Below are 93,924 nucleotides of genomic sequence, written 5' to 3' on the forward strand. Positions count from 1 at the left end.
GGGCCCACGGCTCCACCGCACGACAGGAACCGTGAGCACGACGACCTGAACTGCGCACCCCTCTGCTCGTGCGGCGGAGGGGTGGGTCCTCGGGACAAGCCCGAGGATGACGACCATAAAAAAACTTCAGGGACGAAACCGATGAACGTGCTGGGCAGCCCCGACCCCGATTTCATGCGCGAAGAAGAGATCACCCTCTTTTCCGACAGCGTCGGCAAATGGATCGACGAGCACGCGCCGCCGGAGAAGATCCAGTCCTGGATCGCCAACTCCAGCGTGCCGCGCGACCTGTGGACCCAGGCCGGGACAGACGGCCTGCTGGGCCTGTCCATGCCCGAGGAAGATGGCGGCATGGGCGGCGATTACCGGCACGAGGTCGTGCTGATGCGTCAGCTGGGCTGGAAGGGCGCGGACCATTTCGGCATCTCCCTGCACAATGCCATCGTCGCCCCCTACATCTGGCACTATGGCACCGAGGAGCAGAAGGCGCGCTGGCTGCCGCGGCTCCAGTCCGGCGAACTGGTCGGCGCCATCGCCATGACCGAACCGGGCGCGGGCTCGGACCTGCAAGGCGTCAAGACCACGGCGGTCAAGAGCGGCAACGGCTATGTCGTCAACGGCTCCAAGACCTTCATCACCAATGGCCAACTGGCGAACTTCATCATCGTGGTCGCCAAGACCGACCCCGCCGAGGGCGCCAAGGGCACGTCCCTGATCGTGGTCGAAACGGACGGCGCGGAAGGCTTCGAACGCGGCCGGAACCTGCACAAGATCGGCATGGAGGGGAACGACACCTCCGAACTGTTCTTCAATGAGGTGAAGGTTCCGGGCGAGAACATCATCGGCGGCGGCGAGGGCCAGGGCTTCGTCCAGCTGATGCAGCAACTGCCCCAGGAACGGCTGAACATCGCCGTCCAGGGCGTCGCCGCCGCCGAGCGCGGGCTGGAGGCGACGCTCGCCTACGTCAAGGAACGCAAGGCCTTCGGCAAACGGGTGATCGACTTCCAGAACACCCAGTTCAAACTGGCCGAGGTGAAGACCAAACTGACCGTCGCCAAGGTCTTCGTCGACCACTGCATCGGCCTGCACCTGAAAGGCCAGCTCGACGCCGCCACGGCCTCGATGGCCAAATACTGGGTCACCGACATCCAGGGCGAGACCATCGACGAGATGCTGCAACTGCATGGCGGCTATGGCTATATGAACGAATACGCCATCGCCCAGCTGTACAAGGACGCGCGGGTGCAACGGATCTACGGCGGCACCAACGAGATCATGAAGCTGCTGATCGCGCGGACGCTCTAGCCGGGCGTTTCCCGCGTCAGCAGGAAGAAGAACGGCCGGGGCGTGCGGCGAAAGTCCATCAGGCCCAGCACCTGCGTCGCATCGACCTGGCGGAAACAGTCGATGATCGGCAAGTCGTCATAGACCATGGCCGCCGAGATCAGGCCGCGATGCGACAGGGTGCGCAGCCGCGCCTTCGGCTTGCGCGTGCGCAACAACGGCAGCCCGGCCTTGAACGCCTCCACCGCCTTGTCGGTCCGCGCCAGGTGCGGCAGCGTCAAGGCGACGCCCAGCGGCAGCCGCGCCGGATCGACCGCGATCACCTTGCCGCGGTGATCGAACAGCAGCGGATCGACGTGCTCCGCGCTTTCAAACCGCTTGCCCCGCCATCCGTAGCGCGCGAGCAGCCCGTCCAGGGGATGGCCGGTCGGCAGTTCCGACCCGCGCCAGACGCCGATCATCGCGTCCGCCGTCACGCTGGGCAAACCGTCGAACGCCTCAAGGGCCGCATCCGCGCTCAGGCCGTTGGCGGCCCAGGTGGAAAGCCAGGTCATGGGGTTCATCTCCTCGACTGTGCGATTTGAGAGAGGGAACGCATTCAACGCCAAACGCGGCTCAAAAAACCGGCTTCACTGGGTCAAGACATCTTGTCTTGCCTCACACATGATGAAGCCGCCGCAACGGAACCCTCTACACCGGCTCGACCGAGGACATCATCCTGCGCACCGCCCAGCATCGGGACAAACTGTTCAAAGGCTTTTCCGCCAAGTATGGCTGCGCCAATCTGGTCTGGTTCGAAGCGCATCCGACACGCCACGCGGCGTTCGTGCGCGAGCGCCGGATCAAGAAATGGAACCGCGTCTGGAAACTGGAGCTGATCGAGCGGTCGAACCCAGGCTGGCGCGATCTGTTCGATGACCTGTTCTGAGGCTCTCACTGGGTCCCCGCTTTCGCGGGGATGAGCGGATTTGAGATGATACGATTATATGTGAAGGCCGTGTTGGCTGCGGGAACCCCCGTCGCCCCCACCCTCGACCAATCCCGCTATCTGACCCAGGTCATGCGGTTGAAAGTCGGCGACGACCTGCTGGTGTTCAACGGGCGCGACGGCGAATGGCGCTGCACCATCGCCGAAGTCCTTAAGAAAGGCGTCATCCTGCGCGCCGAGGAACAGGCAAGGCCCCAGGTTCACGGCCCCGACCTGGAGCTGATCGTCGCTGTGGTGAAGAAGGCGCGGGTCGAGACCATCGTGGAGAAGGCCGCCGAACTGGGCGTGCGGCGCGTGCGACTGGTCCTGACCCATCGCACCAACGCCGACCGCATCCGCCTGGACCGTCTGGACGCCATCGCCGAGGAGGCCGCCGAGCAGACCGGCCGCATGGATGTCCCCGCCGTCGACGATCCGGTGAAGCTCGACGCGCTGCTGGACGGCTGGGAAGCCGGCCGGCGCCTGATGTTCTGCGACGAGACCGGGGGCGCGCCGGCGATGCGGGCGCTCGCCCCCTATTCTCCCTCCCCCCTCGGGGGAGGGGCGTTGGCGCGCAGCGACGACGGGGTGGGGCGGGCCGAGCAACCGGACGCCCTGCCTGGCCCCGCCCACCCGGCTTCGGCTGCGCCTTCGCCCCCTTCCCCGAACGGGGAGGGAGAAGGTCAACCGAAATGGTCCATCCTGATCGGGCCGGAGGGCGGTTTCTCGCCTGAAGAAGGCGAGCGGCTGCGGTCCCTGCCCTTCACCACTGCGGTGTCTCTGGGACCGCGCATCCTGCGCGCCGACACCGCCGCCATCGCCGCCATGACCCTGTGGCAGGCGGCGGCGGGGGATTGGGAACGATAAGTGGTGCCAATGCTCTTGAGCCTTGCCGCAATCTTGCCCATCTAGCCGCGACACACGGTCGCTTACGATGCGCCCGAAGGGACTGACGCATGACCGACAACGCGCCGCTGACCCGGACCGCCCTCATCGAGGCCATGTCCAAGGGAGCCAAGCCCAAGGACCAGTGGCGGATCGGCGCCGAGCACGAGAAATTCGGCTTCGACAAGACCACACTGGCGCGCCCCGGCTACGAAGGCCCGAACGGCATCAAGGCCATGCTGGAGGGTTTGCAACGCTTCGGCTGGTCGCCGGTCGAGGAGAACGGCTTCCTGATCGGGCTTGAGCGTCGCAACGCCGAGGGCTTCATCGCCTCGGTCAGCCTGGAGCCCGGCGGCCAGTTCGAACTGTCGGGCGCCCCGCTCCTGACCATCCATGACATCTGCAACGAGACCGGCCAGCATCTGATGGAGGTCAAACAGGTGGCCGACCAGCTCGGCGTCGGCTTCCTGGGCGCCGGCTTCGACCCGCTGTGGACGCGCGAGCAGGTCCCGGTCATGCCCAAGGGCCGCTACGGCATCATGCGCGCCTACATGCCCAAGGTCGGGACCCTGGGCCTGGACATGATGCTGCGCACCTGCACCATCCAAGCGAACCTCGACTTCGACAGCGAAGCCGACATGGTGGCCAAGTTCCGCACCTCGCTGGCGTTGCAACCCATCGCCACCGCCCTGTTCGCCTGTTCGCCCTTCACCGAGGGCCGCCCCAACGGTTTCCTGTCGGCCCGCGCCAATGTCTGGACCGACACCGACGCCGACCGCACCGGCATGCTGGGCTTTGTGTTCGAGGACGGTTTCGGCTTCGAGCGCTACGCCGACTATGCGCTGGACACCCCGATGTATTTCGCCAAGCGCGACGGCAAATACGTCGACGCCTCGGGCCAGTCGTTCCGCGACTTCCAGGCCGGAAAACTGCCCGCCCTGCCCGGTCAGTTCCCCACGATCAAGGACTGGAACGACCACCTGACCACCCTCTTCCCCGAGGTACGGCTGAAGGCCTATCTGGAGATGCGCGGCGCCGATGGCGGCCCGTGGAGCCGGATCTGCGCCCTGCCCGCCCTGTGGGCCGGCATCCTTTACGACGCCCCGTCCCTGGCCGCCGCCTGGGACCTGGTCAAGGACTGGGACATCGCCGACCACGAACGCCTGCGCCGCGACGTGACCCGGCTGGGCCTCAAGGCGGAGGTCGCGGGCCGCAGCGTGCGCGACATCGCCGTGGACCTGGTCAACATCGCCAAACAGGGGCTGAAGAACCGCGCCAAATTCTCGGGCGGCATGGTGGACGAGCGCGGTTATCTGTCGGAACTGGAAGACATCGCCGACAGCGGCGTCACCCCCGCCGAACGCCTGTTGGACCTGTATCACGGCGCTTGGCAGGGCGACGTGAAGCGCATCTACGCCGACTTCGCCTATTAGGGCACGGTATAGTCGGAGCAATCCGGCAGCGCGCTGTCCGGGCGGTATTCGCCTGCCACTGCGTCGAAGGTGAAGCGGCGGCTGAAGCTGCATTTCGGATCGCGCACCGTGACCAGGTCGGCGGGCTTCAGCGGCGGCTTCTCCAGCGAGTCCTCGGACCGCGACGCGCCGCGCGGATAGGCGGTCGCCGTGGTGACATAGTCGAACACAGGCATGTCGCCGGCCTCGCCCGCAGCCGTCAGCACGGCGTCGAAACCGTATTCGTCATGACAGGCGCCGGCCCGCTGTTTCATGTCCTCCTCGCTGAAACAGGCGCGGATCGACAGCGAGCTGCGGATCCGCACGACCAGGACAGGCGACTCGCCAGCATCGCCGTTCGCGTCCAGCCGATAAAGACGTAGCTCCGTCGCCTGGCCCCCGCCGCCGGAATACATGCTGCTGAGCCCCACCTCGACCCCGGCCAGGAAACCACCGTCGGTCAGGCGCGCCAGATGGGTCCACGGCTGGAAGGTCTCGACGGCGTCGTCCGAGGCCTCAAGCCCCAGCGGCAAGGCGCCGGCGGCCCGCACGATGGGCCGAACGACCGGCTCCTCGTCCTGCACCAACCCCACGCACCACGCCCCCTCGGCGGTGCAGGCCCGGTCGTCGGCGAGGGTCAGCGGCTGCAGCCGGTCGGACGGGGCGGCCTGGACGGCGGCGATCAGGAGAAGGGCTGAGATCATCGCCCCATCCTAGCCGACATCGGTCCATGCGCCAGCGCAGACCGGCGTTCTCTGCAAAGGTGAGGTTAACCGATAGACCCTAGGGTGATCTCCAGTTCGAGAGAGTGCGCCATGACTTGTCTGTCTGTTACGGCCCTGGCCTTCCCCGCCGCCGATGTGGATCTGGACACCTTCTTCGACGTGTCCCTGGATCTGCTGGTGGTGCGCGAGCTGGATGGGAGGGTCGTCAAGGCCAGCGCCTCGTGGTTCACCACGCTCGGCTATCAGCCGGAAGAGATCGAGGGCAAGGACCTGCCGCGCCTCATCCACCCCGAAGACATGCCCGCCACGCGCCTGAGCATCGCCGAAGTAGAGAAGCGTCGCCCAGGCGATCCCGTCCTGGGCCAGATCAACCGCTATCGTCACAAGGCCGGCCACTATGTCTCGCTGGAATGGCGCGCGCACAGGCTGGGCAATCGCGTCTACGGCATCGCCCGCGACGTGACGGAAAAGGTCGCCGCCGAGCAGGCCCTGCGGGAGGCGACCGCCGCCGCCGAAGCCGCAAACGCCGCCAAGTCCGACTTCCTGGCCAATATGAGCCATGAGATCCGCACGCCCCTGAACGGCGTCATCGGCATCGTCGACGCCCTGTCACGCACCGACCTGACGCCCGAACAGGCCGAGATGGTCTCGCTGATCGCCAGTTCGGGCGTGACGCTCGAACGGCTGGTGTCCGACATTCTGGACGTGTCCAAGATCGAGGCCGGCCATCTGGGTCTGGAAAGCCGCCCCTTCGATCTGGACGAGGCCCTGGCCGCGCCGCTGGACGTCATGCGCCTGCGGGCAGAGGCCAAGGGCCTGAGCTTCGACATCCGCCGCGACGCCGATGCGCGCGGCCTGTTCGTCGGCGACAGCACCCGCATTCGCCAGGTGCTGGAAAACCTGTTGTCCAATGCGATCAAGTTCACGCATCAGGGCTCGGTCGCCGTCGCCATCGCCATGGACGAGGATTCCGACGGCCTGACCCAGCTGACGCTGCGAGTCGAGGATACCGGCGTCGGCTTCTCGGCCGATCATGCCGCCCGCCTGTTCGACCGCTTCAGCCAGGCGGATGCGACCATCACCCGCCGGTTTGGCGGCACGGGCCTGGGCTTGTCGATCTGCCGGTCTCTGGTCGAGCTGATGGGCGGGCGGATTTCCGCCGCCTCGACGCCGGGCGTCGGCAGCCGCTTCACCGTCGAGATCCCGCTGGTGCGCGCCGCCTCCCTGACCGACCACGATGCACGACAGCGCGCCCGCGCGACCGAAGCCGAACGGCCCATCGCCGCCCTGCGCGTGCTGCTGGCCGAGGATCACCCCGTCAATCAGCGCGTGGTCCAGCTGATCCTGGCGGCCCACGCCATGACGGTCGTCACCGTCGCCGACGGCGAACAGGCCCTGGCCGCCTTCCAGGCCGAGACCTTCGACTTGGTGCTGATGGACATGCAGATGCCGGGCATGGACGGCCTGACCGCCACCCGCGCCATCCGCCGGCTAGAGGCCGAACGCGCCGCCCAGGCCCGCACCCCCATCGTCATGCTCAGCGCCAACGCCATGGCCGAACACCGCGACCAGGCCCAGGCCGCCGGCGCCGACCTCCACGTCCCCAAACCCATCACCGCCGCCAGCCTGCTGGCCGGGATCCAGGCGGCGATGGCGGGGTAGGCCCGTCTTCTAAGCCACCGAGAAGGTGGGCGCAGGCAGGCTCAGCCGCGTGTCGCTGACGGCCTCTTCCCCGAAGAAGCGGACGAGCAGGGTCTGCACCTGCGGATGGGCCTCGAAGACATTGTGGCCGGCGTTCTCGACCAGCACCTGTGTCTTGTTCTGGAACTGGGCGATGACCTCGGCCTGCTCCTCCAGAGGCGTACGGCCATCCAGGGAACCCGCGACCAGCAGGGCCGGGGTCTCGATGCGGATCGGCTGACGGAACGCCTCGCCCAGATCGACGCCGGGGATCGAACCCAGCAGATGCGGCATGGGGAAGTTGAAGACGTCGCCCAGCACCGCCGTCTTCGCCTCCTGCGCGATGATCGCCAGTTTCCCCGGCGAGACGCCGGAGGCTAGGTCCATCGCCTCCGGCATGCCGGTGATCCCGAAATAGCGATGCGGCGGCGGGAACAGCGGCGCCAGCACATCGGTCTTGCCCGCATCCAGCGCCAGATAGATGCCCGGCAGCATCGACAGGGTGGGCGGATTGGCGACCATGCCGGACGCCATCAACTGCACCCCAAACCCGCCGATGCTCAGATCGACGGGCCCGGCCTCTCCGGCCATGGCCACCGTCGCCGGCTGGGCTTCCAGCCGGTCGTGAACGCGCCGCATCAGCGCCGGAAGGTTGGGAACGGCCGCGCGCAGAGCCGGATCCTGGCCCATCAAACCATCGACGCGGTCCAGATAGGCGTCGATCCTGGCGGGCCGCTTGATCGTCTGACCCTGACCTTCCAGGCTGGCCAGGGCGACGCGGCCGATGCGTTCGGGATGTCGCTTCAGCACTGACAGCGCCAGGTGGGTGCCGTAGCTGATGCCCCACAGATTGATGGTCTCGGCGCCCAGATGACGGCGCAGGTCGTCGATGTCGTCGGCGCTCTGTTCGGTATTGTATCCCGTCATGGCCACGCCGGCGCGGGTCCAGTCCACCCAGACCTTTTGCATCTCGTCGCGATACCAGGCGGTCATGCCCTCATGGGTCATGACGGGCCAGGTCTTGGGCGCGGGCCGATCCGGGATGTGGGCCGACAGGCCGGTCCCGCGCTGGTCGAAGGCGATGACGTCGGCGACTTCGCGCAAGGCCATGAAGATCGGGAACCGGCGCCCCATCGCGGTGCGCACGCCGGACCCGCCCGGTCCGCCGGCCAGATAGACGATGGGCGGCCCCGGATTGGGCGAGGTCGAGGCGAACCGCACATAGCCGAGGCGGATGCGGCGCGAGCCGAGGATGCGTCGATCCTCCGGGACTTCGAAGAAGCCGCGCTCGGCGTCCGTCTCCTGCCCGTCCCCGGCGGTGAAGCGGAAGGGACCGGCGGCCTCCTGCGCACGGGCGGCGTCAGCGAGCGCCAGACCCGGCAGGGCGAGCCCGGCGGCGGCGAGGCCCGCGGTGGTAAGCATGGAGCGGCGGTTCAATGAGATATGGGTCATGGCCAGTGCTGAAGCAGGCCCGGCCGCCGCACGAAACGCCGCCTCGGTGAACGGCGTGTCGGCGTCGGTGAACGGCGGCGCTTTCCGGCGAACGACACGCTAAGGGTCTTTTTCATGTGGCGCATTCTTCTCCTTGCGATTCTCCTGTCCGCGTTTCCGGCGACGCTTAGCGCGCAGGTTCAGGCGCCGGACTGGCAGGCGTGTCGCCATGTTCCCAGCGCCGTGGGGCCAGCCCTCACGGACTGCCGTCCGGTCGAGGGCGTCATCGACCCTCAAGGACGCGACCTCTGGCTACGCGCTGTCGTCAGCCGCCCGTCCGGCGACGATCCCGTCGCTCTGTATGTCGTGGGCGCGGCGTCGTCGGAGGTCTGGCTCAACGACCGATTGCTGGGCGCCAACGGACGCCCCGGCGCGGCGGCGTCGACGGAAACGCCCGGTCTTTATGAGGCGGCCTTCCCGATCTCCGACCGTCTGTGGCGCCCGGCCGACAATGTCGTCGTGATCCACATGTCGTCGTTCCACGGCCTGGTGCGGCTGGACAGCCCCATCGCGGGGATCGTCGTCGCCCCCTACCCCTGGCCGTCGCGCACCGCGCTTGTGGCCATCGCCTTCGTCGCAGCCGGCGCCCTGTTCGCCGCCGCCTTCGGCTTTGCGGTGATCCATGGCCTGCGCCGCACGGGCTCCAGCCTGACGCTGGCGGCGCTCGCGGGCGTGTCCGGGCTTCAGGCGATACTGGAAAGCCTGCGCGCGCTCATGCCCTACGCCTATCCGGTCCACGGCCTGCGGCTGGTGGGCGTCTGGGCGCTGACGGCGGCGTTCGCCGTGCTGCTGGTCTCCTATGTCGTGTCGCGGTTCTGGCCTGGGGCGCGTCGGTCGCTGATGGCTGCGACCGTCGTCGCCGTGATGGCCACCTGTCTTGCGCCGGGCTTCGACATGAAGACCGTACTGGCGCTGATGGTCGGTCTGGGCGTGTCGGTCGCCGTCGCCGCCGTCGCCGTCTGGCGCCGTCAGGAAGGCGCGCGCGCCACCCTGGCCTATCTCGCCGTCTTCATGGCCGTCGGCATGGCCTTCCCGACCTGGCTGGTCGATCTGTCCTACTTCCTGTTCGCCGCCGGCCTGCTGCTGCCCCTGCTGATGGTCGAGGTCGTGCGGCTCGGCCGTGACGATAAGAAGCGCGAGGGCGCCCTGGCCCGCGCCGTCGCCCGCCCCCACTGCCTGACGGTCGCCTCCGCGCGCGGGGTCCAGCTGGCGCAGCTTTCAGACATCGTCGCCATCGTCGGGGCCGACGACTATGTCGAGTTGCGGATGAGCGACGGCCGCCGTCTGCTGCACGCGGCGCGTCTCGACCGGCTTGAAGACGACCTGCCGCCGACCTTCCTGCGCATCCACCGTTCCGCCATCGCCAACCTGTCCCACGTCAGCGGCCTGGAGCGTGACGGCGGCCGAAGCCGTCTTCTGATGCGCGACGCCCCACCGTTACCGATCAGCCGAAACCGCCTCCCCGCCGTCCGCAAAGCCCTCGATGCGGCGGCCCTAGTCTAGCGACAGTGGCGGCGGCCCCGAAATCCTGCGATCAAGAGCCAGGCAGGAGGATCGAAATGGCCAATGCAATCAAGGTCGGCGTCGGCGGCTGGACGTTCGAGCCGTGGCGGGGTGTCTTCTATCCGGAGGGCCTGGTTCAGAAGCGCGAGCTGGAATATGCGGCGTCGAAACTGACCTCGATCGAGATCAACGGCACCTATTATTCGACCTTCAAGCCCGACAGCTGGCGCAAATGGCGCGACGAGACGCCGGCGGATTTCGTCTTTTCGGTCAAGGCCAGCCGCTACTGCACCAATCGTAAGATCCTGTCCGAAGGCGGCGAAAGCTTCGACAAATTCCTATCGCAGGGCCTGACCGAGCTGGGCGACAAGCTGGGTCCGATCAACTGGCAGTTCATGGGCACGAAGAAATTCGACGCCGAGGACTTCGAAGGCTTCCTGAAGCTGTTGCGTATTGAGATGGATGGGACACGACTCCGACACGCCGTCGAGGTCCGTCATCCGTCCTTCGATTGCGACCAGTTTCGGGACCTCGTGGCCAAGTATAACGTGGCCATTGTCTATGCTGAGGATGACGAAGAACCGACCTGGCCCCGCATCGATGCTCCGACAGCGGACTTCACGTATGCCCGGCTAATGTCGAGCCGAGCAGATGAGCCCACGGGTATGACCTCATCGGAGCTCGACACGGTTGCTGACCGTTGCCGGACGTGGGCCAAGCATGGGGATGTCTTCGCCTATTTCATAGCAGGCGCTAAAGTGAAAAATCCGGCGGCAGCGCAGGGGTTGATCAGAAAGCTAGGTTGATCACGATGTCCGTATTCCGGATCGGCAATGAGGTGGTGGACTATGAGATTCACCTTCTGGAGCGCCACCTTCGCCTTCTCGACACAGAGTTGGCCGCGATCCACACAGCCATTGCTCTGTCGGCCGATCCTGACACGGACGGGCTTTTCGACGCTGGCGAGTACTTCATCGGCAGCGGCTTTGTGGCGATCCAAAGATACATAACGTCAGTCCGATGCTCAGAAAAAGTCGCACAGGACGTCGCTCTGAAAATCCCGCCCGTACTGTCCAATGGCATGCCATTCGCCCAGGCGCTCCACGTAGGAGCAAACTACTGGAAGCACGTAGAAGAGTGGTTTGAACCTGCATTCAAAGGTAGCGCCCTTAATGGCCTTGCGGCCAAGACACTTGACACGCTGGAGAAATCCACCCCCTGGGCCGAATATACTTGTTCTAATCTGCTCGCGCAGTTTGGGGATTCAAACCAACTCTTGCTAACCCCGCTCATCCCGAAAATCATGCACTGGCGAAACGCTATGATGAAGCTAAGCCCTTGATTTAGCGATAGTCTATTTCTGCTGCTGAAATAACAACTTGGTTGCCCAAGGAAAAGGAAGGGGTGCGGCTGCGCCACGCGCTGGAGGTTCGCAACCCGACCTTCGCGACCGAACAGTTCTATGACCTGGCCCAAAATACGGCGCGGCCATTGTCTATGCCGTTGACGACGAGGAGCCGACCTGGCCCCAGATCGACGAGACGACCGCCGACTTTACCTACGCCCGGCTGATGTCCAGCCGCGAGGACGAGCCGACCGGCATGACGGCGGCCGAGCTGGACGCAGTGGCGGATCAGGCCAGGGGCTGGGCGAAACGGGGCGAGGTGTTCGCCTATTTCATCTCGGGCGCGAAGGTGCGGAACCCGGCGGCGGCTCAGGCGCTGATCGGCAAGCTATAACCGTCGCCGGGAATGCAAATCAGGGGAAGGGACCGCCGCCGCACTGGCTGTCGATGCAAGACCAAGTGCAGCGCTGCTGCATGCCTGGGTTGTTAGGATAAAGCTGGTGGCAGCGTATTTGACACTTTTCGTGACAGGTCAGGTCGTCACGAGCACAAGCGACGCCAGCGGGTGCAGCCGCGCCTAGGGTCAGAAGAAGGGCGGCGGACAGGAGAGCGGCAACTTTCATTTCAGCCTCACATGGTCAAACGATTTCAACCTGAAAAGACTGCTCCGACAACTTAAGAGAGTCAATTCCCACATCTTCGCTAGAATTCTCCAGAATTCGATTTAAGGACTTCCCCTATGCCGATCGCCACACGCGCCTTCGCTGCGACCGCCGCCGACAAGCCGCTGACGCCCTACAGCTTCGACCGCCGCGATCCGGGCCCGGACGACGTGCTGATTGACGTCAAATACTGCGGCGTCTGCCACTCGGACCTGCATGCCGCGCGCAGCGAGAGCGGCCGTTCGACTTATCCCCTGGTGCCGGGTCACGAGATCGCCGGACTGGTCAAGGCGGTGGGCGCCAACGTCACCCGCTTCAAGGAAGGCGACCGCGTCGGCGTCGGCTGCATGGTCGATAGCTGTCGCGAATGCGCCTCGTGCCAGGAGGGGGTCGAACAGTACTGCGTCCCCGGCTTCACCGGCACCTATGGCGGCCAGGACAAGAAGGGCGGGACCAGCGAAACCATCACCCAGGGCGGCTATTCCGACCACATCACGGTCGATCAGCATTTCGTCCTGTCCATCCCCGACAGCCTGGCGCTGGACGTCGCGGCGCCCCTGCTGTGCGCCGGCATCACCACCTATTCGCCGCTGAAGGAATGGGGCGTCGGACCGGGCTCGAAGGTGGCGGTGATCGGCCTGGGCGGCCTGGGTCACATGGCGGTCAAACTGGCGGCGGCCATGGGGGCGGAGGTCACCGTCCTGTCCACCTCGGATCGCAAGAAGGCGGACGCCGAGCGAATGGGCGCCAAACATTTCCTGATCAACTCCGACAAGGACGCGATGAAGGCGGCGGCCGAGAAGTTTGACCTGATCATCAACACCGTTTCGGCCACGCACGAGATCGCCAGCCACGTCCAGCTTCTGGCGCGTGACGGCACCATGATCATGCTGGGTCTGACGACCGAGGGCCTGCCGGTCTTCGCCCTGCCGCTGCTGTGGCGTCGTCGCCGCATCGCCGGCTCGCTGATCGGCGGCATCAAGGAGACGCAGGAAATGCTCGACTTCTGCGCCGAGCACGGCATCGCCTGCGACATCGAGACCATCGCCCCGGACCAGATCAACGACGCCTACGAACGGATGCTGAAGTCCGACGTGCGCTATCGCTTCGTCATCGACATGGAAAAGCTGGCCGCCTGATCGCGTTCTGCGCGACGGAAGCATGAAACTTCCGTCGCGTCAGATTCACGCCTTGCGCATGCCGCTTCCGACGTTAATCCTGAGACCCGACAAGGCCTTCCAAGGGCCGGCATAGGGACAGGAGACGATATGACGCGCGTAGCTTTCGTGACGGGCGGGACCCGCGGCATCGGCAAGGCCATCGTTCAACGCCTCTCGGAAGACGGCTTCAAGGTCGCCGCCGGCTATTCCGGCAATGACGAGGCGGCCCAGGCCACGGCCAAGGCGCTGGGCGTCATGGTGGTGAAGGGCAACGTCGGCAGCTTCGACGACTGCGCCCGCGCGGTGAAGGATGTCGAGACCGAGCTGGGTCCGATCGACATCCTGGTCAACAACGCCGGCATCACCCGCGACGGCTTCTTCCACAAGATGAGCCACGACCAATGGTCCGACGTGATCCGCGTCAACATGGACAGCGTGTTCAACATGACGCGCCAGGTCATCAACGGCATGCGCGAACGAGGCCACGGCCGCATCGTCAACATCTCCTCGATCAACGGCCAGAAGGGCCAGATCGGCCAGACCAACTATTCCGCCGCCAAGGCCGGGATGATCGGCTTCACCAAGGCGCTGGCGCTGGAAAATGCGCGCAAAGGCGTGACCGTGAACTGTATCGCGCCCGGCTATATCGACACCGAAATGGTCGGCGCCATGGACCCCAAGGTGCTGGAAGGCATCATCAGCCACATCCCCGTCGGCCGCCTGGGCAAGGGCGAGGAGATCGCCGACATGGTGTCCTGGCTGGTGGGCGAGCGTGCCGGATATGTCACAGGATGCACACTCTCGTTGAACGGCGGTCAATACCTGGTCGGTTGAGCCGGTCTTCGCCCAAAATCCGCCGCGCGCGGGTTTCATCAAAACAGTCATGAACTTGTTGGGATCGGTCACGGCGAAAAAATCGCCACGCGTGACTGTGATGGCCGTCGCCGCCATCGCAGTCATCGGCGTGAGCGTCGTCGCGCCTGTGGTCATCCCGTCCGAAAGCCACGCCCAGTCGCGCCGCACGGTCCCGCCGACCGCCCGTTACGTCAGCAGCAACGGCCAGGGCTTCATCCTGGACACCTCGGGGTCGCGGCCGCTGATGCGGCTGGAGCGGTCGACCGAGGTCTGGGTGCTGCGCCCCACGCCTGCGCCGCGCGGCGACATCATCTATCGCAACGACAACGGCGATCAGGTGCTGCGCGTCACGCCCGACGGCGGCGTCACCCTGTATACGACCACCGCGCCGCAGGGCTCGCCCGCCTCGCGCGTCGGCGACGCCCAGGGCCTGGCCAGCGCGGCCATGACCGGCGCCCAGTTGGTCGATTATTTCATGCGCCAGAGCTATCGCGCCAGCCAGGCCATGGGACGGCTGATCGTCATCGACGTGGACATCCAGCCCGGCTCCGAACAGGTCGCCGCCGACGCCGTTTCGGCCGCCAGCGACGCCATCGTCCGCATGGCCCGCTCGTCCAACCTGCGCGCCCAGGTCGAGCGGGTTCGCCGCGTCGTGGTCTCTGATCAGGGGCGTCCGTCGGTCACCCTGGTCCAGGGCACGCTGCGGATCGTCATCGACGCCGACGCCGGCATCGCCGGTCGCCCGTCCTCCGCCCGGATCGTGCGGGTCGTGGGCGGCGAGGCCCTGAACCGCTAAGACCTAGAAGGCGTCCTTGGCCGCCCGACGCGCGGCGAACTGATCCGCATCCGTCGCGGTCAGGAAGGGATTGAACCGCTTTTCCACGCCCAGCGTCGTCGGCACGGTCGGTTCGCCCCGATCCCGCGCGGCGAATGTCGCCTCGGCATGGGCGGCGGTCTCGGGCCGGTCGTCCAGGCTCAGGGTGAAGCGGGCGTTCGACGCCGTATATTCATGCGCGCACCAGATCACCGTCTGATCGGGCCAGGCCTTCAGGATTTGCAGGCTGGCGAACATCTGTTCGGGCGTGCCTTCGAACAACCGGCCGCAGCCCAGGGCGAACAGGGTGTCGCCGGTGAAGGCCAGCGCATCCGCCGGCGCATGAAACACCACATGGCCCAGGGTGTGGCCCGGCGTCGCGGTGACCTCGAACCGCGTCTCACCCACCATCACCACGTCGCCGTCAACGACCACGCGGTCCAGCGGCGCGACCTTGCGCACCTCCTCCGGCCCCACGATCTCGCAAGCCCACTCGGCCTTCAGCCGTTCGTTGCCCTCGGTGTGATCCGGGTGCCAGTGGGTGTTCAGGATCAGGTCCAGCCGGCCCCAGCCCAACCCCTCCAGCTCTTCCAGAATCCGCGCTGCATCCGGCGTATCGACCGCAGCGACCACGCCCGTCGCCGCGTCGCGGATCAGGAAGCCGTAGTTGTCGCTGCGGCAGGGGAACAGATGAACGTCCAGGGTCATGCGCCCATCCTAGCAGCAGGGCCGCCGACAGGCCTATAGTGCGCCCATGCGGCGCAGCATCGACGAGCTTCGAACCTTCTACGGCGAGCCGACCGGGGCGCTTGCGCGACGGCTGGTGGCGCGACGGCTGGACGACGCCTGGGGCGAGGCGGCCGATTGCGACGTTCTGGGCATCGGCTATGCGACGCCGTGGCTGGACGCCTTCGTCGGCGCACGGCGCGTAGTCGCGGCCATGCCGGGCGGACAAGGGGTCGAACACTGGCCGACCGTCGGGCGCAACCGCACCCTGCTGGTGGACGATCGCCGCCTGCCCTTCCCCGCCGGATCGTTCGACCGCATCCTGCTGGTCCATGCGTTGGAGGAGGCGGACGATCCCGCCGCCCTGCTGCTGGAGGCCGTGCGGGCGCTGTCGCCGACGGGGCGGATCATCCTGGCGGCGGCGGCGCGCGGCGGCCTGTGGGCGCGGGCCGACAACACCCCCTTCGGTCATGGCCGTCCCTTCACCCGGCGTCAGCTGGAACGGCTGGTGCGCGACGTGGGGCTGGAGCCGATGGCCTGGTCCCAGACCCTGTATGCGCCGCCCTGGGCGCCGATGCTGAGGCTGGCCGACGGGTTCGAACAGGTGGGCCGCCACGTCTTTCCCGGAACCGCCGGCCTGATCCTGCTGGAGGCCTCGCGCCAGAACTATGCCCGCATCCGGCCCAGCGGCCATGCCCAGCGTGTCGCCGCTCCGGTCCTGACGCCCCAGCCAGCCGCCTCCGTGTCGTCGCGCCGAAAGCCGCACAGCTGACGCGGAGTTGACCCCCGCGCCATCTGGTCGGCGAGGCGAAACCGCCTTATGGCGAACATCATGCACCGACTGATCCTGATGCGGCACGCCCAGGCCGAAACCTCCGCCCCGTCCGGCGGCGGCGACGAGGCCCGCCCCCTGTCCGCCGCCGGCCGCGCCGAGGCCGTGCTGATGGGCCGTGCGCTGGCCGAGCGGGGGCTGAAGCCGGACCTGGCCCTGGTCTCCGGCGCCGTTCGCACCCGCCAGACCTGGGAGCAGATGCATGACGCCTTCGGCGATGTCGAAGTGCGCGACGAGGCCGCCCTGTACAACGCCCCCTCCGACATGATCCGCCGCTTCGTCGAAAACAGCGAGGACGAGGCCGGCTGCCTGCTGATCCTGGCCCACAATCCGGGCGTCCATGTGCTGGCCGCCGAATATCTGATCGAGAGCGCCGCTTCCCCGGCCGTGGTGGACAAGCTGTCGGGCGGTTTCCCGACCGGGGCCGCCGCCCTGTTCACCGTCGATGTCGCGGGCCGTTGCACCTACGAAGGCTTCCTGACGCCACGCGCGCTCGGCGCGGCGTCCGCATGACGGACATCGCCTACAAGATCGTCGACGCCGCCGAATGGCGCGCCGCCGTCGCCGAGGGCCGCTATGACGGCGCGGCGGTCGATCTCGCCGACGGCTACATCCACATGTCGACCGAGGCGCAGTTGGCCGAGACCGCGCGCCGCCACTTCTCCGGTCGCACCAACCTGCTGCTGCTGAACGTCGATCTGAGCCGGTTCGGCGACGACCTGGTGTGGGAGCCGTCGCGCGGCGGCGACCTGTTCCCCCACCTTTATGCCCCCCTGCCCGTCGCCACCGTCACGGCGTCGCGCGCCTTCTCGGTCACAGCCGACGGCGAGATGACGTTCGAGGACGACCAATGAGCCTGACCGATCTGGGCGCCGCCCTGCTGCGACGGCTCGACCCGGAGCAGGCGCATCAGTTGGCGATCAAGGGGCTGGCGCTCGCCCCCCTGCCGTCGCCGCCCGCCGACGATCCGATCCTGCACACGCACCTGGCGGGTCTGGACCTGCCCAATCCGGTCGGTCTGGCGGCGGGTCTGGACAAGAACGGCGAGGCCCTGCGCGGCCTGTCGCGTCTCGGCTTCGGTTTCGTCGAATGCGGCTCGGTCACCCCGCGCGCCCAGGCCGGAAACCCCAAGCCCCGCCTGTTCCGCCTGACCGAAGATCGGGCCATCATCAACCGGATGGGCTTCAACAACGCCGGACTGGACGCCTTCGCCGACCGGCTGGACCGCCGTCCCTCGGGCGTGATCGTCGGCGCCAATCTGGGGGCCAACAAGGATACCGAGGACAAGGCGGCGGACTATGTTGCGGGCCTGGAGCGGCTGGCGGGTCGCGCCTCCTATTTCACCGTCAACATCTCCTCGCCCAATACGCCGGGCCTGCGCGCGCTCCAGGGCCGCGAGCAGCTGGACGACCTGCTGGGCCGCATCGACGCCGCCCGACCCGGCGCAGGCCCTGACCGCGTTCCGGTCTTCCTGAAGATCGCGCCCGACCTGATCGCCGACGAGATCGGCATGATCGTCGAGGCCTCGCTGGCCCACCGGATCGACGGGCTGATCGTGTCCAATACCACGCTGGAACGGCCCGAGACCCTACGCTCGCCCGACGCGCACGAGACGGGCGGCCTGTCCGGCGCGCCCATCCGTCCGTTCGCGGAAAAGGCCCTGATCGCGGCGGCCGAGGCGGCGGCCGGCCGCCTGCCCCTGGTCGCGGTGGGCGGCATCGACAGCGGGGCCGAGGCCTATGCCCGCATCCAGCTGGGCGCCACGGCGGTCCAGATCTATTCCGCCCTGATCTACGAGGGGCCGGGCCTTGTCGCTCGCATCAAGCGCGACCTGGCCGCCCGGCTGCGCGCCGACGGCTTTTCCACAGCGGCGGAGGCCGTCGGCGCGGCCCGTTGACAGAGCGTTAGGCTCGATCGGCGTAATCTCGTCGATGCGAGCGACCGGCGTTCGTCATTCGAGGGCCTGCATGCAATCGACCGTTGTCGATACGGGTGAAAACGGCTGGACGGTCGCCGTGCGCCAACGCCGTGGTGCGCTGCTGCAACGTATCGCCCTGGGCTGCGCCGTCGCATTGGTCGTCACGCCGATGGTCGGCGTCTGGTTCAGCCTGAGCTGGGTCGTGCTCTATATGGCCTGCCAGGGCATCGAACTGGTGGTCTTCGGTCCGGTCGCACGCGGCGACAAGGGCGAGATGTCCTTTGCGCGCAAGATCATCGGCTGCATCGCCCTGGCCATCAGCGCCGCAGTGTTCGGCGGTCTCTCTCTTGTCATGTGGCGCATCGGCGGACCTTTGGGCGGGGTCTGCGCGGCCTTGATGCTGCCGGCGATCATGCTGTCGTCCATGACCACGGCCACGCGCTGCCAGCCGATGATGATCGCCAGTCTGTCGCCGCAGATGATCTATCTGCTGGCCACCCCCTACTTCGCCTATTCCTTCGGCGCGCCGGCGCACCTGGTGATGACGGCCGCAGCGACCGTGGTCCTGTACGTCTTCTACATCGTCATGACCTGGCAGCGGATCAGCGACACGACCACCAACCTGAGCCGCGCCCATGCCGAGGCCGAGGATCTGCGCCTCACGGCCGAACGCAGCCTGGCCGATCACACCGCTTTCCTGGCCGCCGTGGGCCACGATCTGCGCACGCCCATCGGCGCCATCCTGGCCGGCGCCGCCGAACTGAAGGCGCCCGATCCGCAGTCCCGGACCAGCGCCAACCTGATCACCGACGCCGGCCTGATGATGAAGGCGCTGCTGGACGACCTGCTGGACCACAGCCGCATCGGCGCGGGCCGGATGACGGTCGAGGTCAGCGACTTCGACCTGCGCCAGATGCTGGCCCAGACGCTTCAGCTGTGGCGCGGCCTGGCCGACGCCAAGGGCCTGAAACTGCGCGTCGAGGGCGCAGCTGGCGTTCCGCGCCACGTCAAGGGCGACGTGATGCGCATCCGTCAGGTGCTGAACAACCTGATGTCCAACGCGATGAAGTTCACCGAGGAAGGCCAGATCACCCTGCGGGTCCAGGCCTGGCCGGAAGAGCCGTCGGGTTACGCCCTGCTGTTCGAGATCGCCGACACCGGCCCCGGCATGACGAGCGACCAGCTGGCGCGCCTGTTCACCCCCTTCGACCAGACGGCCGACGGCGTCACCGCCCGTTATGGCGGTTCGGGCCTGGGCCTGGCGATCAGCCGCAACCTGGTCGATCTGATGGGTGGTCGCCTGACGGTGCGCAGCGCGCCGGGCCAGGGGTCGCGCTTCACCGTCTCCTTGGTCCTGCCCAAGGGCGAGAATGTCGAGCCGATCGTTGAGATTGTCGACGAGAGCCGCCTGGACATCGCCCGGTCGCTGGCGTCCTTCACGCCCACAGTCCATGCCGTCGCCGCGCCCGAGCCCCAGCCGACGCCCGAGCCTGTGGCGGCCGAAGCCGAGGCTGAACCCGCCGACGCCGACGATCAACCCCTGCGTCTGCTGGTCGTGGACGACCACGACATCAATCGCCGCGCCGTGCAGTTGATCCTTCAGCCGCTGGGCTGCGAGATCACCACCGCCGCCGACGGCCTGATCGCGCTGGAACGCTGCGACGAGGCGGTGTTCGACGTCATCTTCATGGATGTTCGGATGCCCGAGCTGGACGGGCGCGAAACCACGCGCCGCCTGCGTGCGGGCGGCGGACCCAACGCCCTGACGCCCGTTGTCGCCGTCACCGCCGACACCGCACCCGAGGATGTCGCGGCGTGTCAGGCGGCCGGCATGGCCTATTTCGTCTCCAAGCCCCTGACGCCCACGGCCCTGATCGGCGCCCTGCAGCACGTCCTGAACGACACCGCCGCTCAGGCCCGGACCGAGGCCGCCTGACCTTTCACGGCGGCGACCAGGGTCGTCGCAAAGTCGGTTCGCCGCATCTCGCACTCCCACACCGTCACCACCCGCCAGTGCGAGGCTTCCAGCGCCTGAACGCTTGCGGCGTCGCGCACGCGATTGCGGGCGATCTTGGCGATCCAGTATTCGGCGTTGGTCTTGGGCTGGCGCGCGCCGCGCGCGCAGTCATGGCTGTGCCAGAAACAGCCGTGGACGAACAGGGCGACGCGGCGGCCCTTCATCACGACATCCGGGCGACCGGGCAGACCCGCCCCGCCCAGCCGATAACCGATCCCGGCCGCACGCAGGATCCTGCGCACGGCCAGTTCCGGCGACGTATCCTTGCCCTTCACGCGACGCATCACGGCGCTGCGCTTCTCGGGGCTGAACACATCGGTCATTGCTAGCGTCGATCCAGGCTCAAGTAGCGAAGCGATAGCCTGGATCGACCACCATCAAAGCTGCGCGAGCAGATGCTCGGCCGAGGACACCTTGAACTCGCCGCCCTGTTCGATGTTCAGCTGGGTCACCGTGCCGTCCTTGACCAGCATCGAATAGCGCTGCGAACGCTCGCCCAGGCCAAAGCCCGAACCGTCCAGCACCAGGCCCAGGGCCTTGGTCAGTTCGCCGTTGCCGTCGGCCAGCATGACGATGCTGTCGTCGGTGATGTCCTGGCTGTCGGCCCAGGCCTTCATGACGAAGGCGTCGTTGACCGAGATGCAGGCGACCGTATCGACGCCCTTGCCCTGGATGTCGGCCAGATGATCCTTGAAGCCCGGCAGATGGCGCGCCGAGCAGGTCGGGGTGAAGGCGCCGGGCACGGCGAACAGGGCCACGGTCTTGCCGCCGAAGATGTCGGCGGTGCTGACGGGCTTGGGCCCTTCGGCGGTCGCCTGGGCGAGGGTCGCGTTCGGGATGCGATCGCCGATCTGGATGGTCATGATTGTCTCGCTGAGGTTGGGGCTGACGGGGTAGGAAACACCGCCTGCGACACATAGAGAGCGCCGCCGGGACCGCAAGCTTCCGCTCGACTTGCAAGCGCCGCTTTCGCGACCGATGATCGGATCATGAGCCAAGCCTCCACCCTGACCGGCCGCCTGCTGGTCGCCATGCCCGGCATCGACGACCCCCGGTTCGAACACGCCGTCATCCTGATCTGCGCCCACGGCCCCGACCATGCCATGGGGCTGCGGCTGGACCGCCCGGCGCCGGGCGTGGATCTGAAGACGGTGCTGGACAAGCTGGAGGCGCCAGCGCCGGACCAGTCGATCGGCCGCGCGGTCCTGATGGGCGGGCCGGTCGAGCGCGAGCGCGGCTTCGTGCTGCATACCGACGACTGGATGATCGGGGACGACAGCCTGCCGTTCGGCGACGGCCTGGCCATGACCGGCACGCGCGAGGCGCTAGCCGCCATGACCGATGCGGTCTCGGGCCCGAGCCGTTCGGCCCTGCTGCTGGGCTATGCCGGCTGGGGCGAGGGGCAGTTGGAGGAGGAGTTGGCCGAGAACGTCTGGCTGACCGCCGACGCCGATCTCGATCTGATCTTCGACGGCGAACACACGTCGAAATGGACGCGCGCCCTGGCCCAGATGGGCGTGGACGCGGCCATGCTGTCCAGCCAGGGCGGCCGGGCTTGAGCCCAGCCGCCCGCTTTGAGGCTTAGAAGCGGTAGTTCATGCCGATGCGGAACATGTGGGTTCCGAACTTGCCGTTGCCGCGCACCATGTCGGTGCCCGTGGTGTTCGGGGCCAGGATGAACGGGTTGGCGGCGGGCGTCGTGCCGGTGTTGCCGACGCGGATCACCGGGCTGTCCACGTCCAGCGAGGTGTAGAGGTATTCGCCGTTGACCGTCAGGCCGCGACCCAGGGCGTATTCCACGCCGCCGCCGGCCTGCCAGCCGTCGCCGTCGTCGCCTTCGCTGGTTTCGGTGAAGCTGTTGGCCTGGTTCGAGGTGCGGAACTTGTTCTCGAACTTGCCATAGGCGTAGCCGCCGGTGCCGTAGATCAGGGCCGGGCCATAGGCGTAGCCCAGCTTCAGACGGGCGGCCGCCGTGCTCTCCAGCTCGCGCGTGAAGGTGTAGAAGGCCGGGGTGGTCGAGAAGCCCGTCACCGAGTCCTGGACGTTGTTGACGCTGTATTCCGCCAGGGCGCCGACGACGAAGTTGCCGAACTGCATGTCGTAACCGGCGCGCACGCCCGCCTCGACGCCGTCGTTGTCGTCACGGCAGCCGGTGCCCGGCGCGGTGCTGGTCGACATGCCGCCGCAGAAGCCGGGGCTGAAGGCGTTGGCGCCCACCGTGGCGCCGGCGGCCGGGGCGGTCGTGACCTGGTCGCCGTAGTTGCCGTCCAGATTGCGGTCGAAGCGTAGTATCTCGTCGCCGTCGTCGTTCGACTGGTTGTAGCCGCCGAAGATGCCGATGTAGGGGCCGGACCAGTCGGGGGCCACGGACTGGGCCAGGGCCGGGGTGGAGACCATGGCGAGTGCCAGGGCGCTGGAAGCGAGAGTCTTGATCATGGGGAGGCTTTCGTGCCGAAGTGCGGGCGCGACGTCCCCGCTCGCCGTCACAAAAGCCGAATGCGGCCACAGGTTCCCGCCGTTCGCGCCGCTAAATGCCGCACATCCAAAGGCTTAATCTGGACGTATGGGGGCCTAACGCGTCGTCATGGATACAAGCAGCGCCAGCAACAGCAGCAGGCTGACCCCCTGCCAGAATCGCACCGGATCGCGTTCGATCAACGACAGCTGACGCGGCGGCGGGGCGGCGACGGCGCTGCCGGTTTCCAGCACATGGATCAGCTCCTCCACGTCCTCGAACCGCTCGTTCGGATCGACGGCGACGGCGCGCATGATGGCCGCCTCCAGCCAGGCAGGCATGTCCGGGCGGCGCCGCGTCGGCGGCACGGGCGCCCGGTCGAAGCGTGGCGCATCGGCCGGATCGACCTCGCCCCACGGATAGGCGCCAGTGAACAGGCGATAAAGGGTCACCCCCACGGCGAACTGGTCGGTGGCGGCGTTCCCGCTCTCGCCCGCATACATCTCGGGCGCCTTGTAGCCGGCGGTGCCGGGCGCCTCGGCCTCGGCGAACTCCTCGGCCTGCCGCAGACGCGCCACGCCCAGATCGACGAGCTTCAGCCCGCCGGTCGTCTCCAGGATCACATTGTCCGGCTTGATGTCGCGGTGGGTCACCCCCGCCCGGTGCAGGGCAGACACCGCGCGCGACAGGCGCAAGGCCACGCCGATGCCCTCGGCGATCTCGAACGGCCCCTCCTCCGCCAGTCGTGCATGCAGGGTCTGGCCGGCATGGAAGGGCTGGGCGATATACAGACGGCTCTGGCGGCCCGCATCCAGGCTCAGCACCTTGCCAACGAACGGACTGTCGATACGCCGCCCGATGAAGGCCTCGCGCAGGAAGGCGGTGCGCGCGCCGCGTTCCGACACCACGGCGGGCTTGGGGAACTTCAGCACCACCGCGCCTGCGTCGCCCAGCGTGTCCTTCGCCAGGAACAACCGCGTATAGCGCCCGTCCGCGACCAGCCGCTGCAGGGCGAAGCCGTCGATATTGTCGCCCAGGGCGGGCGGCGGCAGGATCGCCAGCCCTTCCGCTTCGGCCGTGATCGCCTCCCAGTCGGGCGCGCCGGTGCGGACCACGTCGATGACGATGGCGGTGGCGTTGTCACGCGCCCCCGCCGCCTCGACCTCGGCCAGGATCGCCTTTGCGTCCGCGTCGGGCGAGCTGCGCCGCCCCAGCAAGCCCGCGATCACTGCATCGGTCAGCACCCCATGCACCCCGTCGGTGGTCAACAGCAGCCGGTCGTGCGGTTCCAGCCGCACCTGACGCACGTCCAGCTTCACGTCCGCCTCGATCCCCACCGCGCGGTACAGCACATGGCTGAGCCCCTGCTGGGCGCGCGTATGATCCTCGGTCAGCCGCGTCAGCACCCCGTCGCGGAAATGCCAGGCGCGGCTGTCGCCGACATGCAGGGCCGTCGCTTCGCGCCCGCGCAGGATCACCGCCGTGAAGGTGGTCGCCGCCCCCTCCATCGCCGGATCGATCTTGCCGCGCGAATGGAGCCAGCGGTTGAAGCCCCGCAGCGCCTTGATCCCGTTGGCGGCGATGCCGTTCAGCGGATTCTGATCCAGATAGCCGTCGATGAAGCTGCGCGTCGTCAGCTCCGCCGCCATCCGCCCGGCCTTTGACCCCGACACCCCGTCGGCGATCACCGCCACCACCCCATGCTCGCGCTGCTCGGCCGCCGTGCCGATATGGACGCCGCCGAAATCCTGATTGTCCGCCTTGGGCCCCTGCAAGGTCGCAAAGCCGGCGGCGATCTCCAGTCTGGCGTCGGTCATGGCAGGGAGTGTCCGGGATTTATGGCCCTATGGCTAGACGCCTCACGGACGATGCCTCGGCCTCAAAGCGCCAGGATCGCCCGCACCGCGACATAGACGGCGACCACCAGGATAAGCCCGGCGAACAGGGCGCGGCCCAGCGCCACATTGGCGCCCAGTCGGCGCGCCAGCGGCAGGCCGGCCGCCGTGCCCGCCACCCCGCCCACGGTCATGGCCGCGACCAGACCGGGGTCGATCCAACCGGACAGGGCGTAGTTGCCGGCCGTCGTGGCCCCAAAGGCCGCGACGCTGAGCAGGGACGTCGCCTGGGCGGTCGCCAGGCTCATGCCCGTGGACGCCATCAAGCCGGGCACGATCAGGAACCCGCCGCCGATGCCGAAGAAGCCCGCCGCTGACCCGACCCCCGCCCCGGCCAGGCCGATCCTGGGCGACATGGCCCAGTTGAGCCGGGGCTCGGCGCGAACAACGACGGGCTTGGGGCGGAGCATCGACAGGCCGACCGCCGCCATGGCCACCGCGAAGATCAGCAGCAACTGATGGCCGTCGATCATCTTGGCCAGGGATGAGCCGACCCAGGCGCCGGCCGCGCCGGTGACGGCGAACAGGATGGCGCAGGGCCAGCGCACCCGCCCGGCCTTCGCTTGGCCGGCCAGGGCCGTCAGGGCGTTCAGCGCCACCCCCGCCGCCGAGACGCCGATGGCGACATGCGGGTCTTTGACGCCGACGAGATAGAGCAGCAACGGCACCGCCAGCACCGACCCGCCGCCGCCGAACAGCGTCAGCAGCAGGGCGACGACGCCGCCGCTGAAGGCGGCCAGGCTCAGGGCCAGCAGATCGGTCGTCATGGCGTCAGGCGACCCCAGCCGCGCTTCGGTTCCAGGGCATGACGGCGAGCAGGCGCGCCATGCCGCAGAAGCCGGTGGCCCCCGCGACGAACAGGCCCGCGCCGACGAAGGCGGACAGGCCCCAGAAGGCGGGATGCACCAACAGGCCGAGCGCCGCCCCGGTCAGGATCAGCCCCCCCGCCGCCATCTGGACCTGCCGCATCAGCTCGATGGGCTTGGACCGGTCGGTGCGGGTCGCCAGGCCTTGCCTCTTCCAGGCGTCCAGCCCGCCGTCCAGGACGAAGGCCTGACCCGGAACCTGGGCCGCCAGGCGGTCGCAGTTGACGCCCGTCCGGTTTCCGGTCCGGCAGGTGAAGATCACGTCGCGCCCGTCCGCAAGAGTGCGCGCGGACTCATCGAAACTGGACAGCGGCGCATGGACCGCCCCCGCGACATGTTCGCGTACGAACTCGTCCTGTTCGCGAATGTCGATCAGGACGGCGCTGTTTTCCATCAGGCGGCGCGAGACCTCGGCGGGGGACAAGGGGGTCAGGACGGTCATCGGGATCATTCCTTTTCGGGAGCAAGAGGGGGACAGTAGATTTCAGCCAGGACGGCGATCACCTTCAGCACGGCCGGGTCGGCGATGCGGTAGAACACCGCCGTGCCGTCGCGCCGCGTGGCGACCAGGGCCTCGTCCCGCAGCTTGGCCAGATGCTGGGACAGGGCCGACTGCGACAGGCCGACCAGCGGCAGAAGCTGGCCGACCGACATCTCGCCCTCGCCCAGTTGGCACAGGATCATCAGCCGTTTCTCGTTGGACAGGGCGCGCAGCAGGGCCGACGCCTCGCCCGCGCTGGCCTGGAAACGCTCAAGTCCGATGGTTTGAAGGTCGATCATGAGCCGCAATATATTCGCACTTGCTAAATTAGCAATACCTAATATGTTGAAACGCGAAAGGAGCCTTCTCCATGGCCCACATCCCCGACGTTCGCGGCTTCTTCGACCCCGCGACCCATACTGTGACCTATCTGGTCAGCGACCCGGCCACCGGCATGGCCGCCATCATCGACCCGGTGCTGGATTTCGACGCCGCGTCCGCCCGCACTTCCACCCGATCGATCGACGCGGTGATGGCGGCGCTGGAAACGGCGGGTCTGACCTTGGCGATGGTGCTGGAAACCCACGCCCATGCCGATCACCTGACGGCCGCCGCCCATCTTCGACGCGCGACGGGCGTCTCCATCGGGATCGGCGCCCATATCACCGAGGTGCAATCGACCTTCGCCCCTCTGTTCGGCGCGGACGACGTGCGCAGCGACGGTCGGGTGTTCGATCATCTCTATGGCGACGGTGATTTATTCGCTCTGGGCGACCTGTCGGTCCAGGTGATCCACACGCCGGGCCATACCCCCGCCTGCGTCAGCTACAGGATCGGCGATGCGGTCTTCACCGGCGACACCCTGTTCATGCCGGACTACGGCACGGCCCGCACGGACTTCCCCGGCGGCGACGCCCGAACCCTCTATCGGTCGATCGAGCGCCTGCTGTCCCTGCCCGACGACACCCGCGTCTTCGTCGGCCACGACTATCTGCCGCAGGGCCGCACCGACTACCGGTTCGAGACGACCGTCGCCGATCAGCGCGCCCATAACATCCACGTCGGCGGCGGGGTCTCGGAAGAGGATTTCGTGGCCATGCGCGAAACCCGCGACGCCACCCTGGGCGCGCCCCAGCTGATCCTGCCCTCGCTCCAGGTCAACATCCGCGCCGGCGACCTTCCGCCGCCCGACGCCGGCGGACAGCGCTATCTGCGCCTGCCGCTAAACGCGATCTGACGGCTTACGCCGACCGCTGCTTCAGCGGGGCGGTGCCGTCGGCCAGGCTTTCGGCCAGATAAACCTCCGCCTCCTGGGCCGGGAGCGCGGGGGCGTAGCCGAAGCCCTGGCCGTAGTGGCATTGGGCTTCCAGCAGCAGGGCGGCCAGTTCGGCGTTCTCGACCCCTTCGGCGACGACTTCCAATTCCAGATCGCGGCCCAGGTTGACCACCGACTTGACGATCTTGGCCGAGCCCTCGTCCTTGTTCATCGTCAGGACGAAATAGCGGTCGATCTTCAGCGTATCGAACGGCAGGCGCGCCAGATAGGACAGGGACGAGAAGCCGGTGCCGAAATCGTCCAGCGCCAGCGACGCCCCGACGTCCTTCAGCGATTGCAGCACCTCGGCGGCGCGCGCGGTGTCGCGCATGATGTCGCCCTCGGTGACTTCCAGCTTCAGCGCGCCCCGTGGCAGGCCGCTTTCCTTGATGATGCGCGCCACGTCCTCGCACAGGTGCGGGCGTTCGATCTCGCCGACCGACAGGTTGACGCTGCAGAACATCTTGCCCGCCAGCGGATGGCGTTCGATCCATTCCGCCAGTTGACGCGCCGACTGGGTCATCATCAGCAGGCCCAGGTCGTTCATCATGCCCAGGTCGGCGGTCAGGCCCAGGAACTCGTCCGGCGGCACCAGGCCGCGGCGCGGGTGACGCCAGCGCGCCAGGGCCTCGAAGCCCGCCACCGCCCCGGTGTTCAGGTTCACGATGGGCTGGAAGAAGGGCACGATCTCGCCGCGCACGAAGGCGTTCCTCAGATCCGCCTCCAGCGCCAGGCGGCTCAAGGAATCGCTCTCCAGCGCCCGGCCATAGGCGGCCGATCCGCCGCGCCCGGCGCCCTTGGCAGATTCCACCGCCAGCTCGACCCGGCGCAACAGTTCGGCGGCGTCGGGCGCATCCGGCCCGCCCTCCACCATCACCGCCCCGATGGAGACGGTCGGATAGATGTCGAAGCCCGCGACCCGCAGCGGCTGCTCCAGCGCATCGCGGACGCGGTAGCTGGTGTGAGAGGCGGTCCTGGGCACGATGATGGCGAACTCGTCCTCGCCGATTCGCGCCGCCGAGGCGTCCTTGTTGAAGGCGGCGGCCAGACGCGAGCCCAAGGCCGACAGCACCAGGTCGGTGCGCTCATGCCCCAGCGCCTCGTTCAGGCGCCGCAGACGATCCACGTCGCCGACCACAATCTCGTATTCGCCGGGCTGGGTCAGGACCTCGCCCACGCGCGCGATGAAGGCGCGACGGTCCAGCAGGCCCGTCAGCGTATCCCGATCCGATCCGGCGAACTTGGTCTCCAGCGCCACGACCCCGGCGGCGCGCAGTCCGTCCTCCAGCCAGACGCCGCGCCACAGGCAGGTCTCGGACCCACGCATCCGCAGGCGCACGGCGACCTCGGCCCCCTCGTCCTGCGGTTTCAGCATGCGTTCGGCCAGGCTGCGATCCTGGGGCATGGCCAGGGCGACGAAGCCGGCGGCGGTGCATTCCGGGGCCAGCGGCCCCAGGCCCAGCGACCGCGTCGCGCCGGTGAAACGCAGTTCGTCCGTCGCCGGCGTCCAGACCCACAGGGCCGTGTCGGCGGCCGCCAACGCCTCGATGGCGGTCGTGGCGTCCCAGGCCAGCGATCGGGATCGTGGTGTCACGCGTCTCGCCCTTCCAGACGGCCCCCGGCCGTCAACGCTCGTCCTCGACCAGGCCGAACAGCAGATGATCTGCCCACTCGCCGTTAATTTTCAAATAAGCCCTAGCCCGACCTTCGTTGCGAAAGCCCGATTTCTCCAGAACACGACGCGAACCGTGGTTGGTGGGCAGGCAGGCCGCCTCCAGCCGGTGCAGCTTCAGCTTGTCGAAGGCGTATCCGACCACGGCCTGCACCGCCGCCGTCGCCACACCCTGGCCGGAATGGGGCTGGCCGATCCAGTAGCCCAGCGTCCCGGTCTCGGCGACGCCGCGCCGCACGTTCGACAGGGTCACCGCCCCCGCCAGGGTCTTGCCGCCGTCAACCAGCACGAAAAAGGGCCAGGCGTGGCCCAGCTCCATCTCACGCGCATAGATGGACAGCCGACGCCGGAACGCCGCCTTGGTCAGGTCGTCCTCGGGCCAGGCCGGCTCCCACGGTTGCAGATAGTCGCGCGACCCGTCGCGCAGCGTGGACCAGGCGGCATAGTCGCCGGCGCGCGGCGGCCGCAGCAGCACGCCGTCCCCCCGGACCACCGGCCCGGCCACATCGCTCATCCAGTCCAGCAGGGCCATGACGCCTCATACAACAGGACGACTGTGGCCTGAACTCACGGTTCCGCCAAGACGGTCGCCGTCAACTTCAACGCCAGCTCACGACCCAGGCCCTCGGGCGCGCCCAGCATCGGCGTCAGGATGTCGCCGATCAGCCCCTCGGCGAAGGCCATATAGGCCGCCGTCATGACCAGCGACCGCGCCCGTTCGGCCGCCCTGGGATCGTCGGGCGCCATGGCCGCCAGCCGGTCGGCCAGGTCCCGCACCACCCCGCCGAAGCTTTCCGCCCGCCCCTGCTCGCGCGCCAGGGCCAGCCAGGCCGCCATCTGCGACGCCCCGCCCTTGCCGAAGGCGTCGAAGACGACGGTCATCAACCGATCCGGCTCCACCCCCTCGCGCCCTTCGCCCGATCCTTCGTTCAGGCCCGCCTCGATCCGTTCGGCCAGATCGCGCACCATCGCGTCCATCAGCGCGCCCTGAAGCCCGGCCGCCGAGCCGAAATGGTGGATCAGATTGGCGTGGCCCACGCCCATCCGCTCGCCCACCGCCTTCAGCGTCACCGCCGCCGGGCCGCCGGACAGCAGCAGGTCGCGCGCCGCCTCCAGCGCCTCTTCGCGCGCCACCGCCCCGCGCCGCCGCTTCACCGGACCATTAGTTGACATTGATGTCAGTTAACTCCATATTCCTCTCGAAATCGAGGAGCAGAAACATGGCGAAATCCGCCACCCCCGCCGATCTCCAGATCAGGCCGCGCGACCTGCATATCGACCGCGAGGCCCCGACGCCACGCTGGTGGCTGAACGGCGACCCGTTCGGCACGGCCGTGATGAACGCCCTCAGCCTGACCTTTCCCGACGGCGAGCGGTTCTTCATCCAGTCGGTCAAGCGGTTCGCCAAGGATACGCCCGCAAACCTGGCCGCCGACATCCGCGCCTTCACCGTCCAGGAAGGCGCCCATACGCGCGAACACATGGCCTTCAACGCCATCACCGCCCGCGCCGGCTACGAGACCGCCGAGATCGAGGCCTATGTCACGGCCCGCCTGGATATCGCCCGCGCCCGCCCGGCCATCGCCCAACTGGCGGCCACCATGGCGCTGGAGCATTTCACCGCCGCCTTCGCCCATCGGCTGCTGGCCGACCCCGACCTGCTGAAGGGCTCGCCCACCGACCTGGCCCGCCTGTGGCGCTGGCACTCCATCGAGGAGATCGAGCACAAGGGCGTGGCCTATGACGTCTTCCTGCACGCCACCCGCGAGATGTCGCCGCTGAACCGCTGGCGGCTGCGGCGCTGGGCCATGCTCCTGACGACCCTGCTGTTCACCAAAACGGTGCGCGAGACGACCCTGATGCTGTTGAAGCAGGACGGCATCGTCGGCTGGAAGGCGCGCCTGGGCCTGTTCCGCTGGCTGTGGCTGAAGCCGGGTCTCTATCGCCGCATGATCGGGGACTATGTCGCCTTCTACAAACCCGACTTCCACCCGTGGCAGGTGGACGACCGCGACCTGATCGCCGACGCCGAGGCGGGCCTGGCACAACCCGCCTGATACGGGCCGCCTGATACGGGCCGCCTGACCCTTCGATCCGATCTCGCGACGGAGTTTTCGCACCGGCTGCGTTACACTCTGCGGGGACGGACGAGGAGAAGGCCATGGCTTCATCACCGACCGACGCCGCCATCGCCCTGACCCGCCTGGGTCTCGGCGCCAGGCCCGGCGAGATCGAACGCGTCGCCGCCGATCCACGCGGCTGGGCCACGGCCCAGATCCGGCCCCAGGGCGCGCCTCAGCCGTCGGGCCAGTTCGCCGACACCGCCCAGCGCGTCGCCCAGTATGTCGACTATCAAAGCGACGCCGGTCAGGTCCGCCGCGATCGACGCTCTGCGCCACAGGTCGGCGCCACGTCCACGTCAATGGCGCAGACCGCGCCCGCCCCCGATACCGATCCAGACGCCGTCGCCCGGCGCGAGGCCCGCCAGGCCGCGCGTCGAGAGATCACCCAGGATACGGCGCAGGAGTTCCTGGCCCGCGCGCAGCTGGGCGCGACCACAGACGACGGTTTCGCCGAGCGGTGGACGCTGTTCTGGGCCAACGCCGTCACCGTCTCGGCCGTCAAATTCGCCAGCGGCGCCTTCGTCGGCCAGTACGAGCGCGAGGCCATCCGCCCGCACGTCTTCGGCCGGTTCGAGGATCTGGTCCTGGCCGCCGAACAGCATCCCGCCATGCTTCTGTATCTGGATCAGGCCCGCTCGGTCGGTCCCGACAGCGTGGCCGGCGCCCGCCGCAACGCCGGGCTGAACGAGAACCTGGCCCGCGAGATGATGGAGCTGCACACCGTCGGCGCCGACGCAGGCTACACCCAGGCCGACGTGACCGAACTGGCCCGCGCCCTGACCGGCTGGTCGATTCCCACAGCGCGCGATCAACGTCAGCCCGCCCGCCCACGAAGGGCGCGCATGGCGGCCGCACAGGCCCAGCCTGCGGCGAACGGATTCGTCTTCCGCCCCAATGTCCACGAACCGGGCGACCGCACGGTGATGGGCAAGACCTATCCGGCCGCAGGCCTGGCCCAGGGTCAGGACATCCTGCGCGACTTGGCCCGACATCCGGCAACCGCCAAACGCCTGTCGCGCCGCCTCGCCGCCCATTTCGTCGCCGACGACCCGCCACCGGCCCTGGTCGCCCGGCTGGAAGACGCCTGGACCCGTTCGGGCGGCGACCTGGCCCAGGTCGCCCGCGCCCTGGTCGAGGCGCCCGAGACCTGGACGCCCCAGCCCGCCAAGATCAAGACGCCCTACGACTTCGTCGTCTCCACCCACCGCGCCCTGGGAACCCGGCCCCAGCGAATCCAGCCCCTGCGCCAGGCCCTGCTGGACATGGGCCAGCCGCCGTTCGCCGCCCCCTCGCCCGAGGGGTGGCCCGACGCGGCCGCCGACTGGGCCGGTCCCGACGCCCTGGTCAAACGGCTGAACTGGTCGCGCACCGCCGCCGACGCGGCCCAGGCGGCCGACCCGAACGCCGTCGCCGCCGCCGCCCTCAGTGCGCGCCTCGGCGAACGCACGCGCCTCGCCGTCGCCCGCGCCGAAAGCCGGCCCGAGGCCCTCACCCTTCTCTTCATGTCGCCGGAGTTCCAACGCCGATGACCGCCCTCAACATGAACCGCCGCCACCTGCTGGCCGCCGCCTCGGCCGGGGTCGGCCTGGCCTTCGCCGGACGGGTCGCCGCCCAGACCAACGGACCGGCCAACAAGCTGGTCGTCGTCATCGCGCGCGGCGCCATGGACGGCCTGTCCGTCACCGTCCCCTATGGCGACCCAAACTACGTTCCGCTGCGTGGCGGCCTGGCCATCCCCGCCCCCGGCGAGGCGAACGGCGCCCTGGCGCTGGGCGAGGGCTTCGGCCTGCACCCCGCGCTGGCCGGCCTGCACGACCTGTATGGCGCCGGCCAGATGCGGTTCGCCCCGGCCGTGGCCCTGCCCGTCCGCATCCGCTCGCATTTCGACGCCCAGGACGTGCTGGAGAACGGCGGCGAGGGTCTGCGTCAACAGACCGACGGCTGGCTGAATCGCGCCATCACAGCGGCGGGCGGCGCGTCGCTGAAGGGCCTGTCGATCGGCGCCCAGACGCCGCTGATCCTGCGCGGCGACGCCCCCGTCTCCAGCTGGGCGCCGGGCGGCCAGGTGCGCGGCGGCGACCGCATCGCCTCCCTGCTTCAGGACCTCTATGTCGAGGATCCGATGCTGGGTCAGAACCTGGCGCGGGGCCTGGCGACCGAGGAGCTGGTCGGCCAGGGGCAGAACATGGACGGCGACGCGGCGCGCGTGCGCCGAAACGACGTCCTTGGCCTGGGCCGCGCCGTCGCCCGACTGATGTCCGGCGCCGAGGGGGCCGACATCGTCGCCGTCTCGCTGGACGGGTGGGACACCCATGCGGGCCAGCGCGCGCAGCTTCAGACGCGGCTGACCGGCCTGGATCAACTGGTCACGGGTCTGAAGGACGGGCTGGGCGAAACATGGTCGCGCACGGTGGTCGTCGTCGCCACCGAGTTCGGCCGCACCGCCCGCGCCAACGGCACGCAAGGCACCGACCACGGCACCGGCTCCTCGCTGTTGCTCGCGGGCGGGGCGATCAAGCGCGGCGGCCCCATCGGCGACTGGCCGACCCTGGCCGACAACCGTCTGTTCGAGAACCGCGACCTGGCGCCGACGATGGATATCCGGTCCGTGTTCAAAGGCGTGCTGCGCGATCATATGGGCGTCGATCGCGCCGCCTTGGACACCCGCGTCTTCCCCGGCAGCGCCGCAGAGGCGCACGCGATGGACGGTCTGGTCTAGCCCAAACCCCGCCGCGACACTTGCTTTTTGCGGCGCAACATCGCATCAGGACGCCATCACCTTGGACCCGGCCCTGTTCGCAGGCGACGGGTGGCTATCCCCGCCGCCGATCCGCTGGGAAACCGAGCCCCAAAACCGAAGCATCGGTACGGCTCATCCAGATGAAATCCTGAAATGTCCATCATCGCCTCTGCGCGCCAGCAATGGCTCGCCAATCCTCGCCGCGACCTGCTGGCGGGGACCGTCGTGGCCCTGGCCCTGATCCCCGAGGCCATCGCCTTTTCCATCATCGCCGGGGTCGATCCGGCCGTCGGCCTCTACGCCAGCGTCGTCATCGCCGTAACCATCGCCTTCGTCGGCGGTCGCCCGGCCATGATCTCGGCCGCCACCGGGGCCATGGCCCTGCTGATGGTCACGCTGGTGCGCGACCACGGGCTGGAATATCTGTTCGCCGCCTCCATCCTGTGCGGCGTATTCCAGATCGTCATCGGCCTGCTGAAACTGGGCCGCTACATCAAGTTCGTCAGCCGCAGCGTCATGACCGGCTTCGTCAACTCCCTGGCGATCCTGATCTTCCTGGCCCAGATGCCCGAACTGATCGGCAGGGGCTGGATCACCTACGCCTTGGTCGCGGCGGCCCTTGTCGTCATCTACGGCTTTCCCCGCATCACCAAGGCCGTGCCCTCGCCCCTGGTCGCCATCGTCGCCATCAGCGCGGTGGTGATCGTGATGAAGCTGGACGTGCGCACCGTCGGCGACATGGGCCAGATGCCCACGACCCTGCCGATGTTCCACCTGCCCGCCGTGCCCCTGACGTGGGAGACCTTCGTCATCATCGCCCCGATCTCGGCGACCCTGGCCTTCGTGGGTTTGCTGGAAAGCCTGCTGACCGCCAATCTGATCGACGACATCACCGACACCCCGTCCGACAAGGACCGCGAGACGCGCGGCCAGGGCATCGCCAACATCCTGTCGCCCCTGTTCGGCGGCATGGCCGGCTGCGCCATGATCGGCCAGTCGATGATCAACGTCGGGTCCGGCGCGCGCGGGCGGCTGTCCACCCTGTGGGCCGGCCTGTTCCTGCTGTTCCTGATGCTGGTGCTTCAGGACTGGGTCGCGCAGATCCCGATGGCGGCCCTGGTCGCGGTCATGATCATGGTCTCGGTGGGGACGTTCGACTGGAGTTCGTTGCGGAACCTGCGCAGCCTGCCCTTCCAGTCGTCCCTGGTGATGATCGCCACCACCGTCACCGTCGTCCTCACCCATGACCTGTCCAAGGGGGTGATCCTGGGCGTGCTGCTGTCGGCGGTCTTCTTCATGCGCAAGGTCGGCAAGACCATCACGGTCACCGAGATCGAGACGCCGGAGGACGGCGTGCTGCGCTACCGGGTCTCAGGCCAGCTGTTCTTCGCCTCGGCCGACCTGTTCGCCGCCAGCTTCGAGCATCACGGCCATCCCACACGCGTCGAGATCGACCTCAGCGACGCCCATCTGTGGGATCTGACCGGCGTCGCCGCCGTGGACAAGGTCGTCTTCCGCTATCGCCGCCAGGGCGCCCAGGTCGAGGTGGTGGGCATGAACGACGCCGCCCGCACCCTGGTCACGCGGGTGGGGCGGTTCGAGAAAATGCATCTGCCGGACGGGACCGGCGCGCACTGAGGAGGCGTCAGGCGGCGTCTGAAGCCTGTTCCGCGTCGGCGTTGGCGACCACGTCCGGCTTGGGCATCTTGCAGATGCGGTTCAGGTCGGCGCGGATCGAACTGCCCTGGAAATGCGAAATCTCGGCGCCGGAATAACCCTCGCCTGACAAGGCCTTGACGACGTCGCCGGTGTTCAGACAATCGGGCGAACGGGCGAGCTGGTAGGCGCGCTCCACGACGTGGGTGCGGTTCATGATGGGAGCCTTTCGTGATCCTTAACAACGCCCGCCAAGCTAAACCGTTCCGACCGTTGAATTTCCTTCACATGAGTCACTCTTGCATCCACCGCGAATATCTGCGCACATATCGCTCGTCGATCTCTCTGCGTAACGCCCACTCTCTCTGCGAACGCACGAGTCAAGGCCGCTCCCATTCAGACCCGACAGGCCGAACGGACGTTCCCTCGGTCAATTTCTAACGGAGGTCTCAAAATGGCTACCGGCACTGTTAAATGGTTCAACCCCACCAAGGGTTATGGCTTCATCCAACCCGACGACGGCGGCAAGGACGTTTTCGTCCACATCTCGGCCGTTGAAGGCGCTGGCCTGCGCGGCCTGGATGAAAACCAAAAGGTTTCCTACGAGCTGGAACGCGACAAGCGTTCGGGCAAGGAATCCGCTGGCCAGCTGCAAACCATCGGCTGATTTCAGCTTCACAGCTGATATGGCGACGGCGGCTCCTCACGGAGCCGCCGTTTTCAATTCTAGGTCAGAACGCCAGCGGCGGCCTCAGCCAGCCTTATCTTGGGGCTCAAGACTGCAATCTTCGGCCCAAACCTCTTGCTGATCCACGTTGAGATCGGTCGTGACCCGATCGCCACGCCTCAAGCCCATACCCAGGCTGTCGAGCAGCGGTACGAACAGGTCGCGGAAATCTAGAACCTGATGGTCGAATTGATCTTCATCGTAATAGCTAGGCACATGGGTTCGCGTCCAATAACGCTGTTCCCCATATCAGCGCTCCGGAAAGCATTTCGTTCCATTTTACTTGGATATTGGGAAATAAAAATCCCAATATCGCCTGTCGTTGCGCGCTATGTCCTTGATATCGACGACGCAATATTTTCGACCGGAAAATAAGTCGGCGAACGATTTGACAATTCTTCCCGATAAATACTGAACCAGTATCAGGCGCTGGACAGGTCCGACCACAAGAATATTCTGCCTGACCAGGCGGAATATCGGCTGATGCTTAATTGACGACGACGGCTCCTTACGAAGCCGCCGCCTTGATTTCCGGTTCTGATCCGAAGGACCGTCTGCCGCCCGCTATCGCCCGAAACAGGTCCGTTCGATGAAGCTCTGCGCAGCAGCCGAGGCCTCGGACGGATTGTGACCGCCGTCGAACTCCAGCGCAGCGAACAGCGCCTTGGCGACGCGCAGCGCCTCGTCTTTCAGTCCGCGCGATAGTCCGCGTCCGTTCCCCAACGCGCGCCAATTACGCCCCTGTCGGCGGGAAGCAGCGCCACGGCGCAACAGAGGCGATCAGCCCTTCGTCATGTCGATCCACTTGGCGAACGCATCGGTGAAGCTCTTCAGGAACGCCCTCGTATCGTCCTTCTTCAGCTTGCCGTCGTCATCCAGCAGGTCGGCGACATTGCCGATATAGGCTTCGGGCTGCTGCATCGTGGGCATGTTCAGGAAGACCAGGGGCTGGCGCAGGTGGTGGTTAGCGCCGAAAGCGGCCAGGGCGCCGGGCGAGACGCTGACGATAGCGGCGGGCTTGCCCTGCCAGATACTGTGGCCATAAGGGCGCGAGCCGACGTCCAGAGCGTTCTTCAGCGCGCCGGGGATGGAGCGGTTGTATTCCGGTGTCACGAAAACCACGGCCTCGGTCGTCTCGACCTCCTCGCGGAACCGTTCCCAGACTGGCGGCGGGTTGTCCGTCTCCAGATCGGGATTGTAGAGCGGCAGGTCGCCAATCTCGATCAGTTCCAGTTCAAGCCCCGGCGCGGCGAGCGCCTTAATTTCCAGGCCGATGGCGCGGGAATAGGATCCCTCACGTAGGCTGCCGACGATCAGGGCGACGCGGACGGGCATGGGAAGTCTCCGGGCTGGACGGGTTCAAGCGCCAGCTTAACCGATCCGGTGGTCGGATGTTCCGTTCAACCCACCCCCCGTCACCCTCGGGCTCGTCCCGAGGGCCCACGGCGGGGCCGGTCGCTGATCTCGATCCTGTCGCTGCAACGGCGGGCCGCGTGTGATAAAAAGTAGGCCTTCGGGACAAGCCCTCCAATGAGGGGGATACACCGACACTGGCAAACCCGGTCGACAGCACAGAAGCGGACATTGCGACGGGCTGTTCGGGGTGGAACGCGGACCTATTGTCTGCCTGGCGCTCGCGCAGAAAGGTTTTCGAAAAAACTCATCCGTTCTATGAGCTGAGCATCCCCTGATTTCAAATCTTCGGATGTAAGCACCTCAGGCGCTTCCCGCGCCAGTTGACTACAGAGAAGTGGATAGGCCTTCTTTGCATCCCGAAAACTTTGCTCGAACTGTGAAGGAGATGCGTCTTCAGGAAGGTTACGAGGCGGTAAGTCGGTCTCGTGTCGCACTATGCTTTCGTTTATGAGCCGGCTGATTTCAGTCTCAGGCATACCGGCTTCTGACGCTCGGCTTTCGACCCGCCCCTGCATGTCGTGCAATGGGTCGAAGTTAACTTCATATCCCATACGCGCGCATCCGCTGGACACTATGAAAAGTCGACCGAAACGATCGATGTCCGATAAAAGCGCACCCTGTTCACCGAGCTGCATCGCCGCAATCGTCACCAAAACTGCTAGCATTTTTCTGCTCCATGAGCGCGGGCTCGCAGCAATGGCCGAAAACCATCTAAGAGGCGATGAACGACTACAATGGGTCGATTTCGGTCTTAGGCTTCAGAGCCGAAAGCGGACGCAACTTCCAGGTCGAAAAATCGCCAGGGTCATGATCATCTCGGGTAGATGGCAAAAGCGGGATAGGACATCCTTCCATCATGCTCAGCTCAAGTCTCATTCGTTGGTCGGTTATTCTATCCGCCACAGCTTGGCTGGCGAGTTGTGAACGAAGGCCCACGCTTTTCAGCGACCAAGTAGTTTGGATTGAGCGAGCGACCACGGAGGGGCTCATCTGGATGACGCCCGGCATAGATTGCTTGATTATTCCCAGCCCAAGTGCGGTTCGCGTAAATGTCCAAACTCTGGATCACGCGACGGCAATCGCCCGCGAACGTGAGATCGCGCAGCATAACCGAAGCCTCTCTCGTAAGGTGGTGGCGGAAACGTGCGCAAAATAGATGTCGGCTTTGGGTCGTGAAGAGAAGTTTACCCCGCCCCCTGACCCGGACATTCAGATGGCCACCGCTAGGAATTGTCTGTCCCGGTGAACTCCCGCCCGAGGGGGACGGAAGTTAAGAAAGAAGAGCCAAAAGCCTAGCCCCCGAACAGGGCCGTCGCGAACGCCTCGCCCGCCGGTCCCGCCGACTTCGGCCCCAGCACGGCGCTGGCCGCCTGGCCCGACGCCAGCAGCCGCCCGCCGACCGCCCGCACGTCCGCGACGGTCTGGGCCTCCAGCTGTTCGGTCATCGACAGGCTGGAGCGCGGCGCGCCGAAGATCAGCGTCTGGGCGGCGTTGCGTCCCGCCCGGCTCATCGGGTTCTCGTCCGACATCCACAGACCGGCCTTCATCACCGCCTTGGCCCGCGACAGTTCCTTTTCGGTCGGGCCGGTCTCGGCCAGGGCCCGCACCTCGGCCGCCGCCACCTGCGCCAATTCTTTCGCCCGATCCGCCGCCGCGCCGGCGTAGATGCCCAGCACGCCTGTGTCCTCGTACGGCTCCTGATAGGCGTCGATGGCGTAGGCCAGGCCCCGCTCCTCGCGCGCGCTCTGGAACAGGCGCGAGGCCATGCCCCCGCCCAGGATCTCGCCGAACAGCCGCATCGCCGACAGGGCCGGATCGGTCGCCGAAAGCGCCGGCAGCTGGAACACCAGATTGGCCTGTTCGATCTTACGCGTCAGTTTCGCTTGGCCGCCGACGAAGGCCGCCGGCGCCGGCGCCTGGACCGGGGTCGCGACGGCGTCGCCGAACCAGCGCTCGGCCAGGGCCAGCAGCTCGGTCTCGTTCACCGAGCCCGACACCGACACCACCATCCGGTCGGGCGAATACAGCCGCGCGCGCCAGGCCTCGACCGTCGCCTTGTCCGCCGGTTTCAGGCTGACGACCGAGCCCAGGATCGGCCGGCCCAGCGGCTGGCCGGTGAAGGCGCGGGTCTGGACCATCTCAAACACGTGGTCGTCGGGCGTATCGAAGGCCTCGGCGATCTCCTGGGCCACCACATCCTTCTCGCGCTCGATCTCGGCGGGGTCCAGGGTGGGGCGGAACACCAGGTCCGACAGAACCTGCATGGCCAGCGGCAGCGAGCCGGCCAGCCCGCGCACCTCGAAACTGGTCCGCTCATAGCCGGTGGACGCGTTGATCGTGCCGCCCTCGGCCTCGATCCGTTCGACGATCTCGCGCGCGGCCATGTCGCCGGCGCCCTTGAACACCAGATGCTCCAGCAGATGGGACCAGCCGGAGTGATCCTCCGCCTCCCACCGCGCCCCGCCCTTGACGGTGACGACGACGGCCAGAGTCTTGAGCCCCGGCATGGGGTCGCAGATGACGCGGACGCCGTTGGACAGGGTGTGCAGAGAAGCGGTCAGGAGATGTCTTTCTTGGTTCGACGCCGAAGCAGGGCCACATAGAAACCCACAAGCGCGATCGCCAGTCCGAACCATGTCATCGCATAGCCCAGATGGTTGTTCGAAAAGGCCGCAGGCGGCGCGGACGGCCTCAGGGCCGGGAACTCGGGATTGACGGTGGTGACGGCGAACACCGCCTCCGGCCGCACCGGCCCCGTGACGTTCAGCGCCTTGGCCATGGCGGCGGTGTCGCGGGCGTAGAAGCGGCCGTCCCTCGGGGCGGGGCTCATGGCGCCCGGCTTGTCGAAGGTGCGGAACTCCCCGACCATTACCAGCGGCAGGGTGGTTTCGACCACGCGCGGCCTCGCGGTCACGCCGTCGCCGACGAAGCCCCGGTCGATCAGCAGGCTGAAATCCACCCCCGCCGGTTTGCAAGTCGAGATCAGACGCACCCCGGCCTCGCCGTCATGGATGCTTTGCAGCTCGATGAAGGGCGCGCTGGCCAGGCCCGGACAGACCATCAGCGCCTTACGGAACTCCAGATCGCCTTCCGCCAACACCTGATCCAGCGGCGCGGGCGGTTTCGCCGCCGCCGCATCGGCCGCCGCGATCAGCCCTTCCTTCCACTTCAGCCGCTCGACCTGCCACACGCCCAAGCCGATCAGCAGGATCAGGGCCAGGACCGTCAGCACGGTCAGTATCCAGGGAAAACGCTTCATCGCTGATTCCGGTATTGCAGCCCGATCATCAGCCCCCGTCCTGGCCGCATCAAGACCAGCGACAGGGCCACGACCAGAGGCAGCCAGACGATCAGATGCAGCCACATGGGCGGATGGTATTTGATTTCGACGAACAGGGCCGAGAAGCCGACGATAAAGCCCGCGATCTGCATGATGAAGCTGGCTGGGCCGTCGCCCGTCTGGATGGTCGTGTAATCCAGGCCGCAGACCGCACAGGCCGGCGCCACCTTCAGAAAGCCCGCGAACAGCGCGCCCTGCCCGCATCGGGGACAGCGCCCGCGCAGGGCCGCGCGAACCGGTGTTTCGGAAACGACGACGGCGCGGGACGATCCCTCGTCCCGCGCCGTCTTGAGGTCTTCAGGACCGTCTTGGATCAACCGAAGACGACATAGACGAAGGCGAACAGGAACAGCCAGACCACGTCCACGAAGTGCCAGTACCAGGCCGCCGCCTCGAAGCCGAAATGCTTCTGCGGGGTGAAGTCGCCGGCCAGCAGGCGGATCAGGCAGACCGCCAGGAAGATGGTGCCGATCAGGACGTGGAAGCCGTGGAAGCCCGTCGCCATGAAGAAGATCGACCCATACAGGCCCGAGTTCACGGCCTCTTCGTTGAAGAACAGGTGCTCGTGCAGGATGTGGTGATATTCATAGGCCTGAACGCAGGTGAAGATCACGCCCAGCGCCACAGTGATGCCCAGGGCGATCTTGGCGCCCTTGCGGTCGCCGACCTGGATCGCGTGGTGGGCCCAGGTGACGGTGCAGCCGCTCAGCAGCAGGGTCACGGTGTTCAGCAGCGGCAGCTGCCAGGGGCTCAGGACCTCGACGCCCTTGGGCGGCCAGGTCGACCAGGCCTTGGCGGTGTCGGCCCAGGTCCCGACTTCCGGCGTCAGCGCCCGCGATTCATGGAACAGGGCCATGTCGAAGAACATCCAGAAGAAGGCGACGAAGAACATCACCTCCGACGCGATGAACAGGATCATGCCGTAACGCAGGCCGATGGACACGACCGGCGTATGGTCGCCCGCCTTGGATTCCTTGATCACGTCCGCCCACCAGCCGAAGGCCGAGATCAGCACGCCCGCAAGACCGGCGAAGAAGACGCCCGACTTGCCCTCGGCCAGGAAGTTGGCGGCGATCGGACCGTTCTCGGCCGGGGCCAGACCCTTCATCCAGATCACCGCGCCGATGAACATGATGGTCGCCGCAACGGACGACAGCAGCGGCCAGGGGCTGGGCGGCACCAGATGGTAGTCGTGCTGCGGAGTGGCGTGGGCGTCAGCCATGTATCGCGTCTCTTCGTCGGCCAGAGTCGGTTGTTATAGCGGCTATAGCGTCCCCATTTGTCCGACGCCAGAGCCACGCCGTGTTTCGGCCTTGTTCAGGGTCGCGAACGGGGTTCAGGCCTTGCGCGTCGGCGGATCGGCGGGGTCGTCAGGGCTTGAGCCCATGCCGCCGCCCATGCCCATTCCTCCGCCCATGCCGCCCCCCATGCCGCCTCCGCCACCGCCGCCTCCCCCGCCGCCGGCCCCGCCGCCCCGGCCTCCGCTCGACGACGGCCGTGTCGGTCCTTGCAGCGGAATGTCCGCACCCGTCGGAACCGGCGCCAGGTCCAACGCCTGGCGGATGAAGTCGCGCAGCGAGACCACCAGCTCATGCGTCCGCACAGGCCGCCCGGCGACCAGCTCGCGCGCCGCCTGCTGCGCCAGCCGCACCTGATCCTCGGTGCCCAGCAGGATGATGTCGGCCAGACAGGCCTCGACCGCATCGCGGATGCGCCGGGTGCGATCCGAGCCCGCCGCCGCCTCGGCGCTCAGATCCAGCCCCGCGTCCCCGTCCGACACATTGCGGCGGCTCAGATCGCGCTTGTGCGTCGGATCGACGGTCAGGTCGCCGGTGAACGACCCGCCCAGGACCTTGTAGGCCGCGATCAGCGTCTTCAGCCGTTCGTTGATCTGGCGGTTCATCCGCTCGCGCCGCTGCTGGATGGTGAACATCATCACCAGCCGGATGCCCATGCCGATCAGGGTGACCAGCGCCAGCCCCAGCAGGGTGAGCAGCAGACTGTGCCAGTTGGTGAAGTCCAGACCGCGCAAATCCCGTCTCCGTCATTTCGCCGTGCAAGACCGCACGCTGGAGCTTAACGCGCGCCGACGCAAACGGCCCCTTCCCCTAAACCGTCACCCTCGGGCTTGTCCCGAGGGCCCACGGCGGGTGTAGTCTCGGACATGGAGAGTTGCCCACGGGCGGCGGCCCAGCGGCGATATGGAGCCTCGTCAGCGGTGGGCCCTCGGGACAAGCCCAAGTGTGACGGCGGTGATTATTGCGCCATCAACGCTGCAAACGCCTTGGCCGAAAACGCCGATAGCGGCTGGGGCAGGTCGTCGAGGTCGAACCAGCCGATCTCCGACAGCTTGTCCGGTTCGGTCAGCGTCGCCTCGCCGGTGAAGTCGCCCGTGACATAGATCAGCGACACCCAATGCTGGCCGTCGGCGGGAATGACCTCTTCGGCTAAACACAGGAAGTCGACGGCGCCGATCTTGAGCCCGCTCTCCTCCTCGGCCTCGCGACGCGCGGCGATGTCTGAAGTCTCCATCAGATCGACCTTGCCGCCGACGATGTTCCAGAACCCGGCCTCGGGCGCCTTCAGCCGCTTGCACAGCAGCACCCGCCCGTCGGCCCGCTGGATCACCAGGCCGCAACCCACGCCGGGAAAGTCCACGCCGGGCTTGTTCATCAGGCCTTGGGCGCGTCCACGGACGGATAGAAGGTGTAGCTCAGGGTGATGTCGCGCGCGCCCTTGGCCTCTCGGTCGGTGGCCAGTTCGGGGGCGATGAAATACTGCATCGGGAACTGGCGCGTCTCGCCCGCCGCCAGCGTCTGGTCGGTGAAGCAGAAGCATTGCAGCTTCTGGAAATACGGCCCCGTCTGTTCGGGCGAGACGTTGTAGCTGGCCCGCACCTGGATCGGCTTGTCCGAGGTGTTGGTCACGTCGAAATAGGCCAGGCCCGTCTCGCCGATCCGCACGCGCTGCGTCGATTGCTCGGCCTTGAAGGTCATCGGCAGGCCGCGGACATTGGTGTCGAACCGCACCAGTACCGTCTCGTCCAGCACGATGTCCGAGGCCTTGTCCGCCTTCATCGTCGTGCCGCCGAAGCCGGTGACCTGGCAGAACATCCGGTACAGCGGCACCGCCGCGAACGCCGCCCCCGTCATCCCCATCACGCCGAAGACGCAGACGATGGCGATCAGATTCTTGCGGTTCGCGTTCATTGCGCCGTGGTCCCCGTCGCCGCCTCCAGCAGCGCCCGCTCGCTCGCCTGGTTCTGCTGCAGCCGCAGGACGGTGGTGGTGAAGACCAGGACGATGAAGGCGACCAGCGCCGCCGCGATCCAGACGTTGCGACGCTTGCGCGCGCGAAGTTCCTCAGGCGTCAGACGCATGGTTTTACGCTCCCAGACCGGACAAGGCCTCGACCAGAAGGGCCGAGAACAGGGCCATCAGATAGAGGATGGAAAAGGCGAACAGGTCTCGCGCCGGTTTGGCCTGGGCGCGCACATCATACAATGCGGCCTCGCGTCCCACGGCCTCGGCTTTGTCCGGCTCGTCGCCGGCGCGCGAGCGGTACAGGCGCAACGCCAGACCCAGGAAGCCCAGGCCGCCGGCGACCGACACCACCAGATAGATCAGGCCGCCCAGACCCACGAAGGCCGGGGCGATGGCGACCGGCACGAAGACCAGGGTGTAGAGCAGGATCTGCAACCGCGTGGACTTTGCCCCCTTCGCCACCGGCATCATCGGAATGCCCGCCTTGGCGTAGTCGCCGGCCGAATACAGCGCCAGCGCCCAGCTGTGCGGCGGGGTCCAAAGGAAGATGATGGCGAACAGCAGCCAGGCCTGCCACGGCGCCTGGCCCGTCGCCGCCGCCCAGCCGATCACCGGCGGAAAGGCGCCCGCCGCCCCGCCGATGACGATGTTCTGGGGCGTCCGACGCTTCAGCAGCAGGGTGTAGAAGCCGGCGTAATAGACGATGGTCATGGCCAGCAGACCGGCCGCCAGCCAGTTGGTGTTCATGCCCAGCAGCATGACCGAGAACAGGCTGAGGATGACGCCGAACGCCATGGCGTCGTTCTTCTTGACCCGCCCCGCCGCCACCGGACGGCCGCGCGTGCGCCGCATCAGGGCGTCGGTCTCGCCTTCCAGCGCCATGTTCAGGGCGCCGGCCGCGCCCGCGCCCACGGCGATGCACAGCACGGCGATGGCCGCCACCAGCGGATTGATCGACCCCGGCGCCACCACCAGGCCCGTCGCGGCGGTGAATACCACCAGCGACATCACACGTGGCTTCAACAGCTGGAAGAAATCTTCCGGCTGGGCGGTCGAGATGGCGGGTTGGGTTTGAACGTCAGTCATCTGTGCGCGCCGCATAGCATACCCAAAAGCAGAAGGCCGCCCCTTCCCGATGGAAAGAGCGGCCCGCTGTTTCAGATAGGCAGGAAAGGGATCAGTGTTCGTCGCCCTTGACCACCGGCAGCTCGTTGAACTGGTGCGTCGGCGGCGGCGAGGACAAAGTCCACTCCAGGGTCGTGGCGCCTTCGCCCCACGGGTTGGCGACGCCCGGACGACGACGGATCGCCGCCTCGGCCAGCATGATCAGGAAGACCAGCACGCCGAAGGCCGTGATCGCATAGCCGACCGACGACACCTGGTTCCACAGGGTGTAGGCGTCCGGATAGTCGATGTAGCGACGCGGCATGCCCTGAAGACCCAGGAAATGCTGCGGGAAGAACACCAGGTTCACACCCACGAACATGATCCAGAAATGGGTCGCGCCCAGGAACTCGTTGTACTTCACGCCGAACATCTTCTCGAACCAGTAGTAGAAGCCCGCAAAGATCGCGAAGACGGCGCCCAGAGACAGGACGTAGTGGAAGTGGGCCACGACGTAATAGGTGTCGTGCAGGCTGTAATCGATGCCGGCGTTCGACAGCACCACGCCCGTCACGCCACCGACCGTGAACAGGAAGATGAAGCCGATGGCCCACAGCATGGGCGTCTTGAAGCTGATGGACCCGCCCCACATGGTGGCGATCCAGCTGAAGATCTTCACGCCCGTCGGCACCGCGATGATCATGGTGGCGGCGATGAAATAGGCGCGCAGATTGATGCTCATGCCGACCGTGTACATGTGGTGCGCCCACACGATGAAGCCGACGAAGCCGATGGCCACCATGGCGTAGGCCATGGCCAGATAGCCGAACACGGGCTTGCGGCTGAAGGTCGAGACGATGTGGCTGATGATTCCGAAGCCCGGCAGGATCAGGATGTACACTTCCGGGTGGCCGAAGAACCAGAACAGGTGCTGGTACATGACCGGATCGCCGCCGCCGGCGGGATCGAAGAAGTGGGTGCCGAAGTTGCGGTCCGTCAGCAGCATGGTGATGGCGCCGGCCAGGACCGGCAAGCTCAGCAGCAGCAGGAAGGCGGTGATCAGCACCGACCAGGCGAACAGCGGCATCCGGTGGATCGTCATGCCCGGCGCGCGCATGTTCAGGATGGTGGTGATGAAGTTGATCGCGCCCAGGATCGAGCTGGCGCCCGCGACGTGCAGGGCGAAAATGGCCAGGTCAAAGGCCGGACCGACGTGGCCCGTGGTCGACAGCGGCGGATAGGCCGTCCAGCCCCCGCCGAAGCCCTTGCCCGGCCCCCCGTCGACGAACATCGACAGGACCAGCAGGCACCAGGCGGCCACCAGCAGCCAGAACGAGATGTTGTTCATGCGCGGGAAGGCCATGTCCGGCGCGCCGATCATGATCGGCACGAACCAGTTGCCGAAGCCGCCGATCATGGCGGGCATGACCATGAAGAAGATCATGATCAGGGCGTGGGCCGTGACGGTGACGTTGTAGCCGTGCTTGGACTGCTCCACGAGACCCAGAAGCTGGATCGACGAGCCTTCCCTGAACAGTTGGATGCCCGGCTCGGCCAGTTCCCAGCGGATCAGGCCCGACAGGGCGCCGCCCACGATGCCCGCCATGATGGCGAACATCAGATACAGGGTGCCGATGTCCTTGTGATTGGTGGACAGGAACCAGCGGGTGAAGAAGCCCACCTTGTGGTCGTCGTGGTGATGGTGGTCGTGAGCGTGACCGAGGTCGGTCGCGTCGCGGGTTACGATAGCGTCAGCCATATGTCTGTTCGCCTCTTACTGGGCGGCCGGCGCGGCGGGCGCCGCGGCGGGAACGGGTTGGTCGGCGGTGGCGCCGACGGGTGCGGCGGCCGGAGCGGCCTCGGCGGCTTCACCGGCGGCGGGCGCGGCGGCGGCCGGAGCGGCGGCCGGCGCGGGCTCGGCGACCTTGGGGGTCATCGAGCCGCCCTTGGAGGCGATCCACTGTTCGAACTGGGCCTGGGTCACGACCCGGATTTCCAACGGCATGAAGGCGTGGTCGACGCCGCACAGTTCCGAGCACTGGCCATAGAAGACGCCGGTGCGCTCGGCCTTGAACCAGGTGGTGTTGATGCGGCCGGGAACAGCGTCGGTCTTCAGGCCGAACGCCGGCAGGGCGACGGCGTGAATGACGTCGGAGGCGGTGATGACCAGTTGCACGGTCTTGCCGACCGGCACGACCATCGGCTCGGTCGCGGCTAAGCGATACGGCACGCCCTTGGCCTTGGCTTCCTCTTCCGGGAGCATGTTGGAGATGTATTCGGCGACGCCCTGGTCCGGGTACTCATAGGCCCAGTTCCACTGGTTGCCGGTCACCTTCACCGTCACGTCCGGCGTCGGCATGTCGTGATAGGCGAACAGCAGGCGGAACGAGAACAGGGAGATGAAGACCAGGATCACCACCGGCAGCACGGTCCAGATAATCTCGACCGTGGTATTGTGGCTCCAGCGCGCAGGCGTCGGATTGGACTTCTTGTTGTAGCGGAACACGATCCACGCCAGCAGGCCCAGCACCAGCAGGGTGATGGCCGTGATGATCGGCATCAGGATCACGTCGTGGAAGAAGTGCGCATCGTGCTTCAGCGGCGACGCGGCCGGCTGCAAGCCGATGCCGCCCGGCGTCGGCTGGCCCATCAGGTCCTGCGCCCACGTCGGCGACGCGGCGAAGATCGCCAGTCCGGCGCCCAGAACGATCGAAGACGCAGAAGCCGAAGCCCCTTTGAGCGTCCCTAGGGCTCGCTTGCCCATCCCCATACGAGACTTCCCCATAAAACCGTTTTGCAGCAGATACTTGCGAATGGCTCGCAAGAGATCACGCTGGCGCGATTCCCACGCCCGGCGATGTCGGTCACCTATCGGATCGCTTTCCGCTTGCCAAGCGATCAACGCCACAGAGGCCGCAAAGCCGCCCTCAACCAGCCTCGATTAAATCGCTGTCATGTTTCGCCAGCTACCTTGCATCAACAGATACCTTGCCGTAGTCAATGGATATCAACGGGAGAGCCGAGGTGCCTGAAACCATCGAGATACAGCTGAAGAAAGGAGTGCTTGGACTGTGCGTCCTGGCGCTTCTGAACCGGGCGGACAGCTACGCCTACGAGATCGCCAGCCGCCTGTCGGACGCGATCGATATGGGGGAAGGAACCATCTATCCCCTGATGCGCCGCATGCAGTCCGACGGACAGGTGGAGACCTATCTGGTCGAATCCTCCGCCGGGCCTTCACGCAAATACTATCGACTGACCGAAGCGGGCCGGGGGGCCCTCGCCGCCCAGACTGCCGAATGGTCCGCCTTCACCAAGGCCGTCGACGCCGTTGTGGCGAACGACGCCGATCAGGGAGCCGCACAATGACGCGCGCCGAGTTCATCGATCGTCTGAAGGAAGGCCTCGTCGGCCTGCCGACCGCGACCGCCAACGACATCATCGCCGACTATCAGACCCATTTCGACGACGGCATCGCCGCCGGCCGAACCGAGGCCGAGGTCGCTGCCGCTCTGGGCGATCCGATCCGCCTGGCCCGCGAGCTGAAGGCCGAGGCCGGCATCCAGCGCTGGCATCAGGAGAAGAACCCCTCCGCCGCCGCCGCCGCCGTCTTCGCGGTCCTGGGTCTGGGGGCGCTCGACATCCTGATCCTGCTGCCCCTGCTGATGGGCGTGGTCGGGACCGTGTTCGGCTTCTTCATCGCCGCCATCGCCCTGTTCATCTGCGGCGGCGTGATCATGGTCGCCGGACCCTTCGCCGGCTTCCCCGGCGGACCGTTCGCGGCGATCCTGATGGGTCTGGGCCTGATGGCCGGCTCCGTCTTCATCGGCGCCCTGCTGGCCATCTTCACCATCTGGCTGGTCAACGGCGTCGTCTGGTTCGCCCGCCTGCACTATCGCCTGCTGAAGCCGGCGCTGGAGTCCTCGCCTACTCAATCCACCCCTGCCTCGGGAGTTTCGGCATGATCCGCACATTGTTCATCATCGCCGGCGCCGCCCTGGTGCTGTGCCTGGTCACCGTCGGCGGCGCCCTCGCCATCGGCGGCCACGATCTCCAGCGCCACGGCTGGGCCTGGACCTTCAAGGACGATAACGGCGAGAGCGTCCGCTTCGAGCGGGTCAAGGGCGGCGGGACCGACGACCTCGGCCCCCTCACCACCCGCACCCTCCCCTGGACCGGCGGCGAGAGTCTGACCGTCGATTCCAGCATCGACGTCGAATACATCCAGGGCGAAGCGAACACCGTCGTCATCACCGGGCCCAAGGGTCTGACCGACCGGGTCCGCCTGGTCGACGGCCGGCTGGACTTGGGCGACGGCGACGAGCGGGTCGTGTTCGGCTGGAGCAGCGGCAACTTCACCGCCCGCTCCGAGCGCGACGAGCTGAAGGTCGTGATCACCGCCCCCAAGGTGAACCGCTTCAACGCCAATGGTTCGGGCGATCTGCTGATCAACGCCTATGACCAGCCGTCGCTGGCGTTGGACATCGCCGGCTCGGCCGAGGTCACGGCCTCGGGTCGCACCGACGATCTGAAGGTGGACATCGCCGGCTCGGGCGACGCCTCCCTGGGCGACCTGACCACCCGCGACGCCTCGGTAGACATCGCCGGCTCCGGCGACGCCCGCATCGCCCCGACGGGCCAGGTCAAGGTCGTCATCGCCGGCTCCGGCGACGTCGCCCTGGCCACCCGCGCCGCCAATGTGAACAGCACCGTCACCGGTTCGGGCGAGGTGTATCAGGACTGAACCGCCGACAGGTCTGACGAAAGGGGGGGCTGGATCCATCCAGCCCCCCCTTTTTCTTCCCTCTCCCATTGGGAGAGGGCTTGAGCGCACGACGGCGATAGCCGTCGTTCTGGCGCGAAAGGGTGAGGGTCGAATGATGCGACCTGGCCCACCGCCCGACCCTCATCCGGCCTTCCGGGCCACCTTCTCCCACCGGGAGAAGGATATTTGCTCCGCCCTTCACCCCCCGCCCCATTCCCGCTAAGCCTGTCGCATGACTTTCGCCCCCCTTCCCGACGCCGGCGCCAACTGGGTCGATCGGCACGCGCCGGAGGGGCTGAAGCCTTGGCTGAAGCTGGGGCGGTTCGACCGGCCCATCGGCATCTGGCTGTTGCTGCTGCCCGGCTGGCAGGGGATCGCCCTGGCGCTGGCCCAGTATCGGCAACCGCCCGGCCTCTATGACCTGTGGCTGTTCGTCGGCTTCGCCATCGGCGCCTGTCTGATGCGGGCGGCGGGCTGCGCCTTCAACGACATCGTCGATCGCGACTTCGACGCCCAGGTCGCCCGCACCGCCCAGCGCCCCATCCCCTCGGGTTGCATCTCGGTGAAACAGGCCTGGGCCTTCGTGGTGGCGTGCAGCCTGATCAGCCTGACGATCCTGCTGACCTTGCCGACCGTCGCCATCCTGCTGGGCGTCGGCTCGCTGGCCCTGGTCGCCGCCTATCCCTTCATGAAGCGGATCACCTGGTGGCCCCAGGCCTGGCTGGGCCTGACCTTCAACTGGGGCGCCCTGATGGGGTTCGCTTCCGCATATTCGGTTGCGGCCAAGGTGGCGTGGTCACAGACGACGATGGCTATGGCGGGTCTGGATAGCCACGACGTCTATGTGACTTTCGGCCCCATCGACTATCTGCCGTCGGTGTTTCTCTACCTCGGGGGCGTATTCTGGACCCTCGGCTACGACACCATCTACGCCCTGCAAGACATTGAGGACGACGCCATGATCGGCGTCAAATCCTCGGCCCGCCGCCTGGCCTCGGCCGTTCGCCCCGGCGTAGCGGTCTTCTATGTGCTGACCGTCGTCATGGCCGCCCTGACCGGCCTCGCCGCCGGGCTTGGGCCGCTGTTCTGGCTAAGTCTGGTCATCTACGCCGTCCATCTGGCGTGTCAGGTCGTCCGCCTAGACCGCAACGACGGCGCCCTGGCGCTGAAACTGTTCAAGTCCAATCGCGAGGCCGGCTTCGTCCTGCTGGCCGCCATCGCGCTCGGATCCCTGACCTTGTGACCCTGACCCTGTGACCCCCGCCCTATGATGGAGTTTCATATGTCGCGAACCGCCCGTATCCTGCTGTTGTCCGCCGCCGTAGCCGCGACCCTGGCCGCCTGCCAGCGCAAGGAAGACAAGGCCCCAGCCCAGGCCAAGGCGACGCCCGCCGCCGTGGCGCCGGCCGTCTCCAACACCCCGGTCGGCTATGACAGCAAGACCCCCTACGCCACCGTCAAACTGACCCTGCCCCAGGCGGTCAAGACCACCCCCGCCCTGCACGCCGCCCTCTATGCCGACATGGTCCGCGACCTGAAGCAGTTCGAGGAAGGCGCCCAGGCCGATCTCAGCGAGGCCGGCGGCGGCCCCAACCCCTATGAGAAGACCATCGCCTTTGCTCCAGGAGCGGAGACCGCAAGACTGGTCAGCCTGGCCCGCACCGATTTCGAGTTCACCGGCGGCGCCCACCCCAACACCAGCTTCGCCTCGGTGATCTGGGACAAGACGACCAACAAGCGGCTGGGCTTCGCCGACCTGTTCCGGCCGGGCGCCGACCTGTCGGTGCTGGACAAGGCCCTGTGCGCCGCCGCCAACGCCGCCAAACAGGCCCGCTCGCCGGGATCGGAGACCGCCACCCTGGACGGCAAGATGTGGACCTGCCCCAAGGCCGTCTCGACCCCGTTCGTCCTGACGCCGGGCACGACGCCGGGCAAGGCGGGGGGCGTCACCTTCCTGATGGGACCGTATCAGATCGGCCCCTATTCGGACGGCCCCTACTGGATCGCCCTGCCGCAGTCCGCCTTCCGCGCCCTGCTCGCCCCTGCCTACGCCGACCAGTTCGACGGCGCCCCCGCCAAGGCCGGCGACGTGACGCCGAAGAACGGCTGAACCAATCCTCCCCCGTTTCGCTACGCTGCTCGGGGGAGGATCTGCATCACTGCGCCAGAAACGCCTCCACCAGTTCGGCGAACCGCTCCGGCTGATCGGCCATGATGAAGTGCCGCGACCCATCGACCCGGATCAGCGTCACGCCCGGCAGGGCCGAATACTCCCGTCCCCACATGCCGTCGGCCATCGCCGGCGGCGGGCCGCCGTTTGCATCGGCGGCGTAGAGCGCCGTCACCGGCGTCGTCATGGCCGCCAGCCCCGGCCGCGCGTCGGTGGTCATCACATCCTTCATGGCCGAGGCCATTGCGCGCCGGTCGGTCGCCATCGACCAGGCCACGATCCGCGCCTGTTCCGACGGCGTCCGCGACAAGGCGCGCGCCGTCGCCTCCTGCTGCGTGCGGAAGCTCGCCGCGTCCGCCCCCAGGATCATGCCCGCCGCCTGGTCCGCGAACGGTCGTGCGCTTTCGGCGGTCGCGGTCGGCCCGAACATGGCGCTGTAGAAGGGCAGTGAATCCACCGTCATCACCCGCCCGACCAGACCCGGCTGCTGCTGCGCCAGCAACAGGCCGCTCAACCCGCCCATCGAATGGCCGATCACCGCCGGTCGATCCAACCCGGCCTCGCGGATATAGCGCGCCAGTTCCTCGACCTCGGGCTGGACGAAGGCCCCGTCGCCATGGGTCCAGGGCTCGCCGGCGAACCCGGTCAGCTGCACCAGATGCACCCGGTGCGTCGCCTTCAGCCGATCCGCCGTCACCCGCCACACCTCGCGCGAGGACGCCAGACCAGGGATCAGGATCACGTCAGGCCCCGCCCCGACCACCTCGACCGACAGCCGGTCCGAGACGAAGGGCGCCGAGACCTCCGACTGGGCGAGTGCGGCAGTCACGCCCACCACCAGCGAAGGCGCGCAGACCGCCATACCGAACAGGGCGGCGCGCAAGCGGGGGCGCGCCTTGAAGAAGGCGTTGAACATCGAAAGTCTCCCTTGGTTTTTAGGTGTGGTCCGCCGCCTTCAGGCGTGCGGGTTCTCGAAGATCTCTTCCACCGGCCGCTCGAACACGGCGGCGATGCGGTAGGCCAGGTCCAGCGACGGATCGTGCCGCTCGGTCTCCAGGGCGATCACCGCCTGGCGCGACACGCCCAGCGCCTGGCCCATCTGTTCCTGCGTCCAGCCGCGCTCGACCCGCAGAAGCTTCAGACGGTTCTTCATCGGCTGGTCTTTATGAAGGGCGACACGACCCCGTACATCGCCCAGAACAGCGGAACGATCAGCCAGGTCTGAATATGCGGAGCCCCGGCGAAACTCTCGCCAAAGCCCCAGAACGTCGCCACGGCCATCGCCAGGCCCGCAGCCACGATGAACTGTTTGGCGGTCACGCCGCGCACGAACTCATCGCTCTCGCGCATCAGCGCCAGGGTCGCCCAGATCTGACCGATCACCGGCGCCGACAGCACCGCCGCCAGCCCCCAGGCCGCCGGCGTGCCCACGACCTGATCGAACGCGTCCGTCGTCATCATCGATATGCAGATCGCGACATAGGGCACGGAAAACGCCATCGTGCGGATGATGTAGCGTCGGTGCGCGGGCGTTCCGTCTTTCCAGGCAGCAAACATCTTGGCTCTCCTTGTGTAAGGACAACCTGACACCAACCCAATGTCATGTCAACCTGACTTTTTGTCAGGCCTGCCCCACATTCCGCATTAGCTTTTCCGCCATCCTTCGGACCCGTAGGATGCGGTCATGACCGTCCTCGATCCCGCCGCCTTCATCCGCGCCAATACGCGGCTCCAGCCCGTGCCGCATGCGCCGGAGATTTCGTTGTGGCTGGCCGATGAGATCACCCCGATCTGGCGGCTGACGGAGGAGGAGCTGGACGAGATGGGCGTGCCGCCGCCCTTCTGGGCCTTCGCCTGGGCGGGTGGACAGGCGCTCAGCCGCTATATCCTGGATCACCCGCATGAAGTCGCCGGAAAGCGGGTGCTGGATTTCGCCGCCGGCTCGGGCCTGGTCGGCGTGGCGGCGATGCAGGCCGGCGCGGCCTCGGTCCTGTGCGCCGACATCGATCCCTTCTGCCGGGCGGCGGTGGACGCCAATGCAAGGGCCAACGGCGTCACGCTGGACTTCACCCAGACCAACCTGCTGGACGCCGCCCCGCCGGATGTGGAGGTCATCTGCGCCGGCGACATCTGCTACGAACGCCCCATGACCGACGCGGTCCTGGCCTGGCTGGCCCAGGCCCGCGCCAGGGGAACGCGCGTCCTGATCGGCGATCCGGGACGCACCTATTTCCCGCGCACGGGCCTGGATTTTTTGGCCGAATACCGCGTCCCGACCTCGCGCGAGCTGGAAGACCAGGAGATCAAGCGGTCCTCCGTCTGGGCCATGCCTTAGGCTGCCCCCGCTTATGCAGACTGGCCGTCGTGCCGCCCTTCGCCGAATTCCTCGATCATCTTGGCGTTGAAGGCCGGGATGTCGTCAGGTTTGCGGCTGGTGACCAGGCCCTGATCCACCACCACCTCTTCGTCCACTACGATCGCGCCTGCGTTCTTCAGGTCGGTGCGGATGCTTTCAAACGATGTCATCGTTCGCCCCTCGACCACCCCCGCCTCGATCAGCAGCCAGGGCGCGTGACAGATGGCGGCGACCGGCTTGCCCGCATCGAAGAAGGCCCGCACGAACTTCACCGTATCCGCATCGGCCCGCAGCAGGTCCGGGTTCGCCACCCCGCCCGGCAGCAGCAGGGCGGAGTACGACGCCGCATCCACCGCCGCCACCGCCTTGTCCGCCGTCACCATGTCGCCGGGAGTCAGATGATCGAAGCCCTGGAAGTCGCCGGCCTGCAACGACACGATCTCGACCACGGCGCCTGCATCCTTCAGCGCCTTCATCGGTTCATTCAGTTCGATCAGTTCGACGCCGTCGGTCGCCAGGATGGCGACGGTCTTGCCGGAAAGGGATTGGGCCATGGGAAGATCTCCGTTCGAGAAAGGGGTTCGGCGCGATGAACCCACAAAAACTCAAAGGGTTGCGGCTCCGCTTGGCGCGACCGGCCGGCGCTCCCACATCCCTTCCATGCGACGCATCCTGACCCTGACGGCCCTGCTGGCGGCGACCGCGACGCCCGTCCTGGCCCAGACCTACTCCCAGCCCCACCCCCAATCGGGCCGGCCCTACGGCGCCTATCCCGGCGGCGTCCCTGCGGCCATTGCCGACCAGCATCGCTACGAGAACGACCGCCTGCGCGCCCAATCCCAGTCCAACGCCGACCAGGCCCGCCAGCAGCAGATGGAGACCCAGCTTCGCCTGCGCGGCATTGAGGCTGCGCGCGAGCCGACGGCTTCCTACGCCCTGCCGCCCCGCCCGCTCTACAGCCCCGAGCAGGAGCGGGCCTTGCGCCAGTCCGCCGCCGAACGCCGCCAGCAGACCGCCCAGGGCATGAGCCAGATCGACGACTGGCTGGCCCGTCCTCAGTAAAGGCGCAATGAAGCGCGCCACCTGACGCATCCCTTCCCTCGCCCCTGCGTTCCGGCCTAGCTTATCGAGCATCGGGCGGAGAGAGACGACATGCGTTGGCAGGGTGGACGGACAGGCGGCGGCGTCGAGGATCGGCGTGGAATGGGCGGCGGCGCCATCGCGGGCGGCGGCCTGGGCGTCGGGGTTCTGGCCATCATCGGCTACCTTGTCTTCGGCATCGATCCCTCCACCACGACCCAGCTGGCCAGCCAGTTCGGCGGCGTCGGCGCGGAGCAGCAACAGGGCGAGGTCGGCACGCCGAAAGACCAAGCTGGACGCTTCGTCGATGTCGTCGGCAGCAATATCGATGATGTCTGGACGCAAAAGCTGAACGGCTATCAGCGTCCCAATGTCGTCATTTACGAACAGGGCACATCGACCGGCTGCGGCTATGGCCAATCCGCCATGGGCCCCTTCTATTGCCCGAGCGACAAGACCGTCTATCTAGACCTCGGCTTCTGGCAGGAGATGGAGACGCAACTGGGGGCCTCGGGCGCCGACTTCGCCCGCGCCTATGTCATCGCCCACGAGTTCGGCCACCACGTCCAGACCCTGACGGGCACCTCGGCTCAGGTCCGCGAGGCCCAGCAACGCGCCCAGGGCGAGGCCGAGGCCAATCAGTATTCCGTGGCGCTGGAGCTTCAGGCCGACTGCTACGCCGGCGTCTGGGCCAAGAACGCCGCGGCCGTCTCGAACGGTCAGGTCGCGCTGGAGCCCGGCGACATCGAGGAGGGCATGAAGACCGCCCAGGCCATCGGCGACGACGCCCTGCAACGTCGCGGCGGCGGACGGGTCTCGCCCGAAAGCTTCACCCACGGCTCCTCGGCCCAGCGGGTCGAATGGCTACAACGCGGCTATCAGTCGGGCGACCCTGCGTCGTGCGACACCTTCTCCGGCGCCTGATCGCTCCGCTTTTTCGACAACGATTGATTAACTGACGATGCATGATCGCGCCGGCCAGACGGCTCGCCCCGAAGACCTCATCGACCTCGACGCCCTGCTCGGCGCCTATGAGGCCGTGCGGCCGGACATGACCGACCCGATGCAGCGCGTGGTGTTCGGCACCTCGGGCCACCGGGGCTCCAGCCTGGACGGCGCCTTCAACGAGGCTCACATCCTGGCGATCGCCCAGGCCGTCGCCGAATACCGCGCGGCCCAGGGCGTCAACGGCCCGCTGTTCCTTGGTCGCGATACCCATGGCCTGTCCGAGCCCGCCTTCCGCACCACGCTGGAAGTCCTGATCGCCAATGGGGTCGAGGTGCTGATCGACGCCCGCGACGGCTTCACCCCCACGCCTGCCGTGTCGCACGCCATCCTGACCCACAACCGCACGAACAGCCGCCAGGCCGACGGCGTCCTGATCACCCCGTCGCACAATCCGCCCCGCGACGGCGGCATCAAATACAATCCTCCCTCGGGCGGCCCGGCCGGAGGCGAGGCCACTTCCGCCATCGCCGCCCGCGCAAACCAGTTGATCGAGGACGGCCTGACCGAGGTCCGTCGCGTCCCCTTCGCCCAGGCCCATGCGGCGGCCGGCCGGTTCGACTACCTGTCCGCCTATATCGACGACCTGCCCAGCGTTCTGGATCTGGACGCCATCCGCAACGCCGGCGTCCGCATCGGCGCCGATCCGCTGGGCGGCGCGGCCGTCGCCTATTGGGGCGAGGTCGCCGAGCGTCATAAGCTGAACCTGACCGTCGTCAACGACGCCGTCGATCCGCGCTGGGCCTTCATGCCGCTGGACGCCGACGGCAAGATCCGCATGGACTGTTCGTCCCCCTGCGCCATGGCCAATCTGATCGGCATGATGAAGGGCGGCTCGGCCTACGACGTCGCCTTCGGCAACGACGCCGACGCCGATCGCCACGGCATCGTCACCCCCGACGCCGGGCTGATGAACCCCAATCATTTCCTGGCCGCCGCCATCGCCTATCTGTTCGCCCATCGGCCCGCCTGGGGCGCGGACGTGGCTGTGGGCAAGACCCTGGTCTCGTCATCGATGATCGACCGGGTCGTCGCCGGCATGGGCCGCCGCCTGCTGGAAGTCCCCGTCGGCTTCAAGCATTTCGTGCCCGGCCTGCTGGACGGAACCGTCGGCTTCGGCGGCGAGGAATCGGCCGGCGCCTCATTCCTGCGCCACGACGGCACGGTCTGGACCACCGACAAGGACGGTCTCCTCCTGTGCCTGCTGGCCGCCGAGATTCAGGCCCGCACGGGCCAGAGCGCCAGCCAGCTCTACGCCGGATTGACCGACCAATACGGCGCGCCCGTCTACGCCCGCGTCGACGCTCCGGCGAACCGCACGCAAAAGGCCCGCCTCGCCGCCCTCAGCCCCTCGGACATCACCGCCACCACCCTGGCCGGGCAACCGATCACCGACATCCTGACCAAGGCCCCCGGCAACGGCGAAGCCATCGGCGGCCTCAAGGTCGTCACCGCCGACGCCTGGTTCGCCGCCCGCCCCTCGGGCACCGAGGACGTCTACAAGATCTACGCCGAATCCTTCCTCGGCCCCGACCATCTGGCGACCGTCCAGGCCGAGGCCAAGGCCGTGGTGGCGACGGCGCTGGCGGGCTGACGTCTTGACCGGCCGCCGCTTCGAGATTTTCGCGGACTATTTCCAGTTCTACGTCTGCGACGAAACCTATGTCACCGACACCGCCGCCCTGTGGAGCCCGGCCAGCGACCCCATGCTGGCCGTCGGCCCCGACCTGATCGCCATCGGCACGGTTCGCAACATGCTGGTGCCGGTCGAACTTGAAATCCTGCCCGCCGAGCCGACGCCCGACCCGGACGCCTGGGATCAGGTCCGCGACTGCGGCCTCAGCCTGTCCAGCGGCACGCTGATCGTGTTCGGCTGCACCGACGATCCCGATCAGGCCGAACGCATCGACTTGCCCGCCGGCGACTATGCCGCCCGCGTTTCGCACGGCGGACTGGATACGCTCTCCGAAGACGGCCTGGACGGCGACGACCGCTATCGCATTCAGCTCTGGCCCGGCGCAGTGCGTCCGGTGACAGTGATCAAAGGCCCCGCCTAGGCTTCAGACCAGGCCCTCGACCCACGCCCTCAGCGGGTTGGCGGGATCGGACAGCAGCTTGATCACCATGCCGATGCAGATCACCACCAGCAGCGGCCGGATCAGCTTGGGTCCGAACCGCATGGCCGCGTGCGATCCCAGCCAGCCGCCCAGCACCTGACCCACCGCCATGATCAGGCCGATGGCCCACAGCACATGGCCGCCGATGGCGAACACCGCCACGGACACCAGATTGCTGGAGAAGTTCAGCGCCTTGGTATGGGCCGTGGCGCGGGTCAGCCCCATTCCCATCAGGGTCACCAGAGCCAGGGCGAAGAACGACCCCGCGCCGGGACCGAAGAAGCCGTCATAGAAGCCGATCCCGCCCGCCACGGCCCCGAAGGCGAAGGGCGTCAGTCGCGCATGGACATCCTCGTCGCTCGCCTTGGGTCCGACCAGAAAATAGACCGCGATCCCTGCCAGCAGCAGCGGCAGCAGCACCATCAGCCAGGTCGCATCGACGAAACTGACCACCACGGCCCCCAGGGCGGCGCCGATAACCGTGGCGATCAGCGGCCATTTCAGCAGGGCGAAGTCGATCCGCCCCTTGCGCCAGAAGGTCCAGGTCGCCGCAGCCGTACCGAAACTGCCCTGGATCTTGTTGGTGGCGATGGCCGCGACCGGATTGACCCCGACCGCCAGCAGCACGGGCACGGTGATCAGGCCGCCGCCCCCGGCGATGGCGTCCACGAACCCCGCCGCCACGGCTGCGGCGAACAACAGGGCGATGATTTCCGGGGCGAACTCGATCATGGCGCGGACCTAGGCCGTTGTTCGCCGCCGATCCAGCCCCGATGTCTTCAGCCCCCGACCGTGATCTCCATCGGCCGTTCGACGAACAGGCCCGGCCCGCCCAGGTCCAGCGCCAGACGCCGGTTCTCGAACGCCGCCATCCCAACCAGCGCCTTGGGGAAGCCCGGCACGGCGACGTCGTCGTATATGGCCACCGCCGCCTGGCGATACAGTTCGTCGCCGATCGTCAGGGTGCGGACGATGACCGTCTCCGCCCTCACGACGCCGCCCAGGACGATGCTTTGGCCCGCCGTCCGTTCGCGCCCATCCAACAGCCCCGCCGCCTGCGCCGTCTCGCGCGTCACGGCCAGCACCGCCGAGGCGCCGGTATCGATCACCGCATTGACCGTCGCCGCCTCGATCGTGATCGCCGCCTGCAACGCCTTGCCCGCCCGGGTCACGGTTATGGGCGCCAGCGACGGCGGCGGCGTCCAGCCTTCGCGCGCCAGGAACCGCATCCGATGCTCGGCCGTGTCGAGCTCCAGCACCAGTTCGCGCAGCACGTCCTGGCCCAGGATCAGCGCCGCCCCAAGCCCCTGTTCGCCGGCCAACGGCCCCAGCCCCAGGATCGCCGCCCGCAATCCGTCCAGTCGCAGGCCGCCCAAGGCGATATTCAACGTCGTCCCGCGCCCGACCTGCGCATCGCCGCCGACGCCGTAGGCCACCATCGGAATATTGAAGACGTTCGTCAGCCCCAGCGTCTCGACCAGCGACCGGTCGATAACCGAATACTGCGCCCCGGAATCGACCAGCGCCCGCACCGGCTTGCCGTTGACCATCACCTCGACCGTCGGCGTCGGCGCGCGCGGCTCGGCATAGGGCAGCCAGCCGGTCGATCCGCCCGCCGCAAAGACGACCGACGGCCCCTTCCACACCACATGGTCGCGCAGCCACCAGGCCCCGCCCACACCGCCGGCGACCAGTCCCAGCCGGATCAGAAGATCGCGTCGTCTCATACGCCAGACATGGACCGTCGCGACGACGGGCGCCAGCGGGGGAATGGTCGCAACGCCCTTTGGGCAAGAACATGCGCTCAACGCCCGTCAGAAGTCGAAGCCCGGCGACCAACGCGCCACAGCCTGCGAAAACCCGACAAAATCATCCCTGATGCAGGCAGAAACCGGATGACGCCGCCGCCCCGTCTGGTTACGACCTCAACTATCATGAGCACCTCCAGCGCCCGCTACGTCTCGACCCGAGGCCCAGTCTCGGACTTGGCGCCCGAAACCGATTTCTCTGACGCCCTGCTGCGCGGCATCGCCCCCGACGGCGGCCTCTATATGCCGACCGCCTGGCCGAGCCTGTCGCCCGAAACCTGGACCGGCGCGGCCGACTACAAGTCCATCGCGCTCCAGGCCATCGCCCCCTTCATCGGCGACGCCCTGCCCGCCGGCGCCCTGGACCGCGCCCTGGACCGCCTGACCGCCGGCTTCGACCATCCGCTTGTCACGCCTCTGGTCGAGCTTGAGCCCGGCCTGTTCGTGCTGGAGCTGTTCCACGGCCCGACCGCGGCCTTCAAGGACCTGGCGATGCAGCTGGTCGCCAGCCTGACGGACGAGGCCCTGGCCGTCTCGGGCGAGCGCCTGACAATCTTGACCGCCACATCCGGCGACACCGGCGCCGCCGCCGTCCGCGCCTTCGCCGGCGCCAAGTCCGTCGATCTGGTCGTGCTCCACCCGCTGGACCGCGTCTCGCCAGTGCAGCGCAAACAGATGACCACCGTCGAGGCCGACAACGTCCTGAACCTGGCCGTGCGCGGCGATTTCGACGATTGCCAGCGTCTGGTGAAGAGCCTGCTCGCGGACGAAAGCCTGCGCGCACGCGGCCGCCTGTCCTCGGTCAATTCGATCAACTGGGCGCGGCTGGCGGGCCAGATACCCTACTATGTCTCCGCCACCGCCCAGCTGGGCGAGGCCGCGACCTTCATCGTTCCGACGGGCAACTTCGGCGACGCCTTCGCCGGCATCGCCGCCACGAAGATGGGCCTGCCGACGGGCGGCTTCGTCGCCGCGGTGAACCAGAACGACGCCCTGGCCCGCGCCATCAACGATGGCCTCTACTCGCGCCGCCCTGCGGTCGAGAGCGGCAGCGTCTCGATGGACGTCCAGGCGCCCTCCAACTTCGAACGTCTGGTGTTCGAGGCGACCGGCCGCGACGCCGAGGCCACGCGCGCCGTGTTCGAGACCTTCGCCCACGACGGCGCCGTCGCCTTCGATCCCGACCTGCTGGCGGCTTTGCGCGCCCAAGTCTCGGCCGTCTCCATCGACGAGACCGAAACCCGCGCCGAGATTGCCCACGCCTATGAGGCCTGGGGCCGCGTCGTCTGCCCGCACACGGCCGTGGCCCTCGCCGCCGCCCGTCGCCAGGACCGCTCCAAAGGCCCCGTCGTCGCCCTGTCCACCGCCCACCCGTCCAAGTTCGGCGCCTTCGTCTCCGACGTCCTGGGCTTCGAACCCGAACCCGCAAACGTCATCGCCGCCCTGGGCGACAAGCCGGAGCGGATGACTGTGGTCGATGCCGATCTGGCCGCAGTGCTGGACCTCTTGAAGCGCTGACGCCTAGCTTTGGCTTGCTACGGCTTGGCTCAATCGCGACAGACCGTAGTTGATCCCGCACTTCACGTCGTACTGACGTGCGATCGATAGGATGGGACGCCAGTTCCAGTTCTTGAACTCGTCCTTGTCGGCACGAGAAAGCAGGTCCTTCGCAGCCAGCTCGCGGCCCTGCCATATCGCGGTGTGAATCAGGGTGAAGTCTCGACCACCCAAGACGCTGTCCTCCAGGGATCGCCGCGAAGATTGGGCGAAGGTCGATCCCGCAGAAAACCAGTTGGCGGAAGCGTTCGGCGAGGCGACGCCGCCGATGGCGCCCAGCGCCAGACCCACGATGTCGAGGCTGCCTCTAGTGGCGTTTCGATCAACCGATACGGCGGTCAGATAGCGGTCGCATCGAAGGTCGGATTCGGCGACCAAGGCATAGACCAGTTGCCGCCCCCGGGTCGCAGCATCCCATTTCGCCCATTCCGCATCCATCAGGATTTCGGCGGGGCCAGACGTCGATGACGTCACCACGTCGGATCCGAGAGGATGTCCAGACCCTCCGGCGCCCAGCGGGCTGGTGTTCTTCATATTTAAGGTTGTGCATCCGCCAGCGAAGGACACACACCCCAGCAGCGCCAAACCGGCCAGATATTTTGACAACATGATTTCAGCCTCCCCAGCTAAGGGGAGACTGATTTAGCAATCACAAGTTGTCAAACGTTGTTATCTAAAAATTAACGACGGCCGCCGCGGGTCAGCATGCCCAGCAGCATCAGGCCGACGCCGGCGACCGACAGGGTCGTGACCAGCGGGCGCTTGCGGGCTTCGGCGGCGACGGTGCGGGCCTTGTCGCGATAATCGGCGGGGACCTTGTCGACCAGGCGATCAACCGAATCCATCGCCTTGCCGAAGGTTTCCAACGAGCGGCCCTTGGCGTCGTTATAGGCGCCTTCGACCTGCATCTTCTGGTCGCCGACCAGATTGCCGAAAGCCTTTTGCGCCTTGCCTTGAGCTTGCGAGGCGGCGCCGTTGATTTGTTCGTCGGTCATGGTGTCATCCTTGGGGAGAGAGCGGCGATCTCGCCGTTGCTGCATCAAAAGCCCGGTGACGCTTTCGGTTCCAGCGACGCACAGACGCAGGGCGCTGCAAATTCTCCCTCCCCGCTCCAGGGAGGGTGGTCGCGCAGCGACCGGGTGGGGGCGGCCCGGCAGGGACGCAGATGCTGGATCGGGATCAGATCGGTGGGCGGTTACTTTGCCGCCCCCACCCGACCTCGCCTGCGGCTCGGCCACCCTCCCCGAACGGGGAGGGAAAGGGACGTGCATCCCTCCTATTTCTGGAAGCGAGGCGTCGTGATTTCAATCACCTACCGGCCGACAGCGGCAATCGACCATCCCGCCCCGAAACCGTGAGACACTGTCCCTCCGGTCTTTGACATCGCCGCGCCCAATTGCACCTTCCTACACTTTGCACGCGTTTTCCGGGTGCAATGCAATTTCCAGATTGAGACGAAGTGCACACATTGCACTGTGTTTTTCGCCTGTCTCAGGCCGGCTCCACCGCCCGCCAGTGGTCCATGCGACGCAGGAAGACCGCCGGATCCTTGGGCGTCACCAGATTGGTCGGGTCGTGGAAGATCCGGTCGTGCAGCCGTGTCACCGTGAACCGCAGCGCCGCCGCCTCGCCCAGGCGCGGCAGGGCCGCCTGCTCGGCCGCACTCAACGGCCGCACCGCCTCATAACCGCGCTGGAACGCCGCCAACGCTTCCGGCATCGCCCGCCCCTGGGCGTCGAACCCCCAGGCGGACAAGGCGATGGCGAGGTCGTAGGCGAAGGCGCCGGTGCAGCCGAAATAGAAGTCGATGACCGCCGACACAGCCCCGTTTTCGAACAGGATGTTGTCGGGGAAATAGTCGGCATGGATCGCCCCGCCCGGCAGATCGTCCGCAAACGGATCACCCAGCCTTGCCAGCGCCGCCTCGACCCGGTCCAGCAGCCCCCGATCCTCGACTGACGCCCTCGCCGCGCCCCCCGCACAACGATCCGCCAGCCTGCGCCACATCGCCGGTCCGACCGGGTTGTCGCGCCCCAGTTCGAAGTCGGCCGCCAACAGATGCAGCCGCGCCAACACCGCACCCGCCGCCGCCTGATCGGCCGCAGACGGCGAGCGCAACCAGGCGCCGGTCTTCCATTCGATCACCGCCGCCGCCCGGCCGTTCAGCCGCCCCAGCCAACCGCCCGCCCGGTTCTCGATCGGCGTGGGACAGGCGAAGCCGCGCGACGCCAGATGCGCCGTCAGCCCCAGGCAGAAGGGCAGCGACGCCTCGTCCGTCCGCCCCTCGAACAGGGTCAGGACGAACCGGCCTCGCGTGGTGTCCAGCCGATAGTTGGTGTTCTCCACCCCCTCGGCGATGGCCGTCAGTTCGACCACTTCGCCGATGTCGTATGCGGACAGGAACCCACTGGCCTGGGCCAGGGAAACGGGGGTGAAGACGGCCATGGGTCTAGTTTAGGCCGGCATCGGCGCGGCGCGCACGCACGATCTCGGCGAGATCCGCCATGATGCTCTCGGTGGTGGCCCAGCGCCCGGCGCCCCGGCCCCGGCAGCGCCACACCCGGCCGTCGGCGCCGTAGACCTTCAACGCATTGCCTTCGCCGCGCAGGTTGGAGAACAGCGGATCGCCGTGGTCGGCGTTCAGCGACACCGACGGGCTGATGACCCCGTCCTTCAAGTGGGCGGCGCCGATCTGGCGCACACCGCCCTCGGCCGGGGTGGCCTCGGTCAGGTGGTCGCGCGGCACCTCGCCGTCGGGCGAGCGTCCGAAGGCCTCGTGGCACAGCAGCCGCACCTTGGCGGCCGCATCCAGGCCTTCCAAGTCCGACGAGGGGTCCTCTTCCGCAAAGCCCGCCGCCCGCGCATCGGCCAGGGCCTCGTTGAAGGCCGCGCCGTCGCCCAGCCGCTCCAGCATGAAGTTGACCGTGCCGTTCAGCACCGCCTCGAACCCGACCACCTCGCCGGCGGCGCGGGCGGCGCGCACCGTCTCGATCATCGGCGATCCGCCCCCGACCGAGGCCGACCAGAAGATGCGCCGGCCGTGCGCCTGGGCCAAGGACTGCAGCCCGCCGGGATCGCGGGCGACCGCCTGTTTGTTGGCGCTGGCCACGTCGCAGCCGGCCTCAAGCGCGGCGCGGATCACCGCATGACCCGCCTCGCCTTCCGACAGGGCCTCCAGCACGATGTCGGGCTTCTTCGCCCACAGATCCGCAGGGTTTGCAGTGAACAGCGAGGCCGGACAAGCCACGTCGCGCGCCTTCTTGGGATCTCTCACCAGCACCCCGACCACGTCAAAGCGCGGATCGGCCAGCAGCCGCCCCAGCACCCCGCCGCCGACCACGCCGCAGCCCGCGACCGCCACCTTCAGCGGCGGCAGGGCGGGCGCCGGGCCCGGAGGCGCCGACTTGTCGCCGATGACCGTGCCGTCGGCCCGGTCCAGCGCCGCCACCTCGATCTCGACCCCCCGGCTTTCGCCCAGGTCGATGGCGTCATGCTGAACAAGCGCCCCGCCCAGCTTGCGCGCCACGTCCCAGGACGCGCGACGATAACGCAGGGCCGGGGCGGTATTGTCGTTGGGATCGTGGTCGTACAGGCCGTCCACATCCTTGACCAACCGCACCCGCTTCAGCCCCAGCTCGGCCGCCAGGAAGACCGCCGTCAAGTCCGATCCGCCGCGTCCCAAGAGGGCCACCTTGCCGTCGGGCCGCACGGCGCCGAAGCCGGGCACCACCACCACCTCATGCCGGTCCAGCGCCTGTTTCAGATGGTCGGGCCGCAGGCCGCAGGGGCGCGAATGCTCCGGCTCGCCCTCCGCCACAATGCCCAATTCGCGCACCGACAGGGCGCAGGCGTCCAGGCCGATCCGGTCGCAGGCGATGGCCACCAGGGCCGCCGATTTCTCCTCGCCCAGGGCCACGTATCCGGGCAGCAGGTCGTTGGAATGGGCAAGGCCCAGCGCCCGCGCTTCGCCCAGCAGCCGGTCGGTCGCCCCGCCGAAGGCCGAGACCACCGCCACCACCTTCCGCCCCGCCCGCACATGGCCATAGACGGCCGAGGCCACCAGCGGCGCCTCCGCCGGGCTGCGCAGGATGGACGAGCCGAACTTCAGCACCACCACTTCGGGGGCGGCCAAGCCTGGGGAGGACTGACTGCTGGGATCGAGGCTCTCGGATTTCTCTACGACGGCGAGGGTGGCGGACATTGGGGTTCTCGGAAAAGTCGGGATGAGGTGGGGTGAAATAGAAAAACCCCGCCAGGCGGACCGGGCGGGGTTCGGGTTCTGCGGTTGCCGGGGTTCGGCGCGCTAAACTCGTCCCGCCCGTGAGGGCATGGTGATGGTGGTGGTGGTCGTGCCGCCAATAGTCGTGCCGCCGAGGGTCATGCCGACACGCGTCGCGGCGAGGCCGGCGACGGTGGAAAGTTCGGCGATGAGCGAGCGCTGTTGCACAGGGCAGGTCCGGTTGAAATCTGAGCCTAGGGTGATCGGACCACCCCCATCCTGTCAAGCCGCGATGGATGATTTTTTCGCGACAGGCCGATTTTGGCTCATTTCACACCCGACTGCACCGGCCAACAGCCGCTAATGGCATGAATTTTCCGCTTGACCGGCGCCGCCAGTTTGATCAACGTAAAGTCACTCATCAAGACCAGCCGAGGGATTAGGCCCTTTGACGCTGGGGCAACCATCGGGTCTCACAGCTCGAAACGGTGCCAACTCCTGCGAGATCCTTCGGGATCGCGAGAGATGAGTGGAGCATCGGCGAGACGACGCTCCACGATCTGTCACCGCATCGAGCCTTGCTGAGCGAGAACGATGCGGAACGACGATGACACTGGCTGAAACCTCCCTGTTCGAAGACCCCGACTGTCGCACCACGACAGCCAAGACGCCTTCCCGTGAACGCGGCGGCGCACGCGATGTCATCGTGCCCATCCCCGCCGACTTCCGCCTGGCCTCGGGCGAACGGCTGAACCAGCCCAATATCGTCGGCCGCCTGCACGGCCGGATCGGCGCGCCCGTCGTCGTCGTCGCCGGCGGCATCTCGGCCGGCCGGTTCGTCCACCGCACCGAGACCAACGGCCTGGGCTGGTGGTCAGGCGCCGTGTCGGTGCGCGGTCCCATCGATCTGAGCCGTTTCCAGGTCCTGGCCGTCGATTTCGCCCCCGGCGCCGAGTTCCTGGAAACCCCCGTCACCATCACCACCCACGACCAGGCCCGCCTGCTGGCCCTGGTCCTGACCCATCTGAAGATCGAGCGCGTCTCCGCCTTCGTCGGCTGCTCCTACGGCGGCATGGTCGGCCTGGCCTTCGCCGAACTGTTCCCCGACTGGGCCGAGCAGTTGATCGTCGTCTCGGCCGCCCACCGCGCCCACCCCCAGGCCACCGCCTGGCGCGGCATTCAGCGCCGCATCCTTCAGTTCGCCGTCGCCGCCGGCCGTCCCGAGGAAGGCGTCGCCCTGGCCCGCGAGTTGGCCATGACCACCTACCGCACGGCCGAAGAGTTCCACGACCGGTTCGAGACCACTGCGCCCCAGGCCGTCGGCGGCGCCTATCCCGTCTGCGACTATCTGACGGCGCGGGGCCAGGCGTACCGGACCCACACCACCCCGGCCCGCTGGCTGTCGATGTCCGATTCCCTGGACCGCCACAGCGTGACGCCGGAAGCCATCAAGACCCCCGTCACCCTGATCGGCTTCACCTCCGACCGGCTGGTGCCGATCGACGACATCCGCGAGCTGGCCGCGCGGCTGCCGACCCTGTGGCGCTTCGTCGAGGCGCCCTCCCTGTATGGCCACGACGCCTTTCTGAAGGAGGACGCCTTCGTCGGCGACATCCTCCGCGCCGCTTTCAAGGACATCAAAGCATGACTGCCCGCCGCCCCGCCGACCCGCACACCATCGCCGCCCGCACGGGCGTGGATACGGACACGGCCCACGGCGCGGTCATGCCGCCGCTCTATCTGTCGTCCAACTATTCCTTCGCCGGCTTCGAGCAGAAGCGGAAGTATGACTACAGCCGGTCGGGCAACCCGACCCGCGACGTCCTGGCTGAGACCCTGACCGAGCTGGAGAGCGGCGCCGGTTGCGTCATCACCGCCACCGGCATGGCGGCGGTCGACCTGCCCCTGGCCTTGCTGGAGCCCGGCGACCTGCTGATCGCGCCGCACGACTGTTACGGCGGCACCTGCCGCCTGCTGAACGCCCGCGCCAGGAAGGGTCATTTCGACCTGCTGCTGGTCGATCAGGGCGATCCCGTCGCCTTCGAGGCGGCCCTGGCGTTGAAGCCGAAACTGGTCCTGGTCGAGACCCCGTCCAATCCCCTGCTGCGGCTGGTGGACGTGGCCGACATCTGCGCCCGCGCCCATGCGGCCGGCGCCAAGGTCGTCTGCGACAACACCTTCCTGTCGCCGGCGCTGCAGAACCCGATCAAGCTGGGCGCCGACTTCGTCGTCCACTCCACGACCAAGTTCATCAACGGCCACTCCGACGTGGTCGGCGGCGCCGTCATCTCGGCCGACGCCGAGGATCACCAGACCCTGGCCTGGTGGGCCAACTGCACGGGCGTGACCGGCTCGCCGTTCGACGCTTATCTGACCCTGCGCGGCGTGCGCACCCTGTTCGCCCGGATCGAGCGGCAACAGGCCACGGCGGGCAAGATCGCCGAACTGTTGAACGCCCACCCGGCGGTCAAGGTCGTCCACTATCCCGGCCTGACGTCCCACCCCAACCACGCCCTGGTCGCCGCCCAGCAGGCCGGACCGGGCGCCATGCTCAGCTTCGAGCTGGAAGGCGGAACCGAGGCCGTGCGGGATCTGGTCGAGGCGCTGGAGATCTTCACCCTGGCGGAATCGCTGGGCGGCGTCGAAAGCCTGATCGCCCACCCCGCCACAATGACCCACGCCGCCATGACCCCGGAGCAGCGCGCGACCGCCGGCATCGGCGACGGCCTGTTGCGGCTGTCGGTCGGGCTGGAGCATGTCGAGGACCTGATCGCCGACCTCTTCCCCGCCCTGGACGCCGTGATCCCGGCAAAGGCCGAAGCCGCCTGATTTTTTGCTTGCAGAGGGGGCCAAACCGGGGCAAATGCGCCGCCCCGGCCGCGGTCCCTTCGTCTATCGGTTAGGACGTCAGGTTTTCAACCTGAAAAGAGGGGTTCGACTCCCCTAGGGACTGCCACCGGGTTTCGCTCCGACAGAACAAACTTCGGGTCAGCGAGCATCACTTATGCATACCCACGCCAAGTTGATCGACGTTCTTTACGAAGGGGTGTGGCACGCCACCTCTGTTGAGCGTTTTAAAGCTATTATGGTGGATGGCTTTATCCGAGTTCGCCCACCCCTTCATCAATATCCAAACACGTTCTGCCAATACACCGGACGGGTTAGCTTGTTTGACTTCCGGGAAGCACCAGGCCTCTTTGATGCTATAGAAAGAGGCCTGTGGCTCGGCTTCTCGGATGGCATTCCAGGCGGGCACGTGGTCTTTCTACAAGTCGACCCTGGCCTTCCTGTGCCTACCGCAGCGAGCCTTGTGGACGAGTTCAATGAAGCTCGCAGCAGGCCGCCTACTGGCGTTGGAGGCTCTCGACTCATTGCTGGCTTAGAGACTGGCTATACGGCAGATATCCCTATTGAGCGGGTCGTGCGGACGTTTGTATGGGAGCCAAACGGCAACACCTTTTCCGATGTGGTGAAGTGATCGCTCCGACCCCGGATTAAGATTTCAGTAACTATTTTGTTCGGAACCGGGCAGTAAGCCCTTCGATTCACGGACTTTTTTCGGACGCACTCAGGAACTATCCACAGGGACTGTGGTTAACCCATCGTTAGCTCGGCGCAGAAGCGCCTCTCCCTCCTGAACCGAGACACCCATGTTCATCGCCATCGCCCGTCCGGCGGTGGAGCCCCAAGGCCCCGACGCCGTCGCCGTCCCCGGCTCCCCCGCCATCGTCGAACTGTCGCCCCGCGCCCTGCATGCGCGCCTGCTGGAAAACGCCGCCCTGCGCCGGATGCGCGGGCAGGAACGTCGTCGCGAACAGCGGCTCGAAGACGCCGACTACTGGCTGCACGCCGCACCCATGGCGGTCAGAAAGGCCAGCGCCCTGCGCGAAGAGCGCAGCTTCGCGCCCCTGCCGTAAGACGCCGGCCAACACCACAGCCCGTCATCCTCGCCCTTGTGGCGAGGATCCAGACTCCCGGTGCGTCCGCAGGGTGCGCCATCGTCGATACCGGGCGTATGGATCCTAGGCACAAGGCCTAGGATGACGGAATTGCAGGGGAAAACCTATCGCAGTTCGGGCGTCCGTCGGCGCAGAGAGGCCTTCAGCTTCTCCAGCTTCTGGCCCGCAGACTTGGGCCGTACGCGCTTGCGGTGCTCCAGCCCGCCGCCCCACAGCGCATGGACCGGCGCATCCAGATGCGGATGGCGGTCGTGCTGGTGGACGATGGGGCTGAGGCTGCCGTCGGGATTGATCACCTTGCCGTCTGCAAAGGTCAGAGCGTCGCCCGGCGTCAGGCCCAAGGTCGCCACGCGGCCGTAGTTGGGTCGGATCGACGCGCCGACCAAGCCCTGATGGATCGCCATGTTGAAACCCGCCTGATCGGCGCCGAAGGCCCCACCGAACTCCGAACGCGGCGTCGCCGCCAGCGACAGGATCAGCCGCGACAGACGCGAGACCTCGGCGCGCGGCCCCAGGATCGTGCCGACGCACAGACAGGGCTTGTCGGCCAAAGACGCCGCGATCCCCTCGCCGAACAGGGCGCGCAGATATTTCATGTTGAAGGCGTGATCGGCCAGCGGCGCCTCGGCCTCAACGAAGGCCTCCAGACCCTCGGGCGCCGGCGAGAACGGCGCGGCCTGGAAGATCACGTCGCGCACGTCGCACGCCAGGGCCGCGCCCGGACGATCCCCCAGCAGACCGGCGAAGGCGACGAACCTCTGCATCACCGGATGCGGCGCCCAGCCCCGCCACACCGGCGCATCGACGGTGGTCACGTCATTCTGGGCCAGGAAGGCGCGCAGGTCAGGGTCGGCGTCGACCACCAGGGCGACCGGCCCGTCGAACACGGCCCTCAGCGACAGAACGAAGGGCGCGATGTCGGCGGCGTCGTATCCGGTGGCGTAGCCGACCACCACGTCCCCGTCGGGCAGGGGCGCGATGCCGCGTCCGACCTCCAGCGCCTGGGCCAGCCAGTCCAGATAGTCCGACCGAACCGCCCCCTTTTTCATGACGTCAGCGCGGGCCCATCAGGTCGGCGAACCGGTCGAACAGATACAGGCTGTCGGCCGGCCCGGGCGAGGCCTCGGGGTGGTGCTGGACGCTGAAGATCGGCTTGTCCTTGACCGCTATGCCGCAGTTGGTGCCGTCGAACAGGCTGACGTGGGTTTCGGTGACGGCGTCGGGCAGGCTGTCGCGATCCACGGTGAAGCCGTGGTTCATCGAGACGATCTCGACCTTGCCTGTGGTCAGATCCTTGACCGGATGGTTGGCGCCGTGGTGGCCCTGTTCCATCTTCACCGTCCTGGCGCCCAGGGCCAGGGCCAGCATCTGGTGACCCAGGCAGATACCCATCAGGGGCTTGCCGCTGGCGACCAGTTTCTGGATCTCGGGCACGGCGTATTCGCCGGTGGCGGCCGGGTCGCCCGGACCGTTCGACAGGACGACGCCGTCGGGATTGCGGGCCAGCACCTCTTCCGCCGTGGTCGTGGCGGGCACCACGGTGATCTTGGCGCCGGTCGAGGCCAGGGCGCGCAGGATGTTGCGCTTCACCCCATAGTCGATGACGACCACCTGCTTGCGGCCTTCAGTCTTCGGGTGACCTTCCGGCCATTCCCACAGACCCTCGTCCCATTCGAACGCCTGCAGCGTCGAGGCGGGCTTGGCCAGGTCCAGACCGACCAGGCCGGTCCAGGCGCGGGCCTGGGCGATCAGGGCGTCCAGATCGAACTGGCCGTCCGGATCATGGGCGATGACCGCGTGGGGGGCGCCCTTGTCGCGGATGATCTTGGTCAGGGCGCGGGTGTCCACGCCCGCCAGACCCACCACGCCGCGCCGCTTCATCCAGTCGTCGAAACTGGCGTCCGAACGATAGTTGGCCGGATCGGTCGGCACGTCGCGGAAGATGGCGCCCCGCGCCGAGGTGTCCGACCCGCCGCCGATCTGTTCGATGTCTTCCACGTTCGTGCCGGTGTTGCCGACGTGCGGGAAGGTGAAGGCCAGGATCTGGCTCATGTAGGACGGATCGGTCAGGATTTCCTGATAGCCGGTCATGGCGGTGTTGAAGACCACCTCGCCCAGGGCCGAACCGACCGCGCCGACGCCGATCCCTTGCAGGACCGTGCCGTCGGCGAGCGCGAGGACGCCCGTGGCGCCCGGAAGAATCTTCGTCGTCATGGGCGCGCTCCTACACACGAATCCGGCCCGAAAGGCGGCCGGACGCAAACGGCGGCGTCGTTAAGCCCTGCAGTCGCCTGGGTCAACGACCATCGGTGATGGAAGCCGGTCCGATCAGCTGGAAAGTCGCCGTCGCCCCGCCCTGGGCGTGCGGCGCCAGCCACACGTCGAACAGGCCCGGCTCGATGCGCCAGGTCTCGTCCGCCCCGATGAAGCCCAGCTGGCGAGGGTTCAGGGTGAAGGTCACCTTCTCGCTCTGGCCCGGACGCAGCGATACCCGCTTGAAGTCCTTCAGCAGCCGCCCCGGCTGGGTCAGGCTCGCGACCCGGTCGTGGATATAGAGCTGCACCAGTTCCTCGGCCGCGCGCGATCCTGTGTTGGTCACGGTCACCGTGACGTCCAGCGTGCCGGCCCACTGGAGCTTGTCGCTTTCCATCTCGATCGGCCCATAGCTGATCGCGCCGTAGGTCAGGCCATAGCCGAACGGATACAGGGCCGTATTGGGCGTCTCGCGATAGCGGGACTTGTATTCCTCGGTCGCCAGATCGGGATTGGCCGGGCGGCCGGTCGTCTTTCGGTCATACGAATAGGGCTGCTGGCCCGACTTGTGCGGGAAGCTGACGGGTAAGCGCGCCGACGGGCCGTGATCGCCGAACAGGACGTCGGCGACGGCATGGCCCATCTGTTCGCCCAGGAACCAGGTCACGACGATGGCCTGGGCGTTCTTGACATTGCCTTCCAGCGCCAGGGCCCGGCCGTTGCGCAGCAGGATGACCATGGGCTTGCCCAGGGCCGTCATGGCGTCCACCAGCGCGACCTGCGGCGCTGGCACCACGATCTCGGTGCGCGACTGGGCCTCGCCCGACATATTGGTCGCCTCGCCAATGGCCAGGACGATGACGTCGGCGTCGCGGGCGGCCGCGATGGCCTGGTCGATGCCCCCGGCCAGCGGCGTTTCGACGCCCGAACCGCGCGCGATGGTCAGGCGCTGGGGATCGCTCATGGCCGCACGGAAGCCGGCCTCCAGCGAGACCCGACGCTCGGGCGCGCCCCAGATGGTCCACGGCCCCCAGACATTATCCACGTCGTCGGCGAACGGGCCGATCAGGGCGATCTTCTGGCTCCTGTTCAGCGGCAACAGCCCATTGTCGTTCTTCAGCAGCACGACCGACTTGCGGCCCGCCTCGCGCGACAGTTCGATATGTTCGCGCGCGCCCACCACGGCCTTCTCGCGCACCGGATCGGTGCCGCGATAGGGATCGTCGAACAGGCCCAACGCCGCCTTGGTGTTCAGGACGCGGCGCACCGCCTCGTCCAGACGCGCCATCGACACCTCGCCCGAGGCGACGAGGCCGGGCAGATGCTCCAGATACAGGCCCGACACCATCGACACGTCCACCCCGGCGTTGAACGCCAGACGCGCGGCGTCGCGACCGTCCTCGGCGAAGCCATGGGCCACCAGCTCCTGCTCGGAGGTGTAGTCGGAGACCACGAAGCCCTCGAAGCCCCATTCGCCGCGCAGGATGTCGGTCAGCAGCTTGCGGCTGCCCGACGCCGGCACGCCGTTCACGTCGTTGAAGGCGCTCATGATCGACAGGGCGCCGGCGTCCACCGAGGCCTTGAACGGCGGCAGGAAGACCCCGCGCAGCGTCTGCTCGCTCATGTCGGTGGTGTTGTATTCCATCCCGCCGACGGCGGCGGAATAGGCGGCCATATGTTTGGCGGTGGCCAGGACGGCGTCACGGTCGTCCAGCCCCTTGTCGCCCTGGAAGCCGCGCACGCGGGCGGCGGCCAGCAGGTTGTTTAGCAGCACGTCCTCGCCGGCGCCCTCGACGTTGCGGCCCCAGCGCTGGTCGCGCGCCACGTCCACCATGGGGGCGTAGGTCTGGTGCACGGCGGACGCCGCCGTCTCGACCGCCGCCGCGCGGGCGGTGCGGCGCGCCAGGTCGGTGTCGAAGGCTGCAGCCTCGGCCAGGGGCACGGGGAAGATGGTGGACAGGCCGTGGATCACGTCCGCCGCGAACAGCAGCGGAATCTTCAGCCGGCTTTCCTCCATCGCCACCTGCTGGATGCGGCGGCCCGTCTCGGCGCCGATGCCGTTGAACAGGCTGCCGACCTTGCCTTCGCGGATCAGGGCGGTGACGCGCGCGGGGTCCCCCGTGCCGTCCAGCGGGTTCACCGCCGTGGGCATCCACCGGAACGGATCGGCCAGCAGATTCAGCTGTCCCGCCTTCTCCTCGACCGTCATGGCCGCGATCAGATCCTCGATCTTCTGGCGGTGACGCGCGACGGTGCGGGACGCTTGGGCGGATACAGGCATGGGGAAAACTCCGGCGCCCATCAGGGCCAAAAGCCCCAGGCCAGACAAGAAATTTCTACGGGAAGCCGCAGGCTTGAGAGGTCGCGTCATACGGGTGGCGCTCCTTGCGGGGGACTAATCGAGCAGCGAGAGCGCAGGCCTAGCCTCTCGCCCCCGGCGGCTTCAACCCCCGCCCCCGATGTAAATCGATGTAACGCCCCGGTGCGCGGTCACGCCGCGTTTCATGCAGGGGCGTTGCCCCCGCTTCATCGCCCCGCTTCATCCCAGGGCGATGTCCAGGAACATCATCCCCACCAGGCCGATCATCAGACCGATCATCGACCCCTCGCCCTTGGACTTTTCGCGGGTCTCGGGAATGATCTCGGCGGTGACGACATAGATCATGGCCCCGGCCGCCAGGCCCAGGCCCCACGGCAGGGCGCCGGGCAGAACATCGACCACGCTGGCCCCGATCAGTCCCCCGACCGGCTCGACCAAGCCCGACGCCAGCGCCGCCAGGAAGGACGGCCAGCGCCCATAGCCCAGGGTCGCCATCGCCGCCGAAACGGCCAGGCCCTCGGGCATGTTCTGGATGCCGATGCCGAGCGCCGTGGACAGGCCCTGCTGCATGTCGCCGCCGCCGAAGCTGACGCCCACGGCCGCGCCCTCGGGGAAGTTGTGCAGGGTGATGGCGATGATGAACAGCCAGATGCGCCGCGACAGGTCGCGCGATCCCGCCGGGCCGATGGCCAGCATGTCCACCGGCGCGAACCGGTTCATCAGGCCGATCACCGTGGCCCCGATCAGCACCGCCGTTCCCATGACCCCTGCCGCCGCCGCCTGGCTGGCCCCGCCGGCCTGCAACACGTCCACGCCGGGAATGATCAGCGAGAAGAAGGACGCCGCCAGCATGACCCCGGCGGCGAAACCCAACAGGGCGCTCTGGGTCTGGACGCCCGCCTTGCGGAAGAACAACAACGGCACGGCGCCGACGGCCGTCATCATGCCCGCCGCCAGACTGCCGAGACCACCCGCCGCAATCGGGGAAAGAGATTCCATCATTCGCCTGCATTGCGGCGCGATGCGGCAAGAGACAAGCCCGAATACTCGCGTTAGAGAAATCGTCATGTCCCAGCGCGCCGCCCTCCCCGCCGGCCCGAACGCTGCGTCGGCGCTGGGCGCCGCCCGGCGGGTCGTGGTCAAGATCGGATCCTCCCTGCTGATCGACGCCGCCACGCGCCGACCGACGCACGACTGGCTGGCCGCCGTCGCCTCCGATCTCGCCGCGCTGAAGGCCGAGGGGCGTGAGGTCATCGTCGTCTCGTCCGGCTCCATCGCCCTGGGCCGGGGGCGTCTGCCGAACCTGGGGGCGCGGCTGGCGGACAAGCAAGCGGCGGCCTCGGTCGGACAATCCCTGCTGATGGCCGCCTGGTCCGAAGCCCTGGCTCCCCACGACCTGATCGCCGGGCAGGTGCTGCTGACCCGCGACGACACAGAACGCCGCCGCCGCTGGCTGAACGCCCGCGCGACGATCCAGGCCCTGCTGGCCCACGGCGTCATCCCCATCGTCAACGAGAACGACACGGTCGCCACCGAGGAGATCCGTTACGGCGACAATGACCGGCTGGCGGCGCGGACGGCCCAGCTGGCGCGGGCCGATCTGCTAGTGCTGCTGTCGGACGTGGACGGCCTCTACACCGCCGATCCGCGCCGTGATCCAAACGCCGCCCACCTGCCCCTGATCGAGACCCTCAGCCCCGACATCCTGGCCATGGGCGGGGGCGCCAACGCCGATGCGGGCGTGGGCACCGGCGGCATGGCGACCAAGCTGGCGGCGGCCCAGATCGCGCGCTCGGCAGGCTGCGCCACCATCATCGCCTCGGGCCAAACGCTTGCACCACTGTCGGCCGTTCGCGACGGCGCCCGCGCCACCCTGATCGCCGCGCCCGACGGGCCGATGGCCGCCTATAAACAGTGGATCGCCGGCAGCCTGTCGCCGGCCGGAACCCTGACGCTGGACGCCGGCGCGGTCACGGCGCTGAAGGCCGGCAAGAGCCTGCTGCCCGCCGGCGTCACGGCCGTGTCCGGCGGTTTCGAGAAGGGCGACTGCGTGCGCCTGATCGACCCGGACGGCCGCGCGGTCGGGGTGGGTCTCGCCGCATACGCCGCCGACGAGGCCGTGCGCATCCGGGGCCGCCGTTCCGACGAGATCGAGGCCCTGCTGGGCTATCGCGGGGCCTCGGTGCTGATCCACCGCGACGACATGGTGCTGGACGACCGATGACCGATCTGAAGACCCGAATGCTCGACGCCCAAATGCTGGAGATGGGCCAGCGCGCCCGCGCCGCCGCAGCCGCCTTGCGCGAAGCGCCGGCCGCCGCCCGCACCCGCGCGCTGGAACTCCTGTCCGCAAAGCTGGCGGCGGCCGAGCCCGCCCTCCTGGCCGCCAACGCCCGCGACGTGGACGCTGCTCGCAAGGGCGGCATGACCGAGGCCCTGATCGACCGGCTGGCCCTGACGTCCGCCCGCGTCGCCGGCATGGCCCAGGCCGTCGCGACCATCGCCGCCGTGCCCGATCCCCTGGGCGTCGAGACCGAGCGCTGGACCCCCGCCAACGGCCTGGACATCGCCCGCGTCCGCACCCCCATCGGCGTGCTGGGCGTCATCTATGAGAGCCGGCCCAACGTCACCGCCGACGCCGCCGCCCTGTGCATCCGCTCGGGCAATGCGGCCATCCTGCGCTGCGGCTCGGACTGTCTCCAGTCGTCCCTGGCAATCGCCGCCCTGATCGCCGAGGCCCTGGCCGAGGCGGACTTGCCGGCCGATGCGATCCAGCTGGTCGACACCCCCGACCGCGAGGCCGTGGGGCTGATGCTGACCGGCCTGGACGGCGCCATCGACGTGATCATCCCGCGCGGCGGCAAGAGCCTGGTCGCCCGCGTCCAGGCCGAGGCTCGCACGGCGGTGCTCAGCCATCTGGAAGGCTTGAACCACACCTATCTGCACGCAGCCGCCGATGTGGACGCCGCCCGCGCCATCGTCCTGAACGCCAAGATGCGCCGCGTCTCGGTGTGCGGCGCGACCGAGACCCTGCTGGTGGACCGGGCCGGAGCGGAACGTCTGCTGCCCCCCGTCGCCGCCGACCTGATCGCCGCCGGCTGCGAGCTGCGCGGCGACGCCGAGGCCCTGGCCCTGGTCCCCGAGATGAAGCCCGCCGACGACGCCGACTGGGTCACAGAATATCTGGCGCCTATCCTGTCGGTGCGGATCGTGGACGATCTGGACGCCGCGACCGATCACATCGCCCGCTACGGCTCGGGCCACACCGAGGCCATCGTCACCACCGACGCCGAGGCCGCCGAACGATTCGCGGCGCGGGTGGACAGCGCCATCGTCCTGATCAACGCCTCGACCCAGTTCGCCGACGGCGGCGAGTTCGGCTTCGGCGGCGAAATCGGCATCTCCACCAACCGCCTACACGCCCGAGGCCCGGTCGGCGCCGAACAGCTGACCACCTACAAATACGTCGTGCGCGGCCAGGGCCAGATCAGGCCCTGACTTGCCGTCGGTAAGGAAATTCCTTACCTTCTCATGCATGATCAAGAGTCGCCTGACATCCAAGGCCCAAACCACCATCCCCCAGGCCGTGCGCGCTGCGCTGAGCCTGCAGGACGGGGACGAGCTTCAATACGATCTGGACGGCGACCGGGTGATCCTGCGAAAGGCCCGCAGGGCGCCGGCGGAAGATCCCTTCGCGGCGTTCGACGAATGGGATGGCGAAGCGGACCGCAAGGCCTATGCCGGACTTTGAGCGCGGCGACGTCGTCCGCGTCCCCTTCCCCTACACAGACCGTAGCACCCGCCAGCATCGCCCCGCACTAGTCGTATCCGACGGGCCGCTGGGCGACGGCGACCGGCTGTTGTGGGTCGTCATGATCACCAGCGCGGACAACCGGCCGTGGGCCGACGATGTGCCGTTCGGCGACAGCTATGCCGACGCCGGCCTGCCCGCGCCATCAGTTGTCCGACCCGCCAAGATCGCCGCCATAGACGCCGCCGTCGCGACCCACCTCGGCCGCATCGACGACGAGCGGCTGGCGCGGACGATGGCTGTCATCCGCGCCAACCTCTGACGTTCACGTCCTTCTGGTCTCAAGCAGCGCGAAGCGCGGTAGGCCCAGCAAGAGAGCTTATGCTCTGCCCTTGGGCAAAGCATAAGCGATGACGTAATCGCCCTCCGGCGTCTCCATGAAGTGATGGCCACCGGCCATGATCACCAGATACTGGCGGCCGTTCTGCTCGTAGATCATAGGGTTGGCCTGGCCGCCCGCAGGCAGGACGTCGGACCAGACCGTCTTGCCCGTCTCGATGTCGATGGCGCGGATCAGGTCGTCTGTCGCTGCGGCGATGAAGATCAGGCCGCCCGCCGTGACCACCGAGCCGCCGTTGTTCGGCGTGCCGATCTCCAGCGGCAGGTGCGAGGGGATGCCCCATGGGCCGTTCTTGCGCGCCGTGCCGAACGGACGGTCCCACAGCGTCTTGCCCGAGCGCATGTCGATGGCGGTGATGCCGCCGTACGGAGGCTCCTTGCACAGCAGGCCGGTCCACTTCACGCGCCAGCCGGCATTGACGTCGATGGCGTAGGGCACGCCGATCTGCGGGTCGCCTGCGCCTTCGCCCTTGGACAGGTTGCCGCCGCGCATCGCCGCTTCCTTCTGCTGGGCGATGTAGCGGGGGTCGTCGCGCGGGAACCAGCCCTTCTCGTTCGCCTCGGCGCGGGGGACCAGCCGGTTGTAGTTGGGCATGTCGTTATAGTTGGCGACAATCACGCCGCGCGCCGGATCGACCGCCACACCGCCCCAGTCCGAACCGCCGTTATAGCCCGGATAGTTGATGTAGTGGTTGGTCGAGGGCGGGGTGTAGTAGCCCTGATAGTTCGCCTTCTTGAAGTTGATGCGGCACATCATCTGATCGATCGGCGACATGCCCCACATGTCCGCCTCGACCAGGTTCGGCTTGCGCAGGGTGGCGAACAGCGAGAACGGCTGGGTCGGCGAACGCTGGCCCTGTTCCGTGCCGCCGGTCGTGGGAACGCGGCGCTCCTCGACCCCGTGCAGCAGCTGGCCCGTGGCGCGATTGAACACATACATGTCGCCCTGTTTGGAGGGCAGCAGCACGGCGGGCACGACGCCGTTCGCGGTGGGATAATCGATCAAGGTCGCCTGCGAGCCGAGGTCGAAGTCCCAGACGTCGTTGTGCACCGTCTGATAATGCCAGCGCGGCTTGCCGGTGGTCACGTCCAGCGCGACCAGGGCGGTCGAATACTGTTTCTCCAGCGGACGGCGCGAGCTGGACCAGTAGTCGGCGGCCGAGTTGCCCATCGGCAGATAGACCAGCCCCAGGGCTTCGTCGCCCGTCGCCGTGGTCCACATGTTCGGCGTGCCCGGCGTGTAGGTCTCGTCCTCGGGCGGCAGGCCGCTGCGGTCGGGGCGCATCATGTCCCAGGCGAAGCGCAGCGCGCCGGTCTCGACGTCGAAGCCCTGGATCACGCCGGAGGCGTTCCAGCGCTTCTGACCGTCAAGCACCTGATGCCCGGTGACGATGATCCCGCGCACGATGACGGGGGCCGAGGTGATCGACACCATGCCCGGATAGGGATCGCCCATGCCGGTCTTGATGCTGACGGCGCCGTTCTGACCGAAGGCCGGGCACGGCCGGCCCGTCCGGGCGTCGACCGCGACGATGCGGCCGTCCAGCGTGCCCTCGACGATCTTGGTCGCGCAAGGGTCGGCGGGATTGGCGTTTGCGCGCGCATGATAGGTCACGCCGCGGCAGGCGGCGGTATAGGGGATCTGGTCGTCGGCGACCTGGGGGTCATAGGTCCAGATCTGCTTGCCGGTGGAGGCATCCAGCGCGAACAGCTTGTTGCGGGCTGAGCAGAGATAGACGGTGTTGCCCACCTTCAGCGGCGTGGTCTCCGCCCCCCAGCGTTCGCCGGGCAGATCGCCGGTGCGGAAGGTCCAGGCCCGTTCCAGCTGGCCGACGTTGTCCTTGTTGATCTGGTTCAGCGGCGAATAGCGCTGGGCGCTGTCGGTGCCGCCATAGGCCGGCCAGTCGGCGCCGGTCTTCAGCAGGGCCGGATCGTTGTAGCCGCCGCGCACGCCCGGAACCGGGCTCATCACCTGGGCCTGATTGGCCTGGGCGACTGCAAAACCGAAGACGACGGTGAGAACCGCAAGCCCCAGCGCCCCGAAGCCCGCCGTCTTGCCCCCGCCGCGCGACCGCAGCACCGGCAGGGTCGCCAGCACCAGGAACATCAGCACCAGTGGGCCGACCAGACGCGGCACCAGGGCCCATCCGTTCAGGCCCTTTTCCCACAGCGCCCAGATCACCGTGGCGACGAAGACCGCCCCATAGACCCACGCCCCGCGCACGTCGCGCCAGACAAGCAAAAGGCCCGAAACTATAAGTCCCAGACCCGCGAGCAGATAGTACCAGGAGCCGCCCAGCGTCGCGAGCTGCACGCCCCCGACGGTCAGGACCAGGCCGATAACGGCCAGCAGAAGACCGAGAAGCAGGGTCAGCCACCCTCCCGGTCCGGTCGGGGTTGTCCATCGCGGCATGATCGCACTCTCTGGCTGCATATTGAGCCTCGGCAACGTTTGGGCGCCGCGCGGGTTCCTAATTGTCGCACCCAGGAACCAAAAGCCGTTGCGCTGCACACCGCTCACCAGAGCAACTTTTGACGACGAAACATCCGCAATTGGATGATTTTTTCTTTTTCAGCGCCCGAGAACCGCTCGCGGCAATAATATTTGCCTTGAACCGAGCGTTTGCGGCATATGCGCGGTATGCATAAGACCCTGAAGCAAGGCGGGACTTTCGTCGTCGAACCACGCCGCCTCTCGAAGGCCTCGGCCGAACTGCGCGCGCGCGGCTTCGGCGAGATCACGATTCCGCCCTCGACCGAGACGGCCGAGAAACAGGCGTCGCGCTGCACCGACTGCGGCGTGCCGTTCTGCCAGAACGCCTGCCCGCTTCAGAACAACATTCCCGACTGGCTGCGCCTGTCGGCCGAGAACGAGCCGCGCGAGGCCTGGCGCGTCGCGTCCCTGACCTCGACCATGCCCGAAATCTGCGGCCGCATCTGCCCGCAGGACCGGTTGTGCGAGGGGGCCTGCACCCTGAACCAGTCCGGCTGGGACGCCGTGACCATCGGCTCGGTCGAGGCCTGGCTGGGCGATCAGGCCTTCGCCAACGGCTGGGTCGAACCGATCCGCCCGGCCGCCGAACGCGGCGAGAGCGTCGGGATCGTCGGCGCGGGCCCGGCCGGCATGGCCGCCGCCGACCGTCTGCGCAGCGAAGGCTATCAGGTCACGGTCTATGACCGACACGACCGCGCCGGCGGCCTGCTGATCTACGGCATCCCCGGCTTCAAGCTGGAGAAGCACGTCGTCCAGCGCCGCGTGGACCGGCTGATCGACGGCGGGGTCCAGTTCGTGCTGGGCTGCGAGGTCGGCAAGGACGTAACCCTGACCGGGCTGCGCGACCGCCACGACGTCGTCCTGCTGGCCATGGGCGTCTATCAGCCGCGCATCCTGTCGGCGCCGGGGCGTGGGCCGGATTCGACCGTCGCGGCCCTGTCCTATCTGACGCACCAGAACCGGCGCGACCTGGGCGACGCCGAGGAAGACGGTTGGCACGAGGCGCGGGGCAAGCGGGTGGTGGTGATCGGCGGCGGCGACACGGCCATGGACTGCGTCCGCACCGCCGTGCGCCAGGGCGCGGCCTCCGTCACCTGCCTGTATCGTCGCGACCGCGAGAACATGCCCGGCTCGGCCCGCGAGGTCGTCAACGCCGAGGAAGAAGGCGTCGTGTTCGAATGGCTGGGCGCGCCCAAGGCCCTGCTGTCGCAAGGCGACCGCGTCACCGGTGTGCGCGCCGCGCGGATGCAGCTGACAGAAGCCGCCCCCGGCCAGCGGCGCGACATCGTGCCCGTGCCCGGCGCCGACTTCGACATTCCGGCCGACATCGTCATCGAGGCCCTGGGCTTCTCGCCCGAGCCGTTCGCGGCGCATGAACCCGATCTGCGTCTACGCGACGACGGCACGATCAAGGTCGGCTCCGTCAGCTTCGCCACCAGCCTGCCCGGGGTCTTCGCCGCCGGCGACGCGGTGCGCGGCGCCTCCCTGGTCGTCTGGGCCGTCCGCGAGGGCCAGGACGCCGCCGCCGAGATCGACCGCTACTTCAAGACCCGCACCGAGGAGGTCGCGGCATGACCTGGCTGAACAAGTACAACGCGACCCGCGACCGACTGGAAGCCGGCAACGCCTATGACCGCGCCTCCGAGCGCGACGCCTGCGGCGTGGGCCTGATCTGCTCCATCGACGGCACGCCGCGCCGCGACGTGGTCGAGTATGCGATCCGCAGCCTGAAGGCCGTGGCCCACCGGGGCGCGGTCGATCCCGACGGCCTGTCCGGCGACGGCGCCGGCATCATGTGCGAACTGCCCCAGGGCTTCTTCGCCGAACAGGTGGCCTCGATCGGCCAGTCCCTGCGTCCCGGCCCGATCTGCGTCGGCCAGGTCTTCCTGCCGCGCACCGACCTGGGCGCCCAGGACCGCGCCCGCGCCATTGTCGAGACCGAGGCCCTGCGCGCGGGCTTCTGGATCTATGGCTGGCGCCAGACGCCCATCGACCTGTCGGTCGTGGGGACCAAGGCCGGCGCGACCCGGCCCGAGATCGAACAGATCATGCTGGCCCCGCCCCTGGACGACGCCGGCCAGCCGCTGGACGGCGAGGCGCTGGAGCGCGAGCTGTACCTGTGCCGCCGCCGCATCGAGAAGACGGTCAAGACCGAGAACCTGGCTGCCGTCTATATCTGCACCCTGTCCGCGCGCTCCATCGCCTACAAGGGCATGGTCCGGGCCGAGCTGCTGGGCGACCTGTATCCCGACCTGGAGGACCCGCGTTTCGTCTCGGCCTACGCCGTCTTCCACCAGCGCTATTCGACCAACACCTTCCCCGAATGGAAGCTGGCCCAGCCCTTCCGCATGATGGCCCACAACGGCGAGATCAACACGCTGAAGGGCAACCTCAACTGGATGAAGTCGCACGAGATCCGCATGGCCGCCCAGGCCTTCGGCGACCGTGACCGCGAGGTGAAGCCGGTGGTCCAGCCGGGCGGGTCAGACTCGGCGGCGCTCGACAATGTCATGGAGGTGCTGGTCCACGCCGGTCGCCCCGCGCCGATGGCCAAGGCCCTGCTGATCCCCGAGGCCTGGGCCAAGGACGACGTCGTCATGCCGCCCGAGCACCGGGCCTTCTACGCCTATTGCAATGCGGTAATGGAGCCGTGGGACGGCCCGGCCGCCATCTGCGCCGCTGACGGCCGCTGGATCGTGGCGGGCAAGGACCGCAACGGCCTGCGCCCCCTGCGCGCGGTCGAGACGGTCGACGGTCTGCTGATGGCCGGGTCGGAAGCCGGTCTGGTGCCGATCCCCGAAAGCCGGGTGAAGCGCCGCCTGCACATCGGCCCCGGCAAGCTGATCGCCGTCGATATGAAGCACGGCCGTCTGTACGACGAACACGAGGCCATCGACGCCCTGTCCGCCGCCCACCCCTATACTGAGTGGCTGGACAATATGGTCGATCTGGAGCCGATCATCGGCCCCGGACCCGAGCCTCGCTCGGCCTCGGGCGAGGCCCTGACCCGCCGTCAGATCGCCGCCGGCTACAGCCGCGAGGACCTGGACCTGCTGCTGGACGCCCTGGTGCGCGACGGCAAGGAGGCGGTCGGCTCCATGGGCGACGACGCCCCGCCCGCCGTCTTGTCGGCCCTGCCGCGTCCCCTGAGCCACTATTTCCGCCAGAACTTCAGCCAGGTCACCAACCCGCCCATCGACTCGCTGCGCGAAGCGGGCGCCATGAGCCTGAAGACCCGGTTCAAGAACCTGGGCAATATCCTGGCCGAGGAAGAGGCCCAGACCGACGTCTTCGTGCTGGACAGCCCCGTCCTGACCAACGGCATGTACGAGCGGATGGTCGAGACCGTCGGGGCCGGTTCGACCGTGGTCATCGACTGCAGCTACGACGTGCCGTCCGACGACGCCCGCTCGGGCGCAGGCCTCCGCGCGGCGCTGGACCGGATCATGGACGAGGCCGAGGCCGCCGCCCGCGACGGCGCGGCCCTGATCGTGCTGACGGACCAGGCCGGATCAGCCGAGCGTCTGGCCGCGCCGATGATCTTGGCCACCGCCGGGGTCCACGGCCGCCTGACCAAGGCGGGTCTGCGCTCCTACTGCTCCATCGTGGTGCGCACGGCCGAGACGCTGGACCCGCACGGGTTCGCGGTCCTGGTCGGGGTGGGCGCGACCACCGTCAACGCCTGGCTGGCCCAGGATTTGTTCCAGGAGCGTCTGGACCGGGGTCTGTATCCCGGCCTGACGCTGCGCGACGCCTGTCTGAACTACAAGGCCGGCATCGAGGCGGGCCTGCTCAAGACCCTGGCCCGCAAGGGGATCAGCGTCATCTCCGCCTATCGCGGCGGCTGCGAGTTCGAGGTGCTGGGCCTGTCGCGCGCCCTGACAGCCGAATTCTTCCCCGGCGCCCCGTCGCGCATTTCCGGCATCGGCCTGGCCGGTCTGGAACAGGCGGCGATGAAGCGGCACAAGGTGGCCTGGGGCGAGGCCCTACCCTCCCCCGCCATCGGCGGCTTCTTCAAGATCCGCTCGGGCGGCGAGGCCCACGCTCACGAGGCCAAGACCATCCACCTGCTGCAGGACGCCTGCAACCGGGGCGACTACCGCCGCTTCAAGCAGTTCTCCGAAGCCGTCCGCGCCCAGGCCGACCTGAGCCTGCGCGACCTGCTGGACTTCCGCGAGGGCGTCGCCATTCCGGTGGAGCAGGTCGAGAGCGTGTCGGACATCCGCCGCCGCTTCCTGACCCAGGCCATGTCCCTGGGCGCCTTGGGCCCCGAAGCGCACGAGACGCTGAACATCGCCATGAACCGCATCGGCGCCCGCTCGGTCTCGGGCGAGGGCGGCGAGGATCCCGAACGCTATCACCCGCGCGCCAACGGCGACGACGCCAACTCGGCGGTGAAGCAGGTGGCCTCGGGCCGGTTCGGCGTCACGGCCGAATATCTGAACCAGTGCCGCGAGATCGAGATCAAGGTCGCTCAGGGCGCCAAGCCCGGCGAGGGCGGCCAGCTGCCCGGTTTCAAGGTGACCGAGTTCATCGCCCGGATGCGCCACGCCGTGCCCGGCACGACCCTGATTTCGCCGCCGCCGCACCACGACATCTATTCGATCGAGGACCTGGCCCAGCTCATCTATGACCTGAAGGCCATCAACCCCGATGCGCGGGTGACGGTGAAACTGGTGTCCGCCTCGGGCATCGGGGCCATCGCGTCGGGCGTCGCCAAGGCCAACGCCGACGCCATCCTAATCGCAGGCCACAACGGCGGCACCGGCGCCTCGCCCCAGACCTCGATCAAGCACGCCGGCCTGCCGTGGGAGATCGGCCTGGCCGAGGCCCATCAGGTGCTGACGCTGAACAATCTGCGCGGCACGGTGACGCTGCGCACCGACGGCGGGGTCCGCACCGGGCGCGACGTGGTCATCGCCGCCATGCTGGGGGCCGAGGAATACGGGATCGGCACCGCCGCCCTGATCGCCATGGGCTGTCTGATGGTGCGCCAGTGCCATTCCAACACCTGCCCCGTCGGCGTCTGTTCCCAGGACGAGCGCCTGCGCGAGAAGTTCACCGGCACGCCCGACAAGGTGGTGAACCTGTTCACCTTCATCGCCGAGGAGACGCGCGAAATCCTGGCCTCGATCGGCGCGCGCACGATGGACGAGATCATCGGCCGCACCGACCTGTTGCGTCAGGTGCGTCGCGGCGGGTCGCATCTGGACGACCTGGACCTGAACCCGCTGCTGGTTCAGGTGGACGAGGGCGCGGCCGGCAAATGGGCCGACAAGACGACCCGCAAGCCCATCGCCGACAGCCTGGACGCGCGAGTGCTGCAGGACGCCGTCCGCTTCCTGGATCGCGGCCAGACGCTGGAACTGTCCTATCCGCTGAACAATACCCAGCGCACGGTCGGCGCCGCCGTCTCGTCCGCCATCGTGCGGCGCTTTGGCCCTCAGGGACCGGCCGGTCGTCTGAAACTGCGTCTGGAAGGCATCGCGGGCCAGAGCTTCGGCGCCTTTGCGGCCAGGGGTCTGGAACTGCACCTGACGGGCGAGGCCAACGACTATGTCGGCAAGGGCCTTTCAGGGGCCGAAATTTCGATCCGCACGCCGGAATGGCGCGAGGATCAGCTGATCTGCGGAAACACCACCCTGTATGGCGCCACCTCCGGTCGGCTGTTCGTGGCCGGCGCGGCGGGCGAGCGGTTCGCGGTGCGCAACTCGGGCGCCGAGGCGGTGGTCGAGGGCCTGGGGGCGCACGGCTGCGAATATATGACTGGCGGTCGCGTGGTGGTGCTGGGCTCGGTCGGATGGAACCTCGCGGCGGGCATGAGCGGCGGCGAGTTGTTCGTGCTGGACCAGCCGGGCTTTGCAGAACGGGCTCTGAACGGCGACCTGGCGGGCGTGTCCGACATCGACGCGGCGGCGGCCGAACGGCTGCGCGCCCTGGTCGAGGCGCACCTGGCGGCGACCGCATCGCCGCTGGCGCGCCGCCTGCTGGGCGACTGGGACAACACGCTGCAAAGGTTCGTGCGGATCGTTCCGCTGACGGACATTGTCACCCGGTCGGAACGGCTTAAGACTTCCGCCTGACCTCGTTTTCTTCCTCTCCTCCCCGAGACGAATCCATGACCCGACACGCCGCCCTCGCCGCCACACTCGTCGCGGGGGCGGCGTCGCTGGCGTCTCCCGCTCTGGCGGCGCCCGCCTTGCTGGCGCACCAGACGCCGCTGGTCATCGACAATGCGGCGACGGCCTGGATTCTGACCTCGACGGCGCTGGTGCTGCTGATGACCCTGCCGGGCCTGGCGCTGTTCTACGGCGGCATGGTGCGCAAGAAGAACATCATCAGCGTCATCGCCCAGTCGGCGGCGGCCTTCGCCATCGTCTCTGTGCTGTGGTTCCTGGTCGGCTACAGCCTGTCGTTCGGCAAGGGGCCGGATGCGGTCAACGGCTTCATCGGCGGGGTCCAGGCGGCCTTCCTGAACGGCGTGACGGCCCAGACGGCCCACAGCCTGCTGCCCGGCCTGCCGGAACTGCTGTTCGTCAGCTTCCAGATGACCTTCGCCATCATCACCCCGGCCCTGATCGCCGGCGCCTTCGCCGAGCGGATGAAGTTCTCGGCCAGCCTGCTGTTCTTCGCTTTGTGGCACCTGATCGTCTATGCGCCGATCTGCCATCAGGTCTGGGGCGGCGGCTATCTGGGCGGGCTGGGCGTGCTCGACTTCGCGGGCGGGGCGGTGGTCCACGTCAATGCGGGGATCGCCGGTCTGGTCTGCGCCCTGGTGCTGGGGCCGCGTCACGGCTTCGGGCGCGACAATATGGCCCCCGCCAACCTGGTCTATAGCGCCATCGGCACCGGCCTGCTGCTGGTCGGCTGGATCGGCTTCAACGCCGGTTCGGCCGGCGCCGCCGACGCCTTGGCCGCCACGGCCGCCTTCAACACCATTCTGGCCGCCGGCGCTGCGGCGCTCGGCTGGATGACCATCGAATGGTTCGACCGCAAGCGGCCCACCCTGCTGGGCCTGTTGTCCGGCGTCGTCGGCGGCCTGGTGGCCATCACGCCCGCCGCAGGCTTCGTCGATCCCAAGGGCGCCTTCTTCATCGGCCTGATCGCCGGCCCGGCCTGCTATGCGGGCGCGGTCTGGCTGAAGCGCGCGCTGAAATACGACGATACCCTGGACGCCTTCGGGGTGCATGGCGTCGGCGGCATCGTCGGCGCCCTGCTGACCGGCGTCTTCGCCACCACCACGGTCAACGCCCTGTCCGAAGGGGCCACGGTGTGGAAACAGGCCGTCGGCCTGGGCGGCGTCATCGTCTGGAGCGCGGCCGGCACCTTCGTCGTCCTGATGATCTGCAAGTTCACCACCGGCCTGCGCGTAACCAAGGACGAAGAGGTCGAGGGGCTGGACTATACCCAGCACGGCGAGGCCATCCATTAGAGCAATCGGCGCTTGAGTTGATGCGGGCCTGAGAGGCGTTCATCACAACGGACACGGCGAGGTCACGGAGACCACAACGAGACCCAACACGTGTCGTCTCATGGTTCTCTTGCCTAAGCCGTCAATCAATCTGCGGCTTCGCCGCCGCAGGCCCTCAAGACTTGCCGAACCGGAGCACGGCTCCGTTGTGTTCGCCGTGACCTCGCCGTGTCCGTTGTGACGAACCCCTATGCGTTGCCCATTCCAACTCAGCCGCCGAATGCTCCAGGCGCCTGGTGCTCGGGTCTAGCCCGAGGATGACGGGATTGGGGAAGACCGGCGCCCGACAGTTGATCCCGCCCCGCTCCGCCCCCATCTTCATCTGTGACGGAAGGTCTTGCCGATTGCGGGGGACTGGCCGCTCGGTCGCTTTATTCGAGGACCCAGATGACGACGACGCGCACCATCCTGTTCGACAGCCCCTTCCTGCTGGGGTTCGACCACACCCGCGCCCTGATCGACCGTGCCGCCAAGGCGACGGCCGAAAGCTATCCGCCCTACAACGTCGAGCAGATCGGCGAGGCGGGCGTGCGCATCAGCTTGGCCGTCGCGGGGTTCGCGCCCGACGAACTGGCCATCACCTTGGACGGCCGTCAGCTGACCATCGCGGGCAAGCGCGAGGACGCCGGCAAGGGGGAACAGGCGTTTCTGCACCGCGGCATCGCGGCGCGGGGCTTCGTGCGCAACTTCGTCCTGGCCGATGGGCTGGAGGTCGAAGGCGCCCGGCTGGAGCACGGCCTGCTGCACGTCGATCTGATCCGTCCCGAGGCCGAACGCCAGGTGCGGCGCATTCCGATCACGGTCGGCTGAAAAGCGCAGCCGTTCGAACCGCCCGGCGATCCGGGCGTTGTAAAACTCAAAGGAGGCGGTCCTAATGACGCCGATGACGATGACCAAGGAAGATTTTGCAGGACTGGGCGCGCCCGACCTCGTCTATGTGCGAGAGATCAAGGCGGCCGACCTGCTTGAAGAAGCGGTCGAGATCAAGGACGTGGACCTCAATCCCGGTCAGTCCCTCTATGCCGTCCACAGCGCCGACGGCGAACGTCTGGCGGTCATGATCGACCGCGACACCGCCTTCGCCGCCGCCGTGGCGCACGAACTGGAGCCGGTTTCGGTTCATTGATTGTGAATGATGAGGCGGCGTGACGACCGCCGCCTCCATTAAGTTTAGGCAGCGGTCGCGGCCGTATCCTTGACGAAAAGAGCCCGGATCGCATCCGTCGTACGGGCCTGGCGCAGTTGTTCGCGCAGTTCCGGCGACCGAAGTGCGCGCGACACCGCCGCCAGCGCGCGCAGATGCTCCGCACCCGCCTTGGACGGGGCGTACAGCCCAAAGATCAGGTCCACCGGACGATCGTCCACGGCGTCATAGGCCACGGGCGTATCCAGCCGCACGAAGACCGCCGTCACCTGGCTGACTTCGTCCAGACGCGCATGCGGCACGGCCACGCCGGACCCCAGCCCGGTCGATCCCAGCGCCTCGCGCTCCATCAGGGCGTCGAAAATCCGCGATTCGTCGATGCCCAAGGCATGAGACGTCGCCTCGGCCAGCGCATGCAGCGCCTGTCGCTTTGACGACGCGCCGCCGCGCAGCACCACGCCCTTGGGCGCGAGCAGATCACCGATGTCCATCAGACAACCTCGATACACGCAAAGACACGGCGCGGGCGCCCGTTTAGAGGCTCCCGCGCCGAAGTCAAACTTGGCTGTTCAGTTCACTGAGCCGTTGGTCTTGGCCTTACCATTCGTCGCGCTGGCGATTTCAGGATCGATCCAGCCCACATTGCCGTCCGGGCGACGATAGACGACCGCCAGACCGCCATGGGCCGCATTGCGGAACAGAACGACGGGATAGCCCGTCATGTCCAGCTCCAGCACCGCACGTCCGACCGTGATGGTGCGGATTTCGTGCTCGGTCTCGGCGATGACCATGCCCACTGGCGGCGGGCCGTCGTTCTCGCCGGTGTCGCCGAAGACGTCGTCCTCCACGCTGTCGGGATCACGCAGCACGATGCTGCGTGCGACTTCACGGGCGGCGTTCTCGGTCTTCTCGGGCGACAGACCCTTGGGTCCGATGTGGTGATCCTTGAGCCGACGCTTGTAGCGACGGACCCTTTTTTCGAGCCGATCCAGCGCCTCGGTGAAGGCGGAATGAGCGTCGCCGCCCATGCCGGTCGTCACCAGAGTCTGGCCCGACGCGAGGCGGACCCAACAGTCCACCTTGAAGTTGTGGCCGTCCTTGGACACCACGACCTCGGCGTCTTCACCGCCTCGGGCGAAGTATTTTCCGACCCCGTCTTCGAGTTCCTGGGAGATGCGCGAGCCTAACGCTTCGCCGACATCCACTTGCTTGCCGCTCACTTGGACTTGCATATGCATAGAACGCTCCCGACCGGATTTGGTGTCAATCGGGATCACCGTTTTGTGGTTACGCTTGGCGATTGGACTTAGGCGGTCTTCATCATCCTGCGGCGCTCGACGGACGATGGAATTCTCAACGCTTCCCGGTATTTGGCGACCGTCCGGCGGGCGATGTCGATGCCCGTTTCCTTCAGGATTTCCACAATCTTGTCGTCGGACAAGACGTCGCCTTCCAGGCCCTCGCCGTCGATCATCGACTTGATCCGGTGACGGACGGCCTCGGCCGAATGGGTCGTGGCCCCGTCCACCGACTGGATGGCGGCGGTGAAGAAGAATTTCAGCTCGAACACGCCGCGCGGGGTGGCGATATATTTGTTCGAGGTGACGCGGCTGACCGTCGATTCGTGCATGCCGATGGCGTCGGCGACGGTCTTCAGATTGAGCGGCCTCAGGAACTCGACGCCGAAGGCCAGGAAGGCGTCCTGCTGGCGCACGATTTCGGACGACACCTTCAGAATGGTCTTGGCCCGCTGGTCCAGCGACTTGACCAGCCAGTTGGCCTGGGCGGCGCAGTCGGCGACGAAGGTCTTTTCCGTATCGGACCGCGCGCCCGCCTGAACCAACCCATGATAGCGCTTGTCCACCAGCAGACGCGGCAGGGTGTCGGCGTTCAGCTCGACCCGCCAACCGCCGGCCGGGTCGGGCCGCACATGGACGTCGGGCACCACCGTCTGGGCCGGTTCGCCGCCGAAGCCGGCGCCGGGGCGCGGCGTCAGCGCCCTCAACTCGGCGATCATGTCGGTCAGGTCTTCGCCGTCGACGTCGCAGACCTTCTTCAGCCCCGCCAGGTCGCGCCTGGCCAGCAGGTCCAGATTGTCCAGCAGGGCCGCCATAGCCGGGTCGAACCGGTTGCGCTCGATCAGCTGCAGCTTCAGGCATTCCGGCACAGACCGCGCCATGACGCCCGTCGGCTCGAACCCGTGGCACACGGCCAGCACCGCCTCGATCCGCTCCAGCGGCACGCCCAGCCGGTCGGCGAACTCGGCCAACTCGCCGCGCAGATAGCCGCCCTCGTCTGTCGCATCGATCAGGGTCAGGGCGATCCCGTGATCGGAAGGCGAAAATCCGGCCGAGGAGGCCTGGGCCTGAAGATGCTCCCACAGGGTCGGCTCGTGCGTGTCGGGCCGTTCGCCGTCGCCCTCGAACATCTGGCCGCCCTTGCCGGCGCTGGACCAGTCCGACAGACCCGGCTGGGCCTCATCGGTCATCCGGTCGCTGGTGCGCTCGCCAGGCGCAGCGTCGCCGTAAACATCGTCTGAGCCTGCATCCATCGAGGCCACGGACTCATGCCCGACCCCGTCGCCGAAAGACATTTCGCTGTCGGACGCCGCCTCGACGCGTTCGGCCGGCTCGGGCGTTTCGCCCTCAGGCTCCTCGCGTTGCAGCAGCGGATTACGTTCCAGCTCGGCCTCGACGAAGTCGTCCAGCTCAAGGTTCGACAGTTGCAGCAGCTTGATCGCCTGCTGCAGCTGGGGCGTGATGACCAGCCCCTGCCCCTGCCCCTGCCTGATCTCTAACCTTTGCCCGATCACGTTCGAAATCTTCCCGCCCGTCCGCCAAGTGGCCCGGAACTTGCTGGGGCAGAATGTCGCCTAAACGGTTAACGCCAGACGAACGACGGTGCGTGGGTCGCCCGTTCTGGCGCTGGCGGCGGGAAAACCGCGCCAAACGCGTCAAAGGTAAAGTCCGTCCTCCGCAGATCTACGCGACGCCTTTCGGGTCGCGCTCTCGCGCGCCGCTGGCTTCCGGGTCTCCACTGCGCTTCGCCCGGAATGACGAAAGGGGCCGGCGTCACCTCTCCGCGCGCGAAGGCGCGGGGGGAGGACAGGTCGCGTAGCGACCAGGAGGGGGCGACTCTGACGGTCGTGATGACCTGGCCGGCTTCTGACACCGAGTCGCCCCCTCCTGGCGCCCGCTGACGCGATCGCCTGTCCTCCCCGTCGGCCTTCGCCGACGGGGAGGTGAGCTGATCAAATGTAGTTTTCGCCCAGATACACCCGGCGCACTTCGGCGTCTTGGACCGCCTCGTCCGAGGTGCCCTCGAACAGCACGGCGCCGTTCGAGATGATCGAGACCCGGTCGGTGATGTCCAGGGTCTCGCGCACATTGTGGTCGGTGATCAGCACGCCGATGCCCTGGCTGGCCAGATAGCGGATCACGGTGCGGATATCGGCGATGGCCAGGGGGTCGATGCCGGCGAAGGGTTCGTCCAGCAGCATGAAGGACGGCCGCCCGGCCAGCGCCCGCGCGATCTCGACCCGGCGACGCTCGCCGCCCGACAGGGCGGTCGCCCCGGCATGGCGCAGGTGGTCGATATGCAGTTCGTTCAGCAGCCGGTCGGTCTCGGCGCGGATCTGGTCGCGCGGGTAGTTCAGCTCGACCACCGCCTTGACGTTCTGCTCCACCGT

Annotated in this window: 94 protein-coding genes, 1 tRNA gene, 2 pseudogenes, 1 riboswitch and 1 other annotated feature; of the genes and pseudogenes, 49 read left to right on the plus strand and 48 right to left on the minus strand. The window is 67.6% G+C overall.

Annotated elements, in window-relative coordinates:
- Window positions 1-141 precede the first annotated feature (141 nt).
- Window positions 142-1,305 carry an acyl-CoA dehydrogenase family protein gene (locus ACK4MH_RS10875; protein ID WP_409718059.1) on the plus strand — a complete coding sequence of 388 codons (1,164 nt, stop codon included), beginning with the start codon at window positions 142-144 and terminating at the stop codon, window positions 1,303-1,305.
- Here ACK4MH_RS10875 and ACK4MH_RS10880 read toward each other — a convergent pair.
- Window positions 1,302-1,838, minus strand: a complete 537-nt coding sequence (locus ACK4MH_RS10880) for a DUF4334 domain-containing protein (RefSeq protein ID WP_409718062.1) — start codon at window positions 1,836-1,838, stop codon at window positions 1,302-1,304. The genes ACK4MH_RS10875 and ACK4MH_RS10880 overlap by 4 nt on opposite strands.
- Before the next feature lie 131 nt (window positions 1,839-1,969).
- On the opposite strand from ACK4MH_RS10880, the pseudogene ACK4MH_RS10885 reads away from it, so the two are divergent.
- The 3 genes and pseudogenes from ACK4MH_RS10885 to ACK4MH_RS10895 all read left to right on the plus strand — a co-directional run.
- A pseudogene (locus ACK4MH_RS10885) lies at window positions 1,970-2,212 on the plus strand (GIY-YIG nuclease family protein); the annotation flags it as partial.
- A gap of 45 nt (window positions 2,213-2,257) precedes the next feature.
- Window positions 2,258-3,118 (plus strand): 16S rRNA (uracil(1498)-N(3))-methyltransferase, encoded by an 861-nt coding sequence (locus tag ACK4MH_RS10890; protein WP_409718065.1) that lies wholly within the window; start codon window positions 2,258-2,260, stop codon window positions 3,116-3,118.
- Window positions 3,119-3,207: 89 nt separating this feature from the next.
- Window positions 3,208-4,569 (plus strand): glutamate--cysteine ligase, encoded by a 1,362-nt coding sequence (locus ACK4MH_RS10895; RefSeq protein ID WP_409718068.1) that lies wholly within the window; start codon window positions 3,208-3,210, stop codon window positions 4,567-4,569.
- Here the strand turns inward: ACK4MH_RS10895 and ACK4MH_RS10900 are convergent.
- Entirely contained in the window at window positions 4,566-5,291 is a 726-nt protein-coding gene (locus ACK4MH_RS10900; RefSeq protein ID WP_409718071.1) for a hypothetical protein, read from the minus strand. The genes ACK4MH_RS10895 and ACK4MH_RS10900 overlap by 4 nt on opposite strands.
- A gap of 111 nt (window positions 5,292-5,402) precedes the next feature.
- On the opposite strand from ACK4MH_RS10900, the gene ACK4MH_RS10905 reads away from it, so the two are divergent.
- Window positions 5,403-6,974 (plus strand): ATP-binding protein, encoded by a 1,572-nt coding sequence (locus tag ACK4MH_RS10905; protein ID WP_409718074.1) that lies wholly within the window; start codon window positions 5,403-5,405, stop codon window positions 6,972-6,974.
- Window positions 6,975-6,983: 9 nt separating this feature from the next.
- Here ACK4MH_RS10905 and ACK4MH_RS10910 read toward each other — a convergent pair whose 3' ends face one another.
- The gene (locus tag ACK4MH_RS10910; protein ID WP_409718077.1) at window positions 6,984-8,414 is read right to left on the minus strand and encodes an alpha/beta fold hydrolase; all 1,431 of its coding nucleotides are present in this window, start codon (window positions 8,412-8,414) and stop codon (window positions 6,984-6,986) included.
- Window positions 8,415-8,666: 252 nt separating this feature from the next.
- Here ACK4MH_RS10910 and ACK4MH_RS10915 point away from each other — a divergent pair, with 252 nt between their 5' ends.
- From ACK4MH_RS10915 to ACK4MH_RS10945, 7 genes and pseudogenes are all read left to right on the plus strand, one after another.
- On the plus strand, window positions 8,667-9,986 hold the full coding sequence (locus tag ACK4MH_RS10915) for a LytTR family DNA-binding domain-containing protein (RefSeq protein ID WP_409718080.1): 1,320 nt from the start codon (window positions 8,667-8,669) through the stop codon (window positions 9,984-9,986).
- A gap of 56 nt (window positions 9,987-10,042) precedes the next feature.
- Window positions 10,043-10,792 carry a DUF72 domain-containing protein gene (locus ACK4MH_RS10920; protein WP_409718083.1) on the plus strand — a complete coding sequence of 250 codons (750 nt, stop codon included), beginning with the start codon at window positions 10,043-10,045 and terminating at the stop codon, window positions 10,790-10,792.
- A complete protein-coding gene (locus ACK4MH_RS10925; RefSeq protein ID WP_409718086.1) occupies window positions 10,789-11,328 on the plus strand; it encodes a hypothetical protein in 540 nt (179 codons plus the stop codon). The genes ACK4MH_RS10920 and ACK4MH_RS10925 overlap by 4 nt, the downstream gene beginning before the upstream one ends.
- Before the next feature lie 41 nt (window positions 11,329-11,369).
- Window positions 11,370-11,725 (plus strand): annotated as a pseudogene (locus tag ACK4MH_RS10930) (DUF72 domain-containing protein); the annotation flags it as partial.
- Between the two features lie 345 nt (window positions 11,726-12,070).
- Window positions 12,071-13,132, plus strand: a complete 1,062-nt coding sequence (locus ACK4MH_RS10935) for an NAD(P)-dependent alcohol dehydrogenase (RefSeq protein ID WP_409718088.1) — start codon at window positions 12,071-12,073, stop codon at window positions 13,130-13,132.
- A gap of 129 nt (window positions 13,133-13,261) precedes the next feature.
- Entirely contained in the window at window positions 13,262-13,987 is a 726-nt protein-coding gene (gene phbB / locus ACK4MH_RS10940; RefSeq protein ID WP_135193544.1) for an acetoacetyl-CoA reductase, read from the plus strand.
- Window positions 13,988-14,087: 100 nt separating this feature from the next.
- Window positions 14,088-14,804: a DUF4908 domain-containing protein gene (locus ACK4MH_RS10945; protein ID WP_409718295.1), complete on the plus strand. Its 717-nt coding sequence runs from the start codon at window positions 14,088-14,090 to the stop codon at window positions 14,802-14,804.
- 3 nt (window positions 14,805-14,807) lie between these two features.
- On the opposite strand, the gene gloB is transcribed toward ACK4MH_RS10945, so the two are convergent.
- Window positions 14,808-15,530 carry a hydroxyacylglutathione hydrolase gene (gene gloB, locus ACK4MH_RS10950; RefSeq protein WP_409718093.1) on the minus strand — a complete coding sequence of 241 codons (723 nt, stop codon included), beginning with the start codon at window positions 15,528-15,530 and terminating at the stop codon, window positions 14,808-14,810.
- Window positions 15,531-15,576: 46 nt separating this feature from the next.
- Here gloB and ACK4MH_RS10955 point away from each other — a divergent pair, with 46 nt between their 5' ends.
- From ACK4MH_RS10955 to ACK4MH_RS10975, 5 genes are all read left to right on the plus strand, one after another.
- Window positions 15,577-16,320, plus strand: coding sequence for a methyltransferase domain-containing protein (locus ACK4MH_RS10955; protein WP_409718096.1), 744 nt, complete (start codon window positions 15,577-15,579; stop codon window positions 16,318-16,320).
- A 60-nt stretch (window positions 16,321-16,380) separates the two neighbouring features.
- Window positions 16,381-16,893, plus strand: a complete 513-nt coding sequence (locus ACK4MH_RS10960; protein WP_409718098.1) for a SixA phosphatase family protein — start codon at window positions 16,381-16,383, stop codon at window positions 16,891-16,893.
- Window positions 16,890-17,234 carry a DUF952 domain-containing protein gene (locus tag ACK4MH_RS10965; protein WP_409718101.1) on the plus strand — a complete coding sequence of 115 codons (345 nt, stop codon included), beginning with the start codon at window positions 16,890-16,892 and terminating at the stop codon, window positions 17,232-17,234. Before ACK4MH_RS10960 ends, ACK4MH_RS10965 begins: the two co-directional genes overlap by 4 nt.
- Complete coding sequence (locus ACK4MH_RS10970) at window positions 17,231-18,277, plus strand: quinone-dependent dihydroorotate dehydrogenase (RefSeq protein WP_409718104.1); 1,047 nt, start codon at window positions 17,231-17,233, stop codon at window positions 18,275-18,277. Before ACK4MH_RS10965 ends, ACK4MH_RS10970 begins: the two co-directional genes overlap by 4 nt.
- Window positions 18,278-18,347: 70 nt before the next feature.
- On the plus strand, window positions 18,348-20,234 hold the full coding sequence (locus ACK4MH_RS10975) for an ATP-binding protein (RefSeq protein WP_409718107.1): 1,887 nt from the start codon (window positions 18,348-18,350) through the stop codon (window positions 20,232-20,234).
- Here the strand turns inward: ACK4MH_RS10975 and ACK4MH_RS10980 are convergent.
- On the minus strand, window positions 20,210-20,638 hold the full coding sequence (locus tag ACK4MH_RS10980; RefSeq protein ID WP_409718110.1) for a very short patch repair endonuclease: 429 nt from the start codon (window positions 20,636-20,638) through the stop codon (window positions 20,210-20,212). The genes ACK4MH_RS10975 and ACK4MH_RS10980 overlap by 25 nt on opposite strands.
- 54 nt (window positions 20,639-20,692) lie before the next feature.
- Entirely contained in the window at window positions 20,693-21,178 is a 486-nt protein-coding gene (locus tag ACK4MH_RS10985) for a peroxiredoxin (protein ID WP_409718113.1), read from the minus strand.
- Window positions 21,179-21,304: 126 nt separating this feature from the next.
- Here ACK4MH_RS10985 and ACK4MH_RS10990 point away from each other — a divergent pair, with 126 nt between their 5' ends.
- A complete protein-coding gene (locus ACK4MH_RS10990) occupies window positions 21,305-21,874 on the plus strand; it encodes a YqgE/AlgH family protein (RefSeq protein ID WP_409718116.1) in 570 nt (189 codons plus the stop codon).
- 22 nt (window positions 21,875-21,896) lie between these two features.
- Here the strand turns inward: ACK4MH_RS10990 and ACK4MH_RS10995 are convergent, their stop codons facing one another.
- The 5 genes from ACK4MH_RS10995 to ACK4MH_RS11015 all read right to left on the minus strand — a co-directional run bounded on the left by ACK4MH_RS10995 (window position 21,897) and on the right by ACK4MH_RS11015 (window position 26,311).
- Window positions 21,897-22,751, minus strand: a complete 855-nt coding sequence (locus ACK4MH_RS10995; RefSeq protein WP_409718119.1) for an outer membrane protein — start codon at window positions 22,749-22,751, stop codon at window positions 21,897-21,899.
- Window positions 22,752-22,886: 135 nt separating this feature from the next.
- Entirely contained in the window at window positions 22,887-24,587 is a 1,701-nt protein-coding gene (locus ACK4MH_RS11000) for a bifunctional protein-serine/threonine kinase/phosphatase (RefSeq protein WP_409718122.1), read from the minus strand.
- 62 nt (window positions 24,588-24,649) lie between these two features.
- Window positions 24,650-25,432 carry a sulfite exporter TauE/SafE family protein gene (locus tag ACK4MH_RS11005; RefSeq protein ID WP_409718125.1) on the minus strand — a complete coding sequence of 261 codons (783 nt, stop codon included), beginning with the start codon at window positions 25,430-25,432 and terminating at the stop codon, window positions 24,650-24,652.
- Between the two features lie 4 nt (window positions 25,433-25,436).
- The gene (locus tag ACK4MH_RS11010) at window positions 25,437-25,973 is read right to left on the minus strand and encodes a rhodanese family protein (protein ID WP_409718128.1); all 537 of its coding nucleotides are present in this window, start codon (window positions 25,971-25,973) and stop codon (window positions 25,437-25,439) included.
- Between the two features lie 5 nt (window positions 25,974-25,978).
- Window positions 25,979-26,311 (minus strand): ArsR/SmtB family transcription factor, encoded by a 333-nt coding sequence (locus ACK4MH_RS11015; protein WP_409718130.1) that lies wholly within the window; start codon window positions 26,309-26,311, stop codon window positions 25,979-25,981.
- 71 nt (window positions 26,312-26,382) lie between these two features.
- Here ACK4MH_RS11015 and ACK4MH_RS11020 point away from each other — a divergent pair, with 71 nt between their 5' ends.
- Window positions 26,383-27,249, plus strand: coding sequence for an MBL fold metallo-hydrolase (locus ACK4MH_RS11020; RefSeq protein WP_409718133.1), 867 nt, complete (start codon window positions 26,383-26,385; stop codon window positions 27,247-27,249).
- 4 nt (window positions 27,250-27,253) lie between these two features.
- Here ACK4MH_RS11020 and ACK4MH_RS11025 read toward each other — a convergent pair whose 3' ends face one another.
- Genes ACK4MH_RS11025 through ACK4MH_RS11035 form a run of 3 tightly spaced genes read right to left on the minus strand, consistent with a single transcriptional unit; the run spans window position 27,254 to window position 30,172 of the window.
- Window positions 27,254-28,921: a putative bifunctional diguanylate cyclase/phosphodiesterase gene (locus ACK4MH_RS11025; protein ID WP_135193559.1), complete on the minus strand. Its 1,668-nt coding sequence runs from the start codon at window positions 28,919-28,921 to the stop codon at window positions 27,254-27,256.
- A gap of 31 nt (window positions 28,922-28,952) precedes the next feature.
- Window positions 28,953-29,531 (minus strand): GNAT family N-acetyltransferase, encoded by a 579-nt coding sequence (locus ACK4MH_RS11030; protein WP_135193560.1) that lies wholly within the window; start codon window positions 29,529-29,531, stop codon window positions 28,953-28,955.
- A gap of 35 nt (window positions 29,532-29,566) precedes the next feature.
- The gene (locus ACK4MH_RS11035; protein WP_135193561.1) at window positions 29,567-30,172 is read right to left on the minus strand and encodes a TetR/AcrR family transcriptional regulator; all 606 of its coding nucleotides are present in this window, start codon (window positions 30,170-30,172) and stop codon (window positions 29,567-29,569) included.
- A gap of 47 nt (window positions 30,173-30,219) precedes the next feature.
- Between ACK4MH_RS11035 and ACK4MH_RS11040 the strand changes: the two genes are divergently transcribed.
- The 4 genes from ACK4MH_RS11040 to ACK4MH_RS11055 all read left to right on the plus strand — a co-directional run bounded on the left by ACK4MH_RS11040 (window position 30,220) and on the right by ACK4MH_RS11055 (window position 35,500).
- Entirely contained in the window at window positions 30,220-31,056 is an 837-nt protein-coding gene (locus tag ACK4MH_RS11040; protein ID WP_409718139.1) for a metal-dependent hydrolase, read from the plus strand.
- A gap of 104 nt (window positions 31,057-31,160) precedes the next feature.
- On the plus strand, window positions 31,161-32,651 hold the full coding sequence (locus tag ACK4MH_RS11045; protein ID WP_409718142.1) for a DUF1800 family protein: 1,491 nt from the start codon (window positions 31,161-31,163) through the stop codon (window positions 32,649-32,651).
- Entirely contained in the window at window positions 32,648-33,841 is a 1,194-nt protein-coding gene (locus ACK4MH_RS11050; RefSeq protein WP_409718145.1) for a DUF1501 domain-containing protein, read from the plus strand. The genes ACK4MH_RS11045 and ACK4MH_RS11050 overlap by 4 nt, the downstream gene beginning before the upstream one ends.
- A 60-nt stretch (window positions 33,842-33,901) precedes the next feature.
- Window positions 33,902-33,965 (plus strand) — a sequence feature (sul1 is cis-regulatory element that is thought to sense ions involved in sulfur or methionine metabolism; They are found in Alphaproteobacteria).
- 56 nt (window positions 33,966-34,021) lie between these two features.
- Window positions 34,022-35,500: a SulP family inorganic anion transporter gene (locus ACK4MH_RS11055; RefSeq protein WP_409718302.1), complete on the plus strand. Its 1,479-nt coding sequence runs from the start codon at window positions 34,022-34,024 to the stop codon at window positions 35,498-35,500.
- A gap of 7 nt (window positions 35,501-35,507) precedes the next feature.
- Here ACK4MH_RS11055 and ACK4MH_RS11060 read toward each other — a convergent pair whose 3' ends face one another.
- Window positions 35,508-35,735: a hypothetical protein gene (locus tag ACK4MH_RS11060; protein WP_346494861.1), complete on the minus strand. Its 228-nt coding sequence runs from the start codon at window positions 35,733-35,735 to the stop codon at window positions 35,508-35,510.
- Between the two features lie 237 nt (window positions 35,736-35,972).
- Here ACK4MH_RS11060 and ACK4MH_RS11065 point away from each other — a divergent pair, with 237 nt between their 5' ends.
- On the plus strand, window positions 35,973-36,185 hold the full coding sequence (locus ACK4MH_RS11065; protein ID WP_008260410.1) for a cold-shock protein: 213 nt from the start codon (window positions 35,973-35,975) through the stop codon (window positions 36,183-36,185).
- A 624-nt stretch (window positions 36,186-36,809) separates the two neighbouring features.
- Here the strand turns inward: ACK4MH_RS11065 and ACK4MH_RS11070 are convergent.
- From ACK4MH_RS11070 to coxB, 14 genes are all read right to left on the minus strand, one after another.
- Complete coding sequence (locus ACK4MH_RS11070; protein WP_409718149.1) at window positions 36,810-36,968, minus strand: hypothetical protein; 159 nt, start codon at window positions 36,966-36,968, stop codon at window positions 36,810-36,812.
- A 57-nt stretch (window positions 36,969-37,025) separates the two neighbouring features.
- Window positions 37,026-37,580, minus strand: a complete 555-nt coding sequence (locus ACK4MH_RS11075) for an NADPH-dependent FMN reductase (RefSeq protein ID WP_409718151.1) — start codon at window positions 37,578-37,580, stop codon at window positions 37,026-37,028.
- Window positions 37,581-37,861: 281 nt separating this feature from the next.
- A complete protein-coding gene (locus ACK4MH_RS11080; RefSeq protein WP_409718154.1) occupies window positions 37,862-38,326 on the minus strand; it encodes a hypothetical protein in 465 nt (154 codons plus the stop codon).
- 627 nt (window positions 38,327-38,953) lie between these two features.
- The gene (locus tag ACK4MH_RS11085; RefSeq protein WP_409718157.1) at window positions 38,954-40,168 is read right to left on the minus strand and encodes a M16 family metallopeptidase; all 1,215 of its coding nucleotides are present in this window, start codon (window positions 40,166-40,168) and stop codon (window positions 38,954-38,956) included.
- A gap of 50 nt (window positions 40,169-40,218) precedes the next feature.
- On the minus strand, window positions 40,219-40,920 hold the full coding sequence (locus ACK4MH_RS11090; RefSeq protein WP_409718160.1) for an SURF1 family protein: 702 nt from the start codon (window positions 40,918-40,920) through the stop codon (window positions 40,219-40,221).
- The gene (locus ACK4MH_RS11095; protein WP_409718163.1) at window positions 40,917-41,318 is read right to left on the minus strand and encodes a DUF983 domain-containing protein; all 402 of its coding nucleotides are present in this window, start codon (window positions 41,316-41,318) and stop codon (window positions 40,917-40,919) included. Before ACK4MH_RS11095 ends, ACK4MH_RS11090 begins: the two co-directional genes overlap by 4 nt.
- Window positions 41,315-42,223 carry a cytochrome c oxidase subunit 3 gene (locus tag ACK4MH_RS11100; RefSeq protein ID WP_135194798.1) on the minus strand — a complete coding sequence of 303 codons (909 nt, stop codon included), beginning with the start codon at window positions 42,221-42,223 and terminating at the stop codon, window positions 41,315-41,317. The genes ACK4MH_RS11095 and ACK4MH_RS11100 overlap by 4 nt, the downstream gene beginning before the upstream one ends.
- Before the next feature lie 114 nt (window positions 42,224-42,337).
- Window positions 42,338-43,033 carry a hypothetical protein gene (locus ACK4MH_RS11105; RefSeq protein WP_409718166.1) on the minus strand — a complete coding sequence of 232 codons (696 nt, stop codon included), beginning with the start codon at window positions 43,031-43,033 and terminating at the stop codon, window positions 42,338-42,340.
- Window positions 43,034-43,257: 224 nt separating this feature from the next.
- Window positions 43,258-43,674: an NUDIX domain-containing protein gene (locus tag ACK4MH_RS11110; protein ID WP_409718169.1), complete on the minus strand. Its 417-nt coding sequence runs from the start codon at window positions 43,672-43,674 to the stop codon at window positions 43,258-43,260.
- A complete protein-coding gene (locus ACK4MH_RS11115) occupies window positions 43,674-44,210 on the minus strand; it encodes a cytochrome c oxidase assembly protein (protein ID WP_135194795.1) in 537 nt (178 codons plus the stop codon). The genes ACK4MH_RS11110 and ACK4MH_RS11115 overlap by 1 nt, the downstream gene beginning before the upstream one ends.
- Window positions 44,207-44,380 (minus strand): hypothetical protein, encoded by a 174-nt coding sequence (locus ACK4MH_RS11120; protein WP_409718172.1) that lies wholly within the window; start codon window positions 44,378-44,380, stop codon window positions 44,207-44,209. Before ACK4MH_RS11120 ends, ACK4MH_RS11115 begins: the two co-directional genes overlap by 4 nt.
- A gap of 4 nt (window positions 44,381-44,384) precedes the next feature.
- The gene (gene cyoE / locus ACK4MH_RS11125) at window positions 44,385-45,350 is read right to left on the minus strand and encodes a heme o synthase (RefSeq protein WP_409718175.1); all 966 of its coding nucleotides are present in this window, start codon (window positions 45,348-45,350) and stop codon (window positions 44,385-44,387) included.
- Between the two features lie 91 nt (window positions 45,351-45,441).
- Window positions 45,442-47,127 carry a cytochrome c oxidase subunit I gene (gene ctaD, locus ACK4MH_RS11130; RefSeq protein WP_409718178.1) on the minus strand — a complete coding sequence of 562 codons (1,686 nt, stop codon included), beginning with the start codon at window positions 47,125-47,127 and terminating at the stop codon, window positions 45,442-45,444.
- 15 nt (window positions 47,128-47,142) lie between these two features.
- Window positions 47,143-48,138 (minus strand): cytochrome c oxidase subunit II, encoded by a 996-nt coding sequence (gene coxB / locus ACK4MH_RS11135; RefSeq protein ID WP_409718181.1) that lies wholly within the window; start codon window positions 48,136-48,138, stop codon window positions 47,143-47,145.
- Window positions 48,139-48,392: 254 nt separating this feature from the next.
- Here coxB and ACK4MH_RS11140 point away from each other — a divergent pair, with 254 nt between their 5' ends.
- From ACK4MH_RS11140 to ACK4MH_RS11160, 5 genes are all read left to right on the plus strand, one after another.
- Entirely contained in the window at window positions 48,393-48,737 is a 345-nt protein-coding gene (locus ACK4MH_RS11140) for a PadR family transcriptional regulator (RefSeq protein WP_409718184.1), read from the plus strand.
- Window positions 48,734-49,333: a DUF1700 domain-containing protein gene (locus ACK4MH_RS11145; protein ID WP_409718187.1), complete on the plus strand. Its 600-nt coding sequence runs from the start codon at window positions 48,734-48,736 to the stop codon at window positions 49,331-49,333. The genes ACK4MH_RS11140 and ACK4MH_RS11145 overlap by 4 nt, the downstream gene beginning before the upstream one ends.
- Window positions 49,330-50,112 carry a GIN domain-containing protein gene (locus ACK4MH_RS11150; RefSeq protein WP_409718190.1) on the plus strand — a complete coding sequence of 261 codons (783 nt, stop codon included), beginning with the start codon at window positions 49,330-49,332 and terminating at the stop codon, window positions 50,110-50,112. Before ACK4MH_RS11145 ends, ACK4MH_RS11150 begins: the two co-directional genes overlap by 4 nt.
- Before the next feature lie 253 nt (window positions 50,113-50,365).
- On the plus strand, window positions 50,366-51,376 hold the full coding sequence (locus tag ACK4MH_RS11155; RefSeq protein ID WP_409718193.1) for a UbiA family prenyltransferase: 1,011 nt from the start codon (window positions 50,366-50,368) through the stop codon (window positions 51,374-51,376).
- A gap of 39 nt (window positions 51,377-51,415) precedes the next feature.
- On the plus strand, window positions 51,416-52,243 hold the full coding sequence (locus ACK4MH_RS11160; protein ID WP_409718196.1) for a DUF3298 domain-containing protein: 828 nt from the start codon (window positions 51,416-51,418) through the stop codon (window positions 52,241-52,243).
- Between the two features lie 46 nt (window positions 52,244-52,289).
- Here the strand turns inward: ACK4MH_RS11160 and ACK4MH_RS11165 are convergent, their stop codons facing one another.
- From ACK4MH_RS11165 to ACK4MH_RS11175, 3 genes are read right to left on the minus strand one after another with little or no spacing between them, the layout of a single operon-like run.
- Window positions 52,290-53,219 carry an alpha/beta fold hydrolase gene (locus ACK4MH_RS11165; protein ID WP_409718199.1) on the minus strand — a complete coding sequence of 310 codons (930 nt, stop codon included), beginning with the start codon at window positions 53,217-53,219 and terminating at the stop codon, window positions 52,290-52,292.
- Window positions 53,220-53,258: 39 nt separating this feature from the next.
- Window positions 53,259-53,456 (minus strand): helix-turn-helix transcriptional regulator, encoded by a 198-nt coding sequence (locus ACK4MH_RS11170; RefSeq protein WP_409718202.1) that lies wholly within the window; start codon window positions 53,454-53,456, stop codon window positions 53,259-53,261.
- Window positions 53,453-53,860 carry a hypothetical protein gene (locus ACK4MH_RS11175; RefSeq protein WP_409718204.1) on the minus strand — a complete coding sequence of 136 codons (408 nt, stop codon included), beginning with the start codon at window positions 53,858-53,860 and terminating at the stop codon, window positions 53,453-53,455. The genes ACK4MH_RS11170 and ACK4MH_RS11175 overlap by 4 nt, the downstream gene beginning before the upstream one ends.
- Window positions 53,861-53,987: 127 nt before the next feature.
- Between ACK4MH_RS11175 and ACK4MH_RS11180 the strand changes: the two genes are divergently transcribed.
- Window positions 53,988-54,638: a class I SAM-dependent methyltransferase gene (locus ACK4MH_RS11180; RefSeq protein WP_409718207.1), complete on the plus strand. Its 651-nt coding sequence runs from the start codon at window positions 53,988-53,990 to the stop codon at window positions 54,636-54,638.
- A gap of 11 nt (window positions 54,639-54,649) precedes the next feature.
- Here the strand turns inward: ACK4MH_RS11180 and ACK4MH_RS11185 are convergent, their stop codons facing one another.
- Window positions 54,650-55,213 carry a type 1 glutamine amidotransferase domain-containing protein gene (locus ACK4MH_RS11185; protein ID WP_409718211.1) on the minus strand — a complete coding sequence of 188 codons (564 nt, stop codon included), beginning with the start codon at window positions 55,211-55,213 and terminating at the stop codon, window positions 54,650-54,652.
- A 106-nt stretch (window positions 55,214-55,319) separates the two neighbouring features.
- Between ACK4MH_RS11185 and ACK4MH_RS11190 the strand changes: the two genes are divergently transcribed.
- The 4 genes from ACK4MH_RS11190 (at window position 55,320) to ACK4MH_RS11205 (ending at window position 58,801) form a co-directional block, all read left to right on the plus strand.
- Window positions 55,320-55,721, plus strand: coding sequence for a hypothetical protein (locus ACK4MH_RS11190; protein ID WP_409718214.1), 402 nt, complete (start codon window positions 55,320-55,322; stop codon window positions 55,719-55,721).
- A gap of 90 nt (window positions 55,722-55,811) precedes the next feature.
- Window positions 55,812-56,663, plus strand: a complete 852-nt coding sequence (locus tag ACK4MH_RS11195) for a neutral zinc metallopeptidase (RefSeq protein ID WP_409718217.1) — start codon at window positions 55,812-55,814, stop codon at window positions 56,661-56,663.
- A gap of 37 nt (window positions 56,664-56,700) precedes the next feature.
- Window positions 56,701-58,338, plus strand: coding sequence for a phosphoglucomutase (alpha-D-glucose-1,6-bisphosphate-dependent) (gene pgm / locus ACK4MH_RS11200; protein ID WP_409718220.1), 1,638 nt, complete (start codon window positions 56,701-56,703; stop codon window positions 58,336-58,338).
- A 4-nt stretch (window positions 58,339-58,342) separates the two neighbouring features.
- Window positions 58,343-58,801 carry a hypothetical protein gene (locus ACK4MH_RS11205; RefSeq protein ID WP_409718223.1) on the plus strand — a complete coding sequence of 153 codons (459 nt, stop codon included), beginning with the start codon at window positions 58,343-58,345 and terminating at the stop codon, window positions 58,799-58,801.
- A gap of 3 nt (window positions 58,802-58,804) precedes the next feature.
- Here the strand turns inward: ACK4MH_RS11205 and ACK4MH_RS11210 are convergent, their stop codons facing one another.
- Together ACK4MH_RS11210 and ACK4MH_RS11215 are read right to left on the minus strand one after the other, a co-directional pair.
- Window positions 58,805-59,593 carry a TSUP family transporter gene (locus ACK4MH_RS11210; protein ID WP_409718226.1) on the minus strand — a complete coding sequence of 263 codons (789 nt, stop codon included), beginning with the start codon at window positions 59,591-59,593 and terminating at the stop codon, window positions 58,805-58,807.
- A 47-nt stretch (window positions 59,594-59,640) separates the two neighbouring features.
- Window positions 59,641-60,588, minus strand: a complete 948-nt coding sequence (locus ACK4MH_RS11215) for a retropepsin-like aspartic protease (RefSeq protein ID WP_409718229.1) — start codon at window positions 60,586-60,588, stop codon at window positions 59,641-59,643.
- 207 nt (window positions 60,589-60,795) lie between these two features.
- Here ACK4MH_RS11215 and thrC point away from each other — a divergent pair, with 207 nt between their 5' ends.
- Window positions 60,796-62,187: a threonine synthase gene (gene thrC, locus ACK4MH_RS11220; RefSeq protein WP_409718232.1), complete on the plus strand. Its 1,392-nt coding sequence runs from the start codon at window positions 60,796-60,798 to the stop codon at window positions 62,185-62,187.
- A 3-nt stretch (window positions 62,188-62,190) separates the two neighbouring features.
- Here the strand turns inward: thrC and ACK4MH_RS11225 are convergent, their stop codons facing one another.
- The 4 genes from ACK4MH_RS11225 to ACK4MH_RS11240 form a co-directional block, all read right to left on the minus strand.
- On the minus strand, window positions 62,191-62,811 hold the full coding sequence (locus ACK4MH_RS11225) for a hypothetical protein (protein ID WP_409718235.1): 621 nt from the start codon (window positions 62,809-62,811) through the stop codon (window positions 62,191-62,193).
- A gap of 95 nt (window positions 62,812-62,906) precedes the next feature.
- Window positions 62,907-63,221, minus strand: a complete 315-nt coding sequence (locus tag ACK4MH_RS11230; RefSeq protein ID WP_135194776.1) for a CsbD family protein — start codon at window positions 63,219-63,221, stop codon at window positions 62,907-62,909.
- Window positions 63,222-63,717: 496 nt separating this feature from the next.
- A complete protein-coding gene (thrB, locus tag ACK4MH_RS11235; RefSeq protein WP_409718238.1) occupies window positions 63,718-64,671 on the minus strand; it encodes a homoserine kinase in 954 nt (317 codons plus the stop codon).
- Between the two features lie 4 nt (window positions 64,672-64,675).
- Entirely contained in the window at window positions 64,676-66,427 is a 1,752-nt protein-coding gene (locus ACK4MH_RS11240; RefSeq protein WP_409718241.1) for a homoserine dehydrogenase, read from the minus strand.
- 433 nt (window positions 66,428-66,860) lie between these two features.
- Window positions 66,861-66,977: riboswitch (SAM riboswitch) on the plus strand.
- 75 nt (window positions 66,978-67,052) lie between these two features.
- Here ACK4MH_RS11240 and ACK4MH_RS11245 point away from each other — a divergent pair.
- The 5 genes from ACK4MH_RS11245 (at window position 67,053) to ACK4MH_RS11265 (ending at window position 70,362) form a co-directional block, all read left to right on the plus strand.
- Complete coding sequence (locus ACK4MH_RS11245; RefSeq protein ID WP_409718244.1) at window positions 67,053-68,093, plus strand: homoserine O-succinyltransferase; 1,041 nt, start codon at window positions 67,053-67,055, stop codon at window positions 68,091-68,093.
- Window positions 68,090-69,274, plus strand: a complete 1,185-nt coding sequence (gene metB / locus ACK4MH_RS11250; RefSeq protein ID WP_409718247.1) for a cystathionine gamma-synthase — start codon at window positions 68,090-68,092, stop codon at window positions 69,272-69,274. The genes ACK4MH_RS11245 and metB overlap by 4 nt, the downstream gene beginning before the upstream one ends.
- Window positions 69,275-69,326: 52 nt before the next feature.
- Window positions 69,327-69,401 (plus strand) — tRNA-Glu (locus ACK4MH_RS11255).
- A gap of 48 nt (window positions 69,402-69,449) precedes the next feature.
- Window positions 69,450-69,923: a hypothetical protein gene (locus ACK4MH_RS11260; protein WP_409718249.1), complete on the plus strand. Its 474-nt coding sequence runs from the start codon at window positions 69,450-69,452 to the stop codon at window positions 69,921-69,923.
- Window positions 69,924-70,095: 172 nt separating this feature from the next.
- Window positions 70,096-70,362, plus strand: a complete 267-nt coding sequence (locus ACK4MH_RS11265) for a hypothetical protein (protein ID WP_409718252.1) — start codon at window positions 70,096-70,098, stop codon at window positions 70,360-70,362.
- Window positions 70,363-70,508: 146 nt separating this feature from the next.
- Here ACK4MH_RS11265 and ACK4MH_RS11270 read toward each other — a convergent pair whose 3' ends face one another.
- From ACK4MH_RS11270 to ACK4MH_RS11285, 4 genes are all read right to left on the minus strand, one after another.
- Window positions 70,509-71,453, minus strand: coding sequence for a hypothetical protein (locus tag ACK4MH_RS11270; protein WP_409718255.1), 945 nt, complete (start codon window positions 71,451-71,453; stop codon window positions 70,509-70,511).
- A 4-nt stretch (window positions 71,454-71,457) separates the two neighbouring features.
- On the minus strand, window positions 71,458-72,618 hold the full coding sequence (gene carA, locus ACK4MH_RS11275) for a glutamine-hydrolyzing carbamoyl-phosphate synthase small subunit (RefSeq protein ID WP_409718258.1): 1,161 nt from the start codon (window positions 72,616-72,618) through the stop codon (window positions 71,458-71,460).
- Window positions 72,619-72,700: 82 nt separating this feature from the next.
- Complete coding sequence (locus ACK4MH_RS11280; RefSeq protein ID WP_409718261.1) at window positions 72,701-74,938, minus strand: glycoside hydrolase family 3 N-terminal domain-containing protein; 2,238 nt, start codon at window positions 74,936-74,938, stop codon at window positions 72,701-72,703.
- A 258-nt stretch (window positions 74,939-75,196) separates the two neighbouring features.
- Entirely contained in the window at window positions 75,197-75,976 is a 780-nt protein-coding gene (locus tag ACK4MH_RS11285) for a ZIP family metal transporter (RefSeq protein WP_409718264.1), read from the minus strand.
- 67 nt (window positions 75,977-76,043) lie between these two features.
- On the opposite strand from ACK4MH_RS11285, the gene proB reads away from it, so the two are divergent.
- The 4 genes from proB to ACK4MH_RS11305 are packed head-to-tail and all read left to right on the plus strand — an operon-like array spanning window position 76,044 to window position 79,050.
- Window positions 76,044-77,201: a glutamate 5-kinase gene (proB, locus tag ACK4MH_RS11290; RefSeq protein ID WP_409718267.1), complete on the plus strand. Its 1,158-nt coding sequence runs from the start codon at window positions 76,044-76,046 to the stop codon at window positions 77,199-77,201.
- The gene (locus ACK4MH_RS11295; protein ID WP_409718270.1) at window positions 77,198-78,475 is read left to right on the plus strand and encodes a glutamate-5-semialdehyde dehydrogenase; all 1,278 of its coding nucleotides are present in this window, start codon (window positions 77,198-77,200) and stop codon (window positions 78,473-78,475) included. The genes proB and ACK4MH_RS11295 overlap by 4 nt, the downstream gene beginning before the upstream one ends.
- A gap of 37 nt (window positions 78,476-78,512) precedes the next feature.
- The gene (locus tag ACK4MH_RS11300; RefSeq protein WP_248117873.1) at window positions 78,513-78,728 is read left to right on the plus strand and encodes an AbrB/MazE/SpoVT family DNA-binding domain-containing protein; all 216 of its coding nucleotides are present in this window, start codon (window positions 78,513-78,515) and stop codon (window positions 78,726-78,728) included.
- The gene (locus ACK4MH_RS11305; RefSeq protein WP_409718273.1) at window positions 78,715-79,050 is read left to right on the plus strand and encodes a type II toxin-antitoxin system PemK/MazF family toxin; all 336 of its coding nucleotides are present in this window, start codon (window positions 78,715-78,717) and stop codon (window positions 79,048-79,050) included. Before ACK4MH_RS11300 ends, ACK4MH_RS11305 begins: the two co-directional genes overlap by 14 nt.
- Before the next feature lie 57 nt (window positions 79,051-79,107).
- Here ACK4MH_RS11305 and ACK4MH_RS11310 read toward each other — a convergent pair whose 3' ends face one another.
- The gene (locus tag ACK4MH_RS11310; protein WP_409718276.1) at window positions 79,108-81,540 is read right to left on the minus strand and encodes a membrane-bound PQQ-dependent dehydrogenase, glucose/quinate/shikimate family; all 2,433 of its coding nucleotides are present in this window, start codon (window positions 81,538-81,540) and stop codon (window positions 79,108-79,110) included.
- Window positions 81,541-81,768: 228 nt separating this feature from the next.
- Here ACK4MH_RS11310 and ACK4MH_RS11315 point away from each other — a divergent pair, with 228 nt between their 5' ends.
- The 5 genes from ACK4MH_RS11315 (at window position 81,769) to ACK4MH_RS11335 (ending at window position 90,218) form a co-directional block, all read left to right on the plus strand.
- Window positions 81,769-83,196: an NAD(P)-dependent oxidoreductase gene (locus tag ACK4MH_RS11315; protein ID WP_409718305.1), complete on the plus strand. Its 1,428-nt coding sequence runs from the start codon at window positions 81,769-81,771 to the stop codon at window positions 83,194-83,196.
- Window positions 83,193-87,704: a glutamate synthase large subunit gene (gene gltB / locus ACK4MH_RS11320; protein ID WP_409718279.1), complete on the plus strand. Its 4,512-nt coding sequence runs from the start codon at window positions 83,193-83,195 to the stop codon at window positions 87,702-87,704. Before ACK4MH_RS11315 ends, gltB begins: the two co-directional genes overlap by 4 nt.
- Before the next feature lie 35 nt (window positions 87,705-87,739).
- Window positions 87,740-89,053 carry an ammonium transporter gene (locus ACK4MH_RS11325; RefSeq protein WP_409718282.1) on the plus strand — a complete coding sequence of 438 codons (1,314 nt, stop codon included), beginning with the start codon at window positions 87,740-87,742 and terminating at the stop codon, window positions 89,051-89,053.
- Between the two features lie 426 nt (window positions 89,054-89,479).
- Window positions 89,480-89,902: an Hsp20 family protein gene (locus ACK4MH_RS11330; protein WP_409718285.1), complete on the plus strand. Its 423-nt coding sequence runs from the start codon at window positions 89,480-89,482 to the stop codon at window positions 89,900-89,902.
- A 64-nt stretch (window positions 89,903-89,966) separates the two neighbouring features.
- Entirely contained in the window at window positions 89,967-90,218 is a 252-nt protein-coding gene (locus tag ACK4MH_RS11335) for a DUF1150 family protein (RefSeq protein ID WP_135194761.1), read from the plus strand.
- A 44-nt stretch (window positions 90,219-90,262) separates the two neighbouring features.
- On the opposite strand, the gene ptsN is transcribed toward ACK4MH_RS11335, so the two are convergent.
- From ptsN to ACK4MH_RS11355, 4 genes are all read right to left on the minus strand, one after another.
- Window positions 90,263-90,727: a PTS IIA-like nitrogen regulatory protein PtsN gene (gene ptsN / locus ACK4MH_RS11340; protein WP_135194760.1), complete on the minus strand. Its 465-nt coding sequence runs from the start codon at window positions 90,725-90,727 to the stop codon at window positions 90,263-90,265.
- A gap of 78 nt (window positions 90,728-90,805) precedes the next feature.
- Window positions 90,806-91,468, minus strand: a complete 663-nt coding sequence (gene hpf, locus ACK4MH_RS11345; protein WP_346494682.1) for a ribosome hibernation-promoting factor, HPF/YfiA family — start codon at window positions 91,466-91,468, stop codon at window positions 90,806-90,808.
- Window positions 91,469-91,542: 74 nt separating this feature from the next.
- Complete coding sequence (gene rpoN, locus ACK4MH_RS11350; RefSeq protein ID WP_409718289.1) at window positions 91,543-93,048, minus strand: RNA polymerase factor sigma-54; 1,506 nt, start codon at window positions 93,046-93,048, stop codon at window positions 91,543-91,545.
- A gap of 438 nt (window positions 93,049-93,486) precedes the next feature.
- On the minus strand, window positions 93,487-93,924 hold a 438-nt coding region (locus ACK4MH_RS11355; protein ID WP_409718292.1), incomplete at its 5' end, for an ATP-binding cassette domain-containing protein.

This window comes from Brevundimonas sp., assembly GCF_046295075.1.
GTDB lineage: Bacteria > Pseudomonadota > Alphaproteobacteria > Caulobacterales > Caulobacteraceae > Brevundimonas.

Coding starts and splice junctions, on each gene's coding strand:
- ACK4MH_RS10875 (WP_409718059.1), top strand. CDS start 142: ATGAACGTGCTGGGCAGCCCCGACCCCGATTTCATGCGCGAAGAAGAG.
- ACK4MH_RS10880 (WP_409718062.1), bottom strand. CDS start 1,838: ATGACCTGGCTTTCCACCTGGGCCGCCAACGGCCTGAGCGCGGATGCG.
- ACK4MH_RS10890 (WP_409718065.1), top strand. CDS start 2,258: ATGATACGATTATATGTGAAGGCCGTGTTGGCTGCGGGAACCCCCGTC.
- ACK4MH_RS10895 (WP_409718068.1), top strand. CDS start 3,208: ATGACCGACAACGCGCCGCTGACCCGGACCGCCCTCATCGAGGCCATG.
- ACK4MH_RS10900 (WP_409718071.1), bottom strand. CDS start 5,291: ATGATCTCAGCCCTTCTCCTGATCGCCGCCGTCCAGGCCGCCCCGTCC.
- ACK4MH_RS10905 (WP_409718074.1), top strand. CDS start 5,403: ATGACTTGTCTGTCTGTTACGGCCCTGGCCTTCCCCGCCGCCGATGTG.
- ACK4MH_RS10910 (WP_409718077.1), bottom strand. CDS start 8,414: ATGCTTACCACCGCGGGCCTCGCCGCCGCCGGGCTCGCCCTGCCGGGT.
- ACK4MH_RS10920 (WP_409718083.1), top strand. CDS start 10,043: ATGGCCAATGCAATCAAGGTCGGCGTCGGCGGCTGGACGTTCGAGCCG.
- ACK4MH_RS10935 (WP_409718088.1), top strand. CDS start 12,071: ATGCCGATCGCCACACGCGCCTTCGCTGCGACCGCCGCCGACAAGCCG.
- phbB (WP_135193544.1), top strand. CDS start 13,262: ATGACGCGCGTAGCTTTCGTGACGGGCGGGACCCGCGGCATCGGCAAG.
- ACK4MH_RS10945 (WP_409718295.1), top strand. CDS start 14,088: ATGGCCGTCGCCGCCATCGCAGTCATCGGCGTGAGCGTCGTCGCGCCT.
- gloB (WP_409718093.1), bottom strand. CDS start 15,530: ATGACCCTGGACGTTCATCTGTTCCCCTGCCGCAGCGACAACTACGGC.
- ACK4MH_RS10955 (WP_409718096.1), top strand. CDS start 15,577: ATGCGGCGCAGCATCGACGAGCTTCGAACCTTCTACGGCGAGCCGACC.
- ACK4MH_RS10960 (WP_409718098.1), top strand. CDS start 16,381: ATGCACCGACTGATCCTGATGCGGCACGCCCAGGCCGAAACCTCCGCC.
- ACK4MH_RS10965 (WP_409718101.1), top strand. CDS start 16,890: ATGACGGACATCGCCTACAAGATCGTCGACGCCGCCGAATGGCGCGCC.
- ACK4MH_RS10970 (WP_409718104.1), top strand. CDS start 17,231: ATGAGCCTGACCGATCTGGGCGCCGCCCTGCTGCGACGGCTCGACCCG.
- ACK4MH_RS10975 (WP_409718107.1), top strand. CDS start 18,348: ATGCAATCGACCGTTGTCGATACGGGTGAAAACGGCTGGACGGTCGCC.
- ACK4MH_RS10980 (WP_409718110.1), bottom strand. CDS start 20,638: ATGACCGATGTGTTCAGCCCCGAGAAGCGCAGCGCCGTGATGCGTCGC.
- ACK4MH_RS10985 (WP_409718113.1), bottom strand. CDS start 21,178: ATGACCATCCAGATCGGCGATCGCATCCCGAACGCGACCCTCGCCCAG.
- ACK4MH_RS10990 (WP_409718116.1), top strand. CDS start 21,305: ATGAGCCAAGCCTCCACCCTGACCGGCCGCCTGCTGGTCGCCATGCCC.
- ACK4MH_RS10995 (WP_409718119.1), bottom strand. CDS start 22,751: ATGATCAAGACTCTCGCTTCCAGCGCCCTGGCACTCGCCATGGTCTCC.
- ACK4MH_RS11000 (WP_409718122.1), bottom strand. CDS start 24,587: ATGACCGACGCCAGACTGGAGATCGCCGCCGGCTTTGCGACCTTGCAG.
- ACK4MH_RS11005 (WP_409718125.1), bottom strand. CDS start 25,432: ATGACGACCGATCTGCTGGCCCTGAGCCTGGCCGCCTTCAGCGGCGGC.
- ACK4MH_RS11010 (WP_409718128.1), bottom strand. CDS start 25,973: ATGACCGTCCTGACCCCCTTGTCCCCCGCCGAGGTCTCGCGCCGCCTG.
- ACK4MH_RS11015 (WP_409718130.1), bottom strand. CDS start 26,311: ATGATCGACCTTCAAACCATCGGACTTGAGCGTTTCCAGGCCAGCGCG.
- ACK4MH_RS11020 (WP_409718133.1), top strand. CDS start 26,383: ATGGCCCACATCCCCGACGTTCGCGGCTTCTTCGACCCCGCGACCCAT.
- ACK4MH_RS11030 (WP_135193560.1), bottom strand. CDS start 29,531: ATGGCCCTGCTGGACTGGATGAGCGATGTGGCCGGGCCGGTGGTCCGG.
- ACK4MH_RS11035 (WP_135193561.1), bottom strand. CDS start 30,172: ATGTCAACTAATGGTCCGGTGAAGCGGCGGCGCGGGGCGGTGGCGCGC.
- ACK4MH_RS11040 (WP_409718139.1), top strand. CDS start 30,220: ATGGCGAAATCCGCCACCCCCGCCGATCTCCAGATCAGGCCGCGCGAC.
- ACK4MH_RS11045 (WP_409718142.1), top strand. CDS start 31,161: ATGGCTTCATCACCGACCGACGCCGCCATCGCCCTGACCCGCCTGGGT.
- ACK4MH_RS11050 (WP_409718145.1), top strand. CDS start 32,648: ATGACCGCCCTCAACATGAACCGCCGCCACCTGCTGGCCGCCGCCTCG.
- ACK4MH_RS11060 (WP_346494861.1), bottom strand. CDS start 35,735: ATGAACCGCACCCACGTCGTGGAGCGCGCCTACCAGCTCGCCCGTTCG.
- ACK4MH_RS11065 (WP_008260410.1), top strand. CDS start 35,973: ATGGCTACCGGCACTGTTAAATGGTTCAACCCCACCAAGGGTTATGGC.
- ACK4MH_RS11075 (WP_409718151.1), bottom strand. CDS start 37,580: ATGCCCGTCCGCGTCGCCCTGATCGTCGGCAGCCTACGTGAGGGATCC.
- ACK4MH_RS11080 (WP_409718154.1), bottom strand. CDS start 38,326: ATGCTAGCAGTTTTGGTGACGATTGCGGCGATGCAGCTCGGTGAACAG.
- ACK4MH_RS11085 (WP_409718157.1), bottom strand. CDS start 40,168: ATGCCGGGGCTCAAGACTCTGGCCGTCGTCGTCACCGTCAAGGGCGGG.
- ACK4MH_RS11090 (WP_409718160.1), bottom strand. CDS start 40,920: ATGAAGCGTTTTCCCTGGATACTGACCGTGCTGACGGTCCTGGCCCTG.
- ACK4MH_RS11100 (WP_135194798.1), bottom strand. CDS start 42,223: ATGGCTGACGCCCACGCCACTCCGCAGCACGACTACCATCTGGTGCCG.
- ACK4MH_RS11110 (WP_409718169.1), bottom strand. CDS start 43,674: ATGAACAAGCCCGGCGTGGACTTTCCCGGCGTGGGTTGCGGCCTGGTG.
- ACK4MH_RS11115 (WP_135194795.1), bottom strand. CDS start 44,210: ATGAACGCGAACCGCAAGAATCTGATCGCCATCGTCTGCGTCTTCGGC.
- ACK4MH_RS11120 (WP_409718172.1), bottom strand. CDS start 44,380: ATGCGTCTGACGCCTGAGGAACTTCGCGCGCGCAAGCGTCGCAACGTC.
- cyoE (WP_409718175.1), bottom strand. CDS start 45,350: ATGACTGACGTTCAAACCCAACCCGCCATCTCGACCGCCCAGCCGGAA.
- ctaD (WP_409718178.1), bottom strand. CDS start 47,127: ATGGCTGACGCTATCGTAACCCGCGACGCGACCGACCTCGGTCACGCT.
- coxB (WP_409718181.1), bottom strand. CDS start 48,138: ATGGGGATGGGCAAGCGAGCCCTAGGGACGCTCAAAGGGGCTTCGGCT.
- ACK4MH_RS11145 (WP_409718187.1), top strand. CDS start 48,734: ATGACGCGCGCCGAGTTCATCGATCGTCTGAAGGAAGGCCTCGTCGGC.
- ACK4MH_RS11150 (WP_409718190.1), top strand. CDS start 49,330: ATGATCCGCACATTGTTCATCATCGCCGGCGCCGCCCTGGTGCTGTGC.
- ACK4MH_RS11155 (WP_409718193.1), top strand. CDS start 50,366: ATGACTTTCGCCCCCCTTCCCGACGCCGGCGCCAACTGGGTCGATCGG.
- ACK4MH_RS11160 (WP_409718196.1), top strand. CDS start 51,416: ATGTCGCGAACCGCCCGTATCCTGCTGTTGTCCGCCGCCGTAGCCGCG.
- ACK4MH_RS11165 (WP_409718199.1), bottom strand. CDS start 53,219: ATGTTCAACGCCTTCTTCAAGGCGCGCCCCCGCTTGCGCGCCGCCCTG.
- ACK4MH_RS11170 (WP_409718202.1), bottom strand. CDS start 53,456: ATGAAGAACCGTCTGAAGCTTCTGCGGGTCGAGCGCGGCTGGACGCAG.
- ACK4MH_RS11175 (WP_409718204.1), bottom strand. CDS start 53,860: ATGTTTGCTGCCTGGAAAGACGGAACGCCCGCGCACCGACGCTACATC.
- ACK4MH_RS11180 (WP_409718207.1), top strand. CDS start 53,988: ATGACCGTCCTCGATCCCGCCGCCTTCATCCGCGCCAATACGCGGCTC.
- ACK4MH_RS11185 (WP_409718211.1), bottom strand. CDS start 55,213: ATGGCCCAATCCCTTTCCGGCAAGACCGTCGCCATCCTGGCGACCGAC.
- ACK4MH_RS11190 (WP_409718214.1), top strand. CDS start 55,320: ATGCGACGCATCCTGACCCTGACGGCCCTGCTGGCGGCGACCGCGACG.
- ACK4MH_RS11195 (WP_409718217.1), top strand. CDS start 55,812: ATGCGTTGGCAGGGTGGACGGACAGGCGGCGGCGTCGAGGATCGGCGT.
- pgm (WP_409718220.1), top strand. CDS start 56,701: ATGCATGATCGCGCCGGCCAGACGGCTCGCCCCGAAGACCTCATCGAC.
- ACK4MH_RS11210 (WP_409718226.1), bottom strand. CDS start 59,593: ATGATCGAGTTCGCCCCGGAAATCATCGCCCTGTTGTTCGCCGCAGCC.
- ACK4MH_RS11215 (WP_409718229.1), bottom strand. CDS start 60,588: ATGAGACGACGCGATCTTCTGATCCGGCTGGGACTGGTCGCCGGCGGT.
- thrC (WP_409718232.1), top strand. CDS start 60,796: ATGAGCACCTCCAGCGCCCGCTACGTCTCGACCCGAGGCCCAGTCTCG.
- ACK4MH_RS11230 (WP_135194776.1), bottom strand. CDS start 63,221: ATGACCGACGAACAAATCAACGGCGCCGCCTCGCAAGCTCAAGGCAAG.
- thrB (WP_409718238.1), bottom strand. CDS start 64,671: ATGGCCGTCTTCACCCCCGTTTCCCTGGCCCAGGCCAGTGGGTTCCTG.
- ACK4MH_RS11240 (WP_409718241.1), bottom strand. CDS start 66,427: ATGTCCGCCACCCTCGCCGTCGTAGAGAAATCCGAGAGCCTCGATCCC.
- ACK4MH_RS11245 (WP_409718244.1), top strand. CDS start 67,053: ATGACACTGGCTGAAACCTCCCTGTTCGAAGACCCCGACTGTCGCACC.
- metB (WP_409718247.1), top strand. CDS start 68,090: ATGACTGCCCGCCGCCCCGCCGACCCGCACACCATCGCCGCCCGCACG.
- ACK4MH_RS11260 (WP_409718249.1), top strand. CDS start 69,450: ATGCATACCCACGCCAAGTTGATCGACGTTCTTTACGAAGGGGTGTGG.
- ACK4MH_RS11265 (WP_409718252.1), top strand. CDS start 70,096: ATGTTCATCGCCATCGCCCGTCCGGCGGTGGAGCCCCAAGGCCCCGAC.
- ACK4MH_RS11270 (WP_409718255.1), bottom strand. CDS start 71,453: ATGAAAAAGGGGGCGGTTCGGTCGGACTATCTGGACTGGCTGGCCCAG.
- carA (WP_409718258.1), bottom strand. CDS start 72,618: ATGACGACGAAGATTCTTCCGGGCGCCACGGGCGTCCTCGCGCTCGCC.
- ACK4MH_RS11280 (WP_409718261.1), bottom strand. CDS start 74,938: ATGCCTGTATCCGCCCAAGCGTCCCGCACCGTCGCGCGTCACCGCCAG.
- ACK4MH_RS11285 (WP_409718264.1), bottom strand. CDS start 75,976: ATGGAATCTCTTTCCCCGATTGCGGCGGGTGGTCTCGGCAGTCTGGCG.
- proB (WP_409718267.1), top strand. CDS start 76,044: ATGTCCCAGCGCGCCGCCCTCCCCGCCGGCCCGAACGCTGCGTCGGCG.
- ACK4MH_RS11295 (WP_409718270.1), top strand. CDS start 77,198: ATGACCGATCTGAAGACCCGAATGCTCGACGCCCAAATGCTGGAGATG.
- ACK4MH_RS11300 (WP_248117873.1), top strand. CDS start 78,513: ATGATCAAGAGTCGCCTGACATCCAAGGCCCAAACCACCATCCCCCAG.
- ACK4MH_RS11305 (WP_409718273.1), top strand. CDS start 78,715: ATGCCGGACTTTGAGCGCGGCGACGTCGTCCGCGTCCCCTTCCCCTAC.
- ACK4MH_RS11310 (WP_409718276.1), bottom strand. CDS start 81,540: ATGCCGCGATGGACAACCCCGACCGGACCGGGAGGGTGGCTGACCCTG.
- ACK4MH_RS11315 (WP_409718305.1), top strand. CDS start 81,769: ATGCATAAGACCCTGAAGCAAGGCGGGACTTTCGTCGTCGAACCACGC.
- gltB (WP_409718279.1), top strand. CDS start 83,193: ATGACCTGGCTGAACAAGTACAACGCGACCCGCGACCGACTGGAAGCC.
- ACK4MH_RS11325 (WP_409718282.1), top strand. CDS start 87,740: ATGACCCGACACGCCGCCCTCGCCGCCACACTCGTCGCGGGGGCGGCG.
- ACK4MH_RS11330 (WP_409718285.1), top strand. CDS start 89,480: ATGACGACGACGCGCACCATCCTGTTCGACAGCCCCTTCCTGCTGGGG.
- ACK4MH_RS11335 (WP_135194761.1), top strand. CDS start 89,967: ATGACGCCGATGACGATGACCAAGGAAGATTTTGCAGGACTGGGCGCG.
- ptsN (WP_135194760.1), bottom strand. CDS start 90,727: ATGGACATCGGTGATCTGCTCGCGCCCAAGGGCGTGGTGCTGCGCGGC.
- hpf (WP_346494682.1), bottom strand. CDS start 91,468: ATGCAAGTCCAAGTGAGCGGCAAGCAAGTGGATGTCGGCGAAGCGTTA.